The organism is Flavobacterium silvaticum, from assembly GCF_012911565.1.
GTDB classification, from domain to species: domain Bacteria; phylum Bacteroidota; class Bacteroidia; order Flavobacteriales; family Flavobacteriaceae; genus Flavobacterium; species Flavobacterium silvaticum.
Map to the genome: position 1 here is coordinate 57672 of NZ_JAAMPU010000099.1, position 115343 is coordinate 173014.

Consider the following 115343-nt stretch of genomic DNA (forward strand, 5'->3'; position numbering starts at 1 on the left):
TTGGGAAGTCACGGCTTATTACGGTTTTGACGACAAGACGGGGAACATTTTCTACCAGTCGGTTGAAAACGGGTCGACGGTACGCGATGTCTATCGTATCAGCCTCAACGGGAAGAACAAGAAAAAACTGTCGTCCCAAAACGGAACAAACGCGGCGACCTTCAGCCCAAAGTTCGATTATTACATCAACAATTTCTCAAGTTCCACGGTTCCGCCTACATTCACATTACGTGCGGCAAAAGACGGAAAGGAGCTTCAGACCATCGTCGAAAATTCGGCCCTTCTCGAAAAAATGAAGGGGTACGATTTACCCACAAAGGAATTCTTTACGCTTAAAACCATCAAAGGAAACGAACTCAATGCCTGGATGATCAAGCCGAAAGATTTCGATCCGGCTAAAAAATATCCGGTCTTCATGTTCCAATATTCGGGGCCGGGATCGCAGCAGGTTGCGAATGATTGGCTCGACTATAACGATTTGTGGTTCTTGTCATTGACGCAACAAGGTTATATCATTGCCTGTGTGGATGGACGCGGGACCGGTTTCAAAGGTGCGGCTTTCAAGAAAATGACGCAAAAGGAATTAGGTAAATTTGAAGTCGAGGACCAGATCGATGCCGCAAAAGTCATTGGAAATTATCCGTATGTAGATGCTTCGCGTATTGGGATTTTCGGTTGGTCTTACGGCGGATTCATGGCCTCGAACTGTATTCTTAAAGGTGCCGATGTTTTCAAAATGGCAATCGCCGTGGCACCAGTAACTAACTGGCGTTTTTACGATTCGATCTACACCGAAAGATACATGCAGACGCCTCAGGAAAACGCGTCGGGTTACGATGATAATTCGCCTATCAATTTTGCATCACAACTCAAAGGAAAATATCTGCTCATCCACGGATCGGCAGATGACAACGTCCATGTCCAGAACTCCATGCAGATGATTGAATCACTGGTTCAGGCAAACAAGCAATTCGACTGGGCAATCTATCCCGATAAAAACCACGGCATTTATGGTGGCATGACGCGAATCCAACTTTTTGATAAAATGACCGATTTCGTTCTCAAAAATTTATAATTCAAAACTAAACTACACTATTATATTATGTCAGAAACTCAGGTAAAAACCAGTCACCCTAAAGGATTGTATGTTCTGTTCGGAACGGAATTCTGGGAACGATTCAGCTATTATGGGATGCGGGCTATTTTTATGCTCTACATGACCAAAATGCTTTTATTGGATAAATCGGCGGCGAGTAATATTTATGGAAGCTACACCGGTCTTGTTTACCTGACACCACTTATCGGAGGTTACGTGGCTGACCGATACTGGGGTAACCGCAAATCGATTTTTGTTGGCGGCATCCTGATGGCGATCGGACAATTCCTAATGTTTTTCTCGGCGACCCTCGCGCATAATACAGATAAAGGATTGGCCATCACATTAATGTGGTCCGGACTTGGGCTTTTGATATTCGGAAACGGATTTTTCAAGCCGAACATCTCAACAATGGTCGGCCAATTATACGTCGACGGTGATGATCGTAAAGATGCGGCATACACTATCTTTTACATGGGAATCAACGCCGGGGCCTTTTTCGCTCCTTTGGTGTGCGGTTACCTGGGAGAAAACATAGATTTCCGTTGGGGCTTTCTTGCAGCCGGTATCGGTATGCTGATTTCGATGGTGCTTTTCTATTACACCAAAGACAAATATGTAATTGCTCCCGATGGAAGACAATTAGGGGTCGGCCCTAATAAAAGTTCCGATTCGGTTTCAGAAGCTGGAAATGAAGGTAATTTCAATTCGACCCAAATCGGGATTCTTGTCGGAGGTATCGTTGTGACCTTTTGCGCTTTGTTTTATGGTTTTGATGTCGATTTCTGGGGTTCGCTGATTTATGGGATGACGTTGGTAGGTCCATTCGTTATTATTACTGATAAATCGCTTACCAAAATCGAAAAAGACAGGTTGTGGGTCATCATCCTGATCATGGTGTTCGTGATTTTCTTCTGGATGTGTTTCGAACAGGCAGGTGCTTCGCTTACGTTCTTCGCCGAGGAGCAAACGAACCGCAGTGTTTTTGGATGGACCATGCCTGCCAGCTATTTCCAGAGTTTCAATGCGGCATTCATCATCTTGCTTGCTCCGATAATAAGTGCAGTATGGCTCAAACTTGCTAAGAAAGGAATCAATCCGGCGGCTCCATACAAGCAGTCTTTCGGTTTGGCGTTCCTTGCTCTAGGTTTCCTTTTCATCGCTTTCGGGTCAAAAGAAATTCCGGTTAGCGGCGCAAGCATCATGTTTTTGACTGGCTTGTATTTTCTTCATACGATTGGGGAATTGTGCCTTAGTCCAATCGGATTGTCCATGGTAAACAAACTTACCCCGGCACGTTTTACTTCGCTTATGATGGGAATCTATTTCCTGGCTATTGCAACAGGGAACAAATTGGCCGGGACAATGAGTTCGCTTTATCCCGATGCCAAAGCGACTACGCATCCGAATGTCCTGGGATTTGAAATTACCGATCTTTATTCTTACTTCATACTTTTCGTGATTTTCTCAGGCGTAGCTTCGATCATACTTTTCCTTTTAAGCCGCAGACTTTCTAAAATGATGCATGGCGTCAAATAATCATGTGGCATAAACATCCAAAAGCGCTCCCATATTTGTTCCTTTCAGAAATGTGGGAGCGTTTCGGTTATTACCTCATGATTGGAATTTTCACGTTGTATCTCAAAGATGTGGAAGCCGGTTTTGCCATGACCGAAAAAGAGGCTTCAGATTTATACGGAACCTTTATCGCCCTTGTTTTCCTCACGCCATTCATAGGCGGATTGATTGCCGACAGGTATCTGGGTTACCGCAATTCGATCATCGTCGGCGGGATTTTGATGGGAATCGGATATTTCCTCATGGGCGTGCATTCGCTTCCGGTTTTATATGCAGCTATGACTTTGGTGATTCTCGGAAACGGATTCTTCAAACCCAATATTTCCACGCTTCTTGGAAACTTTTACACTAATGACGAATACCGCGACAAGAAAGACGAGGGTTACAATATTTTCTATATGGGAATCAACGTGGGTGGTTTTATCTGCAACTTTTTTGGGGCGGTTTTGTACAATCTTTTCGGTTGGCAGTATGCATTTATGGCGGCGGGAGTCGGAATGTTCATTGGTGTAGCCACCTTTATCTTCGGGATAAAGCACTACGGGAACCACGACCAGAAAAAAGGTGTTCAGGAAGGCGATATGCCGTTCAGTAAAATTTTGCTGTTTATTTTGTTGCCATCGGTGGTTTTTGGAATCATTGGCTGGCTGGTCAAAGGAACGACTTCCGATACGAATCCTGACAGTTATATTTTTGGTTCAGACAGTACCGATGCCTTTATTTTTGCCTGTGTGCCCGTCGTTTTCTTTTATGCCTCGCTGTATTTCCGCGCACGGACAGAAGACAAACGCCCAATCGGTGCCTTGCTGACCATTTTTGCCGTCGTCATTTTGTTCTGGGCTGTCTTCAAACTCAATGGCTCGGCACTGAATACCTGGGGCGACAGATATACCGACCGCGAAATCACGGGAACGACCGAAGCCGTATTTTCATCGCTTAAATTATCGGATAAACTCGCCTATAAAAAAGATTCGGTAGGTAAATACGACGCACAATTCCGTTTGCAAAAGGTGGAGGGAACAGTAGTGAAGGAAGTCAATTATCCAGTCTATTTCAGAAATGTCAAACCTGATAAATTACCTGCCCAAAACACCGAAGTTTCGCTTTGGTCGCCTAATTTAAGTCAATCGATAAATCCGGGTTGGGTCATTATCCTTACGCCGCTCGTCATTGCTTTTTTCACCTTTTTAAGACGAAAAGGCAAGGAACCGACAACTCCGACCAAAATTGCTTTCGGGTTATTGATATCAGCATTGTCCGTTCTGGTCATGGTTGCCGCCGTAAAAGCAGGAAGCAACGGCACAGAGAAAGTCAGCGTGTGGTGGCTTGTCGCCAATTACGGTGTCATTACCATAGGCGAATTGTTTTTGAGCCCGATGGGATTATCGGTCGTGTCCAAACTCAGTCCGGCAAAAATCACTTCGCTAATGATGGGCGGCTGGTTTCTGGCTACATCAATCGGAAATAAACTAAGTGGCGTCCTGGCCAGCATGTGGGATTCGTATGAAGACAAGACCAATTTCTTCTGGCTCAACTTCTGTCTGCTGCTATCGGCTACAGCCCTGATGTTTTTGCTGCTCAAACGACTCAATAAAGTAATGCTCGAAAAAGGAATCCGATAATGGAACAAGTACCTGTAAGTGATTTAGAACAAATTCAAAACTTCAAAGGCAAATATCCAAGGCAACTCTGGTATTTGTTTTTCAGTGAAATGTGGGAGCGTTTTTCGTTTTACGGGATGCGCGGCATGCTGTATTTTTTCATGGTGCATCAGTTGTTGATGAATAAGGAAGAAGCCAATTTGCAGTATGGTGCGACACAGGCCTGGGTTTATGCATTCACTTTTATAGGTGGTTTTTTTGCCGATAAAATCTTCGGATTCCGCCGCTCGTTATTCTGGGGTGGATTGCTGATGATTGTCGGAAGCATTATTCTCGCTGTCGATCCGAAACAATTCTTTTTTCTAGGAGTCAGCTTCACGATTGTGGGAACCGGGTTTTTCAAGCCGAATATTTCCTCGATGGTCGGAAAACTCTATAAGGACGATGACAATAGAAGAGATGCCGGTTTTTCATTGTTTTATGCCGGGGTGAATCTGGGCGCAATTCTCGGAGGATATTTTTGTATCGCTATTGGTAAGCGTGAAATGTTTTCGACACTGATTCCTGAAGGACTCGAATGGAACGTAGCCTTCAGTTTGGCATCAGTGGTTATGATAATCAGCCTTTTGACTTTTGTACGGACACAAAAAAGCCTTGGTTCTATTGGTTTATCCCCGTTGACAACCGTGACTAAAAGTAAAAGGCAAATGCTGGAATGGTCAACCTATCTGGGTTCGCTTGTTCTGGTTCCGATAATAATGATCATGGTTTCCAATACGGTCTACACCGATTATTTCATGTATATCATTGGGCCGGTTTCGATTATATATTTATTGTACGAAATGCGTGGATTCAGTCCTTCCCAGAATAAGAAATTGTTTGCTGCCTTGATATTCATGTTGTTCTCGATTGTATTTTGGGCATTTTTTGAACAGAGCGGCGGATCGTTAAGTGATTTTGCAGCAGAAAACCTGAATAATTCCGTTTTGGGATTTAAGTTAGATCCTAATGGTGTCAACAATTCCGCGAACTCTGTGTTTGTCGTAGCTTTTGCAGCACTCGTAGGTATTGTATGGCTGTGGTTGGGCAAGAAAAAAGCGGAACCCAATACTGTAGTTAAATTCGGATTGGCATTCCTGTTTCTTGCCGGGGGCTTTTACCTGTTCTATTACACTAAATTTTTCGCAGACCTTCAGGGTGTGACCTCACTCAATATATTTACATTAGGGTGGTTGGTCATTACGTTCGGGGAATTATGTCTTTCACCAATTGGAATGTCTGCCATGACTAAATTATCACCTCAAAAGACACAGGCTGTTATCATGGGAATGTGGTTTCTGGCGAGCGCCTACGGACAATATTTTGCCGGATTGCTTGGAGCCAATATAGCACAAGCATCTGCCAATTCATCCAACTTCGATAAATTGATCGTATATGCCGACGGATACAAACAGCTCGCTATTTACGCGCTTGTAGCCGGAGTTGTATTGATTGTAATTTCGCCCGTAGTCCGTAAGTTGATGCAAGAAGTAAAATAATTACCTTAGCAACGTTTTAATGAAAAGAAAATGAAAAAGATACTGTTGATTTTATTGTTTATCGTTTCCCCAATGCTGATCCAGGCACAGGAACTTAAATGGTACACCAATCTTGATGAAGCTGTAAAGGTTTCTGAAAAATCCAAAAAGCCGCTTTTGTTGTTTTTTACCGGAAGCGATTGGTGTGGCTGGTGCATCCGTCTGCAAAATGAAGTGCTTAAAACCCCGGAATTTACGGCATGGGCCAAAGAGAATGTCGTTCTTGTAGAACTTGATTTCCCTCGCCGCACACCGCAACCGGATGCAATCCGTAACCAGAATGCCCAATTGCAGCAATTCTTTGGCGTACGCGGTTATCCGACGGTTTGGTTCGCGAAGGCCAATTTCGACAAGACGGCAAACAAGATGAATTTCGAGCAATTGGGTAAAACAGGTTATGTTGCCGGCGGTCCGGCTGCATGGCTTCAAGGCGCGAACCAAATCATCAAAAAAACCTGATTTAAAAAGATAGCATAAATGATCCCTTTTCGGCTGTGGCATGGAAAGGGATTTTTTGTTTGCGGCAACTTTGTTTTGCGTTCTTGACGAAGCCTGGATAATTCCCACCATCTACAATCAATTGGTAAGGCCGCAATTTTTCGAGCATCCTGTCGATGTTGATTTTTGGCGAACCGGTAATGAGTAGTATATCTGGTTTTGGATATGTTGGATAATTGCCGAGTGAATCAATGATAAGGATTTTGCTTTTTCCAGAAATAAGACAATTTGGAATAGTTCGAATCGTTGTCGAGAGTCTTTGATGCAACTTCGAGTAATCTGAAAGCAGGTTAGGTGGCACACATGAATCGGCGTAGAAGATAACATTACTTCCTTGCCATTCGGCTAAAATGGATTTTCTGGAACTATGGAAAACGATAAGTTCTTCCTTATTTGAATCTTCAGCCAGATCTGTGATCAAAACAATCTGGAACACTACAAGAGACGATAAGCCGAGCATCAGTTTGAATCTTTTCGGTTTCTCCAGCCACCAAACCATAAAAAGCAGGAAAATGTAGGCCACAATCAGCAAAGAAGCAGGAAAGAATATTTCCGTGAACCGAGCTGAATCAATGGATGCGATCAGTCGGATCGTCTTATTCAGAAACCCGATGCTGTTTTGTGTCAGCCAAATAATTGCCTCCGGAACAGCTGAGAAAATCGCCCAAACAACAGTCAGGCTGCCAATAGCCATGATGATTCCGACAGCAGGAATAATGACCAGATTCGTAATCAGGAAAAGACCCGGAAATTGATGGAAATAGTACAGGCTTAGCGGTAAAGTTCCCAGTTGTGCGGCAATTGAAACCGAGGCCAAATCCCGCATATTCCTTAACATCACATTTTTCGGTTTCCAGATTTTGTTCAATATTGGCTGGAACCACAGGATTGCCAAAAGCGCCAGATAACTCAGTTGAAAGCCGGCATCGTATAAAAAATCAGGTTCCACCCAAAGTATGAGTAACATGGAAATAAAAAGGCCGTGGAATCCGGAATAATCTCTGTTGGAATAAAGGGCCAGAGAAAGAAACGAAAACATAACTACTGATCGAACAACCGAAGCAGACAATCCGGCTACAACTGCAAATAACCACAGGATCATCAATGTTGAAATCAACGCAAGAAATCTGTTGAATTTACTTTGTGGCAGCAAGTTGAATAAGAATCTCAGGAATAACATCAGGAAACCTACATGAAGCCCCGAAACAGAAAGGATATGGACGGCGCCAGCGAACTGGTAATCGGTTAAAATGTCTTTGGAAATATCTTGTTGCTGACCTAGAATCAATGCATTCAGAACTGCAAGTTCCTCTTTTTTAAGGTTGCTTTTTGAAAGCCTGTTGTCAATCGTATTCCGCAATCGATCCGCATAATAGAAAATGTCTTTTTTGTTTGAACCGATTCGTATCAATTCGTCCCGATTGACCGAAGCACTTGCAAAAACCTTTTTATGTGAAAGATAGGTGGCATAATCGAACTGTCCCGGATTCAAGGGCTTTCGTATCGGTTTGATTTCAGATCGGAATGCAATGCGTTCACCCGTCTGCAATTTTCTGGTCTCGGCATCTTTTACATACAGAAGCAACTTTCCGACTGCTTTTACAGTATCGATCCCTTCAATTTGCAGGTAATATCTTTCTGCCATTATTCCGGGACGCAATCTGTCTGAAACAACGCCATGAACAACTGCCATATTATCGGAAATAATATTTTTATAATGCGTAATCTGCCGCGCCGGATCATGGATGGCAGCAGTACTGAACCCGGAAATAAAAGCAACGAGCAGGCAGCAAAAACTGAAATGTATGTTTTTGTCCCGTTTATAGAAATATGAAAGACCAAGAATAGAAACCCCGAGCAATAATGCACCGAAAACAATAGTCATGGCGATATCTTTTCCATTATAACAAAGAATGCCGAATATGACGGCCAAACAAAGTTTAGGCAGCGGATAGTTGAAAATAGTCATGATTATCTGTCGGTTTCCTGTAAGCTCTCATTTGAAAAGGAAGGCAAAAGGAATCAGGATCGAGTGACTGATATTTCCGTTTCCAAATGCCTCCTTTGTACAGAGCAACGGGCTAGATTGCAATTCTAAAAGTAGCGGATTGCAAAATCAGTCAGGTACAGAAAAAATGTATCAATTGTTAAAATTTGAATTAAAATAAAAAAAGGAAGCCTTTTGAGCTTCCTTCTAATATTGAGTCGATTTTCTTTACAGCATTCGGTTTGCCTGGACAAAATTCTTTTTGTAATACGGTTCTTTGGTAGAAGATATGATTACGCCTTCGTGAGTGGACGAATGGACAAATTTAATTTCATCGCCCAAAACCTCTATCACCATTCCAACATGGTTGATGATGCGTTTTCCGTTGGTGTGGAAAAAAATCAGGTCGCCTTTTTTGATTTCCTCTTTGGCAACTTTGACACCTACTTTTGCCATTTCATTTGAAGAGCGTGGCAGTTTTACATCGAATATATTGAATACAGCTGTTACCATTCCGGAGCAATCCATACCCCTTTGTGTAGATCCGCCACCAAGATATCTGGTTCCGATAAAAGACATGGCATTGTTGATCATTTGAAGCGCCATGTAGCTATCGTTGTCATCATCGGCGATCAAATCGGCATCGTCTGTTTGTTTTATAAGTGCCTTTTTGCTTTTTGTAACCGTTTTGGCAACAGGCTTTGCGGCAACTTTAGCAACTGCCACGGGTTGTGTAACAGTAGTCTGCTTTTGGGCAGTAGTGGTTTTTTTGACGGATTTATCTTCGGTAAGATTGGAAACTGCAGATTGAACTTCGGTAGAAACTTCAGGTTTGCGGTAAATGCCTTTTTTAATAGCTTCTTTTTTTGATGTAACCACCTGGGAATTAGCTTCAAAAGCTAAAAGGCAAAACATCGGGAGTATGAGGGCAAACAGTTTTTTTGCGAACATATTTTATTTTTTATTTTTCAGCCGAAACTCTTTGGCTTTAGATTTATAAATAAAATTCTGCGGTAGAATTTATTCTCGTGGCTAACAGTAACGTGAATCAAAAGGTGATTATTATACCATTGCGGCCAAATATAACACAATTCTCATAATTTTCTATCAGCCAGTTATCAACATTTTGACTGAAAATGTTCTTAACTGTTGATATACTGAATAATAAGTTTTGCTGTTTCAGCACTGGCTCCGGCGCCTCCGAGCTTTATTTCCAGTGCATCATAATCTGATAAAATCCGTTGGCGGTTTGCCGGATCGAAAAGTTTTGCGAGTTCCGACGATAATTTCTTCGGATTTAAATCGGCCTGTATCAATTCCGTCACGACTTCGCGATCCATGATGAGATTTACAAGGGAAATGAATTTCAACGTAATGATGCGTTTTGCAATCTGATAGGAAATCCATCCACCTTTATAACAAACAACTTCAGGTACTTTATAGAGTGCAGTTTCGAGCGTCGCCGTGCCTGATGTAACCAATGCCGCATCTGCAATCGATAACAAATCATAAGTTCGGTTGAGTACGAAAGCCACATTGCTTTTTTTGGTGAATTGCTCGTAGAATGAAGCTTCCTGACCCGGTGCGCCCGCGATTACAAATTGGTATTGAGGAAAATGAGTCGCCGCATCGAGCATGATTTCAAGCATTTTTGAAATTTCCTGTTTGCGGCTTCCGGGCAATAAGGCTACGATTGGTCTGTTGTCGAGTTTAAATTCAGATAAAACCGTTTCCCGATTTGGTTTCGTTCGTTGCTGGATTGCATCGATTAGTGGATGTCCGACAAAATCGACCGGGAATTTATGTTTGTCTTCATAAAACCCTTTCTCGAACGGAAGGATCACGAACATTCGGTCCACATCGCGTTTGATGGCCTTGATCCGATTTTCTTTCCACGCCCAGATTTGCGGTGATATATAATAAAAGGTGCGATAATGTCTTTCTTTGGCCCATTTCGCGATGCGCATGTTAAAGCCGGGATAATCGATAAGGATGATGGCATCCGGCTGGAACGATTCGATATCTACTTTACAGAAAGCAATATTTTTCATTATAGTGCTCAGGTTCGACACCACTTCTGCAAAACCCATAAATGCCAAATCGCGGTAATGTTTGACCAGTTCGCCACCGGCATCGCGCATCAAATCGCCTCCCCAACAACGGATTTCGGCAGAAGTATCATCTCGTTTAAGCGCTTTGATCAGGTTCGATCCGTGTAAATCCCCCGATGCTTCACCGGCAATTATGTAGTATTTCATCTGTCGCTGTTAAAGATTCCAGGAATTGAGGAATTGCATGGCATGGTAAGCCGTCAGGTCAAACTGTACGGGAACAATGGAAACGTATCCGTTTTTAAGCGCCCATTCGTCTGTGTCTTCTCCGTTGTCAAGGTTTTTGAATTCGCCCGTGAGCCAGTAATAATCACGGCCCATCGGGGTTTTTCGTTTGTCGAACGTTTCGAGCCAGATCGCTTTCGCCTGCCTGCAGATTTTTACACCCTTGATGTCTTCACGTTTTAATTTTGGAAAATTTACGTTTAGGATGGTTCCTTCGGGCAGTCCGGTTTCGAGAACTTTCGATGCGATTTCTTTTACGAATGGGGTTATCGCGTCAAAATCGGCGTTCCAGTCAAAATCCTGAAGTGAAAATCCGATTGATGGAATCCCTTCGATCCCGGCTTCAACCGCGGCACTCATCGTTCCTGAATAAATCACGTTGATGGAAGAATTCGATCCGTGGTTGATGCCTGAAACACACAAATCCGGTTTGCCCTTTATGATTTCACTCACGGCAAATTTGACGCAATCAACCGGCGTTCCGGAGCAGGCATATTCTTCGAAAGCAGCATCTGGCTTGGATATTTTTTCCAGATGCAGCGTATTGTTGATGGTGATGGCATGGCCGGTTCCAGATTGCGGCCCGTCCGGAGCGACCACAATAATGTCTCCGAGTTGCTGCATGACGCTTATAAGTGCCCGAATTCCCGGAGCTGTGATTCCGTCGTCGTTGGTAATCAGGATAAGCGGTCGTTTTTTCATCAATGGAGAATCTGTTTAAGATTGTCAGATGTGACTGTAACACAATTACAATGAAACAGACAAATGCATCTGAACCGTACAAAAATAGCTATTTTAGCGGGGCAGAACAACCCTTTAGGTTTAACAAAAAATTATGCGCAACCCCAGGCCGACGCTGTAATTTTTGAGTAAATTGGCCGTTATGAATGCAATGATGCAGTTTATGAAAAGGAATTATAAGATTGTGCTGATAGTGGCCGTCCTGGCTGCCGCACTTTGGAGCTTTATGCCCAGCAAACCAACGAGCGACCCTGAAAAAGACAAAGCGTTACTCGAACTTCTAACCTTCGTTATTGAACGCGGACATTACGATCCGGCTGCCATTGACGATACGTTTTCCAAAGGAATTTATAAAGATTACATAACCGCCCTCGATCCGTCGAGACGTTTTTTCCTGCAATCGGATATCGATGAATTCGCTAAATACGAGACACAGATCGACGACCAGATCAAGAATAAAGACCTGACTTTTTTCGATCTTACCTATAACAGGTTAATGGAACGCATCAAGCAAAGCAAAGCCTATTATAAAACGGTTCTTGAAAGCCCGATCAATTATAAGGTCGAGGAAGACATCAATACCGATTATGAAAAATTGCCGTATGCAAAATCTGTAGATGATTTAAAAGAAAGATGGAGAAAGCAGGTAAAATTGTCTACACTTTCATCTTTAGCTGATAAACTCGATTTGCAGGAAGGCAAAGCAGAACGCAAACCAGAAGCATCATTAGATGCAAACGACGAAAAACCGGATTTGGCTGCCGATCAAAAAGCGCTTGAAAAAGCCCAATCCGATAAAAAGGATGAAACTGTCAAAATCGAGAAAAAGTCATACGAAGAACTCGAGGCCGATACCCGTAAAAGCACTGAGAAATCACTCAACGAATATTTCGGATTTATTGACGATTTGAACCGTGAAGACTGGTTCGCCGTTTACATCAATGCCATCGCTTCGCGTTTCGATCCGCATACTTCGTATTTCCCGCCAGATGAAAAAGAACGTTTCGACGTGAGCATGAGCGGAAAACTCGAAGGCATCGGCGCCCGTCTCCAAAAGAAAAATGACTTTACCGAAATCACCGAATTGATTTCCGGCGGCCCGGCCTGGAGAGGGAAAGAATTAGAGCCTGGCGATGTCATCTTAAAAGTAGCACAGGGAAATAAAGAGCCTGTCGATGTCGTGGGGATGCGATTGGATGATGTGGTCAAGAAAATCAAAGGCCCGAAAGGAACAGAAGTCCGTCTGTCCGTCAAAAAAACCGATGGAACCATGAAGGTAATCTCAATCATCCGCGATGAAGTGGAAATCGAGGAAACCTATGCCAAATCAACTATTATCAACCGTAACGGCATGAAATACGGATTGATTTACCTGCCGAAATTCTATATCGACTTTGACAATGCCAACAGCCGCGATGCCGGAAAAGACATTGCCCAGGAAGTAGAACGGCTTAAAAAAGAAAATGTTCAGGGAATTATCCTGGACGTACGTGACAACGGCGGTGGTTCTTTGAAAACCGTGGTTGATATTGCCGGATTGTTTATTGACGAAGGCCCGATTGTCCAGATCAAATCTGCCGGTAAGAAGAAAGAAGTATTGTTTGACAAAGATCCGAAGGTGGAATACGATGGCCCGCTTGTCATTATGGTGAATAGTTTCTCTGCATCGGCATCTGAAATCCTTGCTGCGGCAATCCAGGATTATCACCGAGGTGTCATCATCGGAAGCAAACAGACGTATGGTAAAGGAACGGTCCAGAACGTAATCGACCTGAACCAATTTGTCCGCAACAGTGATTTTGGCGATATGGGTGCACTCAAAACGACAACCCAGAAGTTCTACAGAATCGATGGCGGATCGACCCAACTCAATGGTGTCAGCAGTGATATCGCCATGCCGGACAGATATTCCTACGTGAAGATGGGCGAACGCGATATTGACAATGCCATGCCTTGGGATAAGATCGATGCAGCCGATTACAAGCTTTGGGACAAAAGCCCGAATTTCAACCAAGCCATCGCGAACAGTCGCAAACGTATCGAAGGAAACCAACAGTTCAAGCTTATCGATGAAAATGCAAAATGGCTCAACGACAGAAGCGAAGAGTCAGTTTATAGCCTGAATATCGATAAATTCAGGACAGAGCAGGATCAGTTGGAACAAAAATCGAAAAAGTATAAAGTGCTTTCGGATTATAAGAATGACCTGACTTTTGCGTCGCTTCCCTATGAAGTAAAAGCGATTGCGGCAGACAACCTATTAAAAGAGAAACGCCAGAGGTGGCATGAAAGTCTTGGAAAAGATATTTATGTTGAAGAAGCGGTCAATGTACTTGACGATCTTCAGGGAAAGCCGATAAAGCCGGCATCGGTAGCGGGTAAAAAAGACAAACTCGTTAAATCGTAATTTTTGAAATCATATAAGAGAAGCCCTGAAATTTTCGGGGCTTTTTTATTTTATGGGGCATGATAATTTCGAAATGCCTACTTTGAAACAGTGTTACGAAATCGTTTTCTGCTAAAAATTTATTATAATTTCAAAAATCGAAAGTTCACGCTAACCTAAAAAAATTATATTTGCGCCGTGAACTCAAAAGGACATAATCAAATCGCCATCACTTCACCGCGACGAAGACCGGGAACTTTCTTGCTATAAGAACAGTTCTGGTTTTGATTATAACTTTTTGATTTTACTATCTTGAAAATTTCCGTTTTTACATTCCGTTTTTTCGATTCAGGCATTGTCACAGCACAATTGCCCCGACGATTCCATTTTAGACCGTAAGGTCTGTCTGTTTTTTGGCCGATCCGTTCCGCCTCAACCCAATCTAACTATTTACCGTTTCATTTTAACCAACACAAAAACAATGGGTATTTCCATACTTATTGCCCAGGAAGAACATTCCCGATTTGCCGAAGAAATCTGCAACACCATGGAAGCGTCTGCATTGCAACGCGGAACCGGCATTGCCAAGCGTTCTCCGGACTACATTCGGAAGAAGATGGAAAACGGCGATGCGATAATAGCCGTCGACGGAAATAAATTTGCCGGTTTCTGCTATATCGAAAGCTGGCAGCACGGAAAATTTGTCGCCAACAGCGGGCTTATCGTTCATCCGGATTACCGGAATCTGGGTCTTGCAAAAAAGATCAAGGAACGTGTATTCGAATATTCACAGGAGAAATTCCCGGGAGCGAAGATTTTTGGGATTACGACAGGTCTTGCCGTGATGAAAATCAATTCCGAACTCGGATACAAACCTGTGCCATTTTCTGAACTGACCGATGACCCAAGTTTCTGGAAAGGTTGCAGCGGCTGTTCCAATTACGATATTTTACAAAGAAAAGATTACAAAATGTGCCTTTGTACCGGAATGCTTTACGATCCGTTAACAGACAAGAATCGCGAGAAGTATACCTTTAATCAAAAGGTTTTGGCGCGACTAAAGAACATCAAATTGGTTTCATTCCTTAAAAAAGAAAGCCCTAAAGCTAAAAAACAAAAATCATGACGACCTTAAAAAAAGTGGTTCTTGCCTATAGCGGCGGCCTCGATACATCTTTCTGCCTCAAATACCTGCAGCAGCAAGGCTATGAAGTACATACGATTCTTGTAAACACCGGTGGCTTTTCCACTGAAGAACTTGCCCAGACAGAAAAGCGTGCCTATGAACTCGGAAGTGCTTCCCATATAAACCGTGACATCATTGATGATTACTACCAAAAGGCGATCAAATATCTTGTCTTCGGGAATGTCCTTAAAAATAATACGTATCCGTTGTCTGTCAGTGCCGAACGTGTTTTCCAGGCCATAGAAGCCGTGCGTTTTGCCAAAAGCATCAATGCCGATGCCATTGCACACGGAAGTACAGGAGCCGGAAACGACCAGATTCGCTTCGATCTTATTTTCCGTACCATCGCACCTCAAATCGAAATCATCACGCCAATCCGCGATTTGAAGTTAAGTCGTCAGCAGGAAGTGGAATGGCTGGAGCAAAACGGTGTTTCGTACTCATGGCAAAAGGCGCAATACTCGATCAACAAAGGAATTTGGGGAACGAGTGTGGGCGGAAAAGAGACATTGACATCAAACCAGCCGTTACCGGAAGATGCATTTCCATCTCCATTACTAAACACCGAACCTAGAAAAGTCACGCTTCATTTTGAAAACGGGGAATTGGTCGGGTTGAACGGAAAGTCAGATAAACCCTCGGCGAATATCATCGCTTTGGAAGAAATTGCGTCGGCTTATGCAATCGGTCGCGATATCCATGTTGGCGATACGATTATCGGGATAAAAGGACGCGTCGGATTTGAAGCTGCAGCTCCATTGATCCTGATCAAAGCCCATCATCTTCTCGAAAAACACGTGCTTACCAAATGGCAGCAATACTGGAAAGAGCAACTTGGTAATTGGTACGGCATGTTGTTCCATGAAGGCCAATACCTCGATCCGGTCATGCGTAACATCGAAACGTTTTTGTCCGATACGCAAAAGAATGTCAACGGAACTGTTACTGTAACGTTGAAACCGTATCATTTTTCACTCGACGGAATCGAATCGCCACACGATCTAATGAACACCGGTTTCGGCCAATACGGCGAAATGAACAATGCCTGGACAGCCGAAGATGCCAAAGGTTTCATCAAAATAACCGGAAACGCCCAGGCTATTTACGCCCAGGTCAATAAGGAAAGCTATGATTAAAGTTGGAATAATTGGCGCATCGGGTTACACCGGAGGTGAATTGCTGCGGTTGCTGGCGAATCATCCTGAGGCTGAAATTACATTTGCCTACAGCACGACTTTCGCCGGAAAAGCTATCGGAAGTATCCATCAGGATTTGATTGGTGCCAATTTGGGAAGTTTTACAGATGTGGTTCAGGCAGATGCCGATGTCATTTTCCTCTGCCTCGGTCACGGAAAATCGAAAGAATTTTTGAATTCTCACGCTTTTTCAGATGCCACAAAAATCATCAATCTCGGTAATGATTTCCGTTTGTCAAAAGATGCCGATGGATTCATCTACGGACTTCCGGAACTCAATCGGAACAAAATAAAAGCATCGGGCAAAATTGCAAATCCGGGTTGTTTTGCCACGGCGATACAGTTGGCTTTGCTTCCGTTGGCTGATAAAAATCTGCTGAATCTGGATGTCCACATCAATGCAACTACAGGAAGCACGGGCGCCGGCGTGAGCCTTTCGGAAACGTCGCATCATCCGTGGCGAATGGGAAATATGTCGCATTACAAAGCATTTTCGCATCAGCATCTCGACGAAATCAATCAGAGCCTCAAATCGCTTCAGCCGGATTTTGAAGCGGAACTGCTATTCATTCCAAACCGCGGCGATTTCACCAGAGGCATTTTCGCGACGCTGTACACCAAATGCGACATTGACTTTTCTGAAGTAGAAAAACTGTATAAAGATTTTTATGAAACTGAACCTTTCGTGTATGTAACGACAGAAGCTATCTCGCTAAAATCTGCAATCCAAACGAACAATTGCATCATAAGCATCGAGCAAAAAGGAAACTATCTTTTGATTACATCGGTCATCGATAACCTTATAAAAGGCGCATCGGGACAAGCGATGCAGAATATGAACCTGATGTTCGGCCTTGATGAAACCATCGGCCTCAAATTAAAAGCAACCGGATTTTAAATTAACACGACATGACACTTTTTGATGTTTATCCATTGTATGATATCACTCCGGTAAAGGCTTTCGGGGCAAAGGTTTTTGATGTTAAAGGCCGTGAATTCCTCGATTTTTACGGAGGCCACGGCGTCATTTCAATCGGGCATTCGCATCCGGATTATGTGGCAGCCATTTCAAATCAGGCAGCTAAACTCGGATTCTATTCGAATTCAATCAAAAATCCGTTGCAGGAAGAACTGGCGGCGAAACTCGGGCAACTTTCGGGTTATGAAGACTATACGTTGTTCCTGTGTAATTCCGGGGCCGAAGCGAATGAAAATGCCTTGAAACTGGCTTCTTTCCACACCGGAAAATCCAAAGTCATCGCGTTTTCCAAGAGTTTCCACGGACGGACTTCGGCGGCTGTTGCGGCTACGGATAATAAATCCATCGTGGCTCCAATTAACAATCATGAGGTTGTCTTTCTACCGTTGAATGATGCAAATGCTTTTGTATCTGAAATTTCAAAAGGCGATGCAGCCTGCGTTATCATTGAAGGAATCCAGGGTGTTGGCGGACTCGATGAAGCCGATACTTCTTTCTTCCAGTTGATTTCTGCCGAATGTAAAAAACATAATGTTGTCCTGATCCTCGACGAAATCCAAAGCGGTTACGGCCGAAGCGGAAAATTCTTCGCACATCAATATCATGATATACAACCGGATATCATAAGTGTCGCCAAAGGAATGGGCAACGGTTTTCCGATTGGGGGCATTCTGATTTCACCCGATTTCAAAGCTTCTCACGGATTACTCGGGACTACTTTTGGCGGAAATCACCTGGCTTGTGCTGCGGCGTTATCGGTACTTGATGTGATTCAAAAAGAAAATTTGATTCATGAAGTCAATGCAAAGAATGATTATTTCGTCAAAAAAGCATCGGCATTTCCCGAAGTCAAAAAAGTAAAAGGCCGCGGATTGATGCTCGGGCTCGAATTCGATTTTGAAATTGCAGATTTACGCAAAACCATGATTTACGATCAGGGAATTTTCACCGGGAATGCTTCACAAAAGAATCTGTTGCGCATTTTGCCACCGCTTTCGATCACATTTGAGGAAATCGATTTGTTTTTCGACGGATTGAAACAAGCATTGGCCAAAGTCGCATCGGCACAAAATACATCGGTATGAAAAAATACACTTCCGTAGACGACATCATCGACTTACCCGAACTTTTGGATCTGGCAGCTTCGTTCAAGAAAGAGCCGTTTCAATCGGAACAACTCGGCAAACGCAAAACGATTGGGTTGTTATTTTTCAATCCGAGCCTGCGCACACGATTGAGTACCCAGAAAGCCGCATCAAACCTCGGTATGGAAGCGATGGTCATGAACCTCAATTCAGAAGGCTGGTTGCTCGAATTCGAAGACGGTGTCGTTATGGACGGAACCAAAGCCGAACACATACGTGAAGCCGCAGCCGTCGTTTCCCAATATTGCGACATCCTCGCCGTGCGCAGTTTCCCAACTTTGACCGATAAGGAAAAAGACATGCAGGAATACGTGATTTCGGCTTTCGTCAAATTCGCTTCCGTTCCCGTCATTAGCCTTGAAGGAAGTTCCGAGCATCCGTTGCAGGCACTTGCCGATGCATTGACGATTGCACAATTCAAAAAAACAGACCGGCCGAAAGTCGTGCTGACTTGGGCGCCGCACCCGAAAGCGTTGCCTCACGCCGTTCCGAATTCGTTTGTCAAAATCATGAAAAGATCTGATGTCGATTTTGTGATCGCGAATCCGGAAGGTTATAATCTGGATCCGTCGGTTACGGAAGGAGTCGAAATCCTGCACAACCAAAAAGAAGCTTTTGCCAACGCCGATTTTATCTACGCCAAAAACTGGTCGTCATTTGAAACGTATGGACAGGTTTTGTCTACCGATGAATCCTGGACGGTTTCCGAAAAGCGCATGCGGCTGACCAATGACGCGTATTTCATGCACTGTCTTCCGGTGCGTCGGAATATGATCGTGACCGATGCGGTTTTGGACAGCGACCGGTCTATCGTAATCGAACAGGCAAATAACCGCACTTTTGCGGCTCAGGCGATACTTTCTAAAATGCTTCAGCATGAGTAAACCGAAGCTTTATATTGTAAAAATCGGCGGAAATGTACTCGATGATTCGGAGGCTTTACAACAGGTTTTGTTCGATTTCAGCCAATTGTCCACAGCAAAAATTCTAGTACACGGTGGAGGAAAAATAGCCACGAGATTAGCCGAAAGGTTAGGGGTGAAGCCAGAATTTCACAACGGCCGACGCATTACGACTGCAGAAATGCTCGATATCGCCGTGATGAGTTATGCCGGATTGACCAATAAAAATGTCGTGGCCCGATTGCAATCTTTTGGTGTGAATGCCATTGGATTTTCCGGTGCCGATGGAAGTCTGATCCTATCAAAAAAGCGTCCGGCCGAACCGATTGATTTTGGTTTTGTCGGAGACGTGGAAAAAGTCGATGCTGACTTGCTGAAGAAACTAATCGATTTGAATCTGACCGTGGTTTTTTCAGCCATAACCCACGATGGAAACGGAAATCTGCTCAATACGAATGCCGATACGATTGCCTCTGAAATCGCGATTGCCTTGTCTGAAGCATTCGAAACGGCATTGCTGTATTGCTTTGAAAAACCCGGGGTTTTGCTAGATGGAGACGATGATAGTTCCGTGATTTCAGAATTGCCGCACCCCGATTATAAAAACCTCGTAGAAAACGGGAACGTCCATTCCGGAATGTTGCCTAAATTGGAAAATTGTTTCCATGCTTTACAAGCAGGTGTCGCTGAGGTTCGCGTCGGATCTGCTTTAATGCTGACCGATTCCAAAGCCGGAACAAGAATCAAATTGTGATACCTTTGTCTATGGCCGAAACACAACTCAAAACCCTTTCCGATCAAGCTGTCGATTTACTTAAAAAGCTCATTGAAACCGAATCGTTTTCGTCTGAAGAAGATGGGACTGCGGCACTTATTTCTGATTGGTTTTCCAGACACGACATTCCAATCCACCGTGAAAACCACAACATTTGGGCGTTCAATAAAAACTTCGACAAATCGAAACCGAATATATTGCTGAATTCCCATCACGACACGGTTCGTCCGAATAAAGGCTACACGCTCGATCCGTTCAAAGCCATTGAAAAAGACAGGAAACTTTATGGTTTAGGGAGCAACGATGCTGGCGGATGTCTGGTTTCACTGCTGGCAACCTTCGTATATTTTTATGAGGCTGAAAATCTGCCCTATAATATTATCATGGTCGCTTCTGCCGAAGAAGAAAGCAGCGGGCCGAACGGATTGAACAGCGTCCTGAAAAATCTGCCCGAAATTGAACTCGCTATCGTAGGTGAACCGACCGAAATGCAACTTGCCATCGCCGAAAAAGGATTGTTGGTTTTGGATGTCGATGTCAAAGGAACACCGGGCCACGCGGCACATCCGAACGACGATAATTCCATTTACAATACAATGGAAGTCATCGATTGGTTTAAAAATTACAAATTCGACAAGGTTTCGGATTTGCTTGGGCCAGTAAAAATGACGGTTACACAGATTAATGCGGGCCAGCAACACAATGTGGTTCCGGCGGTTTGTTCGCTTGTTGTCGATATCCGGGTGACGGAAAAATATACGAACCAGGAAATTCTCGACACGGTTCAAAAACATGTCAAAGCCGATGTCAGGCCGCGTTCCATGCATTTGAATCCGTCCGGAATCGATAAAAATCATTTGCTTGTAAAGGCCGGAATCGAAATCGGGAGAAGCACTTATGGATCGCCCACATTGTCGGATCAATCGGTTTTGAGTTGCCAGTCTATAAAACTCGGGCCGGGAAATTCGCTCAGGTCACATTCGGCAGATGAATTTATTTTTATATCTGAAATCTACGAAGGGGTAGAATTATATATCAAAATCCTTAATGGGTTTTTCAATAAAGTCACATCTGCCAAGCCATGAAAATCTGGGAAAAAGGAATTCCGACCAATCAAAAAATCAATGCATTCACTGTTGGAAATGACCGTGAACTCGATTTGCATTTGGCGCAATACGATGCCATAGGATCTATTGCCCAAGCGAAAATGTTGGCTTCTGCCGGATTGATTTCTGCACAAGAATCGGAAAATCTTGTTGCTGCGCTTGAAGAAATTCTGTCGGATATTTCAAACGGAACATTCAAAATCGAGGCTGAGTTTGAAGACGTCCATTCCAAAATAGAATTCCTGCTGATTCAAAAATTGGGTGATGCCGGACGCAAAATCCATACGGCGCGTTCACGGAACGATCAGGTTTTGACGGATATGCATTTGTATCTGAAGGTGGAAATCTCTCACATAAAAAGTCTGGTAAAGGACCTTTTCGATTTGCTCATCAAGCGTGCTTCTGAAGGTAAAGACATATTGATTCCGGGTTATACGCACATGCAGATTGCCATGCCGTCTTCGTTTGGGTTGTGGTTCGCGGGCTATGCCGAAACACTTGTCGATGATGTATCCTTGTTGAACGCGGCCTTCAAAGTTGTAGACCAGAATGCGCTTGGTTCAGGTGCCGGTTATGGAAGTTCTTTTCCAATCGACCGAAAGTTGACCACGGAATTACTCGGTTTTTCAGACCTCAAATACAACCCGATTGCAGCCCAGATGAGTCGGGGGAAATCTGAGAAAATTACATCATTTGCTTTGTCTTCGGTCGCATCGACTTTGTCAAAATTGAGTGATGATATTATTCTGTATGCCAGCCAGAACTTTGGATTTTTATCGTTGCCAGATGATTTGACAACGGGTTCGAGCCTGATGCCACATAAGAAAAACCCGGATGTATTTGAACTGATCCGCGGAAAATCTAATCGGATACAAGCGCTGCCGTACGAAATCACGTTGCTGACGAATAACCTTACGAGTGGCTATCACAGAGATTTCCAGTTGCTCAAAGAAGGTGTTTTTCCGGCAGTCGAGAATCTTAAAAGTTGCCTGGAACTGATGATTTTCGGCTTGGCAAACCTCAAACTGAAAGAAGGGATTTTGTCCGATGAAAAATACAGATTGCTGTTTACGGTCGATGCCTTAAATGAGTTGGTCGCTCAGGGAATCCCGTTTCGTACGGCTTATCAGCAAATTGCAGATGAGGTTCAGTCCGGAACTTTCAAATCGCCCGATGCTACAAGGCATACGCACGAAGGAAGCATCAATAATCTGTGCCTTGAAGAAATCGTCAGGAAGATGGATTCTGAATGCTGATTACCATTCGTTGACCTTGTTCGCATCCATCTTGAGGAAAATGAACAGCAAAATGGTAAAGCCCCATAGTCCGGAACCACCGTATGAAAAGAACGGCAATGGAACGCCGATTGTCGGGAAAACACCCACGACCATGGCGATATTTACAAAGAAGTGCAGGAACAGAATACTGGCTACGCAATAGCCGTAAACCCTGCTGAATTTAGTCTTTTGGCGTTCGGCCAGATAGATGATCCTGAGGAATAATCCCACGAAAAGCGCAATGACCACACAGCATCCGGTAAAGCCCCATTCTTCACCGACCGTAGTGAAAATATAATCGGTATGTTGTTCCGGGACAAATCCGCCTTTGGTCTGTGTGCCTTCGAGATAACCTTTGCCAAACCATCCGCCAGAACCTATTGCGATTTTAGATTGGTTGATGTTGTATCCGATGCCTTTCATATCGACCTGTTTCCCTAACAAAATATTGAAGCGATCGCGGTGGTGCTGCTCAAAGACATTGTCGAAAACATAACTGACGGATAGTGTAAGGACTGCGATTCCAACCAGGATCATTCCGCTTAGGACGTAATTTCTGTCGGCAATGCGACTACGGTAATAAAGCAGGACTGTAATGATGGCCGCAATTAAAATAACGACCCACGATTCCAATACCAGCGAAAGTACAAATACGATTATCCCGACCAAACCTGTCCATAAATACCACGCCGGCAAACCTTCACGGTATAAGACCAAAAAGAAAGCGGCATAAATCAGGGCACTTCCGGGATCGTGCGGAACGATGAGCAACACGGGAAGAAAGATAATTCCGAGAGCCTGTATCTGACGGTTCGTTTGAGCTAAATTGACTTGGACATCACTCAGATATTTGGACAATGCCAATGCGGTAGCGGCTTTGGCGAATTCTGCAGGCTGGAAACTTACGGGGCCGAATTGATACCAGTTGACCTGGCCTTTTATCTCTTTTCCGAAAACGTAAAGACCTGCGAGCAACAACAATCCGACCCCAAAAATAATGACGGCGTATTTCTCATAGAACTTTCCGTCGACGGCAAGAATGACTATGATCAATGGGATCGAAAGAAAAATAAACAGCATTTGTTTGCCGTAGATCTGGCTGAAATCGAATAGTGAACTTTCTTCTATCGGGAGCGAAGACGAATAAATATTGAGCCAGCCCAAAACCACCAGCGTAATGTAAATCAATACGCTGATCCAGTCAATATGATTGCTGATACTCTGGTTTTTCATTGCTAGTTTTCGGCTTCGGGATCTTCTTCGTCCTCTTTGGGTTTTTGTGCGTCGAGCGGTTTCTTCTTGATCAATAAACTGTCGACTTTTGGAGCCTTGCCCGAATATTTGTCGTATTCGCTTTGCAGGCTTCCTTCGAGCATTCGTTTCTCCAAATCGGTACGTGTTATTTTGCGTCGGATGTATTTCTCGATCATCAAACTTGTAATCGGCCCGGCCCAGCGTTTTCCCCAATAGCCATTCTCTACGAATACGGCGATTGCGATTTTAGGATTGTCTTTTGGTGCGAAAGCCACAAAAATCGAGTGATCCTGGAGCTTGGTGCGCTTGCCGTTGATCTTGGCGAAGTTTTCTGCCGTTCCCGTTTTTCCGCAAATCTCAATGCCATCGACTTCCAGGCCGTGAGCTGTTCCGAGGTGATATACATCTGCCAGGCCAGAAATCACGGGTTCGAAATATTTGGGGTCGATGGTGGTTTTATGCTTCGTCGTAAACGCCTTATCGATTTTTTGCCCTTCGATTTTCTTGATGATGTGAGGCGTGTAATAATAACCGCGGTTGGCCACAGCGGCCATCATGTTCGCCAATTGTATCGGCGTGGTTTCGACTTCTCCCTGTCCGATGGCATTCGAAACGATAGTCGTGGCCCGATATTGCCAGTTCGGATAGATTCGTTTGTAGAGTTTGCTGTCAGGTACACGGCCTTTTTTTCCAGTCGGCAAATCGTAACCCATAAAAGAACCGAGGCCGAAACTCTTGACGTGTTTGTTCCAGACATCAACAGCGACAGGTGTTTTTGCGTATTTGTTGATCGTCTTCATGTAGACGCTCGCAAAATAGGTGTTGCACGAATTGAAAATCCCATTGTGCAGCATGGAAACACCCGAATCGTGGCATTTCATAAACCTGCCGCGCGCATAACTGAAACCATGATGACATACAAACGATGTGTTTTCATCTATGACTTGTTCCTGCAAACCGACCAATCCGGTTAAGATTTTAAAGGGAGAACCAGGTGGATATTGGGCCAGTAAACCTCTGTCATATAAAGGTTTTGCAATGGAGTCGTTGTATAATTTAGTGTAATTTCGTGATCGTTCGCGCCCGACCAACAAAGCCGGATCATAGGATGGAGCCGTAACCAAAGCAAGTATTTCCCCTGTTTTTGGCTCTATGGCGACAATTCCACCACGTTTGTTGATCATCAATTCCTCTCCGTATTTCTGGAGTTCGGCATCAATCGAAAGCGTAATGTCTTCGCCTTGACGGGCAATGGTATCGAAACGGCCTTCTTTGTACGCGCCGATTTCACGGTTGAATTTATCTTTTTGGATGTATTTTACGCCTTTGATCCCACGCAGTTCCTTTTCATAACTTTGTTCGACACCTTGTTTGCCAATCAAATCCCCGCTGTTGTAGTACGGATTATTCTTAATGATTTTGTCGTTGACCTGAGTGATGAACCCAAAAACATTCGCGCCCATATTCACCTGATAATCGCGCAACGATCGTTTCTGGATGTAAAATCCCTGAAACTTGCGTACTTTTTCCTGGAAAGCGGCAAATTCTTTTTTATTCAGTTGCGGAAGAAAAACAGACGGAAGCCTCGGTGAAAAGACTTTTGCCTTTTTGATGCGTTCCACAAAAAAAGATTTGGGGATATTGAGCAGCTGGCAGAATTCAAGCGTATCGATATTTTTCATCTCGCGCGGAATGACCATGATATCGTAAGACGGCTGGTTCGCGACGAGCAGTTTTCCGTATCGGTCATAAATGTAACCGCGTTCGGGATAATCGTATTGGATCTTGATGGCGTTGTTGTCTGATTTCAGCTTCAGCTCTTCATCAATGACCTGCAGATAGAACAGCCGGATAAGAATAAGTATCGTAGCGATAAAAATCAGCGTTGGAATCAGCACTTTTCTCATCGTCTCGACGGTTTGAACATGTAAATCAGGATGATGCAGACCAGGATCGTAAATACCGTGCTGCACAACGTCCGCAGTAAAACTTCCCAGAAAAGTACCAGGCGGAACACTTCAAGCAGAAACATGGTAAAATGGTGGACGACGACAGAAATCAGAATAAAGGAGAAACGTTCCGGTGTCAGGACATCGTCAAGCCGAACGGTCTGATATTCATAACTGAGCCCGAAAGAAAACTTGAAAATCCCCGGCCTAAAATAGGCAAGAACCAAACAGGCCGCTGCATGTACTCCACCCGAATTCGAAAACATATCCATCAAAATACCAAGCAGAAAACTTACGGCAAGCAATACGTTTCGGTTTCCGTTCACGGGATACAGCATGATGAACAGGATGTACGGAAAAGAGGTAATAAACCCGAACAATGTGAGGTTGTTGAAAATAACGACCTGAGCCGCAATCAGCAGAAAGAAACGGATGATATTGAAAATTACCGTACTATTCATTCGGCTGGGATTGTTTTTCGAGCGTCAGGATTTCTTCGCGGTCTTTGCTTTTGATTACATACACGTAACCCAGATTGGTCATATCATTGAACAATTTGATTTCGAGCGTGTAGTAATTCGTCTCGTTATCAGTGTAGATTTTTGAGATGGTTCCGATGTTGATGTTCGCCGGAAAAATCACCGATTGTCCGCCAGTCACAATCGTATCGCCTTTTCGGACCGATGCAAGACGCGGCACATCAATCAGCTGGACAAAACCAGTATTCTTTCCGTTCCAGACCAAAGACCCAAAGTGGTTCGACTTCTTGATTTTCGCGTTGATCTTGGACTGGGTATTCAAAATGCTGACAACCGTAGCATAATTCGCAGATGTATGATCGACAATCCCGACGATTCCCTGGCTGTTGACTACGCCCATATCTGCCTTGATTCCGGATGTCGCGCCTTTGTCAAGCGTCAGGAAGTTTTCAGGTACGGTGTAGGAGTTCTTGACGACTTTGGCCACGACGACATCCACTTTCCTGACCCCTTTGATCGTATCGACAACCGGAGCTTTCGCGGTATCGGCCTCGTTGAAAAGCATACGGCGCAAACTGGCGTTCTCTTTTGCCAGCGCGTCGTTCTGGGTCTTAAGGTGGAAATATTCGTTGACCGAATTGATCTGTTCATACACGCCGCCCGTCACAAAATTCGCCGATGAAATCACCTTGCTTTTGTGGTACGAATGCGCCTGAATGGTCAATCCGAGGGAAATCCCTAAAAGCAGTAAAAACAGCAACTTATGGCTGTTTTTATAGATAAAGGAAAATATCTGCTGCATGGATTGCCGGGCTAAAATCCGAGTTCAAAATGAGACTGGAATTGGTCAGGCTGCTATTGAAACTGGATTCTGTTGATTTGTTCTATTTTATAAGGATGCTTCTGAATTTCGGGATATTCTTAAGCGCCATTCCGGTACCGCGAACTACCGCACGTAACGGATCTTCGGCAATATACACCGGAAGGTCTGTCTTTAGCGAAATCCTTTTGTCAAGCCCGCGCAACATAGATCCGCCGCCGGCAAGATAAATACCGGTGTTGTAAATATCGGCAGCAAGTTCCGGAGGTGTCTGTGACAAGGTTTCCATTACGGCATCTTCAATACGCTGGATCGATTTATCGAGTGCTTTTGCGATTTCGCGGTAAGATACATCTACCTGTTTCGGTTTACCCGTAAGCAAGTCACGTCCCTGTACCGACATATCATCCGGCGGTGTTTCCAAATCTTCGACAGCAGCACCAACGGTGATCTTGATTTTCTCAGCGGTGCTTTCACCCACAAAAAGGTTGTGCTGCGTCCGCATGTAATATACAATGTCGTTCGTAAAAACGTCACCTGCAATCTTGACCGATTTGTCGCAGACGATTCCGCCCAAAGCGATAACTGCAATCTCAGTTGTTCCACCACCAATGTCGACAATCATGTTTCCTTTCGGTTGCATAATATCGATACCGATACCGATTGCAGCGGCCATAGGCTCATGTATCAGGTATACTTCTTTTCCGTTCACGCGCTCGCAGCTTTCCTTTACTGCCCGCATTTCCACTTCGGTGATGCCTGATGGAATACAAACCACCATGCGAAGTGCCGGGGTGAACATACGTTTTTTCAAAGCCGGAATGGACTTGATGAACATCGAGATCATTTTCTCCGATGCATCGAAATCTGCAATAACCCCATCTTTAAGCGGACGGATCGTTTTGATGTTTTCGTGGGTTTTTCCCTGCATCATGTTCGCCTCTTTCCCAACGGCGATTATCTTGGAAGAGACACGGTCGCGTGCCACTATAGATGGACTGTCAATGACGACTTTGTCGTTGTGTATGATGAGTGTATTCGCGGTACCGAGGTCAATCGCGATATCCTCTGTCATGAAATCAAAAAATCCCATTTAGTAAGGCGGGTTTTATGTTATGTTTAATTGTCTGCAAAGTTAGTTAAATGTCTAATGTCGAACGTCGAATGTCGAATGAATTTTTAACGATTGCAAAATGTTATTTATTAATTCAGATCGGAAGTTGAAAAGTTCGGAAGATCGGAAGTTCTGTCCGTAATAGTCTCCCGATCTTCCGATCTCCCTAACTCCAAACTTAATGTTTAAAATGTCTCGTTCCGGTGAATACCATCGCCATCCCATTCGCATTGCAATAATCAATGCTCAATTCATCCTTGATAGAACCGCCCGGTTGGATTACAGCAGTGATTCCGGCGTTATGCGCCAGTTCCACACAATCCGGGAACGGGAAAAACGCATCGCTCGCCATCACCGCGCCTTCCAGGCTGAAACCGAAAGAATGTGCTTTCTCCACAGCCTGACGCAATGCATCCACACGTGATGTCTGTCCGGTGCCCGAAGCCAGCAATTGTCCGTTTTTGGCAAAAACAATCGTATTCGATTTGGTATTCTTACACACTTTCGACGCAAATAGCAGGTCATCTATTTCAGTTGCCGTCGGAGCCTTTACGGTAACGGTCTTTAGTTGCTCTTTAGTATCGGTCGCGTCATTCCTGTCCTGGACCAGAATTCCGTTCAAGGCTGTACGAACCTGTGATTTAGGTAATTCCACTTCGTGCTGAACCAATAAAATCCGGTTCTTTTTTTCACTGAGCAATGCCACGGCATCATCTGAAAATGACGGTGCGATAACCACTTCGCAAAACAAGCTGTGTATTTCACGTGCGGTTTCAACGTCTATGTTTCCGTTGGCAATCAAAACACCGCCAAATGCTGAAGTCGGATCTGCCGCCAATGCATCGAGATACGCTTCACGCATGGTGCTTCTTGTGGCAATTCCGCAAGCGTTGTTGTGCTTCAAAATGGCAAACGTCGGTTCGTTGTTTTTGAATTCAGCGATCAGGTTCACCGCAGCATCAACATCGAGCAGGTTGTTGTATGACAATTCCTTTCCGTTGAGTTTGGTGAACATCGCATCGAAATCGCCAAAGAAAAAACCTTTCTGGTGCGGGTTTTCACCGTAGCGCAACACTTGTCCGTTCGCGTAACTCTGTTTGAAAATGGTGTCGTCCGTATTGAAATAATTGAAAATCGCCGAATCGTAATGAGACGAAATGTGGAACGCCTGGGTCGCATATTTCTTGCGGTCTTCCAAAGACGTTTCCCCATTCTTTTGGGTAATCAGGTCAAGGAACGATTGGTATTGATCAACAGACGAAACAATCAGCGTGTCCTTGAAATTCTTTGCAGCCGCACGGATTAATGAGATGCCGCCTATATCAATCTTTTCGATGATATCCTGTTCCGAAGCGCCCGATGCCACCGTCTTTTCAAACGGGTACAGATCGACGATCACCAAATCAATCTGCGGAATGCCGTATGCCTCCATTTCCTGTACGTCACCATCGTGATCCTGACGGTTCAGGATTCCACCAAAAATCTTCGGGTGCAACGTTTTGACGCGTCCGCCTAAAATTGAGGGATATGAAGTCACATCTTCTACCGCGATTACAGGAATGTCGAGGTTTTTCAGGAAATCTTCCGTTCCTCCGGTGGAATAAAAAACGACGTTTTGTTCGTGGAGTTTACGTACGATCGGCTCAAGGCCCTCTTTAGAAAATACGGAAATCAGTGCTGATTTGATGGTTTTTTCGCTGCTCATTTTGTGTTGTGTGTAAAGGTGCAAAAGTACATTTTTTAATGGCATAATCCGCAGCGATTTATTGGCAAAATCCAAAAAAAATAAGCCCGTTTTTTCATTAGGTTTTTGCCTCCAAAATGCCCATTTTTACAATTCAGATTTTTCATCAGATGCTGTTGTATTTCCGCCTGCTCAGCGAGAGCTTCACCTTTGCCATGAATGCCTTGCGCAACAATAAATTGCGTACGCTGCTTTCGCTTTTAGGCGTCACCATTGGAATATTTTCAATAATTGCGGTACTTACGGCAGTAGATTCGCTTGACCGGAAAATCAAGGCAGATCTTTCGGCTCTCGACAAAAACACCATTTACCTGACAAGCGTTTCATTCGGGCCTACCGATGTGCCGGAGTGGAAGCGCGAGCAATTCCCCAAGATGAAATTCGAGGAATACCAGTTCCTCAAGTCGGATTTGCAGCATGCCGAGAATTTCTGTTTCCAGCTTTTCGTCGGACGCCAATCAATAAAACACGACAACAAAACCACCGAAGACCTCAATATGGTTCCGGTTACGAATGAATTCGCCGATATCCAGAAACTCGAATTCGAATCGGGGCGCTTCTTCAACGAATCGGAATCGAATTCAGGCAATACAGTGGTCATCATAGGCTTTGAAGTAGCAAAGACCCTGTTCGACGATGCCGATCCAATAGGGCAGAATGTGCGTATTTATGGCAAAAGATTCACCGTAATCGGCGTACTTAAAAAACAAGGGAACAATTTCAATCCGGGAGACAGCAATGATACGTCGGCTTTCCTGCCATCGAATTTTATCAGAAAGACATTCGGCGATAATAACGATGCGATGCTTCCTGTGGTCGTCATCAAGCCGGAAAAAGGTGTCGATATGGAAGAACTCAAGGCCGAAATCCGCCAGAAATTACGCAACATGAGAGGGCTTCGGGCCGAAGATATAGACAATTTTTTCATCAACGTACTCGCCGGTCTGACCGATATGATAGACGGCATCATCGGCATTCTCAATATGGGCGGTTGGATCATATCCGGATTCTCGCTTCTTGTCGGAGGCTTCGGGATTGCCAACATCATGTTCGTATCGGTGAAAGAACGTACCAATCTTATTGGAATCCAGAAATCACTCGGGGCCAAAAACAGATTCATCTTATTCCAGTTTTTGTTTGAGGCCGTGATCCTTTCCTTTTTCGGAGGCGCCATCGGGATATTCCTCGTCTGGATCATTTCAATGGCCCTGACCAAAATGCTCGACTTTGAGTTTGTTCTCGGTTTGGGCAACATCCTTTTGGGAAGCGGGCTTTCGATTGCCATTGGTCTGGTATCAGGTATTATTCCGGCTATTTCTGCCTCTCGTCTCGACCCTGTTGAAGCCATCCGGACAGGGATGTAGCCCTTATTCTTTAAGAAGTGACTTCAATTCGACTATTTTCTCTTCTGCGGAATCTATATTGATGAATCCACGTCTTGGCCGGTCAAGATCCAGGATCAAAAACACGGTAAGTGCGGTCATTAGGGCAAAACCACAAACGACCATGTAATTCATGCGTTTGTTCGAATTCCCATAACCTACCACAAAGCTTCCGGTCAGTATCAACACGAAAAGGAGCCACACAATAGAATCCGGAACCGTCTTGTTCTTGATTTCGTCACGTGTCGTAACCGTATCTATCATGGCATTTACAGCCGGCACCATTTGGTTCGAGCGGAACATATTTGCAGGGTTTTGTGACGCATTTGAAACGATTTTCCAAATTTGTGCGGCATATTGGTTTGTTTTTTCCTGAGCCTTGTCGATTTTTTTCCGGTCGATCCCAGCGTTCTTGTAGGCGATCCGCGCATTTATGTAATGGCTGAAGTTTTCCCGCAACGGCTTTCGTATCGAATCCGGATACAGGTCGCACCGCAACAGGGCTGTACCGATATCATTCGCTTCCTGAACGATTACCTGCCTGCGGTCGTCATATCTCGAGGCCGACATCCCGAAAGTAAATGACAGCAGCAAGGCGAGCAAGCCTAAAAGCGAACCTTCTATGGCGCCAATTCCTTCCTGTGCCGAGTCTGGGTTTTTCGCTATCTCTTTCCTGCGTAAATAGTGCCCGAGCCAATTTGCAACAACGATCAGTACAAATAAAAAAATGGAAATGACCGCGGTCGGGGTTTGGTAAAGCAACGAGTCGTTCATGGGTTTGTCGTTTGATTATGAGTAGATTGAATATACATAAAAAAACGAATCCCTATGTCTGGTATTTATTTCTTGGAGCCAATCCGGCCCGCCACTGCTAGTCCTCGCCATAAACAACCATTTTAAAAGTCGTGACGCGAGCTCCGTTGTCGCTGCATCTCTCGTTTAAAATGATGTTGTTCCCGGCTGTGGGCTATCCGTTTTGGTCCGGGCTAGGGCTGTCTTGATAACCGAACCTATCGGGAATAAAAAAGCCGACTTTTAAAAGTCGGCTTTTGAAATGTATTTTCCGGGAAATTATCGTATCGGTTGATCCTGGATCAAATCAAGGAACAGGTTTACCTTGTTCTTAAGTTCCTTACGGGGTGTAATGAAATCGAGGAAACCGTGTTCCAAAACGAATTCTGCGGTCTGGAAACCTTCCGGCAAATCTTTTCCGGTAGTATCCTTAACCACACGCGGTCCTGCAAATCCTATCAACGCTCCCGGTTCAGAGATGTTGATGTCGCCAAGCATGGCATAAGAAGCCGTAGTTCCGCCCGTAGTGGGATCTGTACAAAGTGAGATATACGGAATCTGGGCGTCGGCCAACTGGGCCAGTTTTGCAGATGTTTTGGCAAGCTGCATCAGTGAATATGCCGCTTCCATCATACGCGCGCCTCCAGATTTCGAGATCATCAAAAACGGAATGCGGTTCTTGATCGAATGGTCGATTCCCCTTGCGATTTTTTCGCCTACAACGGCACCCATCGAACCACCTATGAACGCAAAGTCCATACAGCAAATCACTAAATCCTTGCCTTTGGATTTTCCAACCCCCGTGCGTACGGCATCTTTGAGTTTGGTTTTTTCCTGGGCATCTTTCAATCGATCGCTGTATTTTTTGGTATCGACAAAATGGAGCGTGTCTTTAGAAGTGATGTTCTTGTCGAGTTCGGTGAATTCGTTATTGTCGAACAAAATCTCGAAATACTCCTTGCTTCCGATGCGGACATGGAAATCATCTTCAGGGCTTACGTATAGGTTGCGGGCCAACTCGTCTGAATCGATGATTTTTCCTGTCGGCGATTTATACCACAAACCTTTCGGAACGTCTTTTTTGTCTTCGGTCGCGGTCTGTATTCCTTTTTCCGTTCTTTTAAACCAAGCCATAGTTTGATGAATAATTACTAATTAATAATGAACAATTAAAACCTGGATAATTATTCATTATTAATTATTCATTGTTAATTATAAAACGTTTACGTTGTTCAAATCGGCGAAAGCCTCTTCCAGACGTTTGTTGAATGTCTTTTCACCTTCACGAAGCCATACGCGTGGGTCGTAGAACTTCTTGTTCGGCGCGTCGGAACCTGTCGGGTTTCCAATCTGGGTACGCAGGTAGTCGATCTTGTCCACCATATAATCGCGGATTCCTTCAGTCAAAGCAAACTGTAAATCGGTATCGATGTTCATTTTGATCACTCCGTAAGAGATTGCTTCGCGGATTTCCTCGACCGTAGAACCTGAACCTCCGTGGAATACAAAGTCTACCGGGTTTTTGTCAAGGTTGTGTTTTTGTTGGATATAATCCTGTGAATCGCGAAGGATTGTAGGAGTCAGCTTCACGTTACCAGGCTTGTACACGCCGTGGACATTTCCAAAGGCAGCAGCAACGGTAAAACGCGGCGATACTTTGCTCAGTTCAGAGAAAGCGTAATCCACATCTTCCGGCGTAGAATACAATTCCGAATGATCGACACCTGAATTATCGACGCCATCTTCTTCGCCACCCGTAATTCCAAGTTCGATTTCGAGTGTCATGCCCATTTTGGACATTCTTTCCAGATAGGTTTTGCAGGTTTCGATGTTTTCGTGCATCGGCTCTTCGCTAAGGTCGAGCATATGAGATGAGAATAACGGTTTTCCGGTTTCGGCGAAATGTTTCTCACTGGCGTCCAAAAGGCCATCGACCCAAGGAAGTAATTTTTTGGCACAATGGTCTGTGTGGAGAATTACGGTAGCTCCGTAAGCTTCAGCCAACGTGTGGATGTGTTTTGCTCCGGCAATTGCTCCAAGGATAGATGCATGCTGTCCGTCGTTAGACAAACCTTTTCCGGCGTTGAATTGGGCACCTCCGTTGGAAAATTGGATAATTACAGGTGCTTTTAGCTTGGCAGCGGTTTCAAGAACTCCGTTGATCGTGTCAGATCCGGTTACGTTTACAGCCGGAAGTGCGAAGCCTTTTTCTTTAGCGTACCGGAAGATTTCCTGTACCTGATCGCCGGTAGCCACACCGGGTTTGATGTTATGGGCCATGTTTTGTCTAATTTTAAGGGTGTAAAAATAAGCAATTATATCAAATGCGACTTTGTTTTTTGATTCCCTTTCAAATGCGTGTCAGAAAGGATAATTGATACCGATGTTCAAAACAGATTTGGACAGGTTGTAATTGCGGAACCATTTGCTTCCTTCGTATATGGATGGTTCGTAGGTTTTGAATCCAACATCGAGACGGACGACAAAAAAGGTAAAGTCATAACGGAAACCAACTCCGGAACCAATGGCCAGATCGGTCAGTGATGACAAACCATTGAAGGTATAGCGTTCGTCTTCCACATTGTCCAGCACGTTCCAGATGTTGCCCGCATCCACAAAGAAAGCCGAATACAAATCGCCGAACAAGTGGAAACGGAACTCGGCATTGAGTGCGATTTTCATGTTGGCTTCGTTAAAATCATTCACCGCTCCGCTTGTTCCGGGGCCAAGTGCATACGATTGCCAGCCGCGGTTGTCATTGGATCCACCGGCAAAATAACTTCGGGAAAACGGAATGCTGTTCGCGTTTCCGTACGGAATTGCAACTCCGCCAAAAGCACGCATGGCCAGGACTTTTTTGCGTCCGAGGTCAAAATGCTTGATGTATTCGAGTTCGCCTTTTAAGTATTGTGAATATTCGATGTCAAAAATGGTGTTGTTCCCGTTTTGGTTTTTAAGCTGCTTGGATGCGCTGGCTATGACCGAGAGGAAATTTCCGGCCGACTCGATTTTGGTCCGAAGCGAATAAAATGTATTGTCCAGCAGATCTGTTTTCGTCGTCATCGAATAACTGAAGCTTGAAGCGAAAATCAGGTTGTTTTCGGTCAGACGCTGGCGGCGTTCCTCAATGCTCCGGACAGTGCTGTAATCGGAACTGCTTAATGGAATCGCATCGGAAGCACCTAAGGCATCCGTCGTAAAACCCGTAGTTCCGGATTCGATGATGAGGTTTCCGTCCGAGTTGAAATAGGCCGGGTTGACGTTTGCCGAATTGTCCTGTGCAATTTTATTCAACGCATCATAAGAGGATTTATAGACCTCGAAATAATTCCCAGGATTCAGGTTCTTTACATATTGGATATTGAACAGGTCGAAACGGGCGCTGTTGAAACGTTTCGGTGTCCATGAATAGGCAAATGAACTCGTGAAATTCTGTTTGTCAAGCCCGATGTTCTGTTGTTTGGCATAGCCAAGGCTGATTACCGTTGACGGAATCATGCGTTTGGGAAGGATGCTTTCGGTTTTGATCGGCAGCAATACACGAGGAAACGAAAGCTTTAAATCGCCCCCGTATTCAGATACGTTAAAGAAACTGTCGTTCGGGTTGGCCAAATCCTTGGAAGAGCCTATGTTGCCGCGCGCAGAAAGTTCGAGTGTTTCGGCTCCGTTGAATACATTCCGGATTGTTACCGATGTCGAGCCCGCAATACCAAAATCCTGTATATTGGAATGTGTCACGTCAAGGCTGGCTCCAAAGCTGTATTTTTTTCTCGGAACAAGGAAAATGTTCGCAATGAGCGATTCTCCTTTTGGGTCGCGCGGATCTTCCTGATATTGGATCGTAGGATAATTGAAAACCCGCAGGTTACTCAGGTAGCGCGATGTAACCGTAGTACGCCAGTCGGCGAAGGTGCTTCCCGGAGCAATAAAGACGGCGTCTGTAATCGCTTTTGGCCGATATTTGAGTTTTTGGTAGGCGTAGAGGTTGAAATTATTATAGGTGACGCTGTCCTTTATGTTTTCCTTATTCTTACCCAAAGTGGCATCGGTGTAGATATTGACCTGGCTGACCTTGTATTTTTTGAACGGCATCGAATAGGTGGAATCGCCAACGCGGTAGGTGTAGTCATCGATAATCATTTCCGAATGCGCCTTGTGTCCCGTGTCTACCGTATCGATGTCATATTTGACATAATTCTGCTGGAAATGAAAAATCCCGTTGTTGCGGAATAAAGTGTTGAGCCTCAGTTTCTCGGCATCGAAATCTTCACTGTTGAATTGTTTTCCGCTTTTTAGTGCCGACGCCTCTTTGGTCGCCTGAAACATCGAATCCAATATGGGGGAACTGATGCTTTGCGTCAATGAATCCAGAATATAAGGCTCGCTCGTGGTAACCGTATACACCACTTTTGCCTTTTTGGGTGCCGTCGAATCTATGGCTGCGCTGATTTTTGCATTGAAAAAACCTTTGTTGAAATAATGTCCTTTAAGACGCAACACAGATTTGTCGATGCTTTTCTGGTCTACGATCACCGGCGGTTCTCCAACTTTGCGAAGCATTTCGTGCACGCCATAATAATAAAAGGATTTGCCCAGACGCGCTACCTGCTTTTTAGATAAGATGGTAGACAATCGTTCGTATTTGCGTGGGTTGCCGCTGAATTTCGCCTTAAACGTAGAGTCGGGGTTTGGATTGGCCAGATTGTATAGGTTGAGCCGAAGTCTGTATCCGAGCAAATCTGAATTGGGTTTACGAACCATGAGGTTTTCGAGTTCCTCCGTATTCGACTTTTTGCCGTTGACGACAAACTCGTTTTTGGTAAGCAATTTTTGGCTTTTGGGAACGCGCCTCACCGAATCACAGGAAAATGCAAGCAGCACTGTAAGGATAATTAACGCTACTTTTGCTGGGGCATGTTTCAAAACGACTCAAAGATTTAGGCCAAAAATAGTTCAAAATGCAATGGTAAGCAAAAACCAGATAAAGCGCATAACGTCGCTTAAACTCAAAAAGTACCGCGAGCAGGAAAAACGCTTTACGGCAGAAGGTGTCAAGGTGATTTCTGAACTGCTGCTTGCCGGTTTTAAAGTGGAGGCGATTTATGTGACCGAAACTTTATTCGGGGAATTTCCAAAGATTGAAACAGAATATGTCACAGCGGCTGAATTGTCTAAAATGACGGCGCTTTCCACGGCAAATAACTGCCTTGCGGTTTTTGAAATGCCAGATGCAAAACCCGTGGAATATTCTGGATTGATCGTGGCGTTGGATGAAATTCGAGATCCCGGGAATTTAGGGACGATTATAAGATTGTGCGATTGGTTCGGAATCAACCAACTGGTTTGCTCACCCGGAACTGCCGATATCTATAACCCAAAAGTAGTCCAGGCCACGATGGGTTCACTTTCACGTGTAAACATAGTCTATTCAGATTTGACGACTTTTTTGATCCAAAGCGAAATGTCAATTTTCGGGACATTCATGGATGGAAAAAATATCTACGAACAAGAGTTGCCGTCAAGCGGGATCATCGTAATGGGAAATGAAGCGAATGGAATTTCTGCCGAAATTGAAAAGCTCGCGACTGAACGCATTTCAATACCAAGATTCGGCAATTTACAACAAACGGAAAGCTTGAATGTGGCGACGGCGACGGCGATTGTTTTAAGTGAGTTCCGAAGGAAGTAGTTCAATTAATAATTAACGATTAATAATTAATAATTGATCGACGCAAGCGATATTTTCAAATCAACAAATGAACACATCAACAAATATCAATGAAACGTAAAGTTGATAAAAACCGCCCGTGTTTTCATTGAGGTAATATTCGACGTCCAGGGACTGTTCGGGTCGTTGTCCGGGATTATTTCATTGTCGATTCCGAATACACCGCGGATGGAAGGTGAAAATTTAAAGTACTCCAGATATAAGTCAATACCAAAGCCAATCTCGTAATTATTGGTCCATTGCTTCATACGGAAACGCTGTTCGGTGTTGTCTTCTTTCGATTTGGAATTACTCGCGAGATTCAGCGTGCGTGAAACTCCGGCTTCCAAATAGGGGCGCACATTTCCGGTGCGTTTTGCCGAGAATTTAAGCAATAACGGAAAATGGATGTAAGTAGATCGTACTTCGCGATTGGCATCGAGTTCTTCTGTAAATCCGGGGAATACCAAATTGCGTTGGGTGTAATATAAACCTGGTTCGAACCTAAGGTCGAGGTATTCCATCAATCGTAAATCCCCAACAAGACCAACATTGAAACCTGTGGTTCTTGAAGCCTGTATATCCGCTCCGGGGTTTTTGTATTCGAACTTGAAATCATAAATATTGAATCCGAGGAAATAACCCCAATGTACACGTTGTTTATCGAAGTTTTCGAGGTGTATGATCGGGTCGTTTCCGAAAGTTCCGGTCGGGCCTTGAGCGCAGGTTGGAATGGCAAAAGCCAGGAAAAAAAGAGCAACTAATTTTTTCATATCATTCCTTGAAGCAGGAGTAAATGGTGGCGACGCCTAATGTCTGGGGCGCGGCTTCCACGTCTATAAACCCGATTTTGCGCAAAATATTGTTCAGCCTTTCCCCATGAGGGAACGCGGCTGCCGATTGCGATAAATAACCGTATGCCGATTTGTCTTTTGAAAATAATTTCCCAATGATTGGGAGTATGGCGCTTCCGTAAAATTGATAGCCTTGTTTGAAAGGAAATTTTTCAGGTACTGATGTTTCGAGGATTACGAGAATTCCGCCCGGGCGCAGGACACGCAATATTTCAGTAAGGCCTTTTTCGAGGTTTTCGAAGTTTCGGATCCCGAAAGCGACGGTGATGGCATCGAACGAATGATTCTCAAACGGCAGGTTTTCTGAATCGCCTTGTATCATTTTGATACGGTCGGAAAGATTCTTTTGGGCGATTTTTTTGCGTCCCACTTCAAGCATTCCGTCAGAAAGATCGAGGCCGGTGATTTCTTTGATGTTGCTTTTTTCGGCAAATAATATGGCTAAATCACCTGTCCCTGTAGCAATGTCGAGCAAATCTTCAGGATTCCATTCCAGGATGGTCTTGACCACTTTCCTTCTCCAGCTCTTGTCGATACCCAGTGAAATGACACGGTTGAGTCCGTCGTATTCCCCGGAAATAGTGTCGAACATTTGAGTGACCTGTTCTTTTTTGCCCAGGCCGGAATCTTTATAGGGCGTTATGTTGGAGCTGTCGTTCATTGTTGCGGCAAATATAAGAGTTAACGGTGAACGGTTAACAGATAACGGTTAAAACTGCTATTGGAATTTTATACGGGTTAGTTCGGAATAAAAAATAAAAATATCCAATATCCATATCCCTGATTTCAGGGATAAAAAAAATATACCTAAATATAGGGATTGCGCTAGCTTATATATATACGGAAATTTACCGATGCATTAATTTAAAGGCTGTGGTTACAAAATCATTCCTCAGCGAAATTAAGTGGTTAGTGCTTTCTTTGGTACTGGCGCTTTTTCTCGTGAAAATCCTCAACAATGGGCATCGGCTCCTTCTTACCCCGGAGTCTGCCTCAAACACGTTCTTAGGGGTAAGTTTGTTTTTGGAAATTTTAGTTTTTTTTGTCTTTAGTATCTTCGTGGTATTTGGTATTAAGGGCTTTTTTGAACGATTTTCACAGCGGTTTTGCAATACATTGGTCTTCCTCACAGGGATAATCCTTTTGGCGGTAATTGTACTATTGAGTTATCAGGTACTGTCAGTTAGTTAGAAAACAGCCGCGTAAATAATGCAAACATCTGCTTTTTGGCAGATGTTTTTTTTTGCGCTAAACGCAAGTCGTTACATTCTGTCCCAGGTCTCAAACGTAAAAGATTGTGCATGGCGTTCGTCGGCCTCGTGTGGCACGGAACTCACCAGTTTCCATTGTGTGGGGTCGAATTCGGGAAAAAAAGCATCGGCTTCAAAAGAGGCATGTACGCGGGTAAGATCTATCCTGTCGGCATATGGCAGGGCCAGATTGTAGATTTCACCTCCGCCAATTACATAAACAGCCTGGTCTTTTGGGCAAACTTCAAGCGCCGATTCCATATCATGGACCACAATGCATCCTTCCGGATTGTAGCCTTTTTGGCGTGTGATGATAACATGTGTTCTGTTAGGCAAAGGCTTGGGGAAACTTTCAAAAGTCTTGCGCCCCATAATGATATAATGACCCGAAGTCAGTTCCTTGAACCGCTTGAAATCATCAGGCAAATGCCATAATAACTGGTTGTCTTTTCCAAGGGCGTTGTTTTGGGCCGCAGCGGCAATAAGCACTATCATAAGGTAAAGTTCAGCTAGTAAAACTACGAATTGAAAATGGGAATACTGTCTGTAAAATCTGAAATGGGAAAACGTTTTCACAATGAACTACAACGAATGCGAAAATGTAAAAGCTAAAGAATATCTTGTGATTTTAGGAAAATGATAAATATTCTTTAATAATTATCGTCGAATCCGGAACTTATTGACAAATATCTTTCCTTTGCATCATAATTCTAACAATGAATCAGTTATGGCTATCAAAAAAACGTTTACCAAGACAAAGCCGGTTTGCAAAGTGACTTTCAGCATCGAAGCCAAAGAAGCGCAAACAGTATCGGTAGTTGGGGATTTCAATGATTGGAGTGCCGAAGCCGGAGCACTTGCCAAACAAAAGAACGGTACATTCAAAGGTGCTTTCGACCTTCCGAAAGACGGATCTTTTGAATTCAAATATTTAGTGGACGGAGATTATGTTTCAGAACCGGAAGCCGACGGAAGCCGTTGGAATGATTTTGCCGGAGCAGAAAACAGCGTCCTCAATACATAAAAAAACGCCTCTGAAACAGGGGCGTTTTTTTTATAGAATTCATCGGTAGCGAGTGTCACTTTACAAAAATCGCTTTGTAATGGTCGCGTTTGTGTATCAGTATAAAAATATTCGCGATCAGCATCAACGCAGGAACCACAAGCTGGTCCGGACTTGGTGTCAGGAAACAATGGTATAGGAAAATGTTGATGGTAATCGGTAAAATAACCACTGCCGACAACGGCACGAAAAATCCAGTTACCAGGGATAATCCGCAAAGCAATTCCAATACTTTTACGAGCGGGAATAAGTAAACCGTCGCTCCAAAGCCTTCGTTTACCTTTTGTATCGCGCCTTCCATTTTTGGCATATCTGCCGGATTCATCAGGAAAAAGCTCACCGATGCAAACACATACATAGCTCCCAATAAGAGCCTGACAATAACTGCTGCAATTTTCATTCGTTTCTATTTTTGGTTAAACACGAACTAAGGTAAGCAATTTATCTTATCAGGGTTTTTGTATGCTGATGGGAAGCATGTATTTTGCGCGAACCGGAACGCCTCGCTGCAGAGCCGGTTTCCATTTGTCGCATTTGGACAATACCCGTATCGCTTCGGCATCAAGATCCGCATCCAATCCTTTATAGATACTGATGTCTTCAAGCGTTCCTTGCTTGTTGACTATGAAAGCAAGGATGATTTTGCCGTCTTTTTCCGGCTTTTTTGCGGGTTTGAAGTTTTTGCCAATGTACTCATAGAATTTATTCAATCCGTCCTGAGGCTCGGGCTTTACTTCAAGTTCCACATACAGGTATTTTTTGTTGTCGGTATCGGTACTTACGCCGCCTTTTAAAACGCCTTTTTCATAATCTTCCGTAAAGGAATAATCAGGGCCAACATGGTTTCCTGTCCAGTTTCCGTCGCGCAGTCCGTTAACGACAGGGCCTTTTTCAGTCAGGTTTTCGGTAACGAATTCACACACGCCGTTTCCTTCGGACACCGTCATGATTTTTTTTGGATCCCAGAATTTCGTAACATGCAACAATTCCTGTTTGCCGTCATAGGTGTAAAAGCCTTCCAGATGTTTGCTTCCGTTCGGATACCAGGTTTTGCAAACACCGTCCTTTTTGCCGTTCCGGTACATTTCGGTTTTTTCAATCTGAGTGTTGTCGTAATACGCGAGCAATTGGCCTTCGAATTTTTCCACATCGCGGTTCGTGCTTATGGCTTCCTGTTTCAGTTTTCCGGTTTTATAGAACAACTGGAACGTATAAGTCGGCTGCTCTTTTTCATAATCTTTCACCACTCGGTAAAACGTAGCAGCTTCCTTTGAAGCCGGCATCAGGTTATCATCGAGATAGAATGTCTTGTCCTGTGCCGATGCCAGCTGAAAAAAGAATAAACAAAAGAAGGCTATATATCTCATAGGTTTTTGAAGCTAATCCGGCTTCCGCTATTAGTTTTGTTCATTTACACTGCAATTTCAGCACATCCGCCAGCTTCCGTTGGTCGCTGCCGCATGAGCGAAATTGCGGGCGCAACTGTTCCAAAAGCTAGCCGCTCAATCCGGGCTAGGGCAGTTGGGTAAAATCGGCACTAGGAAATAAAAATAACCAATAAATCAAACCGCCACCACTCCCTTGATATGCGGGTGCGGATCATAATCCAACAGCGTAAAATCGTCAAACGTAAAATCGAAGATATTCTTGACATCCGGATTCAGTTTCATCGTCGGCAACGGACGTGGGTCACGTGATAACTGCAATTCCAATTGTTCAAAGTGGTTGTTGTAAATATGTGCGTCGCCAAACGTATGGATGAATTCGCCGGCTTCCAACCCGACAACCTGGGCGATCATCAGGGTCAAAAGTGCATAAGAGGCAATGTTGAATGGAACGCCCAGAAAAATATCGGCGCTGCGTTGGTACAATTGGCACGACAATTTTCCCTCGGCTACATAGAACTGGAAGAATGCGTGGCAAGGTGGCAACGCGGCTTTTCCTTCGGCCACATTATCAGCAAACGAAACAGAAGTATCTGGCAACACGCTCGGGTTCCATGCTGAAACGAGCATGCGGCGGCTATTTGGGTTTATCTTTAACGTTTCTATCAATTCTGAAATCTGGTCAATTTCCTCGCTGTTCCAGTTGCGCCATTGGTGTCCGTAAACCGGCCCGAGGTCGCCGTTTTCGTCGGCCCATTCATCCCAGATTTTGACTCCGTTTTCCTTAAGGTAACCAATATTCGTATCGCCTTTAAGAAACCACAATAATTCGTAAATGATAGATTTAAGGTGCAGCTTCTTGGTCGTCACCATTGGGAAACCTTCGCTCAAATCGAAACGCATCTGGTAACCGAAAACACTTTTGGTTCCTGTTCCGGTGCGGTCGCCTTTCTGGACGCCATGTTCTAACACATGTTTTACGAGGTCGTGGTATTGTTTCATCTTGAATTTTCTTGTCAGGCTAAAGTATTGAAATTGACTTTGCGGCTGACGAGTTGTTGAAACGAAATTTCCTGTGTTTTTTCAACAATTCGATTTTTCTTTTTTGTAAAAATTGGTTCAGATTGAAAATGTTCGCGTTAGGGATGCGAGCGGTTATCCTTTGTGAGGAACGAGCAAAGATATGAGCGGGTCAGCCTGGCGACGGCTACATGAACGTTTATATAACTTGAAAGATTATAGCCGGCGCAACGCCCAAAAAATATTGATTATTTTTTAGTTGAGCCAGATTCGAATAAAAAATAAATTAAGATTCCCTGCGTGAAATCTCGTCCCGAAGTTTTGCGGCCTTTTCATAATCCTCGTCCTTAACCGCACCTTCAAGCAATTCGTGGAGTTCGGCGAGACTGTGTTTGTTGTAGGTTTCTCCGGATTGGTTCGATTCTTCGCCAAGTCCGAAGGTTTCAGGAGAAGACAAAACATCTTCCGGCTTTTCGTCAGATTCGTTGACTTTGAGGAAAATACCGGCTTTGTCAAGGATGTTTTTATATGTGAAGATAGGCGCATTGAAACGCAAGGCCAGAGCGATGGCATCGGAAGTCCGTGCGTCGATGATTTCCTCGATCTTGTCGCGTTCGCAGATGATGCTTGAGTAGAAAACGCCATCGACGAGTTTGTGGATGATGACCTGTTTGACTACAATGTCAAAACGGTCGGCGAAATTCTTGAACAGGTCGTGGGTCAACGGACGCGGCGGACGGATTTCTTTCTCGAGGGCAATCGCTATGGACTGTGCCTCGAAAGCGCCAATTACAATCGGAAGCTTGCGGTCGCCGTCTACTTCGTTCAGGATTAAAGCGTACGCTCCGTTTTGGGTCTGGCTGTACGAGATTCCTTTTATCGTTAACTTCACTAAACTCATAGGTGCAAAGGTACGATTGCGATTTAATTGTGCAAGGGATAAAAAAAGAACGCGCAGACCTTTGCCCGCGCGTTCCAGTATAGCTGATAAATTATTTCAATTCGGTCTGTCAGGGTTTCATGCACCCACACGGAATATCGTACTGGCTGCCGATGCCTTTGAGGTAGACGTCATCCATGAATCCGGATCCGTCATGGTCCTGATGGAAATTGAACGACTGCTTTAAGCATTTGCCATCGCGTGTCGATCCTATGTAAGCTTCCACGTAACGGGACAGGATAACGCCGGTGTATTCGTTTCGGACGATAGTCCATTTACTCGTGATGCGCACTTCTTTGGGTACTTCTTTCCAGCCCTGTGCTTTGAATGCTGCAAGGATTTTGGCTTCGAGAGCCTTGTCTGTCATAACCGCTTTCGGAAGACAGGCACGCGCATCGTTTTTGTCGACTACGGAATTTTTGACGGTCATGGTAAGTTCTCCCGTGGCAACGACCGGACCGGTGAACGGCTCCGGATAGTCCTGATACGGAAGGATCTCGATTTTGAGTTTGTGGTCGCCCGGCATAAGTTTCGCTTCGTTTTCCTTTACGAAAGCGTTGAACTGCATGATGCCGAGGAAGTTTTCGCCGTCCGGGGATTTGAGCGCCCCTTTCCAGGTAGTCCACTTGTTTTTTTCTTCCTCAGAGAAAGCACGGGTGTCCAGCCATTCTTTGAAAACCGTAGTGTCGTCCAGGGTGAACTGGAGCCAGTAGCGGCCGTGGGTTCCATTGAACTGCTGGCTCTTGAGGTAATTGCCCAGTGAGTTGGCCATATATACACGGAATACCAGCGGATCACCCAGGGTGAATTTGTTGGTGAATTTGGTTTCGTCTTCCTTGGCTTTCATCAGGCCGTCTTCGGTGGCGCAGAAAACGACTTTGCCCATGTATTTCTGGTGCATCGGGCTGGTGACGCCATCTGTTGGTTTGTCCGGGGCATTGGCGCGGGCTTTAGCGGCTTTTTGATCGGCCTTTTTGTCCATCCATGCGCCCAGCTGTGCCTGTGAGGTTACGGAAAAGACGAGTAACAGGAGAATCGATAGTTTTTTCATGTCGAATTTAATGTTGGTGGTACTTGCTTAAGATTTCGGGGCAAGTATAGAAAAAAGCGACATCTTGATTCTGACAGATGAATCTGCGTTGAAAAAGCGCGGACTTCCGTACCGGATGAGCGGAAAACCGTTTTAGGCATAATAGACAGATGAAGCAAAAAAAAACGCGGGAATTACCCCGCGCCCATTTCTGTAATAAGCCGCCTTAACTTAATTCTTGACGAATTTTTGTGCAGATTTTGTTGTGCCAGATTGGATTTCCAGGAAATATAGCCCTGAACTGAGGCTGCCCAAATCAATTTGTTGATTCTTGGCAGGAGCGGAAAGTGTTTGGCGTGCAACGACTTTTCCAGTTACGTCAACAATGGTATATGCCTCGAATGCATTCGCAGCCGTGATATTCAGTGTGTTCTTCGCCGGGTTTGGGAAAACGGTCAGTTTCGTTGCGGTTTGCGTCGGGACGGACAATTCGGCAGCGTTGTTCTTGAACCATCCGAATTCGCCATAGGTGCGGTAGAAAAGGTCCAGGTCGCCGTCGTTGTCAATGTCTACCAATGTAGTGCTTTGGATGTTGTCCGGAATCTCATCTATGGAGATTGTGGTGTTTCCGTCAGCCAGAGTACCTTGGAAATTTTCTCTCCAGTACAAATCATTGTTCTTGAAATAGATCAGATCGGCGTATCCGTCCAGGTTAAGGTCGCCAACCGAACTCATTTCACCGTTCGCGCACGAATTATAGCCGATGGGGTTCAGGCTGGAATACACATTCGCCCCGAAATTCTTAAACCAATACAACGAACAGTCGGAGCTGTTGGTCACTACATCCATGAGGCCGTCGTTGTCAAAGTCAACAACATGGGAGGTGAAGATATAAGGAGTCGCCGTTGCCGTGTACACGTAACTTTGTGTAAACGCGTCGTTGACATTCTCCAGCCGGAAAATGTTATTGTTGCTGCTCGAACCTCCGGTAGATAGGATCAGGTCGTTGCTATTGTTCTGGTCGAGATCGGCAAATTCAATAGAGTAGATGTTGTAGTCAATGTTAAAGAATTGCGTGAAGGATGTGAAATTGCCCGCTCCGTCATTCCGGAAATAACTCAGGTAATCCGAGCTTAACTGATCTACGATGATGTCGTCTTTCCCATCATTGTTCATATCGCCGATGGTAAATCCCGTGTAGGCAGATGATGTGGCAAAATCCTGTTTGGCCCCGAAAAAGCCACTACCCAGGTTCTTGATCCAGCAAAGTGAACCTGATACGTTCGTATTCTGTGTAATGATCAGGTCTTTTTTTTCCGTCCTCATCCACGTCCAGAAGTCCCACATCGCTCGGGGTATCAAGCGAGGTATTGATGAGTATTCTTGTGGAAAAGGTATTGTTTCCGAGATTTTTGTACCAGAACACTTCATCGGCGTACGTGGCTGCAACGATGATATCCGTGTCACCATCATTGTCAATGTCATAAAAAACATGAACGTAACCGTTGTCGTTGGCCGCGGAAAGCACGGTTCGCGAACCAAAATTTTGTGCATAAGCGCTCCCGAAGAAAGGAGCGGCAATAAGCAATAAGCATAATTTTTTTTTCATATAATTGAGGGTTTTAGAGGTTCGGCAAATATATGTCTTGCACAGATTATAAAAAAAATCGTACAAAATATATTTTCAAAACTACACCGAATATTCCGGTTAAAGATTCCGGATGAACAAGCGAAACATCTCATCGTACAAACGTTGATGCTCAGTCTGTAAGCGTTTTGTATGAAATGTCAAATTCTAACAAAAAACAAAAGGCCGCCCACGAAGGACGGCCTCTATATTTAATCAAAAGTTAATGTGTTAGTTATTCGCTTTGAAAGCCTTTAGTTTCTCATTCAGCTTAGGGACAATCTCAAACGCATCCCCAACAACACCATAATCGGCAACCTTAAAGAAAGGCGCTTCCGGATCGCTGTTGATCACGAGTTTTACTTTGGAAGCATTGATTCCGGCAATATGCTGGATTGCTCCTGAGATGCCAACTGCAACATATAAATTCGTCGCAACAGGTTTTCCGGTTTGGCCAACGTGTTCACTGTGAGGACGCCATCCGAGATCGGAAACCGGTTTCGAACAAGCTGTCGCGGCACCCAAAGTAGCCGCTAAATCTTCGAGCATTCCCCAATTTTCAGGGCCTTTCAAACCGCGTCCGCCGGATACGACAACCTCCGCATCGGCTATGGTAACTTTTCCGGAAGCTTTTTCGACAGATTCTGTTTTTACAGAGAAATCAGCATCGTTCAAAGAAGGAGAAAAATCTTCTGCTGCTGCATTTCCGGTACTTTCAAAGACACCATATGAGTTTTTGGCAAGCCCAAGGACTTTCACATCGGTAGCAATTTCGGTCACATTGAAAGCTTTCATCGAGAAGGCGTTTCTCTTGACCTGGAAAGGTGAAGTGCTCAATGGCAATCCAACGACATTCGAGGCATAACCCGCGTTAAGCCCAACGGCAACGAGAGGAGCGAGGTATAAACTGTCTGTAGTGGAAGACAGTAAAACCAATTTTACATTTTCTTTTGCGGCCGCCTGTTTTATTACATCGGCGTAAGCTTTTGCATTGAACGATCCCAGTTTGTCGTTGGTCACTTTCAATACTTTATCGACTCCGTATTTGCCCAATTCCGAAACATCTGATGCGTTTACGGTAACGGCGGTAACGGTAGTTCCAAGCGCTTCGGCCACTTTTTTCCCGTAGGAAGCCAGTTCAAAAGCCACTTTCTTGAATTTTCCTTCTGCAGATTCTGCGTATATTAAGATTGACATATTTTTTAGTTCGGAAGTTAATGGTTCGGAAGATCGTAAGGAATAAAAGGATTACAATCGGCCAGTTTTATTTTTTAGTTCGGAAGTTGATGGTTCGGAAGTTGATGGTTCGGAAGATTGGAAGACTAAGCCTCGAACTTCAAACCTTTAAATCACTTTCGCCTCGTTGTGCAGCACGTTCACCAACTCATCCAGGTTATCAACGGTAAACAATTTCACCGCGCTTTTTGGAGCCGGTTTTTCAAACTTCACCGATTTGGTTTCCGTAGAAGTGCTTACGGGTTCCACAATGGTCAGCGCCTTTGTACGGGCTGTCATGATGCCGCGCATGTTGGGGATGCGGAGATCTTTTTCTTCGACGATTCCTTTTTGTCCGCCAACAATCAGTGGCAGTGAAGTGGAAAGCGTTTCTTTTCCGCCGTCGATCTCGCGTGTTGCTTTTACCGAAGTTCCGTCAACAGTAATGGCGATGCACGAATTCACAAAGTTAGCTCCGGTCAAAGCCGCAAGCATTCCCGGAACCATTCCGCCATTGTAATCGAGAGATTCTTTCCCTGCGATTACTAAGTCGTATCCACCATCGGCAATAATCTTGGCCAATTGTGTCGCTACAAAGAAACCGTCTGTTGGCTGGGCGTTTACACGAATCGCTTCGTTTGCGCCTATTGCCAATGCTTTTCTCAAAGTGGCTTCTGTCTCAGGACCGCCTACGTTGACAACCGTAACGTTGGCACCTTGTTGTTCCTGGAACCAAATGGCGCGTGTCAATCCGAATTCATCGTTCGGATTGATTACGAACTGAACGCCGTTTGTGTCGAATTCAGAATCGCCGTTGATAAAGTTGATTTTGGAAGTTGTATCAGGCACGTGGCTGATGCAGACTAATATTTTCATTTTTAAAAGAATTAAAAAGTGGATTTTCGTCGCCGAAGGTAAAAATTTAATTTCTAAAATGTACTATGCGTGCATAATAATTTTGAGTATTATATCGATTTCGTAATGCTTGCGAAATTTATCAGATGAAAAAACGGCCAGCCGGATTTGTTTTTGGAGAACTTTCAATTTTTTGTGATTGCTTAATCGATTTCATCGGCGAACGAAATCAGGCAACGTCTTTTTTCGCTGAACTCATCTTCGTCCTTTCGTTCCTTTTTGGCCTGTTTAAGGCATTCAAATAAAGGTGCATAAGAAGAATCTTGCTTCACAGCCTTCTCCAGTTTCGAAAGTTTGAATACTTCGCTCGTGGGCGTGTCGGAATAAAAAACTGTGTTTCTTCGCCAAAAGCTGTTCCTTCATTGCTGTTATTGGCAATTTTTGCAAGGTCGATCCTGCAGTTCAGGTACAATATCTTATTGTTGTATTTACCTAGCATACGCAAGGGAAGGCCATTCTTTTCCGTAGTCCGGAATACGAGTTCGCCTATCTGGAAACCCCAATTGCCCTGGTCATAAACAATGATGCAGGTTTGTTCGTCCGGCTCCACGTAAAGTCGCGTGCCGTTTCTGTCGACTCCGTGGTTGTAGGTGCGGAAATTACCTATATGTTCGCCATTGTCCTGTTTGTAGTCTTCAAAGGTCTTAAACAGGTAGAAACGTCTGTCGTGAATGTCTGGTCCTTCTTTCCTGTCAGTAGGGAATGCTTGTGCAAATCCTGATGTCACGAATAAAAGAAATAAGGTCGCACAAATGTATATGTGTCTGCTCATAAATTCAAGGATGTATGTAAATATATGGTTTCCAATGTAAAACCAAGGAGGGCAGGAGTTTTTTGTTGTAAATATGGGGATTGCGGTATATCTGATAGTTTATTCTGCATTGAACGCCTCAAATAAGAAGATTAGAAGTGCTTTTGAAGAAACATTTTTATGGAATCCGGGGAGTCTAAAATTAACAGTTTCCTATTCTATTCAAAAATAAGCCAATCAGTAAAAAGACTTAACTTAGGGAGCTAATTGATAAACCACATAAAACATGAGCACACTAAAACTAAAAGACGGAACCGAACTATACTACAAAGACTGGGGAACAGGACAACCACTTGTATTCCATCACGGCTGGCCTTTGTCCGGAGATGATTGGGATAACCAGATGCAGTTCTTCGTTCAAAAAGGCTTTCGCGTAATTGCACACGACAGACGCGGCCACGGGCGTTCGACCCAGACTTCAGAAGGTCATGAAATGGAAACGTATGCGTCCGATGTGGCACAACTCACGGAATTCCTCGACTTGAAAAACGCAGTCCACATAGGCCATTCTACCGGAGGCGGAGAAGCAATCCGTTACGCTGCCAAATACGGAAAAGGGCGCGTGGCTAAAGTGGTGCTTATCAGCGCCGTTACGCCAATCATGGTCAAGACAGATAATAATCCGGATGGAGTGCCCATATCAGTGTTTGATGAGATCCGTGAAAATACGGCAACAAACCGGCCGCAGTATTTCAGGGATTTCACGATTCCTTTTTTCGGCTACAACCGGGATGGAGCCAAGGAATCACAAGGCGTCCGCGATAATTGGTGGCGTCAGGGAATGATGGGAGGCATCAATGCGCATGTTGCCTGTGTGAAAGCTTTTTCTGAAACAGATTTTACAGAAGATCTCAAAAGCGTCGATATTCCGGTGCTTGTATTGCACGGAGAAGACGATCAGATCGTGCCGTTTGAACTTACAGCCGTCAAAGCTGTAAAACTTGTCAAGAACGGAAAGCTGATCTCATATCCGGGATTTCCGCACGGAATGCCTACTACCGAAGCCGCTACGATCAACAAAGACCTGCTGGAATTCATCCAGTCGTAACAGAAAGTAAATCTTCATAGAGCAAGCTGTCAATGCGAGTCATTGGCAGCTTTTTGCATTCCAGAGGTTTCGGTATAAAAGAATGTGATTTCGTTTTTGTGCACTGACAAAAAACCTTATTTTTGCCATTCAAAATTGAGATAATTCATGAAAACAATCCAATTCCGCGAAGCCATCTGTGAAGCCATGAGCGAGGAAATGCGCCGCGACGAATCGATATATCTAATGGGTGAGGAAGTCGCCGAATACAACGGTGCCTACAAAGCCTCTAAAGGAATGCTTGATGAATTTGGGCCAAAGCGTGTCATCGATACGCCAATCGCCGAGCTTGGATTCGCTGGTATCGCAGTAGGTTCTGCCATGAACGGCAATCGTCCAATCGTGGAATTCATGACATTTAACTTCTCTTTGGTTGGGATTGACCAGATCATCAACAACGCCGCTAAAATGCGCCAGATGTCTGCCGGGCAATTCCCTATGCCAATGGTTTTCCGAGGCCCGACTGCTTCTGCGGGACAATTGGGCGCAACGCATTCACAGGCTTTCGAGAACTGGTTTGCCAATACGCCAGGTTTGAAAGTGGTTGTTCCATCGACGCCTTATGATGCGAAAGGTTTGTTGAAATCGGCTATCCGTGACAACGACCCGGTCATTTTCATGGAATCGGAGCAGATGTACGGCGATAAAGGTGAAGTGCCGGATGGAGAATACACTATTCCACTTGGTGTTGCCGATATCAAGCGCGAAGGAAAAGACGTGACCGTTGTTTCTTTCGGAAAGATCATCAAAGAAGCTTTGACGGCTGCCGAAGAATTGGAAAAGGAAGGTATTTCGATTGAAGTGATCGATTTGCGTACGGTGCGTCCGATGGATTATGAAGCGATTCTGACTTCTGTCAAAAAAACAAACAGGCTTGTAGTTTTAGAAGAAGCCTGGCCGTTTGCATCTGTAGCATCTGAAATCACTTATATGGTACAGGAACGTGCCTTCGATTATCTTGATGCGCCAATCCAGCGTATCACCACTGCCGATACGCCCGCGCCTTACTCGCCGACCTTGCTCAAAGAATGGTTGCCGAACGCACAGGATGTAGTCAAAGCAGTCAAAAAAGTTCTGTACAAGAAATAAGAAATACTTACGTTATATTTGAGACTCCGTCGGAAAAGGCGGAGTCTTTCTTTTTATCATGGTCAGGAATCTCCTAAGTCTTATATTTTTTCTCCTTACACTATCGGCAATAAGCCAAACCAAAGTCAGCGGAATTGTGGTTGACGATGAAGGATTGCCGGTTCCATACGCTAGCATCGGTGTTCGTGGAACTACTATTGGGACGGTAACGAATGAAGACGGAAGATTCTACCTCGAAAGCGACCAGACGTTCAAATCGATAGTCGTGTCATTCGTAGGCTACGATACCAAAGAAGTTCCGTTGCCAAAAGCCGTCAATTACGATTTCAAGATTAAGTTAAGCGGTGGAAATCAATTGGCCGAAGTAAAAGTCTATACCGGCAAGACGTCCAAAAAGAACAATCCGGCACTCGATATTTTGCGAAAAATCTGGGAGCGCAAACGAAAGAACGGCCTGTATATGTTCGATCAGTATCAGATGCAGAAGTATGAGAAAGTCGAATTCGATATGAACTCCATCGACAGTGCTTTCAAAAAGCAGAAAATCTGGAAAGGCATGGAATTCATCTTCGACCATGTCGATACATCGAGCGTTACCGGAAAAACCTATCTGCCCATATTCATCAATGAAAAGCTCTCAGACGTTTACGGCGACAACAAAACCAACAAGAAAAAAGAAATCGTAAAGGCCAGCAAGAATTCGGGCTTTCAGGGCAACCAACAAATCGAAGCGTTCATCAAGGATCTTTATTCCGAATACAACATCTACGACAACTATCTTTTGTTCTTCGACAAGAGTTTTACGAGTCCGTTGTCAAGAACCGGTATCGACGTGTATAATTATGTGTTGGCCGATACCGCTTACATCGACAACAAACGCTGCTTTAATATCGTATTCTATCCGCGCCGTCCGAGCGAGCTCACGTTCAAAGGAGATTTCTGGGTAGCCGATACGACGTTCGCCATTAAGAAAATCACAATGGCCGCGACCAAAAGTGCCAACATCAACTGGGTCAAGGATATTTACATCGAGCAGGAGTTCGATGTGGTCAACGATTCGGTTTTCCTGCTGACGAAAGATTATATGATGAGCGACTTTGCGTTCTCGAAGCGCGAAAAGTCCAAAGGCGTCTACGGCAAACGCACCACCATGTACCGCAACCATAAATTCAATCTCGAAAAGCCCGACGAATTCTATAAAAAAGATGTCAATTACGTGGACGAGAGCATTTATCAAAAGCCCGATGAATACTGGGACGCCAATCGTTTTGAAGAACTCAACAAAGACGAAAAAGGCGTTTACAAAATGCTCGATACGCTAAAGACGGTCAAGAAGTTCAAACGCATTTACAATACGGTCGAAATCCTCGGAAGCGGTTATATCAATTACGGCAAGTTCGATTACGGCCCTATTTTCTCCACTTTCGGGTATAACGATGTGGAGAAAATACGACTCCGGACGGGCGGCAGGACCTACTTCGGGCAAAACGATCCTTGGCGTCTCGAAGGCTATCTCGCTTACGGTTTCGGCGACAACAAATTCAAGTACGGTGCCTCGGGCAAATGGATGATCGACAAAAAAAGCCGCGTCATTATTTCGGCCGGAAACAGGCGTGATGTGGAACAGATCGGGGTAAGCCTGACGACAAGCAACGATGTCCTGGGCCGTAGTTTCGCATCGTCTTCCCTATTTTCGTCGGGCAGTAACGGAAAACTTACCAATGTCAACCTTACTACCTTAGGCATCAGTTTCGAGCCATATAAGAATGTCGTCATTTCTGCGGGCGCTTCCTACCGAACGCTTCGCACGGCATCGGAGACCTTTAGCCTCGATTATTACGAAACGTTGCCTACTGCTTCTACACCAGGTGTAATTAAGGGTGATTTGAGCCAGGCGGAATTCAACGTAATGCTGGACTGGACACCGCGTCGCCAGAACATCGGTTACGGAGTGGAACGCAATATCGTCGATGCGCCGTACAGCCGCTTTTTCGTCAATTTCCAATCGGGGGTGAAAGGGATTCTCGATAGTGATTTCGACTATCGCAAAGTGCAGTTTTATTTCCGCCAGCCAATTATTATAGGAGCCATCGGACGTTCCTACCTGACCACGGAATTCGGAAAGACATTTGGAACCGTACCGCTCGGCCTTATGAGTATCATTCCCGGAAACCAGTCTTATTTCCAGATCGACAATACGTTCCAGAACCTCAATTACTACGAATTCCTGTCAGATCAATATGTGACGGTCCATTACGAGCACAATTTCCAGGGAAAACTGTTTGCCCGCGTGCCGGCTTTGCGAAAGCTCAACCTGCGCGAGATTATTGGTTTCCGCGGTGTGTACGGAACCATTTCAGACGACAACCGGCGCATCAATGCAAGTAATGTGGTCTATCGCGCACCGGAAGATTTCTATTACGAATACGGCTTCGGCATCGGGAACATATTCAAGGTTTTCCGTCTCGATTTCTCGTGGCGCGGCAACTATTTGGACTTGCCGGATGCGAGGGCTTTTGCGGTTAAGGGGTCTTTTGGGTTTTATTTCTAGATCGGAAGTTCGTGGTTCGGAAGTTCAAAAGATCGGAAGATATTACACAGCCTAATAGTAATATCTAGGAGCTGGTTCCTGCTGCCCGTTTCAAGCACTCGCGTAAATTCCGGTGGTTTGTAAGCCAAAAAAGGAGCTTCTGCCGTCGCTCTTTTTTGCCAACAACCGCTCGAAATTTCCTGCTCGCGGCTTTACACTCGCATTAGGGCTAGAACATCATCATGAAAGAATCAATAGACTTCTTATCCACCGACAGAATCCTCAAAGCCGTAATCGACACGTACGGTATTCCGTCCATACCAAAACGCGAACAGGGATTCGCAGCCCTTTGCCATATCATATTGGAGCAACAGGTTTCCATTGCATCGGCAAAAGCCACCTATAAAAAGCTGGAGAACGAACTCGGCCAACTCACTCCAAAAGTTGTCCTTGAAACACCTGATGAGGTTTTCCGAGCCTGCGGTGTATCGCGCCAAAAAACCACTTATATAAAAGACCTGGCGCAACGTGTAACTTCTGGTTCACTCGACTTCGAATCGTTCAAAACCAAATCGCCCGAAGAAATTACAACAGAACTTCTCGCCGTAAAAGGAGTAGGGAATTGGTCGGTTGAGGTCTACCTGATGTTCTGCATGCAACACGAAGATGTATTGCCAATAGGCGATATCGCCATCCGCAGCGCCATCAAAGAATTATACGACATTCACGACCCTGAAGAAATGCGTATTCTGGGTGAGAATTGGAAACCATATCGCAGCATGGCATCGTTTATTTTGTGGTATCATTACCTCTCAAAACGCAAACGGAAAGACCATCTGTAATGAATTGAGGGTTTAAATTTTAGAGGGAGCGATAACGTTATAGAAATTTTGCTATTTTTGGCTGTTAACGTTAAAATAATCTAAACACTTTATGGAAAAATTTATGGTATATGTGCCTATTTTCATGGCTCTCCTCGGCCTGGCTTTCATGTCTGCAAAACGTTCGTGGGTTCTCAAACAGGACGCGGGTGACGGAAAGATGAAAGAGATTTCAGATTTCATCTATGAAGGCGCACTGGCCTTTTTGAAAGCCGAATATAAATTGCTTGCACTTTTTGTTGTAGGCGCAAGCGTTGCCTTGGCAGCCATTTCATATATAGTTCCAACTACGAATATACTTATTGTGGTGGCCTTTATTTTCGGAGCTTTTTTCTCGGCTTTGGCGGGGAATATGGGAATGAAGATAGCCACTAAAACCAATGTCCGTACAACACAGGCGGCGCGTACGAGCCTTCCGCAGGCATTGAAAGTCTCTTTCGGAGGCGGTACGGTCATGGGATTGGGCGTTGCCGGTCTGGCGGTTTTGGGCCTTACCGGTTTCTTTATCATTTTCTTCAATTATTTCATGAAAGGTTCGTGGACTTCGACAGAAGACATGACCGTAGTACTTGAAACACTTGCCGGTTTCTCGCTTGGAGCGGAATCTATCGCCTTGTTCGCACGCGTCGGTGGTGGAATCTACACCAAAGCTGCCGACGTCGGGGCGGATCTTGTAGGTAAAGTTGAAGCCGGAATTCCGGAAGACGATCCGCGTAACCCGGCTACAATCGCTGATAATGTTGGGGATAATGTTGGTGACGTGGCCGGTATGGGCGCCGATTTGTTCGGGTCTTATGTGGCGACGGTCCTTGCTGCTATGGTTCTCGGAAATTATGTCATCAAAGATATGGGCGGAAAAATCGAAGATGCTTTTGGCGGGATCGGTCCAATCTTATTGCCTATCACGATTGCCGGATTCGGTATTTTGTTCTCGATAATAGGGACGATGCTCGTGAAAATTTCAAGTAACGACGCCAAGGAAAAACAAGTGCAGGGCGCTTTGAACATAGGAAACTGGGTTTCCATTGTATTGACTGCCGTAGCGTGTTTCTTCCTTGTTAAACATATGCTTCCTGAAACCATGAAGATGACTTTCTTTGGTGAAGGCCTTCAGGATATTTCTTCCATGCGGGTCTTCTGGGCTACGTTGGTCGGCCTCTTCGTAGGTGGAGCTATTTCATCGGTAACTGAATATTACACAGGTCTGGGCACAAAACCAGTGCTTGCCATCGTCCAGAAATCGTCAACCGGAGCAGGAACCAATGTTATTGCAGGTTTGGCAACCGGTATGATTTCGACTTTTCCAACCGTGTTGCTTTTTGCGGCGGCAATCTGGGGTTCTTATGCATTGGCAGGTTTCTACGGAGTGGCATTGGCTGCTTCCGCGATGATGGCGACTACGGCTATGCAGCTGGCCATCGATGCTTTCGGGCCGATTTCCGATAACGCCGGCGGAATTGCAGAAATGAGCGAATTGCCAAAAGAAGTCCGTACACGTACCGATATTCTTGACTCGGTTGGTAATACCACTGCAGCAACAGGAAAAGGTTTCGCGATTGCATCTGCAGCGCTTACTTCATTGGCCTTGTTTGCCGCTTATGTAACTTTTACGGATATCGACGGAATCAACATTTTTAAGGCTCCGGTTTTGGCAATGCTTTTTGTGGGCGGAATGATTCCGGTGGTATTTTCTGCTTTGGCTATGAATTCGGTCGGAAAGGCCGCGATGGATATGGTATACGAAGTACGTCGCCAGTTCAAGGAAATTCCGGGAATCATGGAAGGAACCGGAAAACCCGAATACGGAAAATGCGTCGAGATTTCTACCAAAGCTGCGTTGCGTGAAATGATGTTGCCAGGCGTTCTCACTATAGGTTTTCCAATCGCTATCGTATTGATCGGTAAATTGGTTTATGCCGACAACAACCAGCTTATCGCCGAAATGCTCGGGGGGTATATGGCCGGCGTTACCGTGTCTGGGGTGCTTTGGGCTGTATTTCAGAACAACGCTGGCGGAGCTTGGGATAATGCCAAAAAATCTTTCGAAGCCGGAGTGATGATCAACGGTGAAATGACATTTAAAGGTTCAGATGCACACAAGGCGGCCGTAACCGGTGATACGGTTGGAGATCCTTTTAAAGATACGTCTGGCCCGTCCATGAACATTCTTATCAAGCTCACTTGTCTGGTTGGTCTGGTCATTGCCCCAATCTTGGGTGGCGGACATACATCTGAAGCAAGAACACCAGAACCGATGGCAGTAGAAATGCCTGCCCAGACTATCGAACACAAAGAGAGCGTGACGATTAAACAATCTATTAAAGACGGCATGGCGAAAGCAACTGTCAAAATTTCAAAGGACGGAGTATCAACTGAAAAGGTCTTCACAGGCACAGAAGAAGAAGTAACCGCAAAAATTGACTCCATAACGAAATAATCATGTTGTGTTGACAAAATAAAAAGGAGCGAACAAACAGTTTGCTCCTTTTTTATTTCTACATTTAAGGATCCATTAACATTACACACAACTATGATTACAAAATTCACCAAAATTTTTGGTGCCACACTGCTATTGCTCAGTGGCGCCAGTTTCGGGCAAAAAGATGTAAAGCCCCAAACCTGTTTTACCGATCAGTTGCTTGAACAGCAGCTCAAGGACAATCCGGAATTACAATCACGGATTGATTATGTAGAAAAGCAAGTGTTTGAGAAAACACAGCTGCAACGCTCCAACAGGGCTGTTCCCGACCCGCCGGCTCCGCTTATTACGATTCCCGTTGTGGTTTACGTGATTTCCGATCCTGCAGATCCTGCCTCAAACCTGTCGGACGATAGGGTCAATTCGCAATTGGCGGCTCTCAATACAAAATTCAATGGCTATGGCGTAAAGTTTTGTCTTGCGACCAAAGCCGGTACATCCAACATTCCTACTCCTTCAGGTGGGACACAGACCGTACCGGGAATCATTCATGTATCTAATGCAGCCTTATCTAACCACGACCAGGCAACCGAGCAAATGTCGCTGGTCAATCTGGCAGGTGTATCGGTAACACGCGAACGCTATCTTCGTATCTGGGTGGTAAATACGATAAATGGAGCTTCTAATATCAACGCTTATGCAACCTATCCGTTTTCGCCTGGCGTATTTGATGGTGTCGTTATCAAAGCCAATGTGTTCGGAAATGCTGCCGATCCGCTTTGCAGCTGTAGTTCAGGGATGTTCGCTACATACGACCAGGGAGAAGTGTTGGTGCATGAAGTAGGTCATTACTTCGGGCTTTACCATACATTCCATCAGGGTTGCTCGGGCACCACTACCGCAGATTGTTCGACCTTGGGCGATAAGGTGTGCGATACGCCTCCGGTTGCCGCGCCTAATTACAACTGTGTAGCCAATATCAATACCTGTACGGAAACGCCGACAGATTCTGCGGATAAAATCCATAATTACATGGATTACGGGAATAACGATTGTACCGACAGTTTTACGACTGGACAGAAAAACCGTATGTTGACCATGTTGAGCCAGAATCGCCCGACGCTCTATTCTACCGACAATATCATTTATACACAGACCTGTGGTTCTGCAAACCTGGTTTCATCGACGTTTACACCCAGTACGTACCAACCATGCGCCGGAGCCGGGAATGAGGTTACTTTTACCTCTCTTGGTGCAGCAGGTACTACTTATTCATGGAATTTCGGTGATGGGGCTACCGCTACCGGAGCTACGGCAAGCCATGCTTTTGCGGCATTGGCAGTTCCGTATAACGTTACTTTGACGGCGACCAATCCATCCGTAGGCTCTTCCACGACGACCATTCAGATCTTTGTGGTGAATTGCCAGCCAATCACGCAAAATTCACATTGGTACGTAAGCCAGGGTGCAGGCTTAAAATTTAGTACGGGAGTTCCTGTTTTTGACCCGGCGTTTGTCAATAGCTTTAACTGCAACGGAAAAATGGTATCTCAATGTGACGCGTCGGGGAACCTGTTATTTTATGCTAACAACACAAGGATATTTAACGCCAGCCACGCTACACTTGCTATATCCGCTACGGGAGACAGCGGATTCGAGCCTGCCATAGCTTGCGTGCCAGATCCTGCGAACAATGGTAAATATTATATTTTCACCAACGCGAATGTGGTTTCGCCTGACGTTATAAACGGATTGCGCTATTCCATCGTCGCCACAAGCGGAACTGTATCGGTTCAGAATTACAAACTTCCGGTGACACAGCCCGCTACCGGTTACAACTACAATTCGACCGACGGTGCCATATTGGGTGTTTCTGGTGTCGCCGCGATTCAAAACTGTAACGGATATTGGATACTCACTACAATAAGGAACGGCACATCGGTTTACATCGCAACCTATTCGTTGACCGCTTCCGGCCTTTCGTTCGTATCAAGCAGCCCTACTTTTATAGATAACTTATACACGAATGTCCGATTTATTAAAGTGGCTCCGAACGGAAACAAGGTTTATGTAGGTAATACGTATGGAACCTCATCCGGCTATGTTTTCGACTTCGATAAAGTCACAGGTAAATGTTCAGATTCAGTAATCATTCCGGGCGATTCTTCTTATGGAGGATCTACATTCAGCCCGGACTCCAACCTGCTATACACTGCCGAAAATACAAATAGAGGGATATATCAGTTTTCGCTTAATGCGGCCAACGTTGGTTCTACAAAAAAACTGGTTGGTACAACAGATACCTTTACACCAGGAAATATGCAATTGGGGCCTGACGGAAAAATCTACATCGCCTTAAGTTTCCAGATGAAACTGGGAGTGATTCACAATCCTAATGCAAGGGTCTCAGAAACATCGCCCAATGCCTGCTATTTTAGCCTCAACGGTCCTCAGAAAACATCAGGGGTTGCTATATCGTTAGGCTTGCCGCACATGCTTGATGCCCGATTGGCCACAGCTTATCCTTCAGCCTCCGCAGACAAAATGTCGGCTTACCTTGTAGGATGTAACCAGTATAAATTCTTCGCCAACATTTGTACCGGTGGCTTCCTTTGGAAATTCAAGAATGTCGGGACAAACGTAACGGTAACTTCTACCGCCAACACGCCTGTATATACATTCCCGCAATCAGGTACCTATGAAGTGACACTGCAGTTTGCCTCGAACCCGACCTATGTATTGTCTACCAAAACGTTCACGATTTCCGCTCCGGCGACACCTCAGATTTTAGGAAGCAATTCTGCCTGTACGACCCTGGCGAATAATTCCTCAACCAACAATTCGGTAGTGCTTTTAGCCGGACAGACTGCATCCTGGGCTATAACGGGAGGCGCGGGCACGATTTCCGGCGCTTCGAACCAGAGCGATGTCACTGTGGCCTGGACGACACTTCCGGGTACGCTCACCCTTACCGTACAGGATGCGTCTGGCTGTACGGTAACAGCTACGCGTACGATTACTTCTGTATGCCAGTGTGATTGCCTTTCCACCATTTATTTTACAAATTCACTTCCGTTTAACGGAAATACACAGTTTACCATACAAAACAGCAATACCAATCAGGTTTGTCAGGGATATAACGGATTTGTATACTATTGGACTTTTGGCGACGGGACTTCCTACTACAATGGAGCAACAACGGTCAGTCATGCCTACACGAATTCCGGAACGTATTCGGTAACCGTGCAGGGGAGAAAGCTTGGGCCTCATGATGAGTGGCTTTGCTACGACGATTATACCGCAAATGTAGTCATACCGTCCTTCAGGATTTCCAACGTGAATCCGGAGATGCAACGTGAAGGAATGGAACTCAAGGTCTATCCAAACCCGACGAGCGATGCATTCACCGTTTCACTTTATGCGGCTGATAACAGCCATGTAATGATAGAAGTTTTGGATATAAGCGGACGTAGGGTAATGTCAAAATCCTATGATGCAAATGCCGATTTCATTCAAACGTTGGATTGTTCGTTCTTGCCGACAGGAATTTATTCTGTGCGGATTGAGAATAACGGAAGATTTGAAACCCAAAAATTGATAATCGAAAGGTAACTTCTTGTCTTGAGGTTATTTACCGATTTGTTAAAAACAAAAAGTAGGATTGGTTTTTCGAAAAGGTTTTCGAAAGCGGTATCCGTTTAAATAACCGCAAAAATTCACTCGATTACCGATTAATTGCACGATTTAAACGTTAAAGAAGCATCTCATATCGGGATGCTTTCTTATTTTTGGCGCTTTATGTTTAATACCACCAACTATTTTATGACTAAAATCAACTACTTTTTAAGCCTGGCATTAGTTTTCTCTGTGGGTTTGTCGGCACAATCCGATAAATTCTGGGCTACAACCAATGCTAAGGGATTAATTCCGGCTATAAATACGACACGTGCCGGCTTTCCGACAACATATCAGCTTTTTGAGCTCAATGCTGCGAACCTGAAATCGGTTTTGCAAACGGCTCCCCAACGCGACCTGACTAAGCGCCAAACAGGAGTTATCATTTCTATCCCGAATGCCGCCGGAACTATTGAACATTTTGAAATGTTCGAAGCTTCTAATTTTGCACCTGGGCTTCAGGCACGTTATCCCAACATTCGCGCCTATGTGGGTAAAGGGGTCGAGAACAAAGGTTCCATCCTTAGAATTAGCTCAGGAGTCAAAGGGGTTCAGGGAATGATTCTTCGAGATGGTGCTTCCAGTGAATTCATTGAAAAATATGCAGCGGATCAACAAGTTTATGCAGTATATGAGTCACAACGAACAAAAGGCTCCTTGCCCTGGACATGTTCAACCGAAGATCAGGCTTTGGCTAATGATGTAGCTCCTCAGGCAATGGCCCGTCAGCAAATGTCAAATGCTGGAGAATTAAGAACTTTACGTCTGGCACAATCGGTTAATGCACAGTACACGACTTATTTTGGTGGAACCGTTCCCGATGCGCTCGAAGGCATCAACAATACCCTTACACGTGTTAACGGGGTTGATGAAAGGGATTTAGCCGTTCATCTTGAATTGATTGAGAATACAGATGATGTAATATACACCAATGCCACAACAGATCCCTATTCAACTCCTGACAATTGGAACGCCGAAGTTCAGGCGACATTGACAGCGGTAATTGGAAATGCGAACTATGACATCGGCCATCTCTTTGCCGTTCTTCCTGTGCCTCAGGGTGGTGGCGGTAATGCGGGATGCGTAGGATGTGTTTGTGTAAATAATCAAAAAGGAAGTGGATATACATCACCATCTGATGCTATTCCCATGGGTGATAATTTCGATATTGACTACGTTGTCCATGAAATGGGGCATCAGTTAGGGGGCTCACATTCATTTTCATACGCAAATGAAGGTTCCGGAACAAATGTAGAACCTGGTTCAGGATCGACTATTATGGGATATGCAGGAATTGTACCTGGCCTGAACGTACAAACACACTCTGATGATTATTTTGTGTATGCCAACGTAATCCAGATACAGCAAAATTTAGCCACTAAGACATGTCCGGTTGTGACACCTATTTTAGATTCTGCACCAACTGTAAATGCGGGCCCAGACTACATTATGCCGTACAGTACACCTTTTATATTGACAGCCAGCGGGGCTGACGAAGATGGTGATGCCCTGTTGTATTGCTGGGAAGGTTCAGATAATGTGACCGCCACTTCTACAGATGATAATAGTGAATGTTCCACAACAAAAGCAAGCGGTCCAAACTGGCGTACATATGACCCAACATCTTCGCCGAGTCGCTTTATGCCCAGAATCCAATCGGTCGTAGCAAACAACCTGACGACAACATTTGGAGGTTTTACATCAGAAGCGGTAAGTTCTGTAGCCCGTGATTTAAATTTTGCAGTTACGGTTCGCGATATCAGTACGGGAGTGGGACAAACAGCTACAGATTATATGAAAGTTTCTGTAACAACTGCTGCGGGACCATTTTTGGTAACCTCTCCAAACACAGTTGTTTCTTATGTAGCCGGCTCAAACCAAACGGTTACATGGGACGTAGCGGGGACTACCGGTAATGGTGTAAATACGCCAACAGTCGATATCTATTATTCTCCAACCTCAGCTTTTAATAACCTCACTTTATTGGCTAGTGATGTGCCAAACGACGGTTCTGAAGTTGTAACAATTCCAACAACTACCGGATCGACTAATCGCATCATGGTCCGTGGTCACAATCACATTTTCTATGATATCTCCAATGCCAATTTTACTATAACTGCAGCAACATCGTCTTTCTCGGTTGCTTTTAGCGGAGTAGCTGGTGAGCAACATAAAAATGTTTGTCAGGGCAGTACCGTGACATATACCATCCCTTATAATCCTTTAGCTGGTTTTACAGGAACCACGACGTTCAGTCTTGCCGGTCAACCTGCAGGTTCCGTAGTTACTTTCAGTCCTGATAATGTAACCGCTTCAGGTAATGTTATCCTAAGTGTTACGCCTCCTGCGGGAGCCACTGTTCAGCTTTATTCTTTGGTGGTTACTGCAACTTCAGGATCTGTTGTCAAAACGGTTCCGTTCTATCTTGATGTTAAAGATGGGAATTTTACAGGAACGACGCTTATTTCACCGGCAAACAATGCAACAGGTCAAAGTGTTTCGCCAGCCTTGACCTATACAGCTGATGCAGCCGCAACTTCTTATGATGTTCAAATAGCTTCCGATTCAGCCTTTACGAATATTGTTGCTTCAGGAACATCTCTAACCACGACTTTTGTTGCGGGCGGATTGGCAGAAGGAACAACTTATTATTGGAGAGTCCAACCTAAAAATGAAGCGTGTCAGGGTACATTGAGTGCCGTCTACAGCTTCCAGACAGGACAAACGGTTTGTGGGGCTACAGCCGCCACATCTCCGAATGTTCCTAAAGCTATCTCGGCTTCAGGAACGCCTACGGTAACCTCTACAATAACTGTTGGAGCAGGAACTCCAATTTCACGTATGACAGTAACGGCGAATATCACGCACTCCTGGGTTAGCGACCTCACTGTGAAACTGACAAGTCCAAGCGGAACGCAAATTACATTGATCCAGAATCCTTGTGATGACCAGAACAACATCAACAACGTTACTTTTGATGATCTCGGAGGCGTTCCGTTATGTGCTACGAATCCTGCAGTTACCGGATTGATCAGACCGACCCAACTGCTTTCTACATTCAACGGAGAGAATCCAGCCGGAGTCTGGACATTGACGGTGTCAGATAATACTGCCGGTGATGGTGGTTCACTTACGGCCTGGAGCCTGAATATTTGCAATGAGCAGCCTCTTGGAACAGCCGAACAGCATTTGAACGATCTTGCCATCTATCCAAACCCTAACAACGGAACATTCAACGTCAGCTTTACGCCAAACCAGAATGAAGATGTGAAAATTGGAGTTTTCGATATCCGCGGACGTCAGATTTTCAACAAAGGCTATGTTGCGAACGGATTGTTCCAGCAGATACTTGACTTAGGCCATCCATCTTCCGGGGTTTACCTGATCCAGATTGAGAATGGCGGAACACGTGAGACACGTAAGATTGTAGTAGAATAACAGTCTTTAATTTATACAACAAAAAAACCGGCGGTTGATTCTGCCGGTTTTTTATGTTTTACTAATTATGATTTCATCTAAAACAGACCGTTAAGTTCTGCGTCGATCCTGTTGTAAACTTTTCCCAAATCTTCCGGATTGTTCACAAAATCCACCGTATCCACATCAATGATGAGCAGCTTGCCACGATTGTAAGTCGTAATCCAGGCTTCATATCTTTCGTTTAATCGACTTAAATAATCAATCGAGATCGAATTCTCGTAATCGCGTCCGCGTTTGTGGATCTGGTTCACGAGATTCGGGATGGAACTGCGCAGGTAGATGAGCATGTCCGGCGGTTCGACCAAGGATTCCATCAGCTCGAAAAGCGATGAATAATTGTTGAAGTCACGGTTCGTCATCAATCCCATCGCATGAAGGTTCGGTGCAAAAATGTGCGCATCTTCATAAATGGTCCTGTCCTGGATGATTTTTTTTCCGCTTTCGCGAATCTGCAATATCTGGCGGAAACGACTGTTCAAAAAGTAAATCTGTAGGTTAAATGACCAACGTTCCATCTGATGGTAAAAATCATCGAGATACGGATTGTCAACAACATCTTCAAAATGCGGTTCCCACTTAAAATGTTTGGCCAGCAGGCGCGTCAAGGTAGTTTTTCCGGCGCCAATGTTGCCTGCGATCGCTATATGCATTACGGTAATTGGATTTTATACGTGGAAAGGCCACGGTCGGTAAAAATAGTCAAATTCTGTGGGCTGTACCAAAAGGACGATAGGGATTTTTTGCCCGTTTCTATGCTTTTTGATTCTCCCGTGTCCAAATCGATTACGCGCAACATGTTGTCTTTTAAATAAATGGCTGTTTTGTCCGATGTGATTCGTGCGGCATCGAAATCAGGCAGTTTTCCCAACGACCGTATCTTGCCAAAAACATCGCAGACAAACAATTGCCTTTGATCTGTCATCCAATAAAAATTATTGAAGTCGGTCTGGTAGAAAACAAACTTCCCGCTCAGTTGTTGCGTAATAGGTTTGTAGGAATTTTTGGTGTAATCCAAAAGACCGATTTGTTGGGTGATGCTGTTGTAAATCCACAACCTGTTCTGCGAAGCGTTTCCGCAAGCCGTTACCATCAAAGGTTCTGAAAGATCTGAAAAGGAAATTTTCTTTGTCTCGTTCAGCTGATTGTCCAGCATGACAACCGTATTGAAATTGGGATACAGCAAAACGATATTAAGCGGATTCTGCAAATCGACACGTTCAATTTTCCCCAGAGATATGTTTTTATATTGGACTGTCCTGACTTCGGTGCTTTTAAAAATCGCGTTGTCTTTTGTAAAATAAAGTGCCCCGAGATTGTCGTATCCGAGAAAAACATCGGCATCAAGGACGCTTGTCGATTTATGTTCGGCAACAATCTGCGAATGCGTAAAAAAAGGGCAGGCGATAAGAAGCCACACGAAAAGTTTCATGGTTGAAAAATACAATTTAATGTCCAATCTGCCGGCACGCTTTTTCTGTTCACGTCGAATAAATGACCGTTCGCCTCTATTTTTTAGGGAATGCCCGATAATGCCGTAAATTCGGACAACTTTAACAGATTGTTGGTAACATGACCAATGGATTTCTGTCATATTTGTTTTTCAAAAATCACCCGAATGAAAAATCTAATCTTCTTCATAACCGCTTTAATCAACACCTTAACCGTTTCTGCCCAGGACTTTCAGGGAATGGCGGTCTACGAATCCAAAACCAGTACGGCCGATTTCCAGAACCGAATGCAAGGCAACCGCGATATAACGCCGGAAATGCAAAAGATGTTCGAGGAGCGCATGAAAAAGGCGTTTGAAAAGACATTCATCCTCAATTTCAACAAGTCGGAATCTATTTACAAAGAAGAAGAAAAGCTCGAAGCCCCAGGTCAAAATCAAGGCGGTTTCAGGATGATGACATCCATGATGGGCGGAGGCGGAACGTTCTATAAAAACGTCAAGACCAAATCGTACGCAGTCGATAAAGAATTCATGGGTAAGGAATTTCTCGTCAAGGATTCACTCAAGACCATCAAATGGGAAATGAGCGGTGATAGCAAGCAAATAGGCGGTTATACGTGTTACAAAGCCACGGCTGTGCTTCCGGCGAGTAAGTCTGATTTGCGTAATTTCCGACCGCGACGCCAGGAAGAGGATGAAAAGAAAAAGGCCGAAGAAGCGAAGAAAAAAGCCGATTCCGAAAAAAAGACCAACCTGATGGATGAAGTGGAACTGGCAAAGGAAATCACCATCACGGCGTGGTTCGCGCCTGAAATTCCCGTCAGCCAAGGGCCGGAAAGCTATTGGGGTCTGCCAGGGCTGATACTTGAGGTCAGCGATGGAAAAACAGTGATACTTTGTTCTAAAGTCGTACTCAATTCAAAAGACAAGGTCGAAATCAAAGCACCAAAAAAGGGCAAGGAAATCTCACAGGCCGAATATGACGATGTGGTTGTCAAGAAAATGGAAGAATTCCGTCAGAATGGCGGGCCTGGTGGGCCTGGTGGACGGAGAATGAATTAGGTTAACAGATAACGGTTAATGGTTATTTCGGGGTTAAAGAAATTTTTAGCTCATTTTTTAAATTGTATTTTGGATTGGAACGGTAGATAAAACTGTGATTTCAATCCAGCGTAAGGTAATCCTGGGTTTTGCGAAACACATACCACACTAAATTTTTACAGCCAATGTTATCCATACCGTTCCCGAAAGCAAACAGCAGATTCAATTAAACTAAAAACGGTTAACCGTTATCTGTTAACTGTTAACCCAGCAAAACATGAGGCTTTTTTTATTTCCACTGCTTCTCTTAACAAGCAACTTCATTTTCTCCCAAAACGTCCGCTTTGACGGAACCGTTGCCGATCCCGATAAAAAGCCCCTCGAAATGGCCAACGTCGTCGCCCAGAATACTGTGACCAAAGCCATGGACGCCTTTGCGATTACAAACGACAAGGGAAAATTCTATCTCAATCTCAAAGCAAATACTTCTTACGTAATCAAGATCAGTTACCTGGGAATGGCCGCAAAGGAAATTTCGGTGACGACTTCGACGGAAAATATCAGCCAGTCGATTACCATGGAAGCGGGCGGGATCATGCTCAACGATGTTGAGATCGTACGTGAAATGCCGGTTTCAATAAGTGGCGATACGATTGTCTACAATGCCGATTCGTTCAAATCGGGTACCGAACGCAAACTCGAAGACATCCTCAAAAAACTTCCTGGCGTAGAAGTCAATGCCGATGGGGAAGTTGAAGTCGAAGGCAAAAAAGTCCAGAAACTGATGGTCGAAGGCAAGGATTTCTTTGACGGTGATACCAAGCTCGGCGTCAAGAATATCCCGGCCGATGCCATCGACAAAGTACAGGTGCTTCGCAATTATAATGAAATTTCCCAGCTCAAAGGCCTAGAGAATAACGAGGAAAGCGTCGCCATGAACATCAAGCTCAAAGAAGGCAAAAAGAACTTCTGGTTTGGCGATATGACGGCGGGAATCGGGGTCGCCGATGATGAAACCCGTTACCTGATCAATCCCAAAGCCTTTTATTACAGTCCAAAATACAGCCTCAACGTCATCACGAATTTCAACAACATTGGCGAATTGCCACTGACGATCCAGGATTATTTCAAAATGACTGGCGGATTCAGGTCGATGATGAAAAAAGGCGGAACCAACTTCAACGTGTCATCCAACGATATTGGGATTTCATTGCTCCGGAACAATCGCGCCAAGGAAATCCAGACCGATTTCGGGGCGGCAAACTTCTCGTACAATCCCACAAAATCATGGTCGATCACCGGTTTCGGGATCCTGTCATCGTCCAAAACAGATCTCGAAACCAACACACAAACTGAGATTGTCGCGACAGATGCCACCGAGAACCGCCAGGAGAAATCAAAGCAATTGAACCGGTTTGGAATTCTCAAATTAAGTTCGAGTTACAAACCGAGTGCAAATTTCCAGTTGGATTATGATTTTATCGGACGCAGTTCCAAACAGGATGAAGACACCGGGTTATTGCGGCAATCAATGTTTAACGGTGTGTCCGCAACAGAAAACATCAGCACGGATAAACGCCAGTCGCCCGTTACCATCAACCAGAACCTGAGCCTGTACTGGACCAAAAGCGAGAAGCATGTATTTGCCGTGGAAATACAGCATCTGTTCCAGGAAGAAGACCCGTTCTATAACGCGAACCTGGCTACGAATCCGTTTCCGCCTTTCGATGATCCGAACAATCCGTCCGATACGCCATTCGATCTCGGCATTACCGCCCAGCCTTCCGGACGTTACGACATCAACCAGGACCGACTCGTGCGGACGAATAAAGTAGATGCGAAAGTTGATTATTACTACAGTTTCAGCCCGAAAAGCATCTTCAATATCACGTTGGGCGATACGTATTCCAATCAGGGTTTCAATTCCGATTTGTTCCAGATCCTCGACGATTCCTCAAAAGCCGATCTGGCACCTGAAGCCAACAACGACGTCGATTATTCGTTCAACGACGTTTTCCTCGGTTTCCATTACAAATTCCTGATTGGCGAATTCACATTCAATCCGGGTTTCAGCCTGCATGCATATAATATGAACAATACGCAATTGGGCACAGAAGTCAAGAATAATTTCGGTAGGTTTTTACCAGATATGTACGCTATGTGGCAAATCAAGAAGTCTGAAACCCTCACGTATACCTACACTATGACCAATGATTTTACCGATATCAACCAACTGATTTCCGGTTATGTCATGTCCAACTTCAACAGTCTTTTTGGCGGGAACAGGTATCTGGAAAACGCGACTTCACAAGTACATTCCTTACGATATTACCGGTTCAATATGTTCAATATGGAGAACATTTTCGCCAACGCCAGCTATACCAAACGCGTCGATGCCGTCAAGAATTACGCGCAGTTTTTTGGGGTGAACCAAATCACGACGCCGTTCAATTCGGCTTTTGCAGATGAATCGGCTTCGCTCATGGGGAATTACGGCCGGTCGTTCGCCAAATTCTACAAAGCGTCGTTCCAGGCGGCAGTGAACTGGTCCAAGTTCTATAACATCCAACTCGGCGATTACCGAACCACCGAAAGTACCACGCAGAACTATACGTTGCGTGCCTCAACCGTTTTCAAATCGTTGCCGAATCTCGAAGTCGGTTACACGCTTACAGTCAATGATTACACGGGCCGCCGTTTTTACACCGATATGCCTTTCGCACGTCTCGATTATTATTTCCTCGATGCGTTTTCGTTCAATGCAGATTACCAGTTTTCGCATTATTATGACCGCGAAGGCACTCAGGACAACAAATATGATTTCCTCAACGCGAGCCTGATTTACCAAAAGAAAGGCAGCAAATGGGAATACAAATTATCGGCTACAAACCTGCTCAATACCACTTCGCTCAACGATAACAGCTTTAATGAGTTGCGGGTTTCCACTTCACAATATTATGTGCAGCCGCGGTATATTATTTTCAGCCTGAAGTATAATATTTGAATTTAAAATGAATAATTAACGATTAACAATTATTCAGGTGGGAATTACCGCTGGAAGTATTAGGAACTTTACGGTTTCCCAAATAGCTTGTGGTAAACTTACCCACTGATTGCCGTTATTCGATCAAGGATGATTAATTACCTTCTATTTTAATTGGAATTTTATAGTTTCCAAAATGAGAAATGGAGTTGTATTCACACAGATTTCAATTATTAATCATTAATTATTCATTGATTGCGAAACAAGCGATTTCCAAAAATCGGTCTGGGGAAAAACAATCAGTATAGCGATTTCAAATATCCAACAAACAAGGAAAATGAAATAAGGACTTTTCAAAACGGGTCGCTTGAATTTTAATTTTTCGTACACAAGTATCACTATCGAAACCACAAACGGAGTCAGCACCGCACCAAGCATTCCCAAACCCGGCTGGATCAGGTTCAGCAAGCGTCCAAGTCCCGGATTCAGGACAATCAGCGAAGCTGCGATTATAAAAGCGACATGCCGCCTTATATTACGCCGGTTTACCATCGCCGCAACGTAATATCCGGAAAAGGATAACGCATCCAGACACCCAATCAGCGCATCGACAATGGCTTCGTCTTTTGACACCGGAAATTCCCTGAGCACTTTTTGGCGCGTGAGTAAAATGATGGTCAAAACAAGTATCGGCGCTAAAAAATAGGATGCTTTTCCCAACAATCGGTGCAGCCTGAAATTCTTCTTCCGAATCAAAACAGGTTGTGCGACAATCAGTAAAAGCCAACACGTGAAGGCCGCAAAATGAATGTGGATAAGGCTTCTGAACTTCCCAAAATCCGGGTAGAAAAAGAGATAGGATTTGAGAAATCCAGATAGTGTGATTGCCGCAAGGACACAGAAAAACGCAATAAGTACTTTTTGTCTCTTTTCCATAGAAAGACTGCGATTGGATTTTGTGGCAAAATGATAAAAAAATATAAAGTCTCCAAACCTTTGCGATAGACGACGACGTCTGTTTACAGACAACAAAAAAGCCCGCGACATTCAGTGCAGGCTTTCTATATTTTCGTAAAGGGTCAACTGTTAAATTCCGAACTCAGCTTTCACGTTGTCCACAAAATCAAGTTTCTCCCAAGTGAACAATTCCACTTCGACGGTTTTTTCCTGTCCGTACGGATTCTTGAAGGTTTTGGAAACAGTTTGTGGTTTACGGCCCATATGTCCGTAAGCAGCCGTTTCGCTGTAAATAGGATTCCGGAGCTTCAGTCGTTGTTCGATAAAATAGGGACGCATATCAAAAATACCTTCTACTTTTTTAGCAATCTCACCGTCAGTCAGGTTCACTTTTGAAGTGCCGTATGTGTTTACATAAATCCCCATCGGCTTTGCCACTCCAATCGCGTAAGAAACCTGAACCAGGATTTCTTCTGCAATGCCTGCAGCCACAAGGTTCTTGGCAATATGACGTGTCGCGTAAGCAGCCGAACGGTCAACTTTGGAAGGGTCTTTTCCGGAGAATGCACCGCCACCGTGAGCGCCTTTTCCTCCATAAGTATCAACGATGATTTTACGTCCGGTCAAACCTGTGTCTCCGTGAGGTCCGCCAATGACGAACTTTCCGGTCGGGTTGATATGGTATTGGATCTTGTCGTTGAACAAGTGTGCGTATTGCGGATATTTGGCAATGATACGCGGAATCAGTATTTCGACGATGTCTTTCTTGATTTTGGCTAGCATGGTTGTTTCCTCATCGAAATCATCATGTTGCGTAGAGATTACGATGGCATCGATGCGGACCGGCTTGTTATTGTTGTCATACTCCAATGTAACTTGTGATTTTGCATCGGGACGAAGGTATTTGATAGCATCGTTCTCTCTTCGTAAACCAGCAAGTTCCTCAAGCAGTTTGTGTGAAAGATCGAGGGCTAACGGCATATAATCTTCGGTTTCGTTCGTGGCATATCCGAACATCATTCCCTGATCGCCCGCACCTTGCTCTTCTTTGCTGGCACGGTCTACACCCTGGTTGATGTCACTTGATTGTTCGTGTATGGCAGACAAAATTCCACACGAATTAGCCTCGAACATATATTCGCTTTTCGTGTATCCTATCCTCTGGATTACATCGCGCGCAATTTGCTGGACGTCAAGGTAGGTTTTGGATTTCACTTCACCCGCAAGGATAACCTGCCCCGTTGTGACAAGTGTTTCACAGGCTACTTTGGATTCGGGATCGAATGCTAGGAAATTATCAATTAAGGCATCGGAAATCTGGTCGGCGACCTTGTCCGGATGTCCTTCACTCACAGATTCTGAGGTAAACAGATACGACATAAGTTTTTTTATTTTTTTTGGAAAAACCTGAGCAGTCGCGGGCTAAAGAAGTGTAGAACTGCTTTAGCATTTTTTACCGAGGTTGCAATCAGGCAAATTTTTCCTCCTTTGATGGGTGCAAATATAGGGATTCCGGTAAAAAGCAATTGCCAATATGCATATAATTTAAAAATCCGTGCAAGTGTTCCGGGTCGTATTGTAGTGTAAAGTAAATAATTAGATTTGTGATAAACCAAAACCGAATGTTTATGAACAAAAAATTACTCTTCTTTTTACTGTTTCCCATAGCAGGCGTTTTTGCCCAGAATCTGTTCCATGAAAATTTTGATTCGACCCAAAATCAGCTTTTTACAGCTGGATGGGAAAGAAGCAATCAAAGTGAACCGCTCGGTACTTCAAATTGGAGCAAGGGAACGGCCGGGGTCCAGGATTATTTTGGCACCGGAGCTTATAATGGAAATGCGGCGACTTCATTTGCTTATTGCAATTTCGCCAGTGCATTAGGATCGGGGACTATTTCCAATTGGCTGTTTACGCCTGTCATCAGTCTCAATAATGGCGATGTGATTACATTCTATTCGGCTAAAGGGCTTAGCGGGGGAGAAACCATTTATGCAGATCGCCTCGAACTTCGCATAAGTGCAAACGGAGCGGCTTCTGTCCTGCCGGCGGGAGCTGAAGATACAGGTGACTTTACCACGTTGGCCTTAACAATAAATCCAGATTTGACTACGGATGGCTATCCTACCGAATGGACTCAATTTTCATACACGGTTTCAGGAATTCCAGACGGGACAGATTGCCGCATTGCATTCCGCTATTATGTGACCGAAGGAGGAACGACTGGCGCCAATTCCGATTATGTCGGCATTGATGAATTTTCTGTCGACCGGCCGCTTTCTACTCAGGATTTCTTCAAGAACAATGTGAGCATGTATCCGAATCCGGCAACCAATGAAGTCAGATTTACTTCAAAGAACGGAGTTGCATTGATTTCGGCACAGGTTTTTGACATTGAGGGACGAATGGTAGCCGATGCCAAATTCAATGGTTTAAGTGAGACATTTGTAAATCTAAGTGAGCTGAGTGCCGGAGTTTACTCGGTAAAAGTGTTTTCTGCAGATGGGAACGGAACGGCAAAACTCATCAAAAAATAAATCAGATTATGTTAAAGTCTGAAATTTAACTTGGAAGTTTAAAAATATCTTCCCAAGTTTGTGAAACAAGAAATCGAACCATGAATTTCAATATTTGTCATATGTGTATTATCTGTACGGAATCCTCCGGAGGTAACGCATTGGCATAATCTGAACTTTTCAAGATATAACCAAAGAGCCTCCCGAAACGGAGGCTTTTTTTTAGCCCTTAACCCCCAAAGGGGGAATGAATGCCGAATAAAATTGAAAATAAAAATAAATAATAAGTAAAATGAACCTTTCCGCTACCATGATGTGTTGTTGCTGCCTGCCTACGTGCAAGCCCATACCCATTACCGGAAAGCGAACGACATAATCTTTTGTTATTGTGTGCTTGTTAAGCCCTTCGGTAATCCTACTGAAGGGCTTTCTTTTTTGTCGGGAGACGGGAAAGTCAGGAAAGCCAGAAAAGACGGGAAAGTTGCCCAACGAATTAAAAAAAATAAAAAATAAATAATAACAATAAAAATTAAAACCATGAGTACTAAAAAATTTGCCACAAAAGCCCTTCACGAAGGCCACGACGTAACCAAAAACGGAGGAACACGCGCTGTCCCGATCTATCAAACCACGTCCTATGTATTTAACAACGCCGACCACGCAGCAAACCTTTTCGGACTTGCCGAACCCGGGTTCATCTACACACGATTGAACAATCCTACCAACGACATCCTCGAACAACGACTCGCAGCCCTTGAAGGCGGAATTGCAGCAGTTGTGACTTCGTCAGGAACGGCGGCCTTGACCACGGCATTGTTGGTTTTGCTCAGAGCCGGAGACCACATCGTCGCTTCAAACAGCCTGTATGGAGGTACGTACAATTTGCTTTCGGTTACACTTCCAAGATTGGGAATCACGACCACTTTCGTCGATCCGTCCGATCCTGAAAATTTCACCAAAGCGGCAAAGGAAAATACCCGGGTATTTTTTGCCGAAAGTCTCGGAAATCCAAAACTCGACGTGCTTGATCTAAAGGAAATCGCCGATAAAGCCAAAGCATTCAAAGTGCCGTTCATTGTAGACAACACCGTCGCAACGCCCTATTTACTGAATCCGATTGAATACGGAGCCAATATCGTGATCCATTCACTGACCAAATACATCACAGGAAACGGGACTTCGCTTGGCGGTGCCATTATAGATGCCGGAACTTTCGACTGGAGCAGCGGAAAATTCCCTGAATTCACCGAACCGTCTGCAGGTTATCATGGACTCGTATATCACGAAGCACTCGGTCCGGCGGCATTCATAGCAAAAGCACGAATTGAAGGGCTTCGTGATTTTGGAGCGGCATTGAGCCCGTTCAATGCCTTCCAGACGATACAAGGTTTGGAAACACTTGAACTCCGGATCAAGAAACACAGCGACAATGCACTCAAGCTTGCACTCTGGCTGGAACAGCAACCTGAAGTAGAATGGGTCAATTATCCCGGATTGCCATCGTCCAAATACAAAGACCTCGCTCGTAAATACCTTCCGAACGGCCAAAGCGGAATCGTGACTTTCGGTTTAAAAGGTGGTTTTGAAGCAGCCAAAAAGGTGGCCGATGAAACCAAACTTTTCTCGCTCTTAGCCAATATCGGCGATACCAAATCACTCATCATACATCCGGCAAGTACCACGCACCAGCAATTGAGTGATGAACAACAGGAATCTACGGGAGTTACCAAAGACCTGATCCGATTGTCTGTAGGGCTTGAAGATATTGAAGATTTGAAACTGGATTTGAAAGAAGCTTTTGCTGCTGTGAAAGTGCCTCAGCGGATATAAATCCTAAAGATTGATTTTTATTGGTTTTACCTGCGGTCAGTTCGTCCTTCGTCCTCGGGTGTTTAGTTACTGCCCGATGTCATCCGGCAAAGGGCAGTTTTAAAATCATCCAAATGAAAGACTTAAAACACATTTCCCTCAGACAAATCGTCCTCGAAAACGGAAAAACCATTGCAGGTTTACCGTTGACGTACCAACATTTCGGGCAGGAAATAGGAACAGCGCCTGTCATTGTAGTCAATCACGCCCTGACCGGAAATTCGAATGTGACAGATTGGTGGAGCGATTTGATAGGTGAAAATAAAACGATTGATACCAAAAGTTTTACGGTCATCGCTTTCAATATTCCCGGAAACGGTTACGACGACAATCCCGAAAACCTGATTGGGAATTATCGCGACTTTACGGCCCGGGACATTGCGGCATTTTTTTGGAAAGGCCTTGAACAATTGTCGATACATTCGGTTTTTGCAGTAATAGGTGGAAGTCTCGGCGGTGGAATTGCGTGGGAAATGGCTGCGCTCGAACCTACAAAAATCAACAACCTGATTCCCATAGCGACCGATTGGAAAGCGACCGATTGGGTCATTGCCAATGTGTTGATCCAAGACAAAATCCTCACTAATTCAGATGATCCCGTCAGCGATGCCAGGCTGCATGCCATGTTGTTATACAGGACGCCATTGTCCTTGCTGAATCGGTTCAACCGGAAAAAATCTGCCGACACATTCAAGGTCGAAAACTGGCTTCTCGACCACGGACAAAAACTCAAGGACCGCTTCAGGTTATCATCGTATAAACTCATGAACAATCTGCTCAAAACGGTCGATATCACCAGAAATCGCGGTTCGTTCAAAGAAATCGCCTCAAAAATTACCGCCAACATCCATCTTATCGCTGTCGATTCAGACCTGTTTTATATTCCGGAAGAAAACATCGACACACTCGAAATCCTTCGTCCATATAAATCAAATGTGTTCTACCACGAAATAGAATCGATACACGGGCACGATGCTTTTTTGATCGAGCATCGGCAATTGTCGGACATATTGGAAACTATTTTCAGCCGACTGGGAAAAACGATAAGCCATAACAACTAAGCAATCGACTATGTTACGCAATTTGCTGTTACGTAAATTCAGGTAACAGCAAATTGCGTAACAGATCGTCGTTGTCTTCGTTTGTTTTTTCTGCGCCTCTCTACACAAAAAGCCTCAAAAAAACACTTCAAGAAAATTGTTTGCGCAAGTCATCCTTATTGACTTACTTTGCAGCGTTCATTAACATGCTGACCGTTATCACGAAAGGCCGAGGGATTAGACCCGCTGAAGCCTTAGCAACCCTTTGCCAAAAGAAGGTGCTACATTCTACCAATAAAAATTTGGACAGATAACTCACGGAATTCCCTCACTTTCCATAACGGTTTATTTTTTTTGAAGCTGGTCCGGCTGCGCGCTGTAGCTTGTTCAAAAGCTTGTTTTTTGCAATTTGCTGCAAGAGCTTCCGTTGGTCGCTTTGCCTCAAATGCAAAAAATCGCGCTTTTATCACAAGGCTGCCGCTGCATCCGGGCTAGGGCTTTGAGTTCGGAAGTTCCTGGATTGGAAGTTCGGAAGTAACTGCAGCAAAGAACCAAAATTTAATGCTATGTCAAAAATAAACCAGGCCATCCAATCCCGAATCCTCGTGCTCGACGGCGCCATGGGAACCATGCTCCAACGCCATAATTTCAGCGAGGAAGACTACCGTGGGGAACGATTCAAAGATTTTCCACATCCATTAAAAGGCAACAATGATTTGCTCACCCTGACCCAACCCGAAGCCATCAAAGACGTACACCGTCAGTATTTTGCAGCCGGGGCCGATATTGTAGAAACCAACACCTTTTCCGGAACCACAATTGGAATGGCCGATTATCATATGGAAGATTTGGTTTATGAACTCAACTTCCAATCGGCTAAAATCGCACGTGAAGTCGCCGATGAATTTGAAAAAGCCAATCCGGAAAGGCCTCGCTTCGTAGCGGGTTCAATCGGCCCGACAAACCGTACCGCGAGCATGTCGCCAGATGTAAACGATCCGGGTTATCGTGCGGTGACATTCGACGATTTGCGTATTGCCTATAAAGAACAGGTCGAAGCGCTGATTGACGGCGGTTGCGATATCCTTTTGGTTGAAACCATCTTTGATACACTCAACGCCAAAGCCGCATTGTTCGCGATAGAAGAAGTAAAGGACGAACGCAATCTCGATATTCCCGTCATGGTTTCCGGCACGATCACCGATGCATCGGGAAGAACGTTATCCGGTCAAACCGTAGAAGCTTTTTTGATTTCGATTTCACATATTCCGTTGCTTTCGGTCGGGTTCAATTGTGCGCTCGGGGCAGATCAGTTGCGTCCGTACCTGAAACGTCTGGCCCAGAATACATCACTGAATATTTCGGCACATCCGAACGCGGGCTTGCCGAATGCTTTTGGCCAATACGATCAGACTCCGGAAGAAATGCAGGTTTTGATCAAGGAATATTTAGATGAAAACCTGATTAATATTATTGGAGGATGCTGTGGGACAACTCCGGAACATATAAAACTGATTGCGGAGGTTGCTTCGCATTATCAACCCAGAATGATTCAGGAAACGGTGTGAAGTGCATCGATAGTGGGGATAATGGAAAAATAGATAATCCGTTTATCAGGAGGGGTACAAAATTCAACAATGAATGAATTTAACAAAATGTACGGTTTTTATGTATCTGACATATCGCGGCAATGCCGACCTTGTCATAGGGAAGGGGCCGGTTTTATCCCTACAGAATTAAATTTTTAATGAGGTACATAAAAAATGTACATTTTGTTAAAAATCGAAGGAAAGATACTTACGGACCGAAACACTAAATAATAAACAAAAAACTGACCCGAAATTCGGTCAGAACATAATAGCATAGGCTTACCGCATGCCAGAACAAAAACAAAAATACTTACGGCTTTCCGGTCTTGAACCGTTAATCGTCACCCCTGAATCCAACTTCATCAATGTTGGCGAGCGCACCAATGTCACAGGCTCACGTAAATTCCTGCGTCTGATAAAAGAAGAACAATATGATGAAGCCCTCGACATTGCACGCGGCCAGGTAGAAGGCGGCGCACAGATCATTGACATAAACATGGACGAAGGCATGCTTGACGGGGTTCAGGCCATGACGCGTTTCCTCAACCTGATTGCCGCAGAACCGGATATTTCCCGGGTTCCGGTCATGATCGATTCTTCCAAATGGGAAATCATCGAAGCCGGTCTCAAAGTCGCCCAGGGCAAAAGCGTCGTCAACTCGATTTCACTCAAGGAAGGCGAAGAAAATTTCATCCATCACGCCAAACTTGTAAAGCGGTATGGTGCCGCGGTTATCGTGATGGCTTTTGATGAAGTCGGACAAGCCGATACATACGAAAGGCGCATCGAAATCTGTAAAAGATCTTATGATATACTGGTTGATAAAGTTGGTTTTCCCGCCGAAGACATCATTTTCGATCCGAATATTTTTCCCGTTGCCACCGGAATGGAAGAACATCGTTTGAACGCACTCGACTTTTTCCGTGCGACCAAATGGATTCGGGAAAATCTGCCTTATGCCCATATCTCTGGAGGCGTAAGCAATGTGTCATTTTCGTTTAGGGGTAATGATAAAGTACGCGAGGCGATGCATTCGGCATTTTTATATCATGCCATCCAAAACGGAATGACCATGGGAATCGTCAATCCTGAAATGCTTGAGGTCTACGATGAAATTCCAAAAGACTTGCTTGAAGCGGTAGAAGATGTTTTGCTTGACAGACGTGATGATGCCACGGAAAGACTTCTCGACCTTGCCGAAAGTTTCAAAGGGCAAATAAAATCCGACGAAAAAGCGATACAGGAATGGCGTTCGGGTTCTGTACAGGAACGATTGACCCACGCATTGGTCAAAGGAATCGACGAGTTTATTGAAATCGATGTTGAAGAAGCACGTCGGCAATCAGCCAAACCGATCCACGTCATCGAACAGAACTTAATGGACGGAATGAACGTCGTAGGCGATTTGTTCGGAAGCGGAAAGATGTTCCTGCCTCAGGTGGTAAAATCGGCACGCGTGATGAAAAAAGCAGTGGCTTACCTCTTACCTTTTATAGAACAGGAGAAAGACGGAACATCCCAATCGGCTGGAAAAATCCTCATGGCCACCGTAAAAGGCGACGTTCACGACATTGGCAAAAACATCGTATCCGTCGTTCTCGGATGCAACAATTACGAGATCATCGATTTGGGCGTGATGGTTCCGCCTGAAAAAATCATCGAAGCCGCGCAAAAGGAAAATGTCGATATCATTGGTTTGTCCGGATTGATTACACCTTCACTTGACGAAATGGTCTATCTGGCAAAAGAAATGGACCGGCTGAATATAAAAATCCCTGTCATGATTGGCGGTGCGACAACTTCACGCGCGCACACAGCTGTGAAAATCGCTCCGGAATACAAGGAAACGGTCGTTCATGTAAACGATGCATCGCGTGCGGTGACTGTCGCGGGTAATTTGCTGGGCAACGGAAAAATCGATTATGCCTCGTCGCTGAGGTCAGAATACGATACCTTGAGAGACGGCTATTTGAACCGAGCCCGGGACAAGGATTTCCTGTCAATCGAACAGGCGCGCCAGAATAAGCTGGTGCTTGATTTCAATCCGGTCAAACCGAACTTTATCGGGACAAAAATCATCGAGGTTCCCATATCGGAACTTATTCCCTATATCGATTGGACACCGTTTTTCAGGACGTGGGAATTGCACGGGAAATATCCGGCGATCCTGACTGATGAAGTCGTTGGTGAAGAAGCGACGTCTTTGTTTGCAGACGCACGGAAAATGCTCGAAACGATTGTATTTGAAAATAAGCTCAAGGCTTCTGGAATTTACGGGATTTTTCCTGCCAACACGGTCGATTCTGACGATGTTGAAGTTCGGAACGAATCAGGCGATTCCATAGGGAAATTCCTTACACTTCGTCAGCAATCCCAAAAGACAAAAGGAGCTCCGAATTTGGCGTTGGCAGATTTCATTGCTCCAAAAGAAAGCGGTCTTCAGGATTACATCGGGGCATTTTGTGTAACTACAGGTTTTGGTGTTGAAGAATGGGCAGCTGAATTCGAAAAAGACCACGACGATTACAATTCCATTCTGGTCAAAGCGCTCGCCGATAGATTGGCAGAAGCTTTTGCCGAATACCTGCACGAAAAAATCCGCAAGGAGATCTGGGGTTATGATGCCGATGAAACCTTGTCAAATGAAGGCCTGATTTCTGAAAAATACAAAGGAATGCGTCCGGCTCCAGGTTATCCGGCTTGTCCAGATCATTTGGAGAAACCGGAAATCTGGAAACTGCTCGATGTTGAAACTGCAATCGGGGTGACGTTGACCGAAAGTATGGCTATGTGGCCGGCATCGTCCGTTTCCGGATATTATTTCGCACATCCGCAAAGCAAGTATTTCGGGCTCGGAAAAATCAAGGAAGACCAGGTTGCCGATTATGCGATACGTCGTGGGATTTCTTTGGAGGAAGCTACGAAATGGCTGAATCCGAATATTGCTGATTAAGCCGGTCAACAGTTGGCCTCGAGTAAAAACAAACAGTCTTTCGATTGGGAAACGGAGATTGTAAAAGAATCAAGAATTTCCCGCTAACGAAATCACCGTTAACCGTTATCTGTTAACCGTTAACCCAATTATATGAAAGTAACCGAACACATACAAAATGCCGCCGGCAAACCGCTTTTCTCATTCGAAATCCTGCCCCCGCTCAAAGGCCAGAACATCCAATCCATTTTTGACAGCATCGATCCGCTGATGGAATTCAATCCGCCGTTTATCGATGTGACTTACCATCGCGAGGAATACGAATTCAAGGAGCTGGAAAATGGCCTGCTCGAGAAAAAAGTCGTTAAGAAACGTCCGGGAACAGTCGGGATTTGTGCGGCCATACAGAATAAATACCAGGTAGATGCCGTGCCTCACGTACTTTGCGGTGGCTTTACCAAAGAAGATACGGAGAATTTGTTGATTGACCTTGACTTTCTCGGAATCAACAATGTCGTGGCATTGCGGGGTGATGCCATCAAAAGCGAAATCTATTTCAAGCCTGAAAAAGAAGGTCATGCGTACGCTACCGAACTGGTTTCGCAAATATCGAATCTGAACAACGGAATCTATCTGGACAACGATCTCAAGAATGTGAGTAAAACCGATTTTTGTATTGGCGTGGCCGGTTATCCGGAGAAACACATGGAGGCGCCGAGTTTGGATTCGGATTTATATTTCCTCAAACAAAAAATCAAGAACGGAGCCGATTATATCGTGACGCAAATGTTCTTCGACAACAAAAAATTCTTTGATTTTGTTGACAAATGCCGCACTGCCGGAATCACGATTCCCATAATTCCGGGGCTTAAACCTATTTCGACCAAAAAGCAACTGAACCAGATTCCGCATCGGTTCAGTGTAGATTTACCAGATGATTTGATCATGGAAGTAGTCAAAGCGAAAGATAATGACGCCATTCGCCAGATTGGGATTGAATGGTGTACGGCCCAAAGTAAAGAACTGGTGGCTGCCGGAATTCCGGTGTTGCATTATTATTCTATGGGGAAGGCTGAGAATGTTAAGGCGATTGCGAAGGAGGTTTTTTAGGAAGATCGGGAGTTATTAGTTCGGAAGATTAGAAGATGATTATTGAGCACAAAGTTTAAAAGATCGTTTATAAGCTGTTCCAAAGAAAGATCTAATGCGAAAAAAACGTCTAACTATGCCCTCAGATTTTCCTAACTTTAACATTTGAGGTAGAAAAAATGTACACAGGGTATTCGTCCAAATCATACCTTGTCATAGGGAAGGGGCCAATGTTGTCCCTACGAAATTCCGGATAATCCTAAGTACATAAAAAATGTACTTTATGTTAAAATTCAATCACAACTCATACGTTATGGATTTGCATATCACATCTTCATTTTCCTTAGCACGAATTTTAACTAACTGGCAGCTTGCATAAGTGAAGTAATCCGGTTCGGGTCAACTCCGGAAAATAAAATCTTATTTAAAAGCTGTTGCACAATTCCATGTTGCAAAAAATCACAAAACACAAAATCACGCAACCACTTTTAAGAAATGGGTACATGAAAAATGTAATTGGGGTATTATGTTGAAGTTTACCTTTATAGGGTGGGAGGGTGAATAAACATGAACAATTTCCTTAGGACTGACCTGTTTTGAATTTTTGTAGTCTCACAATAGATATTAGACATCTGACTTACTTATATTTGCCGCATTCCCATCAAGAATGAAACACATTTACGGCATTGTGGCATTGTTTTTTTCAGGATTTCTGTTCGCCCAGGATTTGAGCCTGACGACACAAACCGTCAATGCATCGTCTGAAACCAACAACATAGAAGTCTCCTACTTCCGCGGAAACATCTATCAACACACAGCTTATGTCACCCATCTCATCACGGGTCATCCCGATGGTGTTTTGATTAGTCTTAACCGCCAGACTTTCGGCGCCAAAGAATGGGAGCAAGCCTACAATTTCCCAGATTACGGCATGTCTTTCCAATACCAGGATTTCGGTAATGAAACGCTGGGAAAAGCTATGGCGCTCGCGGTACATTACAACTTTTATTTCCTTAATCGGCATTTGCAGTTCCGTATTTCTCAGGGAATCGGGTACGCGACGAATCCGTATGACAAGGAAACGAATTACAAGAACAATGCATTCGGGTCTACGTTGCTCAGCAGTAATCTGTTCATGTTGAATTATAAAAAGCAGCATCTCGTGGGCCGATTTGGAATCCAGGCTGGATTGATGTTCACGCATTTTTCCAACGGACGCGTCAAGTCGCCCAATAGCGGAATCAATACCTATGCGGCCAATATCGGGGTCAACTATAACCTCGATGCTGAACAGCCGCAATATGTTTCGAACGATACCTTGTCGCGGAAAAGCTGGCGTGAACCCTTACGATACAGTTTGTATTTCAGGTCAGGTGTAAGCGAAAGCCTTATTGTGGGAAGCGGACAGAAACCATTTTACCATATCGGGCTTGCCGTAGACAAACGCGTCGGACGTAAAAGCGCCATCCAATTGGGAACCGATATTTTCTTTTCACTCTATCTCAAAGAATATATCCGGTATATGTCAATCGCTTACCCGGATAGGCCCTATCTCGACCCAAATACCGATTATAAACGAGTCGCCGTTTTTGTCGGACACGAATTGTTCGTCAACAGATTATCCATAGAAACCCAGGTTGGATTTTACGTTTACAAGCCTTATAAATATGAATCTGATGTCTATCAACGGCTCGGGGCGAAATATTACGTAACCAAAAACCTGTTTGCAGGCATCGCCCTTAAAGCCCACGGCGGCCGGGCAGAAGCCATTGAGGTTGGAATAGGAGCAAGGATTTAATATGAAAAAAGCTATCCTGATTTTATCGGCCGTTATTTTTTCGGCATGTTCGTCACCTGAAAATTGCTTCAAAAGTTCAGGTGAGGCGACTACAAAAGAAATTGATGTTTCGGAAACGCCTTTCACAAAGATCGAAATCAATGAAGGTATCAGTCTTGTCATCAAACAAGGCGATGATTACAGTGTCAGCATTCATTCAGGGAAGCATATCATTGACGATGTCGAAACCAAAATCACAGACGGAAAAATCACTTTTACACAGGATTCAGGGTGTAACTTTACGCGTGCTTACAATGAAACCGTAGTTTACATTACGGCTCCTCAAATTGAAGAAATTTATTCAAATGGAAATGGTGAAGTACGTTCCGACGGTGTGCTGAGCTATTCGACGCTTCGTTTGTTTTCGATGGATTTTTTCGGAGGTGTCGGAACGGGAGATTTCCATATAGATGTCGATAATACACAGCTGGTTGTTGAATCCAATCACGTTTCCGGGTTTTACATCAACGGACATACCGACCAATTGCTGCTCAATTTCTATAATGGTGTCGGACGTTTTGAAGGTGCCGGTTTACTTGCGGAAGGCATCATTGTTTTCCAACGCGGCTCGAACGATATGACCGTGCATCCAATACAGACGCTGGACGGAAACATCTATAGTACGGGAAATGTAATTTCAGTATCGCATCCGATAAACGAACCAACTGTGGTTGCGCATTACACAGGACGATTGATTTTCCAGGATTAATCAGGCTTCTTTATTCCCGGTCATTTCACGGAATACGGTTTCCAGATTTTTGGAGCGTTGGTTCATCGACAGTATTTTAAGATCGTTCGATTGGGCAAAATCAAAGATCGACGGACGCATGTCGTTTGCTGTTTCAAACTGCAATACCCATTTGTTTTCCTCGGTATTATCGGCAGCCGCCAGATTTGAAAGCGTCAACAGCGCGGCATCTATCCGTTTATCGAATTCCACTTCCACAACCTGCACATCAGTTTCCTGCAATTTCTCAATGGCGCGGTCTGCAACGATTTTCCCGTGATCGATAATGATGACGCGGTCACAGATGGCCTCGACTTCCTGCATAATGTGAGTCGACAGGAAAACGGTTTTATTTTTTCCCGCCTGACGGATAACCTGACGGATTTCGACCAGTTGGTTCGGATCGAGGCCCGTGGTCGGTTCGTCCAGGATCAGGACTTCCGGATCGTGCAGCAACGCATTGGCCAGTCCGACACGCTGGCGATATCCTTTTGAAAGTTGTCCGATTTTTTTGTGCGCTTCCGGTTTGAGGCCTGTCAATTGGATGACTTCTTCGATCCGATTCTTTTTTACGCCATAAATTCCAGCGTTGAATTCAAGATATTCACGAACATATAAATCCAGGTAAAGCGGATTGTGTTCCGGAAGATAGCCTACCGATTTCTGGACTTTTTGCGGATCTTTTTCCACATCGAAACCATTAACTACAGCTTGTCCTGAATCTGCTGACAGAAATGTGGTCAGGATTTTCATCAACGTCGATTTTCCGGCTCCGTTTGGCCCAAGGAATCCAACTATCTGTCCTTTGGGAATTGAGAATGATACAGCATCAAGTGCTTTCTGGCTTCCGTAGCTTTTGGTGATTTGGCTGACTTCTATCGACATGAAAATCTTGGTTTAGGGCAAAAGTAAGCGAACTGGTTTAAATAACGCAAGTCGAGCGTGCAGATTGCCGTCTAAAAAAAGCTATCGAAAAAAAGAGCAAAAAATGTTGCGGCAAAACTATTTTTCCTATTTTAGCCCAACAACAAAGCAAAATGAGCACGACTACGTTTTATACCAATTCCTTTTATTATTTCTGGAGCAGAAATCGGGAACGGTATGTAGTGGCTTAAGTTGATTATTAATTCAAGAACACAAATACGAATCCCGATGCAAATCGGGATTTTTCTTTTTATGGACAATACAGTTACAATAGGAATCCAGGGAATCAAAGGTTCGTTCCATCATCAGGTGGCATCGGAGTATTTTGATTTCGATCACGAGCTTGATGAATGCATGTCGTTCGACAGCCTTGTTTCGAACCTCAAATCAGGAAAAGCGAATAAAGCCGTGATGGCACTTGAGAATTCAATCGCGGGTTCCATCATCCCGAATTACGCGTTGATCGATAAGAACGACCTTCACATCATCGGCGAGCATTATCTCAATATCCATATGAATCTGATGGTGTTGCCAGGCCAGAAAATCGAAGATATCACCGAAGTCCATTCCCACCCGATCGCGTTGTTGCAGTGCGGTGTATTCTTCGCCCAATATCCGCATATTAAACTCGTCGAAAGCGGAGATACAGCCGAAACGGCCCAACGCATCGCCACCCAAAAGCTCAAAGGAATCGGAGCAGTTGCAGCGCCGGTTGCCGCAAGTTTGTACGGCCTTGAAATCCTTGCTGCCGGAATCCACACGGTCAAAAGCAATATGACGCGGTTCGTGATCGTGAAGACTGAAAATAAGGTCTTGCCCAAAGAAGAAATCAACAAGGCTTCGATCAAATTCGAGCTTGACGATACGCCGGGTGCGCTTGCATCGGTTTTAAACATGATGACGACATCGAAACTCAACCTGACCAAAATACAATCGATGCCGATTATTGAAACGCCTTTTCAGTATTCGTTTTTCGTCGATGTGGTTTTCGATAAATACAAACACTACGAAAAAGCCAAAAAGATACTCGAACTCATGACCACTCATTTTAAAGTGCTTGGCGAATATACCCGGGGAATTTCACCGGAACAGAGCGAAGCTAAAACCGGAACAAGATGATCGTTACAGCAGACAGATTAAACACCGTAGCGGAATACTATTTTTCCCGAAAGCTACGTGAAGTGCGTCAATTGGTCGCCGATGGAAAACCGGTCATCAACATGGGAATCGGAAGCCCTGATTTGACGCCGCCGGATTCCGTAATAGATGCCATTAAAAATGCAATGGCAGATCCGGGCGCACATCAATACCAAAGCTATCAGGGTTTGCCCGATTTGCGAAAAGGAATTGCCAGTTTCTACAAATCTTATTTTTCAGTCGATGTCAATCCCGATTCGGAAATTTTGCCGCTTATGGGTTCCAAAGAAGGCATCATGCATATTTCGCTCGCTTTTTTGAATCCGGGCGATGAGGTGCTGATCCCGAATCCGGGTTACCCAACTTATGAATCGGTGACGCGGTTGGTTGGTGCGATTCCGAGATTTTTCGATCTGGATGAAGCCAAAAACTGGCAGCCCGATTTTGAAAAACTGGAAGCATCGGATTTGTCGAAAGTGAAACTCATGTGGGTCAATTATCCGAACATGCCAACAGGTGCAACAGGTTCTTTGGAGTTATTTGAACAACTCGTTGGCTTTGCCAGAAAACATTCGATTTTGTTGGTGAACGACAATCCGTATAGTGCCGTCCTCAATTATGATATGCGGTCGATATTTGCGGTTTCGGATGCGAAAGATGTCGCACTTGAACTGAATTCATTGAGCAAGACATTCAATCTTTCCGGTTGGCGCGTGGGTTATGTAATAGGGAAAAAGGAATTTATAGATGCTGTGCTGACCGTAAAAAGCAACATGGATTCCGGTATGTTCTACGGCATCCAGAAAGGTGCGATCGCCGCTTTGCAATTGGGTTGGGATTGGTTCGACAAGCAGAATGCGGTCTATTCCAAGCGACGCGGCCTGATTTGGAAATTGGCAGATTTGTTAGGTTGCTCTTATGACAAAAATGCCGTCGGAATGTTCGTTTGGGCCAGATTGCCAGATGATATTCCAGATGCCGAAAACTTCGTAGACAAATTGCTTTATGAGAAACATCTGTTCGTTACGCCCGGAAAAATCTTCGGAAGTAACGGCGACAGATACATTCGGTTTTCGCTTTGTTTGCCGGAAGAAAAAATAAACGAAGCACTTGTGAGAATTAACAGTTAACAATTGGCTTTAGTGGAATTGCAATTCAAACAGAGCCTTTCAAAAAATAAGAACCAATAAAAAAATTCTTGTCTTCGTGGCAAAAAAAAAACAATAAAATAACCTTTGTGTCTTCGTGACTTTGTGTCAAAATTTGAGCGAAGCGAAAATCTAAAAATATGGAAAACGATAAATCCCTCCGCAACTGGCTCAACGCCCTGAACCTGAATCATCCACTTGTAATCGCAGGCCCATGCAGCGCCGAGACGGAAGATCAGGTGCTAAAAATCGCACACGAACTCAAAAACTCCGACGTAAGTTTTTTTCGCGCCGGAATCTGGAAACCCAGAACGCGTCCCGGCGGATTTGAAGGCGTAGGTGCCATCGGACTCAAATGGCTCCAGAAAGCCAAAGCCGAAACAGGTTTGCCAATGGCCATTGAAGTAGCCAATGCGACCCATGTGAAACTGGCTTTGGAGCACGACATAGACGTACTTTGGATTGGCGCTCGAACAACGGTGAATCCATTCGCGGTACAGGAAATTGCCGATGCGTTGGAAAATACCGATAAAATCGTATTGGTGAAAAATCCCGTTAATCCGGATTTGGCTTTGTGGATTGGCGGAATCGAAAGATTGTACAATGCCGGAATCCGTAACCTCGGTGCCATCCACAGAGGTTTCTCTACATACGAAAAGACCAAATACAGGAATATTCCAGAATGGCAATTACCGATTGAATTGCAAAGCCGTTTTCCAGATTTACCATTGATTGGCGATCCTTCACACATTACCGGCCGACGCGATTTAATACAGGAAGTTTCCCAACAGGCTTTGGATTTGAATTACGACGGATTGATCATCGAAAGCCATATCGATCCGGATAATGCCTGGAGCGACGCGGCCCAACAAATCACACCGACGGTTTTGAAAAAGCTTTTCGAAGATTTACGCATGCGTAAACTGACTGTCGAAGAAGACGATTTCAACAGTCGTATGGCCAAACTCCGCATAAGCATTGACGAAGCCGACAGCAAGTTGTTGGAAATACTTGGCAACCGAATGAAGGTAGCGGAACAGATAGGTGCTTTGAAAAAAGAGAAAAATGTCGCGATCCTACAGAATAAACGCTGGAATGAAATACTCGATAAAATGACTGAAACCGGTGTGTCAAAAGGCTTGACGAGAGAATTCGTGCAGCGGTTATTCGAAGCGGTTCATTTGGAAAGTATTGCGCATCAGGAAAGGGTGATCAATGGGTAAAGTTTAACAAAAAGTACATTTTTTCTATAGCTGGTATATTTCGGAATTTTTTAGGGAACACCATTGGCCCCTCCCCAGAGCCAAGTTCGGAATTCTACAAATACATCGGTTACATGAAAAATGTATTAAATGTTAAAAGATGAATAAATACGTACCGGCCCAGATTTTAGTGAGCCAGCTTGCTGAATTACGGCCTTTGGTTTTACCGCCAAAACTGAGCGACCAACAGAAGCTCCTGTTTTAGCGTTGTTAAATCAAGGCGGGAAAAGGCAACTGCGAGCGGAAGCCGGAATTGCCGCCGAACAATTATTAATTATTCATTGTTAATTATTAATTCCGCGCATTTATCTTTGCCTCCATGACAGGCACAGTCTATAAATCTACGGGAAGTTGGTATTCGGTCAAGGCCGAAGACGGAACATTCATTGATTGCCGTATTAAAGGAAAGCTCCGGATGAGTGATATTCGGAGTACAAACCCCGTAGCCGTAGGCGATTTGGTAGATTATGAAATTGAAGATACGCCTGACGGATTGCGTGGCGTGATCAAGGAAATTCACGACCGCGAGAATTATATCGTTCGCAAATCGGTCAACTTATCAAAGCAATTGCACATCATCGCGGCCAACATCGACCAGGTTTTTTTGATCGTGACGATAAATAATCCTACAACAACCACGAGTTTTATAGACCGTTTTTTGGTGACTGCAGAAGCGTATGACATCAAAGCCGTACTGGTTTTCAACAAAATCGACACCTTTGATGAAGCCATGCTCGACGAACAGCTTTTCCTGCAACATACGTATTCCCAAATAGGATATGAGTGCCTTCGCGTTTCTGCAATCCAGAATAATGGACTCGATAAGTTAAAGGAAATGATGGTTGGAAAGACCAGTATGTTTTCGGGGCATTCCGGGGTTGGGAAATCGACGCTTGTCAATGCCATCGAGCCGACGCTTGATTTGAAGACCAAAGAAATTTCAATGCAACATCAGCAAGGGCAGCATACGACGACTTTTGCAGAAATGTTCGATTTAGCCTTCGACGCCAGGATTATCGATACGCCAGGAATTCGTGGATTCGGGCTTATCGATATGGAAATCCATGAAATAGGGGATTACTTTCCGGAATTCTTTGCCCTCAAGAACGATTGTAAGTTCAACAATTGCCTTCACAAAGATGAACCTCATTGCGCAGTCAAAGCAGCGTTGGAGGAAGACAGGATTGCATGGTCGCGTTACAGAAGCTATCTTCAATTACTTGAAGGCGACGATGAAAATTACCGCAACGACAACTTCGACGAAGAACGGGCCCAGAATAAATTATGAGAGTCGTAATACAGCGGGTTTCTGAAGCGTCGGTTACGGTAGACGGTGAAATAATCGGGCAGATTGGAACCGGACTTTTGGTTTTTGTCGGAATAGAAGATGCAGATTCCAAAGAAGACATCGATTGGCTCTGTGCAAAAATTGCCAACCTCAGAATCTTTAACGATGCGGATAACGTTATGAATTTGTCTGCCAAAGATGTGTCTGCTGAACTGCTGATTATTTCACAATTCACGCTTCATGCACTCACCAAAAAAGGCAATCGCCCATCCTATATCAAAGCGGCAAGACCAGAGGTTGCCATTCCTTTATACGAGGCTTTTCTAACTCAAATGAAAGCTGAAACGAGCGGTATGGTTGAGGCCGGAAAGTTCGGTGCCGATATGAAAATCAGGCTGTTGAACGACGGCCCGGTAACTATTGTGATGGATTCGAAAAATAGAGAGTGATTTGTTTGGAGGGGTCAAAAAATCCCTTACTTTTGGAGCAGGTAAACGTTAAAATTTTCTAAAAAAACCGCTTGCCTCACCAACCAGACAACACGAATGAAATCTCGGTATTTATTTATCCTGCTATTGTTGGGCTTTGGGCTTTATGCACAGATTCCGGCGTATTCGGTTTTATCGATTCCGGACAGCCTGAAGCAAAACGCAAATCTGGTAATCCGCAAAGATGATACTAAAATAGCCATCACGTCTCAACGCGACATGACCATAAACAGGATCGTGGCAACAACGGTCCTCAACGAAACCGGTCTAAGGTCTTTGGATTTGTCGGAATACTATCAGAAAACGAGAAAGATAACTGCGATACAGGCCCGCGTTTTTGATGCTTTCGGAAAAGAAATAAAGATTTTTAAACGACGCGACTTTAGAGATACGAGTGTGGGCGACGGATTTTCGGTCTTTAATGATGACCGCGTGCTGTCTCTCGATTATACGCCAATAGGGTATCCGTTTACCGTTGTTTTTGAGTCTGAAGTCCAAACGTCAAACACGGCTTTCCTGCCAACATGGAGCCCGTTGTCAGGTTTTTTTTCCAGTACCGAAAGTGCTTCGATCGAAATAAAAAGCCCTGCAGATTTAGGCCTTCAGGTAAAACAGATGAATTTCTCAAAGAAAATTTCAGCCATCAAAACCGAGCGCGATGGTTACGTTTCTGTTTCGGTGGCAAACATAAAGGCGTTGAAGTATGAAGATTCGTCTCCGGAATTCGGGCAGATTGTACCAATGGTTTATTTCCGGCTCAATAAATTCAATCTGGAAGGTGTCGATGGACAGGCCGCAAACTGGAAGGAATTCGGCAAGTGGTATTACGAAAGTCTTTTAGTGGGAACAGACGAGGTTTCGCCCGAAACACAAGCTCGTATAAAGCAACTTGTAGGAACAGAGAAAGACCCAGAAAAAATCGCCCGTATCATCTACAAATACGTCCAGGAAAAAACACGGTATGTCAGCATCCAGATCGGTATCGGCGGATTTAAGCCAATGCAGGCAAACGATGTGGATAAACTGGGTTATGGAGATTGTAAGGCGTTGTCCAATTACACCAGGGCGTTGCTTGAAGTGGCCGGCGTGCCATCTTACTTCACGGTCGTGTATGCAAACAACAGGTACAGACACGGTTTCCTGCCAGATTTTGCTTCAGCTTCACAAGGCAATCACGTTATACTCGCCATTCCGAAAGCGAATGAATATATCTGGCTCGAATGTACGAACCAGGTAAGCCCATTCGGGTTTCAGGGAACATTTACAGATGACAGGGAAGTTCTGGTTGTCAAGCCCGAAGGAGGAGAAATAGTTCGGACAAGAACGATGGTTAATGACACCAATGCACAACTAAGTAAAGGCAATTATACCATTTTGCCCAGTGGGGCTTTTGACGGCAATCTGTCCATAGTTTCACAAGGCAGCCAATATTCGCAGACATTCATGAAAGAGCGTTTTTCGGCGGTTGAAAAAGAGAATTATTACAAAGATTACTTTTCCAATATCCAAAACCTGAAATTGGACAAGGTTGAATTTGAAAACGACAGGAATCAGGTTCGGTTCACCCAGAATGTGAAACTGTCATCAGAGACATACGCCACGCTAACCGGTGACCGCCTGATGTTTGTGGCAAATGCATTCAATTTAAATTCAGGTACTCCAAAAAGATATCGCAACCGCGAAAATGCATTCCAGATTGAAAGAGGGTTTCTGGACGAAGATGAAATTGTCATCAATCTTCCCGAAGGATTTTCGATAGAAGCACTTCCGTCTGATTTCGAACTCAAGACGAAATTCGGTCAGTACAACACAAGCCTTATCAAAAAAACCGAAACGACATTGACCTATAAACGCAGGCTTTTGATAAATGACGGATTTTATCCTAAAGAAGAATATGACGCGTATCGATTATTCCGCGAACAAATTGCAAAGAATGACAATTCTAAAATCGTATTGAAAAAAGCATAACCACCAACTCCAAAACAAACATGAAACATTTACTGACTCTTGCACTTAGTGTGGTTTCAATTTTTTGCACGGCCCAGAAATCTTCATTGGGAAAAGTAACCGTTGCCGAACTCGAACAGAAAGCACATCCCGTTGATGCTTCGGCAGCTGCTGCGGTAATTTCCCAGATAGGGAATGTAAGCTTCAACTATTCAGATGCGAATGGCTTTATGATGGTCACAAAAGTCCAGACGAAAATAAAAATCTACAATAAGGAAGGTTACGATCAGGCCAATATTTCGATCCAATATTATTCAGATGGTTCGTCGAGGGAAAATATAGATATCTCAGATGCGGTGACCTATAACCTTGTCGATGGAAAAATTGTAAAGACAAAACTCAAGAGTGACGGGGAATTCGATGAGAAGGTCAACCGGTACTGGAGCCGGAAAAAGATTACTATGCCGGCGGTCAAAGAAGGCAGTATCATTGAATATGAGTATGAAGTCGTGTCGCAGTTTTTGAATATGGTTCCGGATTGGGATTTCCAAAAAGACATTCCTGTCAACTATTCTGAATTCACATTCAGTGCTCCGGAGTATTACGTTTACAATGCCAATATGAGAGGTTATCTGGCACCTAAGTATACAAAGACGGCAACCCAGAAATCGTTTATGATCAACAGCAAGGAAAGGTCTGGAACGCGTGCGGTACACACAACCTTTTCCAATGATAAAGTGGATTACCTCGAAAATTCAAGCAAGTATGTGATTGAAAATGTGCCGGCCATGCGAGATGAGGAATTCGTAAACAACATACATAATTATATGTCCAGTGTAACACATGAATTGTCATCTATCCAGTATCCGAATTCCACTTTCCAGAACTTCTCGACCGATTGGCAAACCGTAACCAAGAAGATATACGAGAACGATGATTTTGGGCCTGAACTCGATAAAACCGGGTATTACGATCAGGAAATAGCACCATTGATTGCCAAACTGAGTACGCCCGAAGAAAAGGTCGCAGCCATTTTTGAATTCGTCAAAACCAATGTAAAATGGAATGGCTACCATGGCTATTCCTGTAATGATGGTGTGCGCCAGGCCTATAAAAACAAAGCAGGCAATGTGGCTGAAATCAACCTCATGCTCACATCTATGCTTCGTTTCGCCGGCATTACCGCAAACCCCGTTTTGGTAAGTACAAGATCTAACGGCATTGCGCTTTTTCCAAGCCGTACCGCTTTCAACTATGTAATTGCGGCTGTAGAATTGGGTAATTCGACGCTTTTGCTTGATGCGACCGAAAAATACGCCACGCCAAATATTCTTCCGTTACGGGATTTGAACTGGAACGGAGTGCTTATGCGCAAAAATGGTACATCTACGACCATTCCCCTCATGCCGTCAAAAGCCTCACGCGAAACCATTGCGCTTATATGTTCCATCAAGCCAGACGGACACGCGGAAGGACAGGTTCGCAAAACCGTTACCGACAACATGGCACTTTCATTCCGGGAACGTTATGTCAAGATGAATCAGGATCAATATCTGGAACAATTCGAAAATTCACACGGGAAGATAGAAGTGAGCGAGTATGTACGCGATAACGAATCAGATAGTTATAAGCCGCTGATAGAAACATTTCGGTTTACCCAAAATGATGCTATGGATATAGTTGGCGACAAAATCTATGTTTCTCCAATGCTATTCCTCAAAACCGACGAAAATCCGTTCAAAATGGAAAAACGCGAATATCCGGTCGATTTTGGCTACCCGACAAATTCCAGATACTCCATAAGCATTGACATACCGGAAGGTTATGTCGTGGAATCTATGCCCGAATCAAAAAGTCTCGTCATGGAAAACAACATGGGAAGCCACAAGTACATCATACAGGCGAACGGAAACAAAATCCAGTTGAGCGTCAATACGGAAATCAACGAGCCAATCGTGCCCAACACAGGTTATGAAACACTCAGGAACTTCTTTATCCAGGTAGTCCAAAAGGAAAACGAAAAAATCGTATTGAAAAAGGCATGAGGATTTTGTAGTTGCTTTGGCTTTTCTGGCAACAGTACTTTGTTCCGCACAAGATTTCAAGTTCGGAAAAGTATCAAAAGAAGAACCGGCGCAAAAGAAACACGCCCGACAAAAATTTCTCCCAAACCTGGGAAGGATTGGTCCGCACCATTTGGGATGATAAAGATTTTGGGAAACAACTTGCAGATTGTAGTTTCCTGGACAACAATGTCCGGCGTATCATCAATCAGGAGCCTGATTACCAAAAACGTATACAGGCAATTTTCAACTATGTCCAGGCTAACATGAACTGGAACGGCAACTTTGGGTTCTTTACAGAGACGGTCTCAAAAAAGCATCCCAGACCCGAACCGGAAACATCGGAGATATCAATTTGCTGTTGACAACCATGTTGCAAAGAGCGGGAATTTCGGCCAGCCCTATCTTGGTCAGTACCGTGATAAACGGAATTTCTATTTACCCGAGGCAGACTTCTTTCAATTATGCTCTTGTTTCCTACGTGATAGACGGAAAAACCACATTACTCGATGCCGCCAAAATTTACTATTCCCGGCGTGCTGCCAAATTACACGTTGAATTGGTCCGGACGTGTTGTTTCCCGGGATGGAACTTGCTCCGAAATAAAAATGATGCCGGCTGATGTTGCAATGGAGCGGACAGTCCTCATGGGAAGCCTCGCTGCCGATGGGTCAATTTCAGGTAAAGCCCGAAGGAACTTCATGAGCCAGGAAGCATTCTCCTTTCGTGAAGCGCATTCAACGCAAGACAATGAGAATTATCTGAAATTATTTGAAAACGAACTCAATAAATTCCGGATTACGCTCTTATTGCCCTAAGGCTATCAAGTGGAATCGCTTCCGGCCTCTATTGCCATTTCGACTCCGGATAAGGTCTGCTCGTTCAAACATACCTTGCTGGATCAGGATGATAAAATTTCTTTTCAGTATACGTATAAGCATAATACCCGGTTGGTATCGGCAGATTTTTACGGTAACCTGAAGGAATTCTTCAAAAAAGTAGCGTAAAAACAAAACGAAAGAATAGTTTTGAAAAAAACTTGACATGAACCTCCAGAATTCCCAAAAGGCCGTAGACGATTGGATCAAAAACCACGGCGTGCGCTATTTCAACGAACTGACCAATATGGCACAACTGACCGAAGAAGTCGGTGAAGTGGCCCGCATCATCGCGAGACGTTACGGTGAACAATCTGAAAAAGAATCAGACAAGAACAAAGATTTGGGCGAAGAACTGGCCGATGTTGTCTTTGTGGTACTTTGCCTGGCTAACCAAACCGGAATCGATCTTCAGGCCGCTTTCGATAAAAAACTCGACCTCAAGACAAACCGCGATCACGACAGACATAAAAACAACGAAAAGCTCTATTAAAATTATTGTTTATTGAGACACGGAATACCAATACATAATGCCAATAAATAATAAAAAATAATGTTTTTACGCCTTTCCCGAATACCGTCTGTCAAAAACGAATCCCTGAAACTTTCAGGCTCCAAAAGCGAAACCAACAGATTGTTGTTGTTGCAGGCGCTTTTTCCGTCGGTCCAATTACAAAACACTTCAGATTCAGACGATTCGATTGCCATGAAAGAGGCGTTGGCTTCTTCAGGTAATCTGATTGATGTACATCACGCCGGGACCGCCATGCGTTTCCTGACGGCTTATTTTGCATCGGCACAGGGAAAATCGGTTGTCATTACGGGTTCCGACCGGATGAAACAACGCCCTGTTGGATTGCTCGTGGATGCGTTGCGCCAGCTCGGGGCCGATATCGAATATGAAAATGCTGATGGTTTTCCACCGCTTCGCATCAACGGAAAAAAACTAAGCGGTTCCAAAGTTTCGCTCCAAGCCAACGTGAGCAGCCAGTTTATTTCGGCTTTGTTGCTCATTGCGCCATCGCTTCCCAACGGAATCGAACTTGAACTTTTGGGTGAAATCACTTCTGTTCCTTACATCAACATGACACTTTCGTTGCTGCGACAGGTTGGTGTCGAAGCCAGTTTTACCGGCAATATCATAAAGGTCAAGCCTCAAAATGAAATTGGAAAAACCGTGGTCGAAGTGGAGTCGGATTGGTCGTCGGCGTCTTATTTTTTCTCTATCGTGGCACTTTCGCCAATCGGGACAAGTTTGCAATTGCGTTCATTCCGCAAAGACAGTTTCCAGGGCGACAGCGAACTAGTAAGGTTGTATGAAGATTTTGGTGTGGCTTCCCAATTTTCAGATACTAATCTGACGTTGACCAAAACCGGAATGCCATCGGAACAAATAACATTTGATTTAAATAAAACACCGGACATTGCGCAGACTATTGTTGTAACTGCTTTCGGTCTCGGGCTCAACTGCAATCTTACGGGTCTGCATACGCTCAAGATCAAGGAAACCGACAGGCTTGAGGCACTTAAGACGGAACTGACCAAACTCGGAGCCAATATTTCCGTGACCAGCGACAGTCTTTCGCTTTCTCCATCGGCACAAATCAATTCCGGAATTTCAATCGACACCTACAACGATCACCGCATGGCGATGGCTTTTGCGCCTCTTGCTTTACGGACAGCTATTTCCATCAATAATGCCGAAGTCGTTTCCAAATCGTATCCGGCTTTTTGGGACGATCTGGAAAAGATTGGTTTTACGGTCGATGCCAATCAATAATAATTTGATGTTACGGCGCGGCCTGCCTCGACTTTCTTAAGTTTTGGGCAAAACACTTGACAACGCCTGTTTCACAACCGTATATTTGCACCCGAAAGTTTAAGCGCACCTTTAACACTAAACCTTAAGCTTCAAAATGCTAACATGAAATTATCACATTTCAATTTCAATCTTCCCAAAGAATTACTGGCAGAATTCCCAACCGAGAACCGCGACGAGTCAAGGCTCATGGTCGTAAATCGCAAAACAAAGACCATCGAACACAAAATGTTCAAGGATCTTATCGATTATTTCGATGACGGAGACGTGCTTATTTTGAACAATACCAAAGTTTTTCCCGCCCGTTTGTACGGAAACAAGGAAAAGACCGGTGCAAGGATCGAAGTGTTTTTGCTTCGTGAACTCAATTCGGAGCAGCGTCTTTGGGACGTTCTGGTTGATCCGGCGCGTAAAATCCGTATCGGAAACAAATTATATTTCGGAGACGATGATTCCCTTGTGGCAGAGGTAATCGACAACACCACTTCACGCGGACGTACGCTTCGTTTTCTTTACGACGGTTCTTACGATGAATTCCGTAACAAACTGACCGAACTCGGTGAAACGCCGATCCCGAAATACATCAACCGCGAAGTCGTTCCGGAAGATGCCGAGCGTTACCAGACGATTTACGCCAAAGAAGAAGGAGCTGTCGCTGCACCAACCGCTGGGCTTCATTTTTCGAAGCATTTGCTCAAACGCCTTGAGATTAAAGGTGTAAACTTCGCCGAGGTTACGCTTCACGTTGGTTTGGGAACTTTCAATCCGGTTGAGGTCGAAGATCTGTCAAAACACAAGATGGATTCGGAAGAGCTTAAAATCACTCAGGAAGCCTGTGATATCGTGAACAAAGCCAAAATGAACCGCAAGCATGTGTGTGCGGTAGGAACCACTACGATGCGTGCCATTGAAAGTTCGGTTTCTTCCGGCAAGCTGCTGAATCCGTTTGACGGCTGGACCAACAAATTTATTTTTCCTCCGTATGATTTCGCTATCGCCGATTCGATGATCACGAATTTCCATACGCCAAAATCTACGTTGCTTATGATGATCTCGGCTTTCACTGGTCATGATCTTATGAAAAAAGCATATGATGAAGCTATCAAAGAAGGGTATCGTTTTTATTCTTACGGTGACGCGATGCTGATTCTTTAATGTAAAAAGCATCCGGACAATACACTGATCCCAATCGAAAGATTGGGATTTTTTGTTTCCTCTTTTTCTGTTTACAAAAAATTGTAAACACAGAATTTGTAAACGCCCACAATTGAAGCTGAATCAGTTGTACGCAAAGGAATGAAATAAAAAAACCGGAGCTTTCGCCCCGGTTTCAGTGATAAAAGGTTCTTCCTATTTAACTCAATTTATCACCCAATATGATGAAACACCATATATTTTTTACTTAGTCTCCTATTCTTAAAAAATGTAACCGGATATTTTTAACCGGTGCCAATATGCTATAACAAATAAGGTTCAAAATTCCCCACGTATTGTAATGTTATTTTTAAGTAAGCTTTATTTTAAGGTAGTCAATATTGAGATTCGAATGCTTATAACGCAAAGTTTTTGCTTTTAATGCAACGTTGGTCAATTTTAGGGCGTTTGATTTTTTTACCTTTGCGAACCAACACACAAAACATGTTCCAGAATACACGCGATTTCGCAAGGCATCTCGATTCCCAGGATAAAATTTCCAAATACAGAAACGAGTTCATCTTTCCAAAAGTCAATGACAAACAAGTAATTTACTTTGTCGGGAACTCGTTGGGTCTTCAGCCAAAAACCGCCAAATCCTACGTTGACGAAATCATGACCGATTGGGCCGAACTCGCCGTAGAAGGTCATTTCTACGCCCACAAACCCTGGTGGGATTATCACGAACGTTTCGCGCAGCCGCTGAGTAAAATTGTCGGGGCATTGCCATCTGAGATCACTGTCATGAATACGCTATCGGTCAATTTACATTTGCTGATGGTTTCCTTTTATCGCCCAACGGGTAAACGAATAAAGATTATCTGCGAGGAAAAAGCATTTCCGTCAGATCAGTATCTATTGCAGAGCCAGGTCAAATTCCACGGTTTCGATCCAAAAACGACCATCGTTGAAATCAAACGGCGCGAAGGTGAAAACAACATCCGTCATGAAGATGTCATTGCCACGATAGAAGAAGTAGGCGATGAGCTTGCGTTGTTGCTGATGGGCGGCGTCAACTATTACACCGGCCAGGTCTTCGATATGAAAACCATTACCGAAGCAGCCCAGAAACAAGGCGCTTTCGTCGGTTGGGATTTGGCCCATGCCGCCGGAAACATCAAACTCGAACTCCACGACTGGAAAGCAGATTTCGCAGCCTGGTGCAGTTATAAGTACATGAATTCAGGGCCGGGAAATGCATCGGGTTGCTTTATTCACGAAATGCATCATAATGACCCGGAGATGCCGCGATTTGCCGGCTGGTGGGGCCAACGCAAAGACCGTCGTTTCAAGATGGAACCTGAGTTCATGCCCGAATCAGGGGCAGACGGCTGGCAGGTTTCAAATCTTCCGGTACTGACACTCGCGCCTTATCTGGCATCGGTGGAAATGTTCGCCGAAGTCGGCATGGATGCGCTCATTGAAAAACGCGATAAGATTACGGCCTATCTGGAATTCATCCTTCACGAAATTGATAAGGAAGTAGAAAGCACGTTTGAAATCATAACGCCGTCCGATCCAAAAGAACGTGCCTGTCAGTTATCGGTCTATCTGCATGGCGAAGGACGCAATCTTTTTGACTGGCTTATGAAGAACGGAGTCATTACAGATTGGCGCGAACCTAACGTAATCCGTCTCGCTCCCGTTCCGTTGTACTGTTCGTTTGAAGATATGTATGATTTTGGCCAGCTGCTCAAAAAAGGAATATCAGAACTTCATTCGGTATCAAAATAAAAAAAGCCCCGATTCAATTTCGGGGCTTTTGATTTCTATTTTACGATTATTTTTTTGGTTGCGGTTCCATTGTCAGATGAAGCCTTGAGGAAGTAGGTTCCGGCAGATAATCCGGTCAGGTCGATAAATTCTTCGAGATTGCCCGACGGGTTTATGTTGCGGACTTTTCTTCCGGACAAATCTGAAACTTCGATTAATGAAAGCGTCTTTCCGGTGTCGTTTCTTAAAATGGTTGTTCCCGATGCAGGGTTCGGTGCGATTTTCAAACCGGCAGCGAATGCATTTTCAGCTGTTCCGAGTTGGATCGATGTCAGCGTCAAAATCACTTTATTATCGTCGACGCATCCGACTGAAAACGTATATTCCATTCCGTTGTAAACCGCCGATGTTGTCGGTTCCAGCGAACAATTCGTAATCACATTGGTCGTCATGACCGTAAAACTGTCGCCGATGACTGGGGAAAAATGTAAATCCACTACAACCGATCCGTCAAGCGATGCATTGTTCCAGAAATTGAATACGTCGTATTGCGTGCCTGAAGTCAATCCGTAAAGCTCGACCAACAGACGCGCGTCAGCTTCCATGCTGAAACTTCCTGAGCCAGACATGGAACCCGGATTCCCGCCCGGAGCGAACGTTCCGTGATTGACAAGAGACGTTGGGTTCGGGAAATCGACATGGGACGTTCCGGTTACTGTACCGTCTGTTTCATTATGCAGGTTGTAGAATTGGAATGTCCCGGCCCAGGTTTCGATGGTTCCATGATTTTCGACCAATGGCGATACCGAACCTGTTCCCGTAGAAGCCGATTTCGTGAAAGTTCCGTGGTTTATAATGGACGAACTTCCGGCACCTGCAAGGATTTGCATTCCAATCGTCATATCTATGGTTCCTTCTTCCGAATTGACTATCGAACCGTTTTCAATCGTGAATCCGCTGTCTGAAGTCAGGGCGAATGTGTCGTTATTGAGCAATGTGGTCGATGCGTTGATTTTTTTGGTCGCACCTGCGGTCTGGGTCAGCAATCCGTTGTTGATCAATTGTCCGCCGCCGATAAGCTCGCCGGAATACCAATGTAAGCTGCTCGATCCGTCAAAGTCCAACGTGGCTGTCGCGGGTACGGAAAGATTTCCCCACCAACGGATATGGGAATTAAGTGTTCCGGTCAGCGTTCCGGATAAGGTAACGGTCTGGTTGAGGTCGAGCAAACCATCCGGGCCAACGTTATAGATGCCTCCGTTGAATTGCGAAAGGCTGTTGTCAATCGAAAATACACCTGAATTTGCTTCAAGGGTTCCTGTATTCATCAATTTTGCCTGGATGGCAAGTACTCCGGTGCTGGCACTTTTACGGATGATTCCCGCGTTCTGGACCAAATGAGATCCGGTTGAATTGTCCTGCATGATGGTATGCGGAAATGAAAAATCGATGACTCCGGACGAGAGGTTATCCAGGATTCCGTCTGCGATGGTAAGGCTCCAGTCTGTAGACACCGGCATTTGGTTGTGATTCCGCAAGGTGGTTCCGCCAGTTATGGTCTTTACACCATAGTAGGCAGCCGTAAGTGACAACGTGCCAAGGTTATTCAGTATGCCGCCACCAGTGAGCGTTCCGTTGCCCCAGTTGAAAGTACCCCCACCATCGAAATCGAGCGAGGCTTCGGAAGGAACGTTTACGGTTCCCGACCAGTTGATCTGTCCGTTTAGATTCCCACCTGTATTTCCAATCAGTGTTACGGTATTGAACCATTCCATGTTGGCTCCTTCAGAAACATTTATGGTAGAATTGATGAGTTCTATTTGCGGATTGTTCAACTGAAGCGTGCCGGCTTCCACCTGAATGGTTCCGGTATTGTGCAATTCAACTGTAATGGGGGAATAGGAAGTAGAAGCAGATTTTATGATTGTACCGTAGTTGTTCAGGACATGGCTGCCCGAACCCGTACCTATTATGTTCGCCTGGGCAAAGGCAAGGTTTATGACCCCGCCGGTAAGATTGTTTACCACGCCATCTGTAATGTCGAACGCCCAGTCTGTCGTAATCAGCATGGTTCCGGCGTTGTCCAGTTGGGAACCGTTGATGAGTTGTTTGGTTCCGTATGGCTCCAGGTTCATCTGGCCTTCATTGGTAATCGTCTGTGCGGATATTTGGCCGCCGGTCCAGATTAAGATAGCTCCTTCCGGTACCATAATGTGGGTGTTGCAATTCAAATTAGTTGCAATGGTTAGCGTTGAACCGCTGTTGAGTGCAATCGAGTTACAAACTACCGGGCTTGTGGCTACGGCATTTTTACCTTCCTGGATCAGGACGTTGATAGAACCGGTAGGTACAAGTCCGGTGTTCCAGTTATTGCCATTGTTCCAGTCATTGTCTATGGCGCCGATGAACATACTGGTCTGGGCCGACACCGACACAAAAAAGAACAGTAAAAGAAAAGAGGAAAGTTGTTTCATTACAATATTGATTAAGATTTACGAATGCTTTGACAAATCGAAAATAACCGTAACCAATAATAACAGCGTTCCAAATGATGCACGGCGCAACTTTTAGGACGAAATAATGCCCAGGAATATAATCAGGATGAAATCAGACCGGAATTTCCGAAGTGGTTTGATTTGCACCCCCAAGATTTTTACGGTATTCAGATGGCGTAATTCCGGTGATTCTCTTAAACGCACTATTGAAGGTTGTCTTGGAAGAAAAACCCGCTTCAAGCCCGATTGCGACCAATGTATATTGTGCGAAATCTTTGTTGGTCAAATAAAACTTCGCTTCATTGACCCGAAGGCTGTTGACGTATTCCGAGAAACCCATCGGGTACTCCTTGTTCAGCGTACGCGAAAGATAACTTTTGCTGACGCCGAGTTTTTCCGCGACCGAATCAAGCGTAAGTTGCGGATCGAGGAAATATTTTTGGTTCACCAGCAAATCGTCGAAGGCAGTCAAATGTGTATTCCGGCTTGTGTCGATCACATTGAAACTATTGCTCAAACTGTAGTCGCGTATTTTCTTGCGCTCTTCCTGTATTCCGAATTTATAGATGCCGATGTGTCCGAGCCAGTAAATCAATACCGAAAGCGAAATCCAGGTCCAATACCACCAGGTATATGGTGCCCCAAGAAGATTGACTTTGATTGAGATGAAAAGCCAAAGTACATCCACCGCGGCAAAAGCCCAAAGTGTCAGGCGGAACCACTGCAGTTGCGGATATACCACATCGGCCCTGAAATTTTTGTTGCGGCGATCTACAACGTAAGCCAGGCGCAACAGCCAGCCAATGCAAACAGCGGCGATAAATACACCGGCGAATTCCACAATGATGGTGAAAATCCAATAGGAATCGGGGAAGTTTACGGGAATTTCATGGGCGTAAGCAATCTTAAAATAAGTGCTGCAAATGAGACACAGGATAAAAGGCAGCAACAGCCAGAAGATTTGCTTTTTTGTCAGTGGAATCTGGGGATATAAGAACCGGAAACCATAGGCAAACAACAGCGGCCCCAAAAGCACATGTTCCGGAATCCAGAAAATGCCATATAAAACCCGCGAATCCATCAGGCCTGCATCGACGAAAAAAAACTGCAGGTTATTTATGGAAAAAGCAACGATGAGCAAAGCCAGCAAACGTGTAGACGGTGCCTTATACTTTTTTGAAAACCCAACCACCACACCAAAGATAAATCCCTGGATGACGCCCATCAACACAATGAAGTTGAATATATTGAATTCCAATTGCCTGTTTCTTGTATACCTATAAAAATACAGATTTAGCCGGATTGGAACAGGCTGACCTCAAAATTTATTGTGTCTCGAACATTTCAGATACATTTTATTGACACAACGACTACTCAGGCATGATTCCGCAGTTTATTTTGTGGCTGATCAAGGTTCGGAAACTATCTAAATAAAGCTAAAATGTGCGGTTCCACACTGCATATTATATGTACCTTTGCACGTTTACATAGCGTTTTTATGCAGAAATCATTGAAGATTGCAGTCGTCGGATCAGGCCTTGTGGGATCGCTTCTGGCAATTTATCTCAAGAAAGCCGGACATACGGTCCATGTTTTTGACCGAAGCCCTGACATCCGGAATATGGTTTTTTCGGGGCGATCGATCAACCTGGCCATGAGCGACCGCGGATGGAAAGCCGTCGATGCGGTCGGGATTGGCAATGAAATCCGCAGTATCGCAATCCCCATGGACAAACGCGCGATCCATGTAGACAGCAAGATGAATTTCCAGCCGTATGGCAAAGATGGTGAAAGCATTTACTCCATCGGACGCGGGACTTTGAACCGCAAAATGATTGACCTTGCCGAAGCCGCGGGAGCCGAATTTTTCTTCGAGCAACGCATCTGGGACATCACACTTTCTACGGCTACCTTACATATTGGCGAAACCGAAAGAGGCGAATGGACAGATCTTAAATACGATATTGTGTTTGGCGCAGACGGTGCTTTTTCGCGAATCCGCCACAGAATGCAACGCCAGAGCATGTTCAACTATTCCCAGGAATTTCTGCCGACGGGTTACAAGGAACTGCATATTCCGGCGAATGCAGACGGAACGCATAAACTCGATAAGAACTCCTTCCATATCTGGCCGCGCGGCAATTACATGCTCATTGCACTTCCGAATCTCGACGGAAGTTTTACCTGTACGTTGTTCATGCCTTTCGAAGGTGAAAATTCGTTTGAATCTTTGCCGGACCAGGAATCTGTAGAACGATTTTTTGAAAAGAAATTCCCGGATTCGATCGATATCATACCAAACCTGACCGCCGATTTTTTCAGGAACCCGACAAGTACGTTGGTGACCATGAAGTGTTATCCGTGGACATTTGAAGATAAAGTCGCATTGATAGGCGATGCCTGCCACGCGATCGTACCTTTTTACGGTCAAGGGATGAATGTAGGTTTTGAAGATATTACGGTATTGTCCGGACTGATGGAAAAATACGGTGATGATTGGACGACTATTTTTGAAGAATACCAAGAGTTGCGTAAACCCAATGCCGATGCGATTGCGGAATTGTCGTGGCGTAATTTCAGAGAAATGTCATCGAGTGTCGCCGATGAGAAATTCCTGTTGCAGAAGAAAATCGAGAAGTGGTTTTCAGAAAAACATCCGGATAAATGGTTGCCTTTGTACAGTCGCGTGACGTTCAGCCATCGACCGTATTCCGAAGCGCTTGCTTTGGGTGACGGACAGAATGCCATCATGCAGGAAGTCATGTCGTTGCCGGATATTGAAGAAATCTGGAACAGCCCTGAAGTGGAAAAACTGATGCTTCAGTTGCTCGATAAATCTACTTTCTAAAGATTTTCCACTTTTTTTGAAGCCGGTTTGATGATGACACGCAACGTCGAATCGTTGTTGAAATAGCTGAACATCCAATTTACGAAAATCGATAGCTTGTTCTTGACGCTCAGTATCAGCATTAAGTGGACAAACATCCAGGTAAACCAAGCCAACCGTCCCTGAAAACTGAACTGGGGCAAATCGACGACTGCTTTTCTCTTTCCAACTGTCGCCATCGAGCCTTTGTCATGGTATTCGTAAGCCACCGTATTTAAGCCCTGTTTCAATCTGATAAAATTTTTAGCCAATACTTTTCCCTGTTCGATGGCCACGGCTGCCAATTGCGGATGACCATTTGGGTATTTGGGTGTTGACATGACGGAGATATCGCCAATGGCATATACGTCTTTCAGATTTTCAATTTCGTTGAAACGGTTTACAGTCAGTCGATTTCCACGTGCATAGCTTTCTTTGGGGATTCCGTCGAGTGAAACTCCTGAAATTCCAGCTGCCCAGATTACATTTTTTGCCTTAATGGTCTCGCCAGATTTTAAAGTCACGGTTTCACCATCGTAGTCAGACACAATCGTCTCTGTCTTGACATGGACGCCGAGGTCTTCAAGGTATTTACGCGATACTTTTTTGGAATCGTCGCTCATGGCATTGAGCAGATTCGGAAGTCCTTCGAGAAGATAAACGGTTAGTTTTGAAAAGTCCTGATCCGGATAATCTTTTGGCAGGATATATTTTTTCATTTCGGCCAAAGCGCCTGCTAGTTCAACTCCGGTAGGGCCGCCACCTACGATGACGAAATTGAGTAGTGATTGCATTTCAGCTTCCGGAGCCAGGACGGCCTGTTCGAAAGTCTCGAGAATCCGGTTGCGGAGTTGGATTGCTTCGGGAACGGACTTCATTGGAAAAGCATGTTTTTCGAGTTCCGTGTTTCCAAAATAATTGGTTTTTGCACCCATAGCCAATACCAGATAATCGTATGAATAATCGCCAATCGAAGTCTTGACAGTCTTGGAATTGGTATCGACCGATGTCACTTTTGCAATCCGGACATGGACGTTTTTGCAGTATTGGAAGACTTTTCTGAGCGGAAACGAAATATTCGAAGCTTCGAGCCTTGCCGTGGCGACCTGATACATCAAAGGTTGGAACTGATGGTAGTTGTGTTCGTCAATCAGGAAAATGTCGTAACCCGATTTTTTAAGGTCCTGAGCCAGTCGTAATCCGCCGAAACCGGCACCGATTATGACAATTGTCTTTTTGTCCATGGTCATTTTATAGGTTCCTAAAGTTACCCATTAAACACCATTCGACTGGGTTTGATTAACGTTTCCTAAACACAAAATGCGACACTTTCTTGCGCCGAATTTTAAGTTTGATCCGAATGGTTTCTATTTTATTGACGGATGATTTTTTGGGTAGAACTCCCCTTGTCTGTTTTTACTTTGAGGAAATAAACGCCTTGTGCCTGAGTTGACAAGTCCATTTGCGCTTCTGTCCCTGAAGCAATCGAAATACCAATCAATCTTCCCTGAACATCATAAAGTTCCAAAGATGTAATCGCTGAATCTGCCGTAACGGTCACTTTATTCTTAACCGGATTCGGGAAAATGGAAACCGATGCATCGACATGATCCGAAACACCAAGATTCGAGACCGTAGTCACGGCAGGTTCGGTAACGATAGGGAAGTTGTAATCGAAGAAAATATCGGCGCTGTTGCTTACGGAATTCCCGATGACCAGGTTCGGTTTGGTTTTGATCTTGAACGATACGAATCCGTGGCTTCCGGGTTCGTCATCCTGTTCTGCGGGCAACATGATGTTTTCAAAGATGAATTCGACGACATTATCCGTGATTCGTGTTTCATGAGTATGTGATGCAGCAATAGGGCGAAGTGTGGAAATGTCATATTTTGTGGCATCGATAACGTCCCTGACCACTACATTCTGGGCGTAAAAAGTTCCGCTGTTCTGGAACCGGATGACATAGTGAAGGTAATCGCCTACCATTTGCTGAGAGATAAGAGATCCTTCGACACACGTTTTGTCGTTCGGGTCATACGAACCTACAACAGTCTGTGGAAATTGAAACACATTGTTTTCGGGTGTTTCCGCATCGCCAGCAGCAACGGAGATAGAAGCCGTAAAATTCAATAGATCATCGTTGTTCACTGCCGGAATTTCTACAGGGGAATTGACATTTAGCTTTACGTATATGTCTCGACTTTCAAATGGAGCAAGATTCGCATAATTCCACGAAAGCATGCCTGTTGATTGGCTATCCGGACTGATATCAGCCGAAACAAGATCCAGTACGGAATCATCATATGTAAAAGATACAGAGCCTGACATTGTCTGGTTCCCTATATTTTTGTAGGTTATCAGATAAGTAGCGTCAAATCCGGGCCTCGCGGCATCAATTGGTGTGATCGTAATTTCAGGATCGTAGTGAATTCCATTTGGCGATAAACAGAAATTACGGTTTTGGGTAGAAGAATCAGCCGCAGGAAAAACAACCGTCTGGTCGCCCGAAAAAGTGAAATAATTATTTTCCAGTACAGGAGCCACCGTGAAGGAACCGGCACCAGTATTAAACGTGTACGTACCATCGGCGTTAGTGAAATAAGCGCCATTGTTCGTGCCGTCTGTGATAGTAAGTTTAAGGTCTGCGAAGACGGGATCTGTTTCGCTGCACCCGTCCTGTGCCAGGTCCACATGCACCGTTCCCTGAATGGTGTTATACAACCCGCCGGGAGCAAAACTACAATACGTGCCCACCATAACGTTTGGAACTGCGCTGAACTGGGATTGTAGTGTACCGAGATTCTGCTCGCTTGCGCATACGTAAGCCAGATTGGGACAGTTAAGATTGGCGATATTAACAAAAGGACTATAAAGGCCATTCTTCAGGTTGACGAATTCCAGGTTGGGGTTATCAGAAAATTTAAATGATGAACTTCCACCCAAGGCTGTAGTCGTATAGCTGAAGTCCAGCGTTTCGAACAAATTTGCGCTACAGTCAGCACTGCGTATATATGGATTGGCGGACAAGTCGAGGCTTGTCAATTGATTTCCCCAGCAATTCAGGCTGTAAAGCAACGGATTATTGTTGAGGTGGAGTGTAATAAGTTGATTGTCACCGCAAGAGAGGCTTTCAAGTAAAGGCAAGGCCGATACATCAAGTTGGGTAAGCTGGTTGGAAAAGCAGTTTATGTCTTTGAGTTGCGTACAGTTACTGAAATTAAGCGATCCCAGCGGGTTGACTGAACACATCAACGTTTGCAGGTTTACGAGGTTGCTTAAATCAAGTGAAGTCAGTTGTGCATCATAGACATTGAGGTATATCAGGTTAGACAGTGTGGAAAGATCGACTGTTCCCAGATTGTTCCCGCCTATGGCAAGCGTTTGCAAATTTGTCAACCCCAGAACGTTTACAGATGTGAGTCCGTTACTGGGACAAGAAAGCAAAGTCAGGCTAGTGAATGGGGCCGCATCAAATGAATTGAGCTGGTTGTGTGGGCATTTCAGGACTGAAAGGCTTGCCGGATTTTGTATGGTTAGGGATGTCAGAAGGTTATAACCGCAGTCGAGATAATTTAGATCCTGGGCACCGGTCAGATCCAGACTGGACAAGTCGTTTTCAAAACACTCAACACTTTCGAGATGGGTGAGTCCGTTCGCTATAAGCGTGGTCATTCCGTTCTGATAGGCCTTTAAGGTCGATAGTGAAAAAAGCATGCTCACATCCAGGTTATCTATCGCGTTGGTGCTACAGTTAAGGATCAACAGCTGGGAATTGGCGGAAACGTCCAGGGAAGTGAGCGCATTCCTTGAGCAATCCAGCCATGTGAGGTTTGCCAATGCTGATAAATCAAGGGATGTAAGGTCATTGTCGTGGCAGTCCAGATGGCTCAGCATTGGAAAAATAGAAAAATCCATTCCGGTAAGGTAGGACCCGTAAATTTCGAGCCAGGTTACATTTGAAAAGGCTGAAAGACTTGTGTAATCCTCGACGAAATTGTTTGATAATTTAAGTGTTGTTGCTGCCTGGGCTTCGCTGAGTTGGATTTCGCCGTCATAATTCAAGTCAATCACTGGAGCATGGTTCAGCAGGTTCCATTTGAGATTTTCATTGGGTATGTCAACAATCTGCCCCTGGCAAATAGAAATAAAGAAGAAAAGGAGTACAGCGTAAAATTGTTTCATTGTCAGTTTGGAGTTTGTTTAGAGGTTAGATATCACAAGGATACATATTTTTTAGACTATCTGCGGAAGAAAAAATAAACAGCCAGTACCAAACACGCAAATCCCGCAAAATGATTCCATTTCAAGGTTTCGTTTTTAAAGAAAAATGTGGTAAACCCGACAAAGACCAAGAGGGTAATAACTTCCTGTATGACTTTTAACTGAAGCAGCGAAAATGGTCCGCCATCTCCTTCATAACCCATTTTATTGGCCGGAACCTGAAAGCAATATTCAAAAAAAGCCAACCCCCAACTAATCAGTATAATGGTAATCAATCCTGCATTTTCAAACCACTTGAGTTCCTTGAATTTCAAATGGCCGTACCAGGCAATCGTCATGAAAATATTTGACAGGACAAGAAGGGCGATAGTGTAAAAACCTTTCATTTCCCTTTGAGCAATTTAGAAAGGATTCCAAAGGCACCGCGGATAAATGTGGCGCTTGTCAATACTTTTACAACAGATTTAGTCACTGGGCTATTGAGTATTTCGCTTGGTTTTTCAGCTTCTTTTCTGGCTGCCGTTTCCTGTTTTTTGGTTTCGGCTTCTTCATTGGCCGATGCAATTTTGGCATTCAACAATTCGTAGGCGCTTTCCCGATCAATAAGTTCACTGTATTTGCGGACGAGTTTTGATTTGGCATTGATGGCGTCGATTTCGCCTGTCGTCAAAACGTCCATTCTGGATTCCGGCGCGCGCATCATGGTGGCGGCAAGCGGAGTCGGGATGCCTTTTTCGTTCAGGGCGGTGACTAACGCTTCTCCTATACCTAAATTGGTGAGCATTTCATCTGTTTTATAGAATTCAGATGTCGGGTAATTATCGGCTGTTTGTTTGATGGCCTGACGGTCTTTTGCCGTGAATGCTCTTAAAGCGTGTTGTATTTTGAGTCCGAGTTGTGCAAGTACAGATGCCGGCACATCCATCGGATTCTGCGTAATAAAATAGATTCCGATGCCTTTGGAGCGTATGAGTTTTATGATGGTTTCGATCTGATCCAATAATGCCTTGCTCGCTTCATTGAAAATCAGGTGTGCTTCGTCTATGAAGATGACAAGTTCCGGCCGGCCGGAGTCGCCTTGTTCCGGCATTTGCTGATAGATTTCGGCAAGTAGGCTCAGCATAAAGGTTGAAAATAGTTTTGGTTTGTCCTGAATGTCGTTGAGTCGAAGTATGTTGACATAACCGCGGCCGTTTTCATCGATCCGCATCAGGTCGTCAATTTCGAAAGACAATTCCCCAAAAAATAAATCGCCGCCTTGTTGCTCGAGCGCAATGATGTTGCGAAGTATGGTTCCGGTTGTCGCCGTGGAAATCTTACCATAGTTTTCCTCGATTTCGTCTTTGCCTTCGTCTGTGATGTAATTGAGGACTTTTTTGATGTCTTTTAAGTCGAGCAGAGGCAGCTTCTGGTCGTCGCAATATTTGAATATGATTGACATGACGCCGCTTTGTACATCGTTCAAATCTAAAATCCGAGAGAACAATACCGGCCCGAATTCAGAAACGGTCGCCCGTAGACGCACGCCACCCTGTGATGAAAGTGTCAGGAGCTCCACCGGAAATGATTTTGGCAAAAACGGGATGTTTATTTTGGCTTGTCGTTCGGTGATGAAAGGCTGTTCCGTGCCGGGTTCGGCAATTCCGCTGAAGTCGCCTTTGATATCCATCATGAGTACTGGAATCCCGGCGGCGGAAAGTTGTTCTGAAAAGACCTGTATGGTTTTGGTTTTTCCGGTTCCGGTAGCTCCGGCAATCAATCCGTGGCGGTTAATTGTTTTAAGCGGAATCGAAACATGGGCATCGGGAATGGCTTGTCCGTCCAGCATCGCAGCTCCTAATAGGATGCTTTCGCCTTTTGAGTTATATCCGTTGGTAATCTGCTGTGAAAAATCTTCAGTTCTGGACATATTCGGTTTGGATTTATAGCTGCAATTTAGTTAAATAAAAATCTTCTTCCGACTTCAATTTATATGATTCCCAAATTGTTGTGGAAGCCCTGTGGATCTTGTTGGCAGATGTCTTTCTATATCGTTTGCATATTAGGGAAAACGATGTTTTTTCTCACATTAAATTAATGCTAATAAAAATGAAAAAAGTTTTTTTATTTAAAGTAAAAATCTAAATTTGCGACCTATGGTTTTTTACCAGATTTATAAAAAAAGATAAGAAAATTGTTAAAAACTAAAATTTTAAAAAATGGCAAACGCTAAAAAACAAGGTGGTTCAAACGGGGGAAGTGCATTCTCTGCAATTACTATTGTCGCATGTATTTTTATTGGATGGGTAATTTGGAATTTCATCATGGGCGCCGGCTCCAACTTTGAAGGCGGAGTCAATACAGGTCACCCGCTACCAGGAAACTATCTTGCAATGGTATATAAAGGAGGTCCAATCGTTCCGGTTTTGATGGGTCTTTTGCTTATGGTTGTCGTTTTTTCAATCGAGCGTTTCTTTGTGATCTCAAAAGCTGCCGGTAAAGGTAATCTTGACAGTTTCATGCGTTCAGTTCAATCAAGCATCACATCTGGTGACATCGAAGGTGCTATCAACGCTTGTGACAAACAACAAGGTTCTGTAGCGAATGCTATTAAATCTGCTTTGATCAAATATCAGGAAGTTAAAAAAGAAGGTTTGGACAGCGAACAGGCTGCTGAAACCATCCACAAAGAAATCGAAGAAGCTACTTCTTTGGAAATGCCAATGTTGGAGAAAAACCTTACTATCCTCTCTACTTTGGTTTCGTTGGGTACTCTTGCTGGTCTATTGGGTACGGTAACAGGTATGATCAAGGCATTTGGTGCGTTGGCTACTGCAGGTACTCCTGATCAGGCTCTTCTTGCAAACGGTATCTCTGAAGCACTTATCAACACGGCTACAGGAATCTCGACTTCGGCTCTTGCCATCATCACTTACAACTTGTTTACCTCTAAAATCGATACGCTTACCTATTCAATTGACGAAGCAGGTTCGACTATCGTGAATACATACAGAAAATACAGAGGAACTCTTAAGAACTAAATACTAATTGTGAAAGAGTCGTCGTTTATGTGATGCCGACTCTTTCATAATATCATACAAAATTATGGCTAAAGTAAAAATGGCTAAGAAAGCCGCGAGCATCGATATGACTGCGATGTGTGACGTTGCCTTTCTTTTGCTTACTTTCTTTATCTTGACTGCAACTGCCAAGCAGCCTGAGCCACTTCCGGTAGATACGCCAAGTTCCAACGTACAGACTAAATTGCCTGATAGCGATTTGGCTACGATTACCATAGGTAATAATGGTACAGTGTTTTTCGGAATGACCGGGCGTGACCTGAGAGTTGCTGCTCTTGAAGCTATGGCTCAAAAATATGGGCAGCAGTTTAGTGAAGAAGATAAGCAAAGATTTGCGCTCGTTGAAAATTTCGGAACACCTATTCAGGATTTGTCACGTGTGTTGAACCTGCCAAGTTCTGAGAGAAACAAAAAAGGTGTCCAGCCAGGTATTCCAAAAGATTCGCTAAACAATCAGTTGGCAGATTGGATTCAATATGCGCGTAAAGCGACCATTGACCTGCACGACAAGGAACTTGCCATCGCTATCAAAGGCGATGCTAAAGAAGATTATCCGAATATCAAAAAGGTAATGGATATACTTCAGGATCAAAAGGTGAACAGTTTCAATCTGGTAACCGGTCTTAGAGGAAAAGACTTTTAATTTCAACAATATAAAATGGCTGAATTAAATACCGGCGGGGGCGAAGGAAAAAAAGGCTCCAAGAAAGTCCGGAGTAAAAAACTGAATTCCAAGGTAGATTTAACTGCAATGGTTGATCTTGCCTTTCTTCTGATTACGTTCTTCATGCTTACGACATCTTTGTCCAAGCCTCAGTCCATGGATTTGAGTCTACCTAATAAAGAAGATGATCCGTTAAAGGAAAAGCCTCAAAAGGTGGATGAGAACCGTACGATGACTTTGCTTCTGGGTGAAAATAATAAGCTTATGTATTACATGGGCATTATCAATCAACCTATGGCACCAAAGGAAATTGCTTACGGGAAGGCTGGATTACGTCCTGAAATCCTGAAGCAAAAGCAGAAAGTAACGGAATATACACGTGATCCTAAGAAAGGATTAATCGTGATTATCAAACCAAGTAAAAAGTCAAAGTACCGCAACGTGGTCGACGCACTTGATGAAATGGGTATTGATGATGTTCCTACTTACGCTATAACTGATATCACAGATGAGGAAGCTAAGCTGCTCGACGGTTCTACCGGGACAGAAACTCCTTCAAAATAATCGAAAGGAAAACGAAATATGAAACTTGACTTATTAAAACCGCAATGGCTTGACATCGTCTTCGAAGGACGAAACAAGCTATATGGTGCTTATCAGTTGCGAAAGGAAAACCCTAAGACAACTGTCAAGGCACTTGCTATTGGAGCGGTAATCTTTGCGTTTCTGGTAAGTATACCAATGTTGGCCAAGCTTATCCCGGATTCCGCAGATGAAGATACTACATTAGACAAAAAAATCGTGACGGTAAAACTTCCTCCTAAAAAAGAAGTTCCGCCACCGAATTTGCCGCCACCTCCACCACCACCGCCAAAAATCGATCAGGTTAAGTTTGTTAAACCGATTGTGGCCAAAGCAGAAGAGGTTGTTGAAGAACCGCCAAAAATCAAAGAAATTGTCGACAAAAAAGTCGGTGACAAAGATATTAAAGGAGATCCGGATGCCGAGTTGACAGTTGAACCGGTAGGTACAGGTCCAAAGCAGGTTGTTGAAGAAGACAATACGCTTTACAATATGGCCGGTATTGAAGTAAAACCTGAATTTCCGGGTGGTATCGACAAATTTTTGAAGTTTGTCGGAAATAATTATCGCGCTCCGGAAGAAGAAGGTCTCAAAGGACGTGTAATTGTATCTTTTGTTGTTGAAAAAGACGGTTCGCTTACAGACATCAAAGTACTGAGAGACATCGGTTTTGGAACGGGTGCAGA

Annotated in this window: 92 protein-coding genes and 1 riboswitch (2 of these 93 cut by a window edge); of the genes, 53 read left to right on the forward strand and 39 right to left on the reverse strand. The window is 44.4% G+C overall.

All coding sequences use genetic code 11. The features are described 5' to 3' along the window. The 5 genes in view from G6047_RS03960 to G6047_RS03980 are tightly spaced (at most 30 nt apart) and all read left to right on the forward strand, a layout consistent with a single transcriptional unit that may run on beyond the window. A protein-coding gene (locus G6047_RS03960; protein ID WP_169526183.1) for a S9 family peptidase crosses the window boundary here: on the forward strand, window positions 1-1075 show its 3' portion. It extends 1094 nt beyond the left edge of the window; only the last 1075 of its 2169 coding nucleotides appear in the window; its start codon lies beyond the left edge, outside the window; it ends in the stop codon at window positions 1073-1075. A gap of 27 nt (window positions 1076-1102) precedes the next feature. Further along, a complete protein-coding gene (locus G6047_RS03965) occupies window positions 1103-2635 on the forward strand; it encodes a peptide MFS transporter (RefSeq protein ID WP_169526184.1) in 1533 nt (510 codons plus the stop codon). A gap of 2 nt (window positions 2636-2637) precedes the next feature. Then, window positions 2638-4296 (forward strand): peptide MFS transporter, encoded by a 1659-nt coding sequence (locus G6047_RS03970; RefSeq protein ID WP_169526185.1) that lies wholly within the window; start codon window positions 2638-2640, stop codon window positions 4294-4296. Beyond that, window positions 4296-5813, forward strand: coding sequence for a peptide MFS transporter (locus G6047_RS03975; RefSeq protein ID WP_169526186.1), 1518 nt, complete (start codon window positions 4296-4298; stop codon window positions 5811-5813). The genes G6047_RS03970 and G6047_RS03975 overlap by 1 nt, the downstream gene beginning before the upstream one ends. 30 nt (window positions 5814-5843) lie before the next feature. Further along, window positions 5844-6311, forward strand: a complete 468-nt coding sequence (locus tag G6047_RS03980) for a thioredoxin family protein (protein ID WP_169526187.1) — start codon at window positions 5844-5846, stop codon at window positions 6309-6311. A 1-nt stretch (window position 6312) separates the two neighbouring features. Here the strand turns inward: G6047_RS03980 and G6047_RS03985 are convergent, their stop codons facing one another. The 4 genes from G6047_RS03985 to surE all read right to left on the reverse strand — a co-directional run bounded on the left by G6047_RS03985 (window position 6313) and on the right by surE (window position 11375). Beyond that, window positions 6313-8319 (reverse strand): ComEC/Rec2 family competence protein, encoded by a 2007-nt coding sequence (locus G6047_RS03985; RefSeq protein WP_169526188.1) that lies wholly within the window; start codon window positions 8317-8319, stop codon window positions 6313-6315. 246 nt (window positions 8320-8565) lie between these two features. Beyond that, a complete protein-coding gene (locus G6047_RS03990; RefSeq protein WP_169526189.1) occupies window positions 8566-9288 on the reverse strand; it encodes a C40 family peptidase in 723 nt (240 codons plus the stop codon). 191 nt (window positions 9289-9479) lie between these two features. Then, window positions 9480-10595: a lipid-A-disaccharide synthase gene (lpxB, locus tag G6047_RS03995; protein ID WP_169526190.1), complete on the reverse strand. Its 1116-nt coding sequence runs from the start codon at window positions 10593-10595 to the stop codon at window positions 9480-9482. A gap of 9 nt (window positions 10596-10604) precedes the next feature. After that, entirely contained in the window at window positions 10605-11375 is a 771-nt protein-coding gene (surE, locus tag G6047_RS04000; protein ID WP_394352494.1) for a 5'/3'-nucleotidase SurE, read from the reverse strand. A 181-nt stretch (window positions 11376-11556) separates the two neighbouring features. Here surE and G6047_RS04005 point away from each other — a divergent pair, with 181 nt between their 5' ends. The 9 genes from G6047_RS04005 (at window position 11557) to argH (ending at window position 22345) form a co-directional block, all read left to right on the forward strand. After that, window positions 11557-13821: a carboxy terminal-processing peptidase gene (locus G6047_RS04005; RefSeq protein ID WP_169526192.1), complete on the forward strand. Its 2265-nt coding sequence runs from the start codon at window positions 11557-11559 to the stop codon at window positions 13819-13821. A 460-nt stretch (window positions 13822-14281) separates the two neighbouring features. Beyond that, window positions 14282-14926, forward strand: a complete 645-nt coding sequence (locus G6047_RS04010) for a GNAT family N-acetyltransferase (RefSeq protein ID WP_169526193.1) — start codon at window positions 14282-14284, stop codon at window positions 14924-14926. Next, window positions 14923-16122 carry an argininosuccinate synthase gene (locus tag G6047_RS04015; protein WP_169526194.1) on the forward strand — a complete coding sequence of 400 codons (1200 nt, stop codon included), beginning with the start codon at window positions 14923-14925 and terminating at the stop codon, window positions 16120-16122. The genes G6047_RS04010 and G6047_RS04015 overlap by 4 nt, the downstream gene beginning before the upstream one ends. Beyond that, window positions 16115-17080 (forward strand): N-acetyl-gamma-glutamyl-phosphate reductase, encoded by a 966-nt coding sequence (gene argC / locus G6047_RS04020; protein ID WP_169526195.1) that lies wholly within the window; start codon window positions 16115-16117, stop codon window positions 17078-17080. Before G6047_RS04015 ends, argC begins: the two co-directional genes overlap by 8 nt. Before the next feature lie 11 nt (window positions 17081-17091). Then, the gene (locus G6047_RS04025) at window positions 17092-18246 is read left to right on the forward strand and encodes an aspartate aminotransferase family protein (protein ID WP_169526196.1); all 1155 of its coding nucleotides are present in this window, start codon (window positions 17092-17094) and stop codon (window positions 18244-18246) included. Continuing rightward, a complete protein-coding gene (locus G6047_RS04030) occupies window positions 18243-19190 on the forward strand; it encodes an N-acetylornithine carbamoyltransferase (RefSeq protein WP_169526197.1) in 948 nt (315 codons plus the stop codon). Before G6047_RS04025 ends, G6047_RS04030 begins: the two co-directional genes overlap by 4 nt. Continuing rightward, window positions 19183-19962: an acetylglutamate kinase gene (gene argB / locus G6047_RS04035; protein ID WP_169526198.1), complete on the forward strand. Its 780-nt coding sequence runs from the start codon at window positions 19183-19185 to the stop codon at window positions 19960-19962. The genes G6047_RS04030 and argB overlap by 8 nt, the downstream gene beginning before the upstream one ends. Window positions 19963-19973: 11 nt before the next feature. Next, entirely contained in the window at window positions 19974-21068 is a 1095-nt protein-coding gene (locus G6047_RS04040; RefSeq protein ID WP_169526199.1) for a M20 family metallo-hydrolase, read from the forward strand. Then, window positions 21065-22345, forward strand: a complete 1281-nt coding sequence (gene argH, locus G6047_RS04045) for an argininosuccinate lyase (RefSeq protein WP_169526200.1) — start codon at window positions 21065-21067, stop codon at window positions 22343-22345. The genes G6047_RS04040 and argH overlap by 4 nt, the downstream gene beginning before the upstream one ends. Here the strand turns inward: argH and rodA are convergent, their stop codons facing one another. The 6 genes from rodA to purH form a co-directional block, all read right to left on the reverse strand. Further along, window positions 22346-23599 carry a rod shape-determining protein RodA gene (gene rodA / locus G6047_RS04050; protein WP_169526201.1) on the reverse strand — a complete coding sequence of 418 codons (1254 nt, stop codon included), beginning with the start codon at window positions 23597-23599 and terminating at the stop codon, window positions 22346-22348. Window positions 23600-23601: 2 nt separating this feature from the next. Then, window positions 23602-25527, reverse strand: a complete 1926-nt coding sequence (gene mrdA, locus G6047_RS04055; RefSeq protein ID WP_169526202.1) for a penicillin-binding protein 2 — start codon at window positions 25525-25527, stop codon at window positions 23602-23604. Further along, complete coding sequence (locus G6047_RS04060) at window positions 25524-26030, reverse strand: rod shape-determining protein MreD (RefSeq protein ID WP_169526203.1); 507 nt, start codon at window positions 26028-26030, stop codon at window positions 25524-25526. Before G6047_RS04060 ends, mrdA begins: the two co-directional genes overlap by 4 nt. Beyond that, window positions 26023-26850 (reverse strand): rod shape-determining protein MreC, encoded by an 828-nt coding sequence (gene mreC / locus G6047_RS04065; protein WP_169526204.1) that lies wholly within the window; start codon window positions 26848-26850, stop codon window positions 26023-26025. The genes G6047_RS04060 and mreC overlap by 8 nt, the downstream gene beginning before the upstream one ends. A gap of 82 nt (window positions 26851-26932) precedes the next feature. Beyond that, window positions 26933-27961, reverse strand: a complete 1029-nt coding sequence (locus G6047_RS04070; RefSeq protein ID WP_169526205.1) for a rod shape-determining protein — start codon at window positions 27959-27961, stop codon at window positions 26933-26935. 199 nt (window positions 27962-28160) lie between these two features. Continuing rightward, complete coding sequence (gene purH, locus G6047_RS04075; protein WP_169526206.1) at window positions 28161-29687, reverse strand: bifunctional phosphoribosylaminoimidazolecarboxamide formyltransferase/IMP cyclohydrolase; 1527 nt, start codon at window positions 29685-29687, stop codon at window positions 28161-28163. Window positions 29688-29836: 149 nt separating this feature from the next. On the opposite strand from purH, the gene G6047_RS04080 reads away from it, so the two are divergent. Further along, window positions 29837-31090: an ABC transporter permease gene (locus G6047_RS04080; RefSeq protein WP_169526207.1), complete on the forward strand. Its 1254-nt coding sequence runs from the start codon at window positions 29837-29839 to the stop codon at window positions 31088-31090. A gap of 3 nt (window positions 31091-31093) precedes the next feature. Here the strand turns inward: G6047_RS04080 and G6047_RS04085 are convergent, their stop codons facing one another. The 4 genes from G6047_RS04085 to tamL all read right to left on the reverse strand — a co-directional run bounded on the left by G6047_RS04085 (window position 31094) and on the right by tamL (window position 36823). Further along, on the reverse strand, window positions 31094-31882 hold the full coding sequence (locus tag G6047_RS04085; RefSeq protein ID WP_169526208.1) for a bestrophin-like domain: 789 nt from the start codon (window positions 31880-31882) through the stop codon (window positions 31094-31096). A 297-nt stretch (window positions 31883-32179) separates the two neighbouring features. Beyond that, window positions 32180-33034 carry an acetyl-CoA carboxylase, carboxyltransferase subunit beta gene (gene accD, locus G6047_RS04090; RefSeq protein ID WP_169526209.1) on the reverse strand — a complete coding sequence of 285 codons (855 nt, stop codon included), beginning with the start codon at window positions 33032-33034 and terminating at the stop codon, window positions 32180-32182. A gap of 78 nt (window positions 33035-33112) precedes the next feature. Continuing rightward, complete coding sequence (gene fbaA, locus G6047_RS04095) at window positions 33113-34180, reverse strand: class II fructose-bisphosphate aldolase (protein WP_169526210.1); 1068 nt, start codon at window positions 34178-34180, stop codon at window positions 33113-33115. A gap of 81 nt (window positions 34181-34261) precedes the next feature. Continuing rightward, a complete protein-coding gene (tamL, locus tag G6047_RS04100) occupies window positions 34262-36823 on the reverse strand; it encodes a translocation and assembly module lipoprotein TamL (protein WP_211165375.1) in 2562 nt (853 codons plus the stop codon). A gap of 40 nt (window positions 36824-36863) precedes the next feature. Between tamL and G6047_RS04105 the strand changes: the two genes are divergently transcribed. Next, window positions 36864-37589, forward strand: coding sequence for a TrmH family RNA methyltransferase (locus G6047_RS04105; RefSeq protein ID WP_169526211.1), 726 nt, complete (start codon window positions 36864-36866; stop codon window positions 37587-37589). Window positions 37590-37675: 86 nt separating this feature from the next. Here the strand turns inward: G6047_RS04105 and porT are convergent, their stop codons facing one another. The 3 genes from porT to G6047_RS04120 form a co-directional block, all read right to left on the reverse strand. Further along, window positions 37676-38380 (reverse strand): type IX secretion/gliding motility protein PorT/SprT, encoded by a 705-nt coding sequence (gene porT, locus G6047_RS04110; protein ID WP_169526212.1) that lies wholly within the window; start codon window positions 38378-38380, stop codon window positions 37676-37678. 1 nt (window position 38381) lies between these two features. Next, the gene (gene ubiE, locus G6047_RS04115; RefSeq protein ID WP_169526213.1) at window positions 38382-39122 is read right to left on the reverse strand and encodes a bifunctional demethylmenaquinone methyltransferase/2-methoxy-6-polyprenyl-1,4-benzoquinol methylase UbiE; all 741 of its coding nucleotides are present in this window, start codon (window positions 39120-39122) and stop codon (window positions 38382-38384) included. A gap of 601 nt (window positions 39123-39723) precedes the next feature. Beyond that, window positions 39724-40206 (reverse strand): dihydrofolate reductase, encoded by a 483-nt coding sequence (locus tag G6047_RS04120; RefSeq protein ID WP_169526214.1) that lies wholly within the window; start codon window positions 40204-40206, stop codon window positions 39724-39726. A gap of 232 nt (window positions 40207-40438) precedes the next feature. On the opposite strand from G6047_RS04120, the gene G6047_RS04125 reads away from it, so the two are divergent. Further along, window positions 40439-40735: an isoamylase early set domain-containing protein gene (locus G6047_RS04125; RefSeq protein ID WP_169526215.1), complete on the forward strand. Its 297-nt coding sequence runs from the start codon at window positions 40439-40441 to the stop codon at window positions 40733-40735. A gap of 55 nt (window positions 40736-40790) precedes the next feature. On the opposite strand, the gene G6047_RS04130 is transcribed toward G6047_RS04125, so the two are convergent. The 11 genes from G6047_RS04130 to G6047_RS04175 all read right to left on the reverse strand — a co-directional run bounded on the left by G6047_RS04130 (window position 40791) and on the right by G6047_RS04175 (window position 49678). Next, window positions 40791-41174: a DoxX family membrane protein gene (locus G6047_RS04130; RefSeq protein ID WP_169526216.1), complete on the reverse strand. Its 384-nt coding sequence runs from the start codon at window positions 41172-41174 to the stop codon at window positions 40791-40793. Window positions 41175-41223: 49 nt separating this feature from the next. Beyond that, window positions 41224-42141 carry an energy transducer TonB gene (locus tag G6047_RS04135; protein ID WP_169526217.1) on the reverse strand — a complete coding sequence of 306 codons (918 nt, stop codon included), beginning with the start codon at window positions 42139-42141 and terminating at the stop codon, window positions 41224-41226. 195 nt (window positions 42142-42336) lie between these two features. Continuing rightward, complete coding sequence (locus G6047_RS04140; RefSeq protein ID WP_169526218.1) at window positions 42337-43161, reverse strand: thymidylate synthase; 825 nt, start codon at window positions 43159-43161, stop codon at window positions 42337-42339. A gap of 304 nt (window positions 43162-43465) precedes the next feature. Then, window positions 43466-44080: a bifunctional nuclease family protein gene (locus tag G6047_RS04145; protein ID WP_169526219.1), complete on the reverse strand. Its 615-nt coding sequence runs from the start codon at window positions 44078-44080 to the stop codon at window positions 43466-43468. A gap of 109 nt (window positions 44081-44189) precedes the next feature. Next, a complete protein-coding gene (locus tag G6047_RS04150; RefSeq protein WP_169526220.1) occupies window positions 44190-45170 on the reverse strand; it encodes a hypothetical protein in 981 nt (326 codons plus the stop codon). A 210-nt stretch (window positions 45171-45380) separates the two neighbouring features. Next, window positions 45381-46475 (reverse strand): T9SS type A sorting domain-containing protein, encoded by a 1095-nt coding sequence (locus G6047_RS04155; protein ID WP_169526221.1) that lies wholly within the window; start codon window positions 46473-46475, stop codon window positions 45381-45383. Continuing rightward, window positions 46393-46758, reverse strand: a complete 366-nt coding sequence (locus G6047_RS04160; RefSeq protein WP_169526222.1) for an FG-GAP repeat domain-containing protein — start codon at window positions 46756-46758, stop codon at window positions 46393-46395. The genes G6047_RS04155 and G6047_RS04160 overlap by 83 nt, the downstream gene beginning before the upstream one ends. A 249-nt stretch (window positions 46759-47007) precedes the next feature. Further along, the gene (locus tag G6047_RS04165; protein ID WP_169526223.1) at window positions 47008-47973 is read right to left on the reverse strand and encodes an electron transfer flavoprotein subunit alpha/FixB family protein; all 966 of its coding nucleotides are present in this window, start codon (window positions 47971-47973) and stop codon (window positions 47008-47010) included. A gap of 147 nt (window positions 47974-48120) precedes the next feature. Beyond that, window positions 48121-48867: an electron transfer flavoprotein subunit beta/FixA family protein gene (locus tag G6047_RS04170; protein WP_169526224.1), complete on the reverse strand. Its 747-nt coding sequence runs from the start codon at window positions 48865-48867 to the stop codon at window positions 48121-48123. A gap of 182 nt (window positions 48868-49049) precedes the next feature. Then, a complete protein-coding gene (locus G6047_RS16835) occupies window positions 49050-49178 on the reverse strand; it encodes a hypothetical protein (protein ID WP_262887846.1) in 129 nt (42 codons plus the stop codon). Then, window positions 49175-49678, reverse strand: coding sequence for a hypothetical protein (locus G6047_RS04175; RefSeq protein WP_169526225.1), 504 nt, complete (start codon window positions 49676-49678; stop codon window positions 49175-49177). Before G6047_RS04175 ends, G6047_RS16835 begins: the two co-directional genes overlap by 4 nt. 265 nt (window positions 49679-49943) lie before the next feature. Between G6047_RS04175 and G6047_RS04180 the strand changes: the two genes are divergently transcribed. From G6047_RS04180 to G6047_RS04210, 7 genes are all read left to right on the forward strand, one after another. After that, on the forward strand, window positions 49944-50765 hold the full coding sequence (locus G6047_RS04180) for an alpha/beta fold hydrolase (RefSeq protein ID WP_169526226.1): 822 nt from the start codon (window positions 49944-49946) through the stop codon (window positions 50763-50765). 147 nt (window positions 50766-50912) lie between these two features. Next, the gene (locus G6047_RS04185) at window positions 50913-51893 is read left to right on the forward strand and encodes a pyruvate dehydrogenase complex E1 component subunit beta (protein WP_169526227.1); all 981 of its coding nucleotides are present in this window, start codon (window positions 50913-50915) and stop codon (window positions 51891-51893) included. A 58-nt stretch (window positions 51894-51951) separates the two neighbouring features. Continuing rightward, window positions 51952-54444 (forward strand): DUF5686 and carboxypeptidase-like regulatory domain-containing protein, encoded by a 2493-nt coding sequence (locus G6047_RS04190; protein ID WP_169526228.1) that lies wholly within the window; start codon window positions 51952-51954, stop codon window positions 54442-54444. 221 nt (window positions 54445-54665) lie between these two features. Beyond that, a complete protein-coding gene (locus G6047_RS04195) occupies window positions 54666-55265 on the forward strand; it encodes a DNA-3-methyladenine glycosylase family protein (protein WP_169526229.1) in 600 nt (199 codons plus the stop codon). A 91-nt stretch (window positions 55266-55356) separates the two neighbouring features. Beyond that, a complete protein-coding gene (locus G6047_RS04200) occupies window positions 55357-57741 on the forward strand; it encodes a sodium-translocating pyrophosphatase (protein WP_169526230.1) in 2385 nt (794 codons plus the stop codon). Between the two features lie 93 nt (window positions 57742-57834). Then, window positions 57835-61335, forward strand: a complete 3501-nt coding sequence (locus G6047_RS04205) for a PKD domain-containing protein (protein WP_169526231.1) — start codon at window positions 57835-57837, stop codon at window positions 61333-61335. A 210-nt stretch (window positions 61336-61545) separates the two neighbouring features. Beyond that, complete coding sequence (locus tag G6047_RS04210; protein ID WP_169526232.1) at window positions 61546-64836, forward strand: zinc-dependent metalloprotease; 3291 nt, start codon at window positions 61546-61548, stop codon at window positions 64834-64836. Between the two features lie 77 nt (window positions 64837-64913). Here G6047_RS04210 and G6047_RS04215 read toward each other — a convergent pair whose 3' ends face one another. Both G6047_RS04215 and G6047_RS04220 read right to left on the reverse strand, forming a co-directional pair. Continuing rightward, window positions 64914-65528, reverse strand: a complete 615-nt coding sequence (locus G6047_RS04215; protein ID WP_169526233.1) for a deoxynucleoside kinase — start codon at window positions 65526-65528, stop codon at window positions 64914-64916. Then, window positions 65528-66307 (reverse strand): hypothetical protein, encoded by a 780-nt coding sequence (locus G6047_RS04220; RefSeq protein WP_169526234.1) that lies wholly within the window; start codon window positions 66305-66307, stop codon window positions 65528-65530. Before G6047_RS04220 ends, G6047_RS04215 begins: the two co-directional genes overlap by 1 nt. Window positions 66308-66493: 186 nt before the next feature. Here G6047_RS04220 and G6047_RS04225 point away from each other — a divergent pair, with 186 nt between their 5' ends. Both G6047_RS04225 and G6047_RS04230 read left to right on the forward strand, forming a co-directional pair. Then, a complete protein-coding gene (locus G6047_RS04225; protein WP_169526235.1) occupies window positions 66494-67390 on the forward strand; it encodes a GLPGLI family protein in 897 nt (298 codons plus the stop codon). A gap of 256 nt (window positions 67391-67646) precedes the next feature. Further along, window positions 67647-70373, forward strand: coding sequence for a TonB-dependent receptor (locus G6047_RS04230; protein ID WP_169526236.1), 2727 nt, complete (start codon window positions 67647-67649; stop codon window positions 70371-70373). A 219-nt stretch (window positions 70374-70592) separates the two neighbouring features. Here G6047_RS04230 and G6047_RS04235 read toward each other — a convergent pair whose 3' ends face one another. Beyond that, on the reverse strand, window positions 70593-71288 hold the full coding sequence (locus G6047_RS04235; protein WP_169526237.1) for a hypothetical protein: 696 nt from the start codon (window positions 71286-71288) through the stop codon (window positions 70593-70595). 150 nt (window positions 71289-71438) lie between these two features. Beyond that, window positions 71439-72689 carry a methionine adenosyltransferase gene (gene metK, locus G6047_RS04240; protein ID WP_169526238.1) on the reverse strand — a complete coding sequence of 417 codons (1251 nt, stop codon included), beginning with the start codon at window positions 72687-72689 and terminating at the stop codon, window positions 71439-71441. A gap of 248 nt (window positions 72690-72937) precedes the next feature. On the opposite strand from metK, the gene G6047_RS04245 reads away from it, so the two are divergent. From G6047_RS04245 to G6047_RS04280, 8 genes are all read left to right on the forward strand, one after another. Beyond that, window positions 72938-73846 (forward strand): T9SS-dependent choice-of-anchor J family protein, encoded by a 909-nt coding sequence (locus G6047_RS04245; RefSeq protein ID WP_169526239.1) that lies wholly within the window; start codon window positions 72938-72940, stop codon window positions 73844-73846. Window positions 73847-74362: 516 nt separating this feature from the next. Continuing rightward, the gene (locus G6047_RS04250; protein WP_169526240.1) at window positions 74363-75655 is read left to right on the forward strand and encodes an O-acetylhomoserine aminocarboxypropyltransferase/cysteine synthase family protein; all 1293 of its coding nucleotides are present in this window, start codon (window positions 74363-74365) and stop codon (window positions 75653-75655) included. A 113-nt stretch (window positions 75656-75768) separates the two neighbouring features. Then, complete coding sequence (locus G6047_RS04255; protein ID WP_169526241.1) at window positions 75769-76755, forward strand: alpha/beta fold hydrolase; 987 nt, start codon at window positions 75769-75771, stop codon at window positions 76753-76755. Window positions 76756-76947: 192 nt separating this feature from the next. Next, window positions 76948-77051, forward strand: a riboswitch (SAM riboswitch). 249 nt (window positions 77052-77300) lie between these two features. Beyond that, window positions 77301-78302, forward strand: coding sequence for a homocysteine S-methyltransferase family protein (locus tag G6047_RS04260; protein WP_169526242.1), 1002 nt, complete (start codon window positions 77301-77303; stop codon window positions 78300-78302). Window positions 78303-78609: 307 nt separating this feature from the next. Further along, on the forward strand, window positions 78610-81276 hold the full coding sequence (gene metH, locus G6047_RS04265; protein WP_169526243.1) for a methionine synthase: 2667 nt from the start codon (window positions 78610-78612) through the stop codon (window positions 81274-81276). 132 nt (window positions 81277-81408) lie between these two features. Continuing rightward, entirely contained in the window at window positions 81409-82365 is a 957-nt protein-coding gene (gene metF, locus G6047_RS04270; protein ID WP_169526244.1) for a methylenetetrahydrofolate reductase [NAD(P)H], read from the forward strand. Window positions 82366-83011: 646 nt separating this feature from the next. After that, a complete protein-coding gene (locus G6047_RS04275) occupies window positions 83012-84142 on the forward strand; it encodes an acyloxyacyl hydrolase (RefSeq protein ID WP_169526245.1) in 1131 nt (376 codons plus the stop codon). A gap of 1 nt (window position 84143) precedes the next feature. Beyond that, complete coding sequence (locus G6047_RS04280; RefSeq protein WP_169526246.1) at window positions 84144-84890, forward strand: head GIN domain-containing protein; 747 nt, start codon at window positions 84144-84146, stop codon at window positions 84888-84890. Here G6047_RS04280 and gldA read toward each other — a convergent pair whose 3' ends face one another. Continuing rightward, window positions 84891-85793 carry a gliding motility-associated ABC transporter ATP-binding subunit GldA gene (gene gldA, locus G6047_RS04285; protein WP_169526247.1) on the reverse strand — a complete coding sequence of 301 codons (903 nt, stop codon included), beginning with the start codon at window positions 85791-85793 and terminating at the stop codon, window positions 84891-84893. It lies immediately after the preceding gene. Between the two features lie 291 nt (window positions 85794-86084). Here gldA and G6047_RS04290 point away from each other — a divergent pair, with 291 nt between their 5' ends. The 14 genes from G6047_RS04290 to kynU all read left to right on the forward strand — a co-directional run bounded on the left by G6047_RS04290 (window position 86085) and on the right by kynU (window position 100790). Next, window positions 86085-86951 carry a prephenate dehydratase gene (locus G6047_RS04290; RefSeq protein WP_169526248.1) on the forward strand — a complete coding sequence of 289 codons (867 nt, stop codon included), beginning with the start codon at window positions 86085-86087 and terminating at the stop codon, window positions 86949-86951. Next, on the forward strand, window positions 86948-88099 hold the full coding sequence (locus G6047_RS04295; RefSeq protein ID WP_169526249.1) for a pyridoxal phosphate-dependent aminotransferase: 1152 nt from the start codon (window positions 86948-86950) through the stop codon (window positions 88097-88099). The genes G6047_RS04290 and G6047_RS04295 overlap by 4 nt, the downstream gene beginning before the upstream one ends. 158 nt (window positions 88100-88257) lie before the next feature. Further along, window positions 88258-89340 carry a bifunctional 3-deoxy-7-phosphoheptulonate synthase/chorismate mutase type II gene (locus G6047_RS04300; RefSeq protein ID WP_169526250.1) on the forward strand — a complete coding sequence of 361 codons (1083 nt, stop codon included), beginning with the start codon at window positions 88258-88260 and terminating at the stop codon, window positions 89338-89340. A 358-nt stretch (window positions 89341-89698) separates the two neighbouring features. Beyond that, window positions 89699-90667: a ribosome small subunit-dependent GTPase A gene (rsgA, locus tag G6047_RS04305; RefSeq protein WP_169526251.1), complete on the forward strand. Its 969-nt coding sequence runs from the start codon at window positions 89699-89701 to the stop codon at window positions 90665-90667. Beyond that, the gene (dtd, locus tag G6047_RS04310) at window positions 90664-91116 is read left to right on the forward strand and encodes a D-aminoacyl-tRNA deacylase (protein WP_169526252.1); all 453 of its coding nucleotides are present in this window, start codon (window positions 90664-90666) and stop codon (window positions 91114-91116) included. The genes rsgA and dtd overlap by 4 nt, the downstream gene beginning before the upstream one ends. A gap of 96 nt (window positions 91117-91212) precedes the next feature. Continuing rightward, window positions 91213-93123 carry a DUF3857 domain-containing protein gene (locus G6047_RS04315; protein ID WP_169526253.1) on the forward strand — a complete coding sequence of 637 codons (1911 nt, stop codon included), beginning with the start codon at window positions 91213-91215 and terminating at the stop codon, window positions 93121-93123. A gap of 20 nt (window positions 93124-93143) precedes the next feature. After that, on the forward strand, window positions 93144-95147 hold the full coding sequence (locus G6047_RS04320) for a DUF3857 and transglutaminase domain-containing protein (protein ID WP_169526254.1): 2004 nt from the start codon (window positions 93144-93146) through the stop codon (window positions 95145-95147). A gap of 137 nt (window positions 95148-95284) precedes the next feature. Continuing rightward, complete coding sequence (locus G6047_RS04325; RefSeq protein ID WP_169526255.1) at window positions 95285-95530, forward strand: hypothetical protein; 246 nt, start codon at window positions 95285-95287, stop codon at window positions 95528-95530. A gap of 144 nt (window positions 95531-95674) precedes the next feature. Then, window positions 95675-95983: a hypothetical protein gene (locus G6047_RS04330; protein ID WP_169526256.1), complete on the forward strand. Its 309-nt coding sequence runs from the start codon at window positions 95675-95677 to the stop codon at window positions 95981-95983. A 9-nt stretch (window positions 95984-95992) separates the two neighbouring features. After that, the gene (locus G6047_RS04335) at window positions 95993-96172 is read left to right on the forward strand and encodes a hypothetical protein (RefSeq protein WP_169526257.1); all 180 of its coding nucleotides are present in this window, start codon (window positions 95993-95995) and stop codon (window positions 96170-96172) included. A 37-nt stretch (window positions 96173-96209) separates the two neighbouring features. Next, on the forward strand, window positions 96210-96536 hold the full coding sequence (locus tag G6047_RS04340; protein WP_169526258.1) for a nucleotide pyrophosphohydrolase: 327 nt from the start codon (window positions 96210-96212) through the stop codon (window positions 96534-96536). Window positions 96537-96596: 60 nt separating this feature from the next. Further along, the gene (aroA, locus tag G6047_RS04345) at window positions 96597-97823 is read left to right on the forward strand and encodes a 3-phosphoshikimate 1-carboxyvinyltransferase (protein WP_169526259.1); all 1227 of its coding nucleotides are present in this window, start codon (window positions 96597-96599) and stop codon (window positions 97821-97823) included. 144 nt (window positions 97824-97967) lie between these two features. Beyond that, window positions 97968-99017, forward strand: coding sequence for a tRNA preQ1(34) S-adenosylmethionine ribosyltransferase-isomerase QueA (gene queA / locus G6047_RS04350; protein ID WP_169526260.1), 1050 nt, complete (start codon window positions 97968-97970; stop codon window positions 99015-99017). A gap of 483 nt (window positions 99018-99500) precedes the next feature. After that, window positions 99501-100790 carry a kynureninase gene (kynU, locus tag G6047_RS04355; protein ID WP_169526261.1) on the forward strand — a complete coding sequence of 430 codons (1290 nt, stop codon included), beginning with the start codon at window positions 99501-99503 and terminating at the stop codon, window positions 100788-100790. Window positions 100791-100825: 35 nt separating this feature from the next. Here the strand turns inward: kynU and G6047_RS04360 are convergent, their stop codons facing one another. Together G6047_RS04360 and G6047_RS04365 are read right to left on the reverse strand one after the other, a co-directional pair. Beyond that, entirely contained in the window at window positions 100826-103243 is a 2418-nt protein-coding gene (locus tag G6047_RS04360; RefSeq protein ID WP_169526262.1) for a T9SS type A sorting domain-containing protein, read from the reverse strand. A gap of 133 nt (window positions 103244-103376) precedes the next feature. Beyond that, entirely contained in the window at window positions 103377-104522 is a 1146-nt protein-coding gene (locus G6047_RS04365) for a helix-turn-helix transcriptional regulator (RefSeq protein ID WP_169526263.1), read from the reverse strand. Window positions 104523-104762: 240 nt separating this feature from the next. On the opposite strand from G6047_RS04365, the gene G6047_RS04370 reads away from it, so the two are divergent. Then, window positions 104763-106112, forward strand: coding sequence for an FAD-dependent oxidoreductase (locus G6047_RS04370; RefSeq protein ID WP_169526264.1), 1350 nt, complete (start codon window positions 104763-104765; stop codon window positions 106110-106112). Here G6047_RS04370 and G6047_RS04375 read toward each other — a convergent pair. The 4 genes from G6047_RS04375 to G6047_RS04390 all read right to left on the reverse strand — a co-directional run bounded on the left by G6047_RS04375 (window position 106109) and on the right by G6047_RS04390 (window position 112261). Next, window positions 106109-107374 (reverse strand): NAD(P)/FAD-dependent oxidoreductase, encoded by a 1266-nt coding sequence (locus tag G6047_RS04375; RefSeq protein ID WP_211165376.1) that lies wholly within the window; start codon window positions 107372-107374, stop codon window positions 106109-106111. The genes G6047_RS04370 and G6047_RS04375 overlap by 4 nt on opposite strands. A 128-nt stretch (window positions 107375-107502) precedes the next feature. Next, window positions 107503-110313, reverse strand: coding sequence for a DUF7619 domain-containing protein (locus G6047_RS04380; RefSeq protein WP_169526266.1), 2811 nt, complete (start codon window positions 110311-110313; stop codon window positions 107503-107505). A gap of 56 nt (window positions 110314-110369) precedes the next feature. Continuing rightward, the gene (locus G6047_RS04385; protein ID WP_169526267.1) at window positions 110370-110738 is read right to left on the reverse strand and encodes a DMT family protein; all 369 of its coding nucleotides are present in this window, start codon (window positions 110736-110738) and stop codon (window positions 110370-110372) included. Beyond that, window positions 110735-112261 (reverse strand): helicase HerA-like domain-containing protein, encoded by a 1527-nt coding sequence (locus G6047_RS04390; protein WP_169526268.1) that lies wholly within the window; start codon window positions 112259-112261, stop codon window positions 110735-110737. The genes G6047_RS04385 and G6047_RS04390 overlap by 4 nt, the downstream gene beginning before the upstream one ends. A 289-nt stretch (window positions 112262-112550) precedes the next feature. Between G6047_RS04390 and G6047_RS04395 the strand changes: the two genes are divergently transcribed. The 4 genes from G6047_RS04395 to G6047_RS04410 all read left to right on the forward strand — a co-directional run. Continuing rightward, window positions 112551-113372, forward strand: coding sequence for a MotA/TolQ/ExbB proton channel family protein (locus G6047_RS04395; protein ID WP_169526269.1), 822 nt, complete (start codon window positions 112551-112553; stop codon window positions 113370-113372). Window positions 113373-113436: 64 nt separating this feature from the next. Continuing rightward, complete coding sequence (locus tag G6047_RS04400) at window positions 113437-114054, forward strand: ExbD/TolR family protein (RefSeq protein ID WP_169526270.1); 618 nt, start codon at window positions 113437-113439, stop codon at window positions 114052-114054. Window positions 114055-114069: 15 nt separating this feature from the next. Further along, complete coding sequence (locus G6047_RS04405; protein ID WP_169526271.1) at window positions 114070-114639, forward strand: ExbD/TolR family protein; 570 nt, start codon at window positions 114070-114072, stop codon at window positions 114637-114639. A gap of 18 nt (window positions 114640-114657) precedes the next feature. After that, window positions 114658-115343 carry the 5' portion of an energy transducer TonB gene (locus G6047_RS04410; protein ID WP_169526272.1) on the forward strand. Its footprint extends 109 nt past the window's final position, so the window shows 686 of its 795 coding nt (coding positions 1-686); its start codon is at window positions 114658-114660; its stop codon lies off the right edge, out of view.

Excerpts from the sequence above, each read along its gene's own strand:
- G6047_RS04010 (WP_169526193.1), top strand. The coding sequence starts at position 14,282 with ATGGGTATTTCCATACTTATTGCCCAGGAAGAACATTCCCGATTTGCC.
- G6047_RS04215 (WP_169526233.1), bottom strand. The coding sequence starts at position 65,528 with ATGCATATAGCGATCGCAGGCAACATTGGCGCCGGAAAAACTACCTTG.
- G6047_RS04085 (WP_169526208.1), bottom strand. The coding sequence starts at position 31,882 with ATGAACGACTCGTTGCTTTACCAAACCCCGACCGCGGTCATTTCCATT.
- G6047_RS04360 (WP_169526262.1), bottom strand. The coding sequence starts at position 103,243 with ATGAAACAACTTTCCTCTTTTCTTTTACTGTTCTTTTTTGTGTCGGTG.
- G6047_RS04390 (WP_169526268.1), bottom strand. The coding sequence starts at position 112,261 with ATGTCCAGAACTGAAGATTTTTCACAGCAGATTACCAACGGATATAAC.
- G6047_RS04195 (WP_169526229.1), top strand. The coding sequence starts at position 54,666 with ATGAAAGAATCAATAGACTTCTTATCCACCGACAGAATCCTCAAAGCC.
- argH (WP_169526200.1), top strand. The coding sequence starts at position 21,065 with ATGAAAATCTGGGAAAAAGGAATTCCGACCAATCAAAAAATCAATGCA.
- G6047_RS03985 (WP_169526188.1), bottom strand. The coding sequence starts at position 8,319 with ATGACTATTTTCAACTATCCGCTGCCTAAACTTTGTTTGGCCGTCATA.
- argC (WP_169526195.1), top strand. The coding sequence starts at position 16,115 with ATGATTAAAGTTGGAATAATTGGCGCATCGGGTTACACCGGAGGTGAA.
- G6047_RS04125 (WP_169526215.1), top strand. The coding sequence starts at position 40,439 with ATGGCTATCAAAAAAACGTTTACCAAGACAAAGCCGGTTTGCAAAGTG.
- G6047_RS04260 (WP_169526242.1), top strand. The coding sequence starts at position 77,301 with ATGTCAAAAATAAACCAGGCCATCCAATCCCGAATCCTCGTGCTCGAC.
- G6047_RS04200 (WP_169526230.1), top strand. The coding sequence starts at position 55,357 with ATGGAAAAATTTATGGTATATGTGCCTATTTTCATGGCTCTCCTCGGC.
- G6047_RS04320 (WP_169526254.1), top strand. The coding sequence starts at position 93,144 with ATGAAACATTTACTGACTCTTGCACTTAGTGTGGTTTCAATTTTTTGC.
- G6047_RS04185 (WP_169526227.1), top strand. The coding sequence starts at position 50,913 with ATGAAAACAATCCAATTCCGCGAAGCCATCTGTGAAGCCATGAGCGAG.
- G6047_RS04395 (WP_169526269.1), top strand. The coding sequence starts at position 112,551 with ATGGCAAACGCTAAAAAACAAGGTGGTTCAAACGGGGGAAGTGCATTC.
- G6047_RS04235 (WP_169526237.1), bottom strand. The coding sequence starts at position 71,288 with ATGGAAAAGAGACAAAAAGTACTTATTGCGTTTTTCTGTGTCCTTGCG.
- G6047_RS04385 (WP_169526267.1), bottom strand. The coding sequence starts at position 110,738 with ATGAAAGGTTTTTACACTATCGCCCTTCTTGTCCTGTCAAATATTTTC.
- G6047_RS04080 (WP_169526207.1), top strand. The coding sequence starts at position 29,837 with ATGCTGTTGTATTTCCGCCTGCTCAGCGAGAGCTTCACCTTTGCCATG.
- rodA (WP_169526201.1), bottom strand. The coding sequence starts at position 23,599 with ATGAAAAACCAGAGTATCAGCAATCATATTGACTGGATCAGCGTATTG.
- G6047_RS04120 (WP_169526214.1), bottom strand. The coding sequence starts at position 40,206 with ATGATAGTGCTTATTGCCGCTGCGGCCCAAAACAACGCCCTTGGAAAA.
- G6047_RS04295 (WP_169526249.1), top strand. The coding sequence starts at position 86,948 with ATGATCGTTACAGCAGACAGATTAAACACCGTAGCGGAATACTATTTT.
- metH (WP_169526243.1), top strand. The coding sequence starts at position 78,610 with ATGCCAGAACAAAAACAAAAATACTTACGGCTTTCCGGTCTTGAACCG.
- purH (WP_169526206.1), bottom strand. The coding sequence starts at position 29,687 with ATGAGCAGCGAAAAAACCATCAAATCAGCACTGATTTCCGTATTTTCT.
- rsgA (WP_169526251.1), top strand. The coding sequence starts at position 89,699 with ATGACAGGCACAGTCTATAAATCTACGGGAAGTTGGTATTCGGTCAAG.
- mreC (WP_169526204.1), bottom strand. The coding sequence starts at position 26,850 with ATGCAGCAGATATTTTCCTTTATCTATAAAAACAGCCATAAGTTGCTG.
- G6047_RS04005 (WP_169526192.1), top strand. The coding sequence starts at position 11,557 with ATGAATGCAATGATGCAGTTTATGAAAAGGAATTATAAGATTGTGCTG.
- G6047_RS03975 (WP_169526186.1), top strand. The coding sequence starts at position 4,296 with ATGGAACAAGTACCTGTAAGTGATTTAGAACAAATTCAAAACTTCAAA.
- G6047_RS04070 (WP_169526205.1), bottom strand. The coding sequence starts at position 27,961 with ATGGGATTTTTTGATTTCATGACAGAGGATATCGCGATTGACCTCGGT.
- kynU (WP_169526261.1), top strand. The coding sequence starts at position 99,501 with ATGTTCCAGAATACACGCGATTTCGCAAGGCATCTCGATTCCCAGGAT.
- G6047_RS04330 (WP_169526256.1), top strand. The coding sequence starts at position 95,675 with ATGCCGCCAAAATTTACTATTCCCGGCGTGCTGCCAAATTACACGTTG.
- G6047_RS04180 (WP_169526226.1), top strand. The coding sequence starts at position 49,944 with ATGAGCACACTAAAACTAAAAGACGGAACCGAACTATACTACAAAGAC.
- queA (WP_169526260.1), top strand. The coding sequence starts at position 97,968 with ATGAAATTATCACATTTCAATTTCAATCTTCCCAAAGAATTACTGGCA.
- metK (WP_169526238.1), bottom strand. The coding sequence starts at position 72,689 with ATGTCGTATCTGTTTACCTCAGAATCTGTGAGTGAAGGACATCCGGAC.
- G6047_RS04340 (WP_169526258.1), top strand. The coding sequence starts at position 96,210 with ATGAACCTCCAGAATTCCCAAAAGGCCGTAGACGATTGGATCAAAAAC.
- G6047_RS04315 (WP_169526253.1), top strand. The coding sequence starts at position 91,213 with ATGAAATCTCGGTATTTATTTATCCTGCTATTGTTGGGCTTTGGGCTT.
- G6047_RS04135 (WP_169526217.1), bottom strand. The coding sequence starts at position 42,141 with ATGAGATATATAGCCTTCTTTTGTTTATTCTTTTTTCAGCTGGCATCG.
- gldA (WP_169526247.1), bottom strand. The coding sequence starts at position 85,793 with ATGTCGATAGAAGTCAGCCAAATCACCAAAAGCTACGGAAGCCAGAAA.
- G6047_RS04190 (WP_169526228.1), top strand. The coding sequence starts at position 51,952 with ATGGTCAGGAATCTCCTAAGTCTTATATTTTTTCTCCTTACACTATCG.
- G6047_RS04165 (WP_169526223.1), bottom strand. The coding sequence starts at position 47,973 with ATGTCAATCTTAATATACGCAGAATCTGCAGAAGGAAAATTCAAGAAA.
- G6047_RS04230 (WP_169526236.1), top strand. The coding sequence starts at position 67,647 with ATGAGGCTTTTTTTATTTCCACTGCTTCTCTTAACAAGCAACTTCATT.
- G6047_RS04030 (WP_169526197.1), top strand. The coding sequence starts at position 18,243 with ATGAAAAAATACACTTCCGTAGACGACATCATCGACTTACCCGAACTT.
- G6047_RS04040 (WP_169526199.1), top strand. The coding sequence starts at position 19,974 with ATGGCCGAAACACAACTCAAAACCCTTTCCGATCAAGCTGTCGATTTA.
- G6047_RS04150 (WP_169526220.1), bottom strand. The coding sequence starts at position 45,170 with ATGAAAAAACTATCGATTCTCCTGTTACTCGTCTTTTCCGTAACCTCA.
- G6047_RS04280 (WP_169526246.1), top strand. The coding sequence starts at position 84,144 with ATGAAAAAAGCTATCCTGATTTTATCGGCCGTTATTTTTTCGGCATGT.
- G6047_RS04220 (WP_169526234.1), bottom strand. The coding sequence starts at position 66,307 with ATGAAACTTTTCGTGTGGCTTCTTATCGCCTGCCCTTTTTTTACGCAT.
- G6047_RS04290 (WP_169526248.1), top strand. The coding sequence starts at position 86,085 with ATGGACAATACAGTTACAATAGGAATCCAGGGAATCAAAGGTTCGTTC.
- G6047_RS04225 (WP_169526235.1), top strand. The coding sequence starts at position 66,494 with ATGAAAAATCTAATCTTCTTCATAACCGCTTTAATCAACACCTTAACC.
- G6047_RS04250 (WP_169526240.1), top strand. The coding sequence starts at position 74,363 with ATGAGTACTAAAAAATTTGCCACAAAAGCCCTTCACGAAGGCCACGAC.
- surE (WP_394352494.1), bottom strand. The coding sequence starts at position 11,375 with ATGAAAAAACGACCGCTTATCCTGATTACCAACGACGACGGAATCACA.
- G6047_RS04255 (WP_169526241.1), top strand. The coding sequence starts at position 75,769 with ATGAAAGACTTAAAACACATTTCCCTCAGACAAATCGTCCTCGAAAAC.
- G6047_RS04300 (WP_169526250.1), top strand. The coding sequence starts at position 88,258 with ATGGAAAACGATAAATCCCTCCGCAACTGGCTCAACGCCCTGAACCTG.
- G6047_RS04155 (WP_169526221.1), bottom strand. The coding sequence starts at position 46,475 with ATGAGGACGGAAAAAAAAGACCTGATCATTACACAGAATACGAACGTA.
- G6047_RS04400 (WP_169526270.1), top strand. The coding sequence starts at position 113,437 with ATGGCTAAAGTAAAAATGGCTAAGAAAGCCGCGAGCATCGATATGACT.
- G6047_RS04370 (WP_169526264.1), top strand. The coding sequence starts at position 104,763 with ATGCAGAAATCATTGAAGATTGCAGTCGTCGGATCAGGCCTTGTGGGA.
- G6047_RS04175 (WP_169526225.1), bottom strand. The coding sequence starts at position 49,678 with ATGAGCAGACACATATACATTTGTGCGACCTTATTTCTTTTATTCGTG.
- accD (WP_169526209.1), bottom strand. The coding sequence starts at position 33,034 with ATGGCTTGGTTTAAAAGAACGGAAAAAGGAATACAGACCGCGACCGAA.
- G6047_RS04405 (WP_169526271.1), top strand. The coding sequence starts at position 114,070 with ATGGCTGAATTAAATACCGGCGGGGGCGAAGGAAAAAAAGGCTCCAAG.
- lpxB (WP_169526190.1), bottom strand. The coding sequence starts at position 10,595 with ATGAAATACTACATAATTGCCGGTGAAGCATCGGGGGATTTACACGGA.
- porT (WP_169526212.1), bottom strand. The coding sequence starts at position 38,380 with ATGAAAAAATTAGTTGCTCTTTTTTTCCTGGCTTTTGCCATTCCAACC.
- G6047_RS04380 (WP_169526266.1), bottom strand. The coding sequence starts at position 110,313 with ATGAAACAATTTTACGCTGTACTCCTTTTCTTCTTTATTTCTATTTGC.
- G6047_RS03970 (WP_169526185.1), top strand. The coding sequence starts at position 2,638 with ATGTGGCATAAACATCCAAAAGCGCTCCCATATTTGTTCCTTTCAGAA.
- G6047_RS03990 (WP_169526189.1), bottom strand. The coding sequence starts at position 9,288 with ATGTTCGCAAAAAAACTGTTTGCCCTCATACTCCCGATGTTTTGCCTT.
- G6047_RS04245 (WP_169526239.1), top strand. The coding sequence starts at position 72,938 with ATGAACAAAAAATTACTCTTCTTTTTACTGTTTCCCATAGCAGGCGTT.
- G6047_RS04105 (WP_169526211.1), top strand. The coding sequence starts at position 36,864 with ATGGTAAGCAAAAACCAGATAAAGCGCATAACGTCGCTTAAACTCAAA.
- G6047_RS03965 (WP_169526184.1), top strand. The coding sequence starts at position 1,103 with ATGTCAGAAACTCAGGTAAAAACCAGTCACCCTAAAGGATTGTATGTT.
- G6047_RS04060 (WP_169526203.1), bottom strand. The coding sequence starts at position 26,030 with ATGAATAGTACGGTAATTTTCAATATCATCCGTTTCTTTCTGCTGATT.
- metF (WP_169526244.1), top strand. The coding sequence starts at position 81,409 with ATGAAAGTAACCGAACACATACAAAATGCCGCCGGCAAACCGCTTTTC.
- mrdA (WP_169526202.1), bottom strand. The coding sequence starts at position 25,527 with ATGAGAAAAGTGCTGATTCCAACGCTGATTTTTATCGCTACGATACTT.
- ubiE (WP_169526213.1), bottom strand. The coding sequence starts at position 39,122 with ATGAACGACAGCTCCAACATAACGCCCTATAAAGATTCCGGCCTGGGC.
- G6047_RS04210 (WP_169526232.1), top strand. The coding sequence starts at position 61,546 with ATGACTAAAATCAACTACTTTTTAAGCCTGGCATTAGTTTTCTCTGTG.
- dtd (WP_169526252.1), top strand. The coding sequence starts at position 90,664 with ATGAGAGTCGTAATACAGCGGGTTTCTGAAGCGTCGGTTACGGTAGAC.
- G6047_RS04140 (WP_169526218.1), bottom strand. The coding sequence starts at position 43,161 with ATGAAACAATACCACGACCTCGTAAAACATGTGTTAGAACATGGCGTC.
- G6047_RS03980 (WP_169526187.1), top strand. The coding sequence starts at position 5,844 with ATGAAAAAGATACTGTTGATTTTATTGTTTATCGTTTCCCCAATGCTG.
- fbaA (WP_169526210.1), bottom strand. The coding sequence starts at position 34,180 with ATGGCCCATAACATCAAACCCGGTGTGGCTACCGGCGATCAGGTACAG.
- G6047_RS04025 (WP_169526196.1), top strand. The coding sequence starts at position 17,092 with ATGACACTTTTTGATGTTTATCCATTGTATGATATCACTCCGGTAAAG.
- G6047_RS04205 (WP_169526231.1), top strand. The coding sequence starts at position 57,835 with ATGATTACAAAATTCACCAAAATTTTTGGTGCCACACTGCTATTGCTC.
- G6047_RS04160 (WP_169526222.1), bottom strand. The coding sequence starts at position 46,758 with ATGAAAAAAAAATTATGCTTATTGCTTATTGCCGCTCCTTTCTTCGGG.
- G6047_RS04275 (WP_169526245.1), top strand. The coding sequence starts at position 83,012 with ATGAAACACATTTACGGCATTGTGGCATTGTTTTTTTCAGGATTTCTG.
- G6047_RS04375 (WP_211165376.1), bottom strand. The coding sequence starts at position 107,374 with ATGGACAAAAAGACAATTGTCATAATCGGTGCCGGTTTCGGCGGATTA.
- G6047_RS04170 (WP_169526224.1), bottom strand. The coding sequence starts at position 48,867 with ATGAAAATATTAGTCTGCATCAGCCACGTGCCTGATACAACTTCCAAA.
- G6047_RS04145 (WP_169526219.1), bottom strand. The coding sequence starts at position 44,080 with ATGAGTTTAGTGAAGTTAACGATAAAAGGAATCTCGTACAGCCAGACC.
- G6047_RS04130 (WP_169526216.1), bottom strand. The coding sequence starts at position 41,174 with ATGAAAATTGCAGCAGTTATTGTCAGGCTCTTATTGGGAGCTATGTAT.
- argB (WP_169526198.1), top strand. The coding sequence starts at position 19,183 with ATGAGTAAACCGAAGCTTTATATTGTAAAAATCGGCGGAAATGTACTC.
- aroA (WP_169526259.1), top strand. The coding sequence starts at position 96,597 with ATGTTTTTACGCCTTTCCCGAATACCGTCTGTCAAAAACGAATCCCTG.
- G6047_RS04015 (WP_169526194.1), top strand. The coding sequence starts at position 14,923 with ATGACGACCTTAAAAAAAGTGGTTCTTGCCTATAGCGGCGGCCTCGAT.